Origin of the sequence: Pseudomonas sp. G2-4, from assembly GCF_030064125.1 — a bacterium.
In the GTDB taxonomy this organism is placed as follows: Bacteria; Pseudomonadota; Gammaproteobacteria; order Pseudomonadales; family Pseudomonadaceae; genus Aquipseudomonas.
On record NZ_CP125957.1, the window covers coordinates 685,954 to 801,296 of the forward strand.

Genomic DNA, 115,343 nt, shown 5'->3' on the forward strand with positions numbered 1-115,343 from the left:
TGACCACGTCGCCGGCCAGGGTCGCCACCTGCTGTTCCTGCTCGTAGCGGGAAGCCTTGGCACCCAGGAACGTCGGCGCGTCACTCTTGGCGGTCTTGTCGTTCATGCCAGGACGGGTCGGTTCGATGTAGGCACCCGAGCAGTAAGGACCGGTCTCAGCCAATTGTGCAGGCGTGAGGTTCTCACGCGGAACCCAGTCCAGGTGACTGTAGTCTGCACTGCGCGACTTCAGGCCGCGGCCCTTGGCTTCGGTGACCAGCATCGGCTTGTCGCCGACCTGTTCGCCCGAGCTGCTGTCGGCCGCAGCGTCGCCGCTGTCGGCAACTGCGCTGCCTTCATGCACCGGGCGCGGCGGCAATGCAGCGGCCGGTGACTTGGGTGAGCAGTCCCAGGCACCCGAAGCGGAGACGGAGCAGTCATACTGCTGCGCCGCGACGACGAATGAAGAGGCCAGGGGTTGCATGGCCAGCAGACTGCCGGTGACCAGCAACGGAAATTTTTTACGAAACGCGGGGGATTTCAATGCCATCTTATTAGTCCGGGCTTCCTGCGTGCCATCTGCCCGCGGTGTGGGCCGCACGCCTCTCGATGGTCTGAAAAAGATGCTGGATAATAAAGCATGACCCGCTTGACGGCTAGCGCCGTCGGAGACCCTTGCAATGCCCGACCAAGATGTACGCTTGCAACACCTGAAAGTTTGGCTGGATGAACAGCTGCCGATCCTCTTTGCGCAACAGGGCTGGGGCGCCGTACCCCCGGCCACGTTGACCGCGGCCAGCAGCGATGCGAGTTTCCGTCGCTATTTCCGCTGGGAAGGCGAGGGCCGCAGTTTCATCGTGATGGATGCACCTCCGCCCCAGGAAAACTGCAAACCTTTCGTGGATATTGCTTTTTTGCTGGCGAAATCCGGCATCAACGTGCCAAAAATTTACGCCGAGGACCTTGAGCGCGGGTTTCTTTTGCTCAATGACCTGGGCAATCAGACCTATCTGGATGTGATCAACGGCGACAATGCCGACGATTTATTCCACGATGCACTGCAAGCGTTGCTGGCTTTCCAGCAACTGCCGATGGTAGCGCCGTTGCCCAGCTACGACGTCGCCTTGCTACGCCGGGAGCTGGAGTTGTTCCCCGAGTGGTATGTCAAGCATGAGCTGGGTGTCGAGCTCGATTCGGCCCAGCAACAGCTCTGGCAACAGGCTACCGACCTGCTGATCGACAGCGCCCTGGCCCAGCCCAAGGTGCTGGTGCACCGCGACTACATGCCACGCAACCTGATGCTCAGCGAGCCGAACCCCGGCGTGCTGGATTTCCAGGATGCGGTCTATGGCCCCGTTACCTACGACGTGACCTGCCTGTTCAAGGACGCCTTTCTCAGCTGGCCTGAGGAGCGCGTACGCGGTTGGCTGGTGGATTACTGGCAGCAGGCTGGCGCCCTCGGCATCCCGGTCCAACCGGATCTCGAGGATTTCCTGCGGGCCAGCGACTTGATGGGCGTACAGCGTCATCTCAAAGTCATTGGGATCTTCGCGCGCATTTGCCACCGTGATGGCAAACCGCATTATCTGGGCGATGTGCCGCGTTTCTTTGCCTATATAGAAGCGGTCATCGCTCGTCGTCCTGAACTGGCGCCGCTGGATGAGTTGCTTGGCAGCCTGCGTCAAGCGGCCGGGGCGACGGCATGAAGGCAATGATCCTGGCAGCGGGCAAGGGCGAGCGCATGCGCCCCCTGACCCTCACCACGCCCAAACCGTTGGTTCGCGCTGGCGGCGTGCCCTTGATTGAATACCACCTGCAGGCCCTGGCCAAGGCAGGTTTTACCGATATTGTGATCAATCACGCCTGGCTCGGTCAGCAGATCGAGGAACATTTGGGGGACGGTTCGCGGTTCGGCGTGCGAATTCGTTATTCGCCGGAAGGCACGCCGCTGGAAACCGGCGGCGGAATTTTCCGGGCCTTGCCGTTGCTGGGTGATGAAGCGTTCGTGGTGGTCAATGGCGACATCTGGACCGATTACGACTTCAGTGCCTTGCGCCAACCACTCCAAGGGCTCGCACATCTGGTGCTGGTGGATAATCCCGAGCACCACCGGGGCGGTGATTTCACCCTGGCCGACGGAAAGGTTCACGATGATGCGCCGGCTGCCGACAAACTGACTTATAGCGGCATCGCCGTCCTGCACCCGCAACTGTTCGACGGCTGCTCGGACGGTGCATTCAGGCTCGCACCGCTGCTGCGCAAGGCCATGGCCGAGGGGCGCGTCAGTGGAGAGCACCTGAAAGGGCATTGGATTGATGTTGGCACTCATGAACGTTTGGCGCAGGTCGAAACCTTGATAAAAGCGAGTCGTTAATATGTGGTGGCCAGGGACTCTGATTGGAGCCGGGGCGGGCTTTGCCATAGCCAGCATTCCGGGGGCCTTGCTGGGTGCGCTGTTGGGACAGGCGTTGGATCGACGCCTGAACCTGCAGAGCTGGGCGCAGCTACGTGAGCGTCTGGGTGGGCGCCCGGCGTTGCGCAACGATGAATTGTTGTTTGCGTTGCTGGGGCGTTTGGCGAAAAGCGATGGGCGGGTGGTCGATGGTCATATCCAGCAGGCCCGCCAGGAGATGCGCGCCCTGGACTTGAGCGAATCGGCGCAACGCCGGGCCATCGCAGCGTTCAATCGAGGCAAGTCCGGAGATGTCCGCCTGCGCGGCTATCTGCGCCGCCTCAGCACTCAGCCGCATGCGGCTGAAGGCGTGTTGCGGGCCTGCTGGCGGATGGTTTGGGCGGACGGCAAGGCGGGCGTAGGCGAGCGTGAATTGATTGCCCGGTGGGGCAAGTGGCTGGGCTGGACCCAGCAACAGGTCCAGGCCTTGGCGAGTGATTACGAACCGCACAAACTGTCGCTGCCCAGCAGTGGCGTGACGTATCAGGAGGCGTTGCGTTTGCTGGGGGTTTCCGCCACCAGTGAACCGTCGCAGATCAAGCGCGCCTACCGACGCCTGATCAGCCGTCACCACCCGGACAAGATCGCCGGCAGCGGGGCGACTCCACTGCAGGTGCGTGAAGCCACTGACAAGACTCGGGAATTGCACAACGCCTATCGGTTGATTCGGGAGCGACGAGACTTTCGCTAAACGTCGAGAACTGCGATCCCCTGTGGCGAGGGAGCTTGCTCCCGCTCGACTGCACAGCAGTCGCAATCCGGGTTTCCATGAAGAACCGCAGAGCCTGTTTTGGGGAGCGCTTCGCGCTCCAGCGGGAGCAAGGGTGGGTGCGCCGACATACAGAACAGGTAAACCTCACTCCCCCGGCTTCTGCGGACTCAACCAGCCGCGAACCCGGCGAAACAGCTGTTCCTGCTCCGCCGACGGGTTCGGTAAGGCCTTGAGGGAAACCTGGCTGAAGGTCGAGCCTTTCAAGCGTTTGCTTGCCTGCAAACGCTCAAGCGCCGCGTTGCGATCCAGCGGTTTGTCCATGTAGAAGATGTCGGCGGTGGCCAGTTTCAGGGTGGGCGTCAGTTCGGCCAGGCCGGGTTTGGCGGTGACCGGCGTCTGGGCGGCGACCATCACAAAGCGCTCGATCTGCGAGGGCTGTTTTTCATTCAGGTAACGCGCGGCCCAATAGGCGCCGGTGCCGTGCCCCAGCAGGACAATGCTGCGCGCGCTCTGTTGTTCGGCGTAGGCCAGTGCTGCATCGATGCGGGCGAAGATACGCTCGGCATCGGCCCCAGCGTGTTCCTCACTCGTTTCGACGGCGGCTGGGTCTGCCGCATCGGCTTCGCCCCCTGCCACCTGTTCGATCGGTGCTGCGGTGGTGGCGTCCGGCGCCGCGGCCGCCGTGTCGGCCGCTTTGGTCTCGGGCGATGCTTGCGCCACGCGCGGTGCGATGACGTCGCTTTGCAGGTCTGGCAGGGTGATACTCAGGCTGCTCCATTCGACGTCAGGCAATTTTTTGCGCAAAGGGCCGATCACTTCAGGCCAGTCAGCGGTTTCGCCCGCGCCGGGGACTATGATGACCGCGCCTTTGGGTTCGCTGGTGTTGGCCGGTTTCCAGAGCGCCAGGAAGGTATCGCTGCCGGTCTGTAGCTGTTGTTGTTCCTGAGGTGGAAGTTGCCGTCCCAGCGCCGTCGCTTCTTCCTGGCTACGCTCAAGCAAAGGCTGGCGCTCGGCCGGTTTTTCCTCGGCAGCCTGCTCCGCTGCGGCGGGTGCCGGTTCGCTGGCCTGCACAGAAAAGGCACTCGGCAGGATCAGCGACAGGCACAATGCTGGCAATGCCAGGCGATAAACTGAGGACATCGGATATTCCATGACCAGAAGTATTTCCGGCAGCCTAATGGGTTGGTCAGTGTTTGTCAGTGCATGAGACTTCGATGATGCGTTTTTGCTGCCTGTGGGTTATCGGCTGTTTATGGCTTCCCTTGATGGCGTGGGCCGCGCCCGCGCCATCGGCGCATGGGGTGCAATTGAATGCAGGGCAGCGCGAGTGGCTGGCGCAGCATCCGCAATTGCGTGTCGGCCTGGTGTTGCAGGCACCCTACGCGCAGTACGATCGGCGCTTGCAGCGTTTATCGGGGACCAATGTCGAGTTGATGCAATGGCTGGGCAAGGCGTTGAATGTCGAACTGACCTGGCGCAATTTCCAGGACCTGGCGCAGCTTGAAGCTGCGCTGCGCAACGGCGAAGTGGACGTTGCTCCGGGCCTGAGCCAGACGCCGACCGGGCTCAGGCTCTGGCAGTTTTCCGATCCCTACATGCGTGTGCCGCAGCTGATCGTCGGCGAGCAGAAGGGGGCCGAGGGCGTGGAACTGGAAAAACTCGACGCCCAGAGCCGTGTTGCGGTGCGCATGCCCAGTGCCACGGCCGATTACCTGCGCGACAATTACCCGATGCTGAATCTGCAAGGCGTGCCGATGGAGCGCCAGGCCCTGCAATTGCTGTTGAGCCAGCAGGCTCGTTACGCGGTGGTCGATGAAGCTCAGTTGGGGCGGTTGATGGTCGAACCTGAGTTTTCCGGGTTGGTCGTGGTGGGCGACATTGGCTTGCCGCAGTTGCTCCGGGTTGCCACGCGCCGGGATTGGCCGCAATTGGCTGAAATCATCGACGCCGGTTTGCAGGCGATCCCGGCCAAGGATCTGGAACAGCTGCACAGTCGCTGGCTCAAGCCCAAGTATCCGCGCCTGACCGAGACCCCGGGCTTCTGGCAAAACCTGACTCTGCTGCTGTTGGCCTTGTTGTTGAGCTGCGTGGCCATCGTGTTCTGGCAGCGCCGCCAGCAACGGGCCCTAGAGCGTCGCCTGCGCTCCGCGCGGGAGGACATTGCCCAGCGTGCCGCCAGCGAAGAAGCCTTGCGCCTGACGCAGTTTTCCATCGACCAAAGCACCGTCGGCATCCTTTGGGTCAACTGGGACAGCCACGTGCGCTATGCCAACCACGCCGCTGAAACCATGCTCGGCTATGCCGCGGGCGCCATTATCGACCGGCCCCTGATCGACTTCGAGCCGGGCCTGCACATGGACCGCTGGCTGAACCTGTGGAAGCGCGCCCGGGCCAGTGATGAATCGCCACAGAGTTTCGAAACCGAGTGCGTACGGGCCGATGGCAGTATCTTGCCGGCGGATGTTTCCTTGAGTTTCTTGCGTTTTCGCGATGCCGAGTACCTGGTGGTTTACCTCAACGATGTGACCGAGCGTCGTCGTGCGCTGGCGGCGTTGCGCGAGAGCGAGGCGCGCTTGCAAGGCATCGCCGCCAACGTGCCGGGCCTGGTCTTCCGTCTGGAGCGGGCACCGGTGACCGGCCAGATCGATTTTGCCTACATCAGCGAAGGCAGCGAAAGCCTGGTGGGTTATTCCCCCGCGATTCTGGCCCGCAGCGACACCGGTTTGCGCAGCCTGGTGCACCCGGACGACAAGGCCGGTTACCACCGCACCCAGGACCAGGCGCTGGACAGCGACAGCGACTGGTCGTGGCAAGGCCGCATCCTGACCCGCGAAGGCCAGGAGCGCTGGGCCGAGATCAAGGCGATCACCCGTCGTCTCGAAGACGGCGCCTACGTCTGGGACGGCATCGTCTGGGACATCACCGAAAGCAAACGCATCGAACTGGAGCTGGCCAGCTCCCGGGAGCAATTGCGCGAGTTGTCGGCGCACCTGGAAAGCGTGCGGGAAGAGGAGAAGGCGCGCATTGCCCGGGAAGTCCATGACGAATTGGGTCAGATGCTGACGGTGTTGAAGCTTGAAACTTCCATGTGCGAACTGGCCTACGCACAACTCGATCCGGGCCTGCAGGAGCGGCTCAACAGCATGAAACGGCTGATTGCCCAGTTATTTCAACTGGTGCGGGACGTGGCGACGGCGCTGCGCCCGCCAATCCTCGATGCAGGCATCGCCTCGGCCATCGAATGGCAGGCCCGGCGCTTCGAGGCCCGAACGCAGATTCCCTGCCTGGTGCAGGTGCCGGACAATCTGCCGCCCTTGAGCGACGCCAAGGCCATCGGCCTGTTCCGGATTCTTCAAGAAGCGCTGACCAATGTGATGCGCCATGCCCAGGCGCATACTGTGGAGCTGACTCTGGTGCAGGAAGGCGACGAATTGTGTCTGACGGTCAGCGATGACGGTGTAGGCTTTATTGCCAATACGGGGCGGCCGACATCCTTTGGCCTGGTCGGCATGCGTGAGCGGGTGCTGATCATGGGCGGGCAGTTGTCCTTGGAAAGTGAGCCGGGGGAGGGTACGACCCTGTCGGTGCGAGTGCCGTTGAATGAGGCCTGATGGTTTGGGTTGCCCGGGCTGACGCTATCGCGAGCAAGCTCGCTCCCACATTGATTGAGGTGTACACAAACCCGGTGGGAGCGAGCTTGCTCGCGATGAGATCTTGAATCTGGAGAAGCATGTGATCCGTGTATTGGTAGCCGAAGACCACACCATCGTCCGGGAAGGCATCAAGCAATTGATCGGCCTGGCGAAGGATCTTTTGGTGGTGGGGGAGGCGAGCAATGGCGAACAGTTGCTTGAGACCCTGCGGCATGTGCCCTGCGAAGTGGTGCTGCTGGATATTTCCATGCCGGGTGTCAACGGCCTGGAGGCGATCCCGAGGATCCGGGCGCTGAACAATCCGCCGGCCATCCTGGTGTTGTCGATGCATGACGAGGCGCAAATGGCGGCCCGGGCGCTGAAGGTCGGTGCCGCCGGCTACGCGACCAAGGACAGCGACCCGGCCTTGCTGCTCATGGCGATTCGCAAAGTGGCGGCCGGCGGACGCTACATCGACCCGGACCTGGCCGACCGCATGGTCTTCGAAGTCGGCCTGACCGACACCCGCCCGCTGCATTCACTGCTGTCCGAACGCGAATTCTCGGTCTTCGAACGCCTGGCCCAGGGCGCCAACGTCAACGACATTGCCCAGCAATTGGCCCTGAGCAGCAAAACCATCAGCACCCACAAGGCGCGGTTGATGCAGAAACTCAACATCACCTCATTGGCGGAACTGGTGAAATATGCGATGGAGCACAAACTGCTCTAACCCTCACCGCGATTCCCTTGTGGGAGCGAGCTTGCTCGCGATGGCGGTGGCATATTCAATATTGATGTCGGCTGACACACCGCTATCGCGAGCAAGCTCGCTCCCACCGGGATGTGCGTTGACATACCTATTTACGACACACCCCAACAGCGCTTTTGCCCAACGCTTGCAGCTTGCAGCTCATAACTGACCGCTGCCCTTACCCAATCCCGCCATCCTTGTAGGGCAATCCCTACCCCGACTCTTCCATCCGGCTGAGGCGATTCTCTCCTGCGTCCCGATTTGCGCAGACCCCAGGCTCCACTAGGCTTGACTCACAAGCAGTCATCAATACAAAAGGTGCGGGTATGAGCCAGGTCGATTCAAGCGCGGGGACCAGTGATGTGCTGGTCAGCTTTCGTGGTGTGCAAAAGAGCTACGATGGCGAGAACCTGATCGTCAAGGACCTCAACCTGGACATTCGCAAAGGCGAATTCCTGACCCTGCTCGGGCCGTCCGGCTCCGGCAAGACCACCAGCCTGATGATGCTCGCCGGGTTTGAAACCCCTACTGCCGGTGAAATCCAACTGGCCGGGCGTTCCATCAACAATGTGCCGCCGCACAAACGCGACATCGGCATGGTGTTCCAGAACTACGCCTTGTTTCCGCACATGACCGTCGCCGAGAACCTCGCATTCCCGCTGACCGTTCGCGGCCTGAACAAAAGTGACGTGAGCGATCGGGTCAAGCGCGTCTTGAGCATGGTTCAGCTGGACTCGTTTGCCCAACGCTACCCGGCGCAATTGTCCGGTGGTCAGCAGCAACGGGTGGCCCTGGCCCGGGCCTTGGTGTTCGAGCCGCAGCTGGTGCTGATGGACGAACCCCTCGGCGCGCTGGACAAGCAACTGCGTGAGCACATGCAGATGGAAATCAAACACCTGCATCAGCGCCTCGGCGTGACCGTGGTCTACGTGACCCATGATCAGGGCGAAGCCTTGACCATGTCCGACCGCGTGGCGGTGTTCCATCAGGGGGAAATCCAGCAGATCGCCCCTCCGCGCACACTCTACGAAGAGCCGAAAAACACCTTTGTCGCCAACTTCATCGGCGAGAACAACCGCCTCAATGGCCGCCTGCACAGCCATACCGGCGACCGCTGCCTGGTGGAGCTGGGGCGTGGTGAAAAGGTCGAGGCGTTGGCAGTGAATGTCGGTCAGCCCGGCGAGCCGGTGACCCTGTCGATCCGCCCGGAACGGGTGAGCCTCAACGGCGCAAGCGAACAATGTGTCAACCGCTTCTCAGGGAGGGTGGCGGAATTCATCTATCTGGGCGACCACGTCCGGGTTCGCTTGGAAGTCTGCGGCAAGAACGACTTCTTCGTGAAACAACCGATTGCCGAGCTCGACCCCGGGCTGGCCGTTGGCGACGTGGTTCCGCTTGGCTGGCAAGTCGAGCATGTGCGTGCGCTCGATCCCCTTCTAGAGGCGAATTGATCGCCCCCTGCTGTACCAACACCAACCCTGCACGTGGAGAGAACAATAAATGTTGAGATCCCTGAAGTTCACAGCCCTGACACTGGGCATGATGGGTGCGGCTAGCGCGATGGCGGCGGGCCCGGACCTGACCGTGGTGTCTTTTGGCGGGGCGAACAAGGCGGCTCAGGTCAAAGCCTTTTACGCACCGTGGGAAGCCGCCGGTAATGGCAAGATCGTGGCTGGCGAGTACAACGGCGAAATGGCCAAGGTCAAGGCCATGGTCGACACCAAGAGCGTTTCGTGGGACCTGGTGGAAGTCGAGTCTCCGGAATTGTCCCGTGGTTGTGACGAAGACATGTTCGAGCAACTGGACCCGGCCTTGTTCGGTAAGGCTGAAGACTACGTCAAGGGCGCCATCCAGCCTTGCGGCGTAGGCTTCTTCGTATGGTCGACCGTGCTGGCCTACAACGCCGACAAACTGAAAACCGCGCCGACCAGTTGGGCAGACTTCTGGGACACCAAGCAATTCCCGGGCAAGCGCGGCCTGCGCAAAGGCGCCAAGTACACCCTGGAATTCGCCCTGATGGCCGACGGTGTCGCGCCGAAGGACGTCTACAAGGTGCTGGCCGGCAAGGACGGCCAGGATCGCGCCTTCAAGAAGCTCGACGAGCTCAAGCCGAGCATCCAATGGTGGGAAGCCGGCGCCCAGCCGCCGCAGTACCTGGCCTCCGGTGACGTGGTCATGAGTTCGGCCTACAACGGTCGGATCGCTGCGGTACAGAAAGAAAGCAACCTGAAAGTGGTGTGGAACGGCGGCATCTACGACTTCGACGCCTGGGCCATCCCGCGTGGCCTGGACAAGACCCGTGCCGAAGCGGCGAAGAAATTCATCGCCTTCTCGGTGGCGCCGCAGCAGCAGAAGACCTACTCGGAGAACATCGCCTACGGTCCGGCCAACACCCAGGCCGTTCCGTTGCTGGCCAAGGATGTCCTGAAGGACATGCCGACCACCCCGGAAAACATCGCCAACCAGGTTCAGATCGACGTCAGCTTCTGGGCTGACAACGGCGAGCAACTGGAGCAGCGTTTCAACTCCTGGGCTGCGAAGTAACCCGACTGTCTGAAGCTGGATGAGATCCATGTGGGAGCGAGCTTGCTCGCGATAGCGGTTTGTCAGACACATCAATATTGAATGTGCCGTAGCCATCGCGAGCAAGCTCGCTCCCACAGGTTCTTGCTCCAATCGGGTGTTCCAACACAACAGAGGCGGCCCGCCGCCCCTGTAACGATCAAAAAGATTTGCGGAGTTCGCCATGGCCATCGCCGTTCCACTGAACGCGGGCACCAGCCCCACCCTGAAGCAACGGCTCAAGCGTGCCGAGCGGGTCAACCGCTGGAAGGCCCAGGCCTTGATCGCGCCGCTGGTGCTGTTTCTGTTGCTGGTGTTTCTGGTGCCGATCGTTGCGCTGTTGTTCAAAAGCGTCAACAACCCGGAAGTAGTGGGTGCCATGCCGCGTACCGTGGCTGCCGTTTCTATGTGGGATGGCCGTGGTTTGCCGGGTGAACCGGTGTACAAGGCCGCCAGTGAAGACCTGGCCGAAGCCCGCAAGAATCAGACCCTGGGCGACTTGTCCAAGCGCCTGAACATGGAACTGGCCGGCTATCGCAGCCTGCTGACCAAGACCGCTCGTGCGCTGCCATTTGCCACTGAGCCGGCCTCTTATAAAGAAGCGCTGGAGAGCCTCGACGAGCGCTGGGGCGATCCCGCGTACTGGCAGGTCATCCGCCGCAACACCAGCAACGTCACCCCGTATTATCTGCTGGCGGCCGTCGATCACCGTATCGACGATCTGGGTGAACTGGCCCCGGCCACCCCTGACCAGGCGATTTACCTCGATATCTTCACCCGCACGTTCTGGATGGGCCTGGTGATCACCGCGATTTGCCTGGTACTGGCCTATCCGCTGGCCTACCTGTTGGCGAATCTGCCATCGCGTCAAAGCAACCTGTTGATGATCCTGGTGCTGCTGCCATTCTGGACCTCGATCCTGGTGCGCGTCGCCGCGTGGATCGTGCTGTTGCAGTCGGGTGGCCTGATCAACAGCGGCCTGATGGCCATCGGCATCATTGATAAACCCCTGGAGCTGGTGTTCAACCGCACCGGTGTCTACATCTCCATGGTCCATATCCTGCTGCCGTTCATGATCCTGCCGATCTACAGCGTCATGAAGGGCATCTCGCCCACCTACATGCGTGCGGCGATTTCCCTGGGCTGCCATCCGTTCGCGAGTTTCTGGCGGGTGTACTTCCCACAGACCTATGCCGGTGTCGGCGCCGGTTGCCTGTTGGTGTTCATCCTCGCCATCGGTTACTACATCACCCCGGCGCTGCTGGGTAGCCCGAACGATCAAATGGTCAGCTACTTCGTCGCGTTCTACACCAACACCAGTATCAACTGGGGTATGGCCACGGCGCTTGGTGGGCTGCTGTTGCTGGCGACCATCGTGCTTTATCTGATTTACAACTGGCTGGTGGGCGCCAGTCGCCTGCGCCTGAGCTAAGGGGAGATCGAAATGCTGAGTCCTTACATGTCTCCCGTCGAACGGGTGTGGTTCTACAGCTTGCGCATACTCTGTGGGCTGATTCTGTTGTTCCTGATTCTGCCGGTGCTGGTGATCATTCCGCTGTCGTTCAACTCCGGCAGCTTCCTGGTGTACCCGCTGCAGGGTTTTTCGCTGCAGTGGTACCACGATTTCTTTGCCTCGGCCGAATGGATGCGGGCGTTGAAGAACAGCATCATCGTGGCCCCCGCGGCGACATTGCTGGCGATGATCTTCGGCACCCTGGCGGCCATCGGCCTGACCCGTGGCGACTTCCCGGGCAAGGCGCTGGTGATGGCCCTGGTGATTTCGCCCATGGTGGTGCCAGTGGTGATCATCGGGGTGGCCAGCTACCTGTTTTTCGCGCCGTTGGGGATGGGCAACAGTTTCCTCTCGCTGATCGTGGTCCACGCCGTACTGGGTGTGCCATTCGTCATCATCACGGTGTCGGCGACCTTGCAGGGGTTCAACCACAATCTGGTCCGGGCTGCCGCCAGTCTTGGCGCATCGCCACTGACGGCGTTTCGTCGGGTGACCTTGCCGTTGATCGCCCCAGGCGTGATCTCCGGCGCACTGTTCGCCTTCGCGACGTCGTTCGATGAAGTGGTGGTGACCCTGTTCCTGGCCGGTCCCGAGCAGGCCACCCTGCCACGGCAGATGTTCAGCGGCATCCGCGAAAACCTCAGCCCTACCATCGCTGCCGCGGCGACGTTGCTGATCGCCTTTTCGGTGATCCTGCTGCTGACCCTGGAGTGGTTGCGTGGGCGTAGTGAGAAGCTGCGCACTGCCCAAGTCTGAAGGGTCAACGCTGTATAAATGTGGGAGCGAGCTTGCTCGCGATAGCGGTGGAACATTCAACATTGATGCTGAATGTCAGTGCCCTATCGCGAGCAAGCTCGCTCCCACAGGGTTTCTCATTGCATTCACAGCCTGAATAGCAGACAACCCGCAATACCGAGCTATTCTTGTGCCAGCCCATACTCGAACAAGAGGCCGCGCACATGAGTCTTTCCTCATTCAAGATCGCCCACAAACTGATCACCGGTGCTGCTGCCATCGAGCAACTGGCGGCCGAGTTGACACGGCTGGACGTCGACAACCCGCTGATCGTCACCGACGCGGCGCTGGTCATGTCCGGCACCGTCGAGCTGGCCCTGCAACATCTGGGCGGGCGCGACTACGAGATTTTCGACCGGGTCATGCCGGACCCGGAAATCGCCATCGTCAAGGACTGCATGCAGGCCTACCGCGACGGTGGTCATGATGGCTTGATCGGCCTGGGTGGCGGCAGTGCCATCGACATCGCCAAGTGCGTGGGGGCCTACGCCGGTTATCACGGCGAGTTGGAAGATCTGTTCGGTGTCGACCAGGTGCCGCGCAAAGGCCCGCCGTTGATTGCCATCCCCACCACGGCCGGTACGGGCTCGGAAGTCACCAACGTGGCGATCCTCTCCGACAAGGCCGCACAGCTGAAAAAAGGCATCGTCAGCGATTATCTGTTGCCGGACGTGGCGCTGGTCAGCCCGCAAATGACCCTCACATGCCCTCGCGGCGTAACGGCTTCCAGTGGTGTCGACGCGCTGGTGCATGCCATCGAGGCCTACCTGTCGCTCCATGCCTCGCCGATCACCGATGCACTGGCCATCGGTGCAATCAAGTTGATCACCCCCGCACTGCCCAAGGCCTACGCCAACCCCGCCCACCTGCAAGCCCGTGAAGACATGGCCACCGCCAGCCTGATGGCCGGCATGGCGTTTGGCAATGCCGGGGTGGGGGCGGTGCATGCGCTGGCCTATCCGTTGGGCGGGCGTTTTCACGTGTCCCATGGGGTCGCCAACGCCTTGTTGCTGCCGTATGTCATGGCGTGGAACAAGATGGCCTGTGTCGAGCGCATGCGTGATATCGCCGAAGCAATGGGCATCAAGACCGGTCGCCTGAGTGATCTTGAAGCTGCCGACGCGGCGGTACAGGCCATGGTGGCGTTGTGTGCCGCCGTGGAAATTCCTCAAGGCCTGAGCAGTCTGGGCGTAACCGAGGAGGTGATCCCTTCCATGGCCATGGAAGCGGCGGGGATCGAGCGGTTGATGCGCAACAACCCGCGCAAACTGAGCGCCGGCGATATCGAGAAGATCTACCGCGCAGCGTATTGATCGATTGTCACGGTGGGCGCGCCAAATCTTGCGGTATACAATGCGCGCCATCGTGATTTCGCTCAAAACAGGTGCGTCATGCAGCCCTTCGCTATTGCTCCGTCGATTCTCTCCGCTGACTTCGCCCGTCTGGGCGAGGAAGTGGACAACGTTCTGGCCGCCGGGGCCGACATCGTGCACTTCGATGTCATGGACAATCACTACGTACCCAACCTGACCATCGGCCCGATGGTCTGCGCGGCGTTGCGCAAGTACGGCATCACCGCACCAATCGACGCACACCTGATGGTCAGCCCGGTGGACCGCATCGTCGGCGACTTCATCGAGGCCGGTGCCACCTACATCACCTTCCACCCCGAAGCCACGCTGCACGTCGACCGCTCCCTGCAGTTGATCCGCGAGGGCGGTTGCAAGGCTGGCCTGGTGTTCAACCCGGCAACGCCCTTGGACGTGCTCAAGTACGTGATGGACAAGGTCGACATGATCTTGCTGATGAGCGTCAACCCAGGCTTCGGCGGGCAGAAGTTCATCCCCGGCACCCTCGACAAGCTGCGCGAAGCCCGTGCGCTGATCGATGCCTCGGGGCGTGACATCCGCCTGGAAATCGACGGCGGCGTGAACGTGGGCAACATTCGCGAAATCGCTGCCGCTGGCGCCGATACCTTTGTCGCAGGCTCGGCGATCTTCAATGCACCGGACTACAAAGAGGTGATTGAAAAGATGCGCGCTGAACTGGCCTTGGCGCGCCCATGAGCGGCTTCGAGCAGCTGTTCCCCGGCAGCCTGCCGCGTCTGGTGATGTTCGACCTCGATGGCACACTGGTCGACTCTGTCCCAGACCTCGCGGCGGCCGTGGATCACATGCTGCTCAAGCTCGGGCGTGCGCCTGCTGGCATCGACTCGGTGCGCCAGTGGGTTGGCAACGGCGCGCCCATGTTGGTGCGGCGGGCCTTGGCCAACCACATCGATGCCCAGGGTGTCGATGACGCCGAGGCCGAGCGGGCGCTGGAGCTGTTCAACGAAGCCTACGAGGGCAACCACGAGCTGACAGTGGTTTACCCCGGCGTGCGATCCACGCTCAAGTGGCTGCAAAAGCAAGGTGTGGAAATGGCGCTGATCACCAACAAGCCGGAACGCTTCGTCGCGCCCTTGCTGGATCAGATGAAAATTGGCCGTTATTTTCGCTGGATCATCGGCGGCGACACCTTGCCACAGAAAAAGCCTGACCCGGCGGCGCTGTTCTTCGTGATGAAAATGGCCAACATACCGGCCTCCCAATCGTTGTTCGTGGGCGACTCGCGCAGTGATGTGCTGGCGGCGAAAGCGGCCGGGGTCAAATGCGTGGCGCTGAGTTATGGCTATAACCATGGTCGCCCCATCGCCGAAGAATTCCCGACGCTGGTGATCGACGATTTGCGCCTGCTAATTCCCAGTTGCCTGGACCCGGCCGCTGAGATAACGTTGCCCGACGCTGTTCAATCCTCTTCTGGAAACGCCATCGTGGTGGTCACTCGCAAACTCTGGATGAAAGTCATGAAGGCCCTGGCCCGCTGGCGTTGGCGCACCTGACGTGATCCTGGCCGGTTATCCGGCGCGTTTGCATACCTGACTGTCAGCTCCTCTTGCCACGAGGCACCTCATGAACCGCGAAGAATTCCTGCGTCTAGCCGCTGCCGGCTACAACCGCATCCCGCTTGCCTGCGAAACCCTGGCCGACTTCGACACGCCGCTGTCGATCTACCTCAAGCTGGCCGACCAGCCCAACTCCTACTTGCTCGAATCGGTGCAGGGCGGGGAGAAGTGGGGCCGCTATTCCATCATCGGACTGCCGTGCCGCACGGTGCTGCGGGTGCATGACCATCGCATCAGCGTGACCCATGATGGCGTCGAGGTCGAAAGCCTTGAAGTCGAAGACCCTCTGGCTTTCGTCGAAACCTTCAAGGCCCGCTACAACGTGCCGACCATCCCTGGCCTGCCGCGTTTCAACGGTGGCCTGGTGGGTTATTTCGGCTACGACTGCGTGCGCTATGTGGAAAAGCGCCTGGGCGCCTGCCCGAACCCCGATCCGCTGGGCGTGCCGGACATTCTGCTGATGGTGTCCGATGCAGTCGTTGTCTTCGACAACCTGGCCGGCAAGATGCACGCCATTGTCCTGGCGGATCCGTCCCGGGACGACGCCTACGAGCAAGGGCAAGACAGCCTGCAGGCACTGTTGGAGAAACTCCGCCAGCCGATCACGCCGCGTCCCGGCCTGGATTTCAGCAAGCAGTCGGCGGCCGATCCGGTGTTCCGCTCCAGTTTTACCCAGGACGATTACGAACGGGCCGTCGATACCATCAAGGAATACATCCTGGCAGGCGACTGCATGCAGGTGGTGCCGTCGCAACGGATGTCCATCGACTTCAAGGCCGCACCCATCGACCTGTACCGGGCGCTGCGCTGCTTCAACCCGACGCCTTACATGTACTTCTTCAATTTCGGCGACTTCCATGTCGTGGGCAGTTCGCCGGAAGTGCTGGTACGGGTCGAAGACAACCTGATCACCGTGCGGCCGATCGCTGGCACTCGCCCCCGTGGCGCCACGGAGGAGGCTGACCGGGCGCTGGAAGAGGACCTGTTGTCGGATGACAAGGAAATCGCCGAGCACCTGATGCTGATCGACCTGGGCCGCAATGACACCGGGCGGGTCTCGGAAGTCGGCTCGGTGAAGCTCACCGAAAAAATGGTCATCGAGCGTTACTCCAACGTGATGCACATCGTGTCCAACGTCACCGGCCAGTTGAAGGCCGGGCTGACAGCGATGGACGCCTTGCGGGCGATCCTGCCGGCGGGGACCTTGTCCGGCGCGCCGAAGATCCGGGCGATGGAAATCATCGACGAACTGGAGCCGGTCAAGCGTGGCGTGTACGGCGGGGCCGTGGGTTACTTCGCCTGGAACGGCAACATGGACACCGCCATCGCCATCCGCACGGCCGTGATCAAGAACGGTGAGCTGCACGTGCAAGCCGGCGGCGGCATCGTCGCCGACTCGGTACCGGCATTGGAGTGGGAAGAAACCCTGAACAAGCGCCGGGCGATGTTCCGCGCCGTGGCGTTGGCCGAGCAGACCCCGAAGGACTGAAGCCCTTCAACACCTGTGGCGAGGGAGCTTGCTCCCTTGCCATAGGTCCTTCAGCAACTCGATCAAAATGTGGGAGCGAGCTTGCTCGCGATGAGGCCGTCATATTCAACCCATGGGTCGACTGACAGTCCGCTATCGCGAGCAAGCTCGCTCCCACAGGCTCTCCTCGATCAGAAGTCCAGGCTGACCCCCAGGCTCACCCCTTGCTGGGTAAAGTCATCATCCTTGCGCAAGGTATAACCGCCCCGCAGCGCCAAGTCGTCGGTCAACTTGTGGCTGACCCCCAGGCTCAGGCGATTCAGATGGCTCTGTGGCGCATAGCCTTCCAGGGTGAAGTCATTGGCCGGCAAGCTATTAAGGGCAATGTTGACCTTCTGGGTATCGTCTTCGTATTCGCGTTCATGGGCATATTCGCCAAACACCTGGGTTTGGCGGGTGAAGCTGTATTTGCCCTGCAAGCCAATGCCCAAGCGTTTCGAGTCGCGGGTCTGATTATCGAAGGCCAGGGCGGTGGAACGGTTGCTCTTCTCTGAATAGCCATCGACTTCCACTTTTGCATAGTCAGCGCTGATAAAGGGTGAAAGGTGCCATTCACTGCCCGGCTGGGCGATGTCGTAACCCACGCGCGTGCTGAATGCCCATAGATGGCCGTCAGTATCACCTTTCTCTTGCGCTTGGTTGACGCCCAAATCGAACTTGCGCTCCAGGTTGTCATAGTCGAGCTTGCCACCGGTCAGCGCTGCGTCGGCCCACCAGCGGTTTTGCTGGAACTGGGCGAAAGCGGTCGCCAGGTAGCTGTTGAGCTTGTAGTCCGAATCGTTATGACCGGCCTCCATGTCCTGACGATAGAAACCAGCGGCCACACCCACGCGCCAGGCCTCGTTCAGGCGATAACTGCCACCGATGTTCAGGCTGTAGCCGTTGCCGTCGGCACTGGCACTACTGCTCTGGTTGTCCATGTCCAAATGTTGGCCGCCGCCCGCGACGATCGCGCGCCACTGGCCGACTGCCTGCCAGTTCTCCCAATCCGATTGCCATTGACCGCGCAACTCATCCTGATGGGCGCGCAGGGTGGAGTGGGCCATTTCCGGCAGTAACGTCAGTTCCCACGGCGCCGCGAGCAGGGAGTAGGCGTAGTCGGCGATCAGCTTCTGGCCAGCCTCGGTGGGATGGACCGAGTCGTTATAAATCAGCTTGCTGGGGTCCGGTGTGGCGCTGTTGATGCCATACGTGGCGTTTTCCGTACAACCGTTGCCACTGAAGCAGGTCGCGGTGAGGTTCTCACTGGTGGCGAAGCCGAATCGCGCTGGATCGGCAAAGCTTTCCTTCAGCAGTAGGGGAATGTTCAGTGGAATGACTTCGGCGGCGATGCCTTGTAAACGCGTGACCAGTTGCTGGTTGAATTGATTGCTGAGCTGGGAGAAGGCGTCTTCAAAAGGACCGCCATTGAGGGCCGGGGTCAAGCCCAGGTCAGGCAACAACCAGACCATCACATAGCGAGCCCCGGCGGTTTGCAAGACCTGGACGCTGTCGGCCAGACGGTCTGCGGCGTCCGCCGCCTGGGCGCTGTTCAATACCAGTCCCTGGAGAAAGTCGTTACCGCCACCGGAAATGTAATACAGCGCATTCGGGTCGGCGCGAAGACCATTGGCCACCAGGTAACCGGTACGACTGCGCTCGCCGGTATCGGAAAGAGTGGTGATCGATTCGAGGATCTGGTCGGTACGATAGCCACCCACCGCCCAATTGTTACCGTCCGCCAGCCCTTCGCTGGCGCGTACCGCTGAGGTCGAGGCTGCCGTCTCATCGTCGGAAAACCCCAGCCGTCCGCCGAGCAGTTGGGTGGAGTTGGCGGAATAGACTTCGCCACTGCCGTCCAGATAAACCGGACCGGTGCGGTTGGTAAAGCGTCGGGTGGCCCCGGATGGGCCGCCTGAGTCGCTCAACTGGCCGGCGTCGTTGAGGCTGTCACCAAATACGATGAAGCTCGAATAGGGATTAGGAGCGGCATTCGCCTGGGCGCAGGCCATTGCCAGCAGGCAGCCGGTGATCGGCGCGAATAACGTCTGTTTGATCATGGGAAAGTCCATTTTTATTGAAAATGCAGCGAAAACGCCAAAGTCCCCCGGCGTCCCACCGCCCTCGGTCAGCCACCGTCGTGATTGTTTCAAAGCCCTTCGGGGTCGGTCATATTGCGTGCTCCGCCCAGCTAAGCTACTGTGCCGGAACGTATGAACGAGACTTCCCCTGTGTCGATTGTCAGCAAACTCCTGGATCAAATGATCAAGGCTCACGCCCGTTGGCGTTGGCGCGCCTGAACGTTCTCCGCCGGCCATGCCGGACCTTTACCGATTTGCCTTCTTTACCCGCTTGAAAACCGCTTCGCTGGTGCATCACACGCCTTGCCAAGCGCAGCACCGTGCGGGTCACTCTCCGAAGGCTGTATTTAAAGTCAGTGAATTCAATAGGTTGCTTACGCCATGTTGCTGATGATCGATAATTACGACTCTTTTACCTACAACGTTGTTCAGTACCTCGGCGAGCTCGGCTCCGAGGTCAAGGTCGTGCGCAACGACGAACTGACCATCGCTGAAATCGAAGCCCTCAAGCCAGAGCGCATCGTGGTCTCGCCCGGTCCTTGCACACCGACCGAAGCAGGCATCTCCATCGACGCCATCAAATATTTCGCCGGCAAACTGCCGATCCTGGGCGTTTGCCTGGGGCATCAGTCGATTGGCCAAGCGTTCGGCGGCGATGTGGTGCGTGCCCGTCAAGTCATGCACGGTAAGACTAGCCCGGTATTCCACGAGGACAAGGGCGTGTTCGAAGGGCTGAATCATCCGCTGACCGTCACCCGTTACCACTCCCTGATCGTCAAGCGCGAAACCCTGCCCGACTGCCTGGAGCTGACCGCCTGGACCCAGCTTGAAGACGGTTCGGTGGATGAAATCATGGGGCTGCGCCACAAGACGCTGAACATCGAGGGTGTGCAATTTCACCCCGAGTCTATTCTCACCGAGCAGGGCCACGAACTGTTCGCCAACTTCCTCAAACAAACCGGCGGCACGCGCTAAGGACTTTTCATGGATATCAAGACAGCCCTGAGCCGTATCGTCGGCCACCTCGACCTGAGCACCGACGAGATGCGCGATGTGATGCGCGAAATCATGACCGGGCAATGCACGGATGCGCAGATCGGCGCATTCATGATGGCCATGCGCATGAAGAGTGAGAGCATCGATGAAATCGTCGGCGCGGTTTCGGTGATGCGTGAACTGGCGGACAAGGTCGAACTCAAGACCCTGGACGGAGTGGTAGATGTCGTCGGTACCGGCGGTGACGGTGCCAATATTTTCAACGTTTCCACCGCCTCGGCGTTCGTGGTCGCGGCGGCCGGCTGCACCGTCGCCAAGCACGGCAATCGTGCCGTTTCCGGCAAGAGCGGCAGTGCCGATCTGCTGGAGGCGGCCGGCGTCTACCTGAACCTGACCCCGGTCCAGGTGGCGCGCTGCATCGACAATGTCGGCATCGGCTTCATGTTCGCCCAGACCCACCACAGAGCCATGAAGCACGCGGCCGCACCCCGTCGTGACCTGGGGCTGCGCACGCTGTTCAATATGCTCGGCCCGCTTACGAATCCGGCCGGCGTGAAACATCAGGTGGTCGGCGTGTTCAGCCAAGCGTTGTGCCGGCCATTGGCTGAAGTCCTGCAGCGCATGGGCAGCAAGCACATCCTGGTGGTCCATTCGAAGGACGGGCTGGACGAGTTCAGCCTGGCGGCGCCAACTTTTGTAGCTGAATTAAAAAATGATCAGATCAGCGAGTATTGGGTCGAACCTGAAGACCTGGGCATGAAGAGCCAAAGCCTGCACGGCCTGGCGGTTGAAAGCCCGGCCCAGTCACTGGAGCTGATTCGCGATGCCTTGGGCCGTCGCAAGACCGAGAATGGCCAGAAAGCCGCTGAGATGATCGTGCTCAATGCCGGTGCTGCGTTGTACGCCGCCGACCATGCCAGTAGCCTCAAGCAAGGCGTGGAGTTGGCCCACGATGCGTTGCACACCGGTCTGGCCCGGGAAAAACTCGAAGAATTGGGTGCATTTACCGCTGTATTCAAAGTGGAGAACGAAGGATGAGCGTGCCAACGGTTCTGGAAAAAATTCTGGCTCGCAAGGCTGAGGAAGTGGCCGAGCGCAGTTCGCGAGTCAGCCTGGCCGAGTTGGAAAGCCTCGCGCGTTCAGCGGATGCGCCCCGCGGCTTTGCCACGGCGCTGATCGACCAGGCCAAGAAAAAGCAGCCGGCGGTGATTGCTGAAATCAAAAAGGCCTCCCCCAGCAAGGGTGTGATTCGGGAAGACTTCGTTCCGGCCGACATCGCCCGCAGCTACGAGAAGGGCGGTGCGACCTGCCTCTCGGTGCTGACCGATATCGACTTTTTCCAAGGGGCCGACGACTACCTCAAGCAGGCGCGGGCGGCGTGCAAACTCCCGGTGATCCGCAAGGATTTCATGGTCGACCCGTATCAAATTGTCGAAGCGCGCGCGCTGGGTGCCGATTGCGTGTTGTTGATCGTTTCCGCCCTCGACGACGTGAGAATGGCCGAGCTGGCGGCAGTCGCCAAAGACATGGGCCTGGATGTATTGGTCGAAGTCCATGACGGTGATGAGCTGGAACGGGCGCTGAAGACCCTCGATACCAAGTTGGTCGGGGTGAACAACCGCAACCTGCACACCTTCGAAGTCAATCTGGAAACTACGCTGGATCTGTTGCCGCGCATCCCGCGTGATCGCCTGGTCATCACCGAAAGCGGCATCCTCAACCGGGCCGATGTCGAGCTGATGGAAGTCAGCGATGTGTATTCGTTCCTGGTGGGTGAGGCGTTCATGCGGGCTGAGAACCCGGGCACGGAGTTGCAACGGTTGTTCTTTCCTGAGCGTGGTCTCCCGATAAGCGGTTCGACATTGGACTGATTCAATGTCGCCAGTGGTTTCCCTGACCGTCGAAGCCGGCCTCCAAGCCGAACAGGATTTGCTGGCCAGCATCTGTGCCGGCGATGCCGAGTTCGGCCTGTTGTTCTGGCAGCCCCATGATCGTGCGTTGGTCATGCCTCGCCGCTTGAGTCGCCTGCCGGGGTTTGAACACGCCTGTGAAGTATCGGCCACCCATGGCTGGCCGGTGCTGTTGCGCGAAACCGGCGGTGAACCGGTGCCGCAGTCAGCCGCTACCGTCAATATTGCCCTGGTCTACGCGCCGCCGCGCAGCGAAGGCGATCATGGGCGGATCGAAACCGCGTATCGCCGGTTGTGCGACCCTATCTGTCAGTTGCTGGATGAGTTGGGTGGGCTGGCTTCGCTGGGGGAAGTGGAGGGCGCGTTTTGCGACGGGCGATTCAACGTCAATCTCGACGGTCGGAAAATGGTCGGCACCGCTCAGCGCTGGCGCCAGAGCAAGGGCGGCCAACGCCCGGTAGGCCTGGTGCATGGTGCGCTGTTGCTGGAGAACGAGCGCCAGTTCATGGTCGCTGCGGTCAATCGCTTCAATGAGGCTTGCGGTCTGGAGCAGCGAGTGCGCGCCGAGAGCCACATTGCCTTGCATGAAAAATTTCCGGCCCCTCACGCACTGGAGCGGCTCGAAGCGTTATATCGGCAATTGCCGGCCACGCTAGCCCGGGCCTAACGCGTTCCGAACACCACCATGGTCTTGCCTTTGACGCTGACCAGATTGCGCTCCTCCAAGTCCTTGAGCACCCGACCAACCATTTCCCGGGAGCAGCCGACAATCCGGCCGATTTCCTGTCGGGTTACCTTGATTTGCATGCCGTCCGGGTGGGTCATCGCATCCGGTTGTTTACACAACTCCAGCAGGCAGCGGGCGACGCGACCGGTGACGTCGAAGAACGCAAGGTCGCCCACCTTGCGGGTGGTGTTGCGCAGGCGTTGTGCGATTTGTCCGCTGAGGACGTAAAGAATGTCCGGGTCTTGCACAGACAGTTCCCGGAACTTGCTGTAACTGATTTCCGCGACCTCACATTCGATCTTCGCGCGTACCCAGGCGCTGCGCACCTGCTCCTTGCCTGCCTGTTCGAACAACCCCAGCTCGCCGAAAAAGTCCCCCGAGTTGAGATAGGCGATGATCATTTCCCGACCGTCGTCATCCTCGATCAGGATCGTGACCGATCCCTTGATAATGAAAAACAGTGTTTCGGAGCGATCCCCCGCGCAAATGATGTTGTGCTTGGCTGGGTAGCGGCGACGCTGACAATGCATCAGGAGTTTGTCGAGGTTCTTGATCTTGAGCGTGGGAGTAATGGCAACCATGGTTGTATCCCGAAAGGCCTGCGCGGTGTGCTGGTTTGGTTTTTTTATGGGCGCGATGGCAATCGCGATAGCTGGCCATACGCCAGCGCGTGGGAGCCAGCTTAACAGAGGCATCCCCAATTGATTTAAGAATTTACCTACAGGGTGCCGGTCATGCGCCCTACGGCAGAGACTGCCATGACAGGGGCTGTGCTAAGCTGGCGCCCCTTTTTTAACAGTGGAGTCTTGGCGATGAAGGCACGCATCCAATGGGCTGGCGAGGCCATGTTCCTCGGTGAATCAGGCAGTGGTCATGTGGTTGTCATGGACGGTCCACCGGAAGCTGGTGGTCGTAACCTGGGTGTTCGACCAATGGAAATGCTCCTGCTGGGCGTGGGCGGTTGCAGCAACTTCGACGTGGTCAGCATTCTCAAGAAATCCCGCCAGGCCGTCGAAAGTTGCGAAGCCTTCCTGGAAGCAGAGCGCGCCACCGAAGACCCGAAGGTGTTCACCAAGATTCACATGCACTTTGTAGTGAAGGGCCGAGCCTTGAAGGAGGCGCAGGTCAAGCGCGCTATCGAGCTGTCCGCCGAAAAATATTGCTCGGCTTCCATCATGCTCGGCGCTGCCGGTGTTGAAATCACCCACGATTATGAAATCATCGAGTTGGGTTGAATCGACATCCAACCATCATAAAAACAGTGCAAGCTCTGGCGATTGGCAGTCTACGTCTGCATAATGCGCCACTTTTTTCAAGGCAGTGATCGGTCGGTCGATCGGTCGCTTGTCTGGACAGACAACCAAAATCGCCATCGCGAAGAGGTGTTAACCGTCCTACGCAGGTGCGGCGTTCGCATCTGACGGGCATGCTTGATCACGCGGCCGGGCCGCAAATATATAGAGAGTTTTCAAACGGTGAAAAGCAAACTCAAGCTCCATGGGTTCAATAACCTGACAAAGACCTTGAGCTTCAACATCTATGACATCTGCTATGCGGAAACTCCGCAAGACCAGCAGGCCTACGTCGAGTACATCAATAAAGAGTACAACGCCAAGCGCCTCACGCAGATCCTCACGGAAGTTGTCGATATCATTGGTGCCAACATCCTGAACATCGCCAGTCAGGACTATGAACCCCAAGGTGCCAGCGTGACCATTCTGATCTCGGAAGAACCGGTGACACCGACCGACAGCCAGATAGAAGAGTCCCCGGGCCCGTTGCCCGAAATCATCCTGGCCCACCTCGACAAGAGTCACATCACGGTACATACCTACCCGGAAATACATCCGGTCGACGGTATTGCGACGTTCCGTGTGGACATTGATGTGTCGACCTGTGGCGTCATTTCACCGCTCAAGGCGCTCAACTTCCTGATTCATCAGTTCGAGTCGGACATCGTGACCGTGGATTACCGCGTGCGTGGATTTACCCGCGACGTTGAAGGTCACAAGCACTTCATTGATCACGAGATCAATTCGATTCAGAACTACCTGTCCGAAGACACTCGCGACGCGTATCAGATGACCGACGTCAATGTGTACCAGGAAAACCTGTTCCACACCAAAATGCTGCTCAAGGACTTCGAACTGGATAACTACCTGTTCGGTGATGCCACCAGCAACCTGTCTACTGAACAGCGTGACCAGGTGGAAGAACGTGTAAAACACGAAATGTTGGAAATCTTCTACGCACGCAATATGCCGCGCTGAAGTTTCGGGCACAAAAAAGGCGGCTACCGGTGGGTAGTCGCCTTTTTTTGTGCAAGCCCGGTTTGTCTGGGCCTGCCTCCAGTTCGCGGTCAGATCCGATAAGTGCTCTTGGTCATGACCTTGGCCAGCAGGCTCATGCCGAACTTCACCGGTGCCGGGAAACGAAAACCACCGGCCTCCAGGGCGCTTTCAGCATGCTGCTCCTCGTCCACGCGCATCTGCTCCAGAATCGCCCGGGACTTTTCATCCTCGGCCGGCAACTGCTCCAAATGCTCATTCAAGTGCTTGCACACCTGATGCTCGGTCGCCGCGACGAAGCCGAGGCTGACTTTGTCACTGATCAGGCCGGCCACTGCGCCGATTCCGAATGACATCCCATAGAACAACGGGTTCAGGACGCTGGTATGGCTACCCAGCTGGCGAATGCGTTGCTCGCACCAAACCAGATGGTCGACTTCTTCCTCGGCCGCATGCTCCATCGCCTCGCGCACTTGCGGCAGCTTGGCTGTCAGTGCCTGACCCTGATACAGCGCCTGGGCGCAGACTTCGCCGGTGTGGTTGATGCGCATCAGTCCCGCAACGTGGCGGGTCTGTTCGTCACTCAGTTGTGCGTCCGGCTGCACGATAGCCGGCGACGGGCGATACGGCTGGCCACTGAAGGGCAACAGCGTCCGCATCGCGGTATCGGCTTGCAGCAACAGGCGGTCAATCGGCGAGTAATGACGTTGAGTAGTCATGTTTATCTCCGGGGAAAAATCACAGCGGCCAGTTTAAACCAATCGGCCGCTGAAGATTTGCCTTGGGTCAGGGATATCAACCCGGTGGCCAGTGCATCTGGCGCTGCCCAAGCACATGCATGTGAATGTGATAGACGGTCTGCCCGCCGAGTTCATTGCAGTTCATCACCACGCGAAAACCGTCTTCGCAACCTAGCTCTTTGGCCAGGCGCTGGGCAGTGAACAAAATATGCCCGGCCAGCTCTTTATCGTCCTCGGTCAGGTCATTGAGCGTGCGGATCGGTTTCTTCGGAATGACCAGGAAGTGCACCGGTGCCTGTGGGGCGATGTCGTGGAAGGCCAGGACCTGGTCATCCTCGTAGATGATCTTGGCCGGAATTTCCCGGTTGATGATCTTGGTAAACAGGGTATCCACAGCTGTTCTCCGTTGGGTTAGTCGAGGTCGAGTGTACTGAAAGGGTGGCTGGCGAGCCTGGGTTTTAACTTCAAAGGGTTATTCAACGCGGGCAGTAGGTCTTGTTGACCATGCCGGCGATGGTCCGGACCAGCCCCCTCGATCCCAGTCGCGGTAATGCCGCGAGCCAGCGATTGCGACGCCCGGGAATGATGATGGCCCGGTTCCTGTCCAGCGCGCGCACGGCATACAGCGCAACTTCCTCCGGGCTCATCAGGTGTTTGCTATCGATGATCTTCTGCTCATCGAGTTGGGCCCTGGCGAAAAAACCGGTGCGGGTCGGGCCAGGGCAAAGCACCGATACCTTGATCGCGCATTTCTTGAGTTCGACCCGCAGGGCTTCGGAAAAGTGCAGCACATACGCCTTGCTGGCGTGGTACGTACTCATCCAGGGGCCGGGCTGGAAGGCGGCGAGCGATGCGACGTTGAGGATTTGACCGCCACCCTGCAACGCCATGCTATTGCCTATTGCGTGACAGAGGCGTGTCAGTGCGAGGATGTTGACTTCGATCAGGTCTTGCTCGGTCATCCAGTCCTGGCCCAGGAAAGGGCCGCTGGTGCCAATGCCGGCGCAGTTGACCAGCAGGTCGATCTGGCGCTCGCCTTCCTCCAGCTCCAGCAAGAAACCTGAAAGCCTGAGGGGCTCCCCCAGGTCACAAGCCCGGAACAACACCTCCACGCCAAACCGCTGAGTCAGTTCGATTGCAATACTTTCCAGCCGATCACGCTGTCGAGCCACCAGTATCAGGTTGCGGCCGCGCCGGGCCAGTGCCTCGGCCATGGCCAGGCCGAGGCCGCCGGAGGCGCCAGTGATCAGTGCGTAACGGGTCATGCAGTTCTCCATCACAACAGCCCGCCGCCAGTGGACTGGGCTGTCACTGGCACGAAGCGCGCTTATTGTTCCTCTTCTTCTTCATAGTCTACAGAAGGCGAGGCCGCCTCTGCTGCTTCTGCTGCTGCCTCGGCATTGGTGTCGTCGCTGTTTTGATATTCGCTCGACTCGCTGCTTTCAAAGTTGCTCACAGAGTTGCTGTATTCGTCTCCGATATCGCTGAACGCCCCGCCCACTGCCGCGGCGATGATCAGGACGATCATGACGACCCACAGCGATGACAGTACCTTGACCGCAGTGCTGTTGGGCGGTGGTGGCGCGCCATAGCGATTCGCACCGGCATTGCCAGGCATGCACATGAGCACGAACGGGAAGAGGCTACCTACGAATGGCACCAGATTGAGCAACCACAGCCACCCGGACCAGCCGACGTCATGCAGGCGCTGGACGTTGAACTGGAGACTCACAAAAGCAAAGGCGAGCGCGATGGCCACCCCTGCCAGCCCGCCGACAATCATCGCAGCCAGCGAGTTGGATGCGATGAGCCATGACAGGCTGAACCAAAAGGCCACGCCGATCACCGGCAGCATCACCAGCGTCAACACCATGGTCCAGGCCAGGAACCGCAGCCGTCCGATACGCCCCTCGAAGCTGAAGGGCTTGAGCGTGCTGTACCCGGCCAGTGCTTCACCGACTTCCGCCCGAGGCGGTGCATACGGAGATACGGGGTCGATGATTGAGTCTGGGTGGCGTCCGTCCGAGTGATGAAGGGATTCCTGTACCTCGCCCAGATTCAACTGGAGAGAGGGCTCGGCTTCGATTCGTGCATCGATCCCAGTCTTGTTGAGCGCTTCGAGGTACTTCTGCGCTTCGCTTTGGGACAGGTTGCTTTTAAGGGCCACCTTGCGACCGCTGAACAGTCGCTCAATGGCGCTGACATCGCTCTTGAACAGCTCGGCGAGGTTGAGTTTGGCGGTGGTGGTATCGACGCCCGGCATCAGGGCTCCGTCGAATACGATGTTGAAACGGGTTTCGCTCATGCCCGGCATCCTTGTCTCTAAAGGTTAAGTATTTGTTGTTGTCAGGTCAGCGGGGCCATTGCCCCCCAAGCTGTGCCGCCCGGGCCTGCGCCTGACGGTATTCTTCATCCAGGCGTGCCACCAATTGGCCGACGCTTGGCACATCATGGATTTCACCCACACCCTGGCCTGCGGACCACACGGTTTTCCAGGCCTTGGCTTCATCGTTCAACGGCTTGAGTTTCGAACCCGCATCCACCTCGCCTTTGCCCTGCAGGGCGGCGAGGTCGAAGCCGGCGTTCTCCAGGCTCTGGCGCATGAAACTGGCCGGTACCCCAGACACCGCAGGAGTATGCACGATGTCTGCGGCTCGGGATGTGAGCAACATCTCTTTATAAGCGTCAGGCGCATGGCTTTCGGTCGTGCCGATAAAGCGCGTTCCGAGGTAGGCTAAATCCGCTCCGAGCAACTGTGCGGCCAGAATCTGATGACCGTGGTTCAGGCATCCCGCAAGTAGAACGGTTTTGTCGAAGAACTGGCGGATCTCGGCGACCAGCGAGAACGGGCTCCAGGTCCCGGCATGCCCACCCGCGCCGGCGGCAACGGCGATCAATCCATCGACACCGGCCTCGGCGGCTTTTTCCGCATGGCGCCGTGTGGTGACGTCGTGGAACACCAGGCCGCCGTAGCTGTGAACGGCGTCCACCAATTCTTTCACCGCGCCCAGGCTGGTGATGACAATCGGCACCTTGTGTTCGACGCAGATGGCCAGGTCGGCCTGAAGTCGCGGGTTACTGTGGTGGACGATCAGGTTGACGGCGTAGGGCGCCGGTTTTTCCAGTGTCGCCAGCCCTGCTTCGATTTCCTCCAGCCAGGCCTTGAAGCCACTGCTCTCGCGCTGGTTCAACGCCGGGAAGCTGCCGACAATGCCATTGCGGCAGCAGGCCAGCACCAGCTGCGGGTTGGAAATCAGGAACATCGGCGCCGCCACGACGGGCAGGCGCAAACGTTGTTCGAGCAGAGCGGGCAGCGACATTGGAAGTACCCCGGATTAAGTAGTGCCGATTGGAAGTTAGAACGGCCGAACCACGACCAGAATTACGATAGCCAGCAATATCAGAACCGGCACTTCATTGAACCAGCGATAAAAGACGTGGCTGCGGGTGTTTTCGCCACGGGCGAAGCGCTTCACTTGGGCGCCGCACATGTGGTGGTAGCCGATCAGCAGCACGACCAGGGTCAGCTTGGCGTGCATCCAGCCGCCTTGGGTGAAGTAGGCGCCAGCGTTGAGACTGAGCAGCCAGATGCCGAACACCAGGGTGGCGATCATCGCCGGGCCCATGATGCCGCGGTATAACTTGCGCTCCATGACGCTGAAGCGTTCCTTGCTGACGTTGTCTTCGCTTTGGGCGTGGTAGACAAACAGGCGAGGCAGATAGAACAGGCCGGCGAACCAACAGACCATGCTGACGATATGAAGTGCTTTGAGCCAAAGATAGAGCATTTTTAGTTATTCCCAGATTCACGGTGACTCGATAGTAGAGGTTCGAGCGCCCACACGTCACCTTGACGGTTGTCGCCACGCCCTGCGGCCCCTATCATCGACGGCTTTCCAGTGGGTTCGTTGAGGGCAGGTTTATGGTCAAGGTCGGTATCGTCGGCGGCACGGGTTACACCGGTGTCGAACTGCTGCGTCTGTTGGCACAGCATCCGCAAGCTGAGGTGGTGGTCATTACCTCCCGATCCGAGGCCGGCCTGGCCGTTGCCGACATGTATCCGAACCTGCGAGGTCATTACGACGGCCTGGCGTTCAGCGTTCCCGATATCAAGACCCTGGGCGCCTGCGATGTAGTGTTCTTCGCGACGCCGCACGGTGTCGCCCACGCGCTGGCAGGAGAGTTGCTGGCCGCCGGGACCAAGGTCATCGACCTGTCGGCAGACTTCCGCCTGCAGGACGCCGACGAATGGGCCAAGTGGTATGGCCAGCCCCACGGGGCGCCGGACCTGCTCGACGAGGCTGTCTACGGATTGCCGGAAGTCAATCGGGAGAAAATCAAGCAGGCCCGTCTGATCGCGGTACCGGGTTGCTATCCGACTGCAACGCAGTTGGGCTTCTTGCCTCTGCTCGAGGCCGGTCTTGCCGATACTTCGCGTTTGATCGCTGATTGCAAATCCGGTGTCAGTGGCGCCGGGCGCGGTGCCAGTGTTGGTTCGTTGTACTCCGAGACGTCGGAAAGCATGAAGGCCTACGCGGTCAAAGGTCACCGTCACCTACCGGAAATTCGCCAGGGGTTGCGTCGGGCCGCGGGCAAGGACGTCGGCCTGACTTTCGTGCCGCACCTGACGCCGATGATTCGTGGCATCCACTCCACCCTCTACGCAACCGTCGTTGACCGCTCGGTGGACCTGCAGGCATTGTTCGAAAAGCGTTACGCCAACGAACCATTCGTCGATGTAATGCCGGCCGGCAGCCATCCGGAAACCCGTAGCGTACGCGGCGCGAACGTTTGCCGGATTGCCGTGCATCGCCCACAGGATGGTGACCTGGTGGTGGTGTTGTCGGTCATCGACAACCTGGTCAAAGGCGCGTCGGGCCAGGCGGTGCAGAACCTGAACATCCTGTTCGGGCTGGATGAGCGTCTGGGTCTGTCCCACGCGGGAATGTTGCCTTAACAGCGGTCAAAAGCTGCAAGCTTTAAGCTACAAGCTTGCGGCTTTTAATGTGTAGCTTGCCGCTGCCCCTCAAATAGTTGACCAATTTTCTAGGAGAAGCGGATAATGCCCGCCATCACGCATTATGGCGGCGTAAGCGCCGGGAGATATTCAGCATGAGCGTCGAAACCTTCACCCCCATGGCTTTGCAATTCACCCACGGTGCCGCGCACAAGGTGAAGAGCCTGGTCGATGAAGAGGGCAATGATCGTTTGAAGCTGCGCGTATTTGTGACGGGCGGCGGTTGTTCGGGTTTTCAGTACGGCTTCACTTTCGATGAAGAAGTGGCTGAAGACGACACCATCGTCGAGCGCGAAGGCGTCAGTCTGGTGGTCGATCCGATGAGCTTCCAGTACCTGGCGGGTGCCGAGGTGGATTACCAGGAAGGTTTGGAAGGGTCGCGTTTCGTGATCAAGAACCCGAACGCCACCACGACCTGCGGTTGCGGTTCTTCGTTCTCGATCTGACAGCTTCAGTCTTCAAGCAAAACGCCGCAGTGCCTGGGAAGGCCCTGCGGCGTTTTTTTTGTCCGGGATTCCTGGGTTCAGGCGGGATAGATGGCGCCAAGAATGCGTAAGCCGCGCGCGCCGGTGACACTAGGGCGGTTGGCTGGGATGCCTGCAAGGCAGCAATGGGCCAGCCACGCGAAGGCCATGGCTTCGACCCAGTCCGGGTCCACGCCGTAAGCAGCCGTGCTGCTGACTTTGGCGTCCGGCAGCAAATCGGCCAGACGCTTCATGAGCGTATGGTTGTGCGCGCCGCCACCGCAGACCAACAGCTCTTGAGTCTCTGCCTGGGCGTTTTGCAATGATTCGACGATGCTCAGGGCTGTCAGCTCGAGCAGTGTTGCCTGCACATCTTCAGCGGCGAAGGCTGGCAGGCGTGACAGGTGTTGACTCAGCCACGGCAAGTTGAACACTTCTCGCCCAGTGCTTTTCGGACCTTTGGTGATAAAGAAGGGGTCGCTCAGCAGTTCCTTGAGCAGGACCGGCTCGACGGTCCCGCTGGCGGCCCATTGCCCGTCGCGATCGAAATGCTCGCCCCGTTGCTGGTGTATCCAGGCATCGAGCAAGACGTTGCCGGGGCCACAATCGAAACCGGCTACCGGCTTTGCGGGTTCTATCAGGCTCAGATTGCTGAAGCCGCCGACATTCAGCACCGCGCGATTGCCGGCTCGTTCTTCGAACAGTGCTTCGTGAAAGGCCGGAACCAGAGGAGCGCCTTGTCCGCCAGCCGCGACGTCACGACTGCGGAAGTCGCTGACAACGGTGATGCCGGTCAATTCGGTCAACAGCGCTGGATTGCCGATCTGCACGGTAAAGCCACGGGCCGGTTCATGACGAATGGTCTGGCCATGGCTGCCAATCGCCGTTACGTCTTCAGGCTTGAGCTTCTGTTCGCTGAGTAGAGTATGAATGCCCTGAGCAGCCAGCTTCACCCAGTTTTGCTGGGCAATGGCGGAGCGGGCGATCTCATCGGGCCCACTGCTGCACAGTCCGAGCAATTCGGTGCGCAAGGCGGCGGGCATGGGGATGTAGTGCGTGGCGATCAATCTGATCGCCGGGGCCAGTTCGATCAGTGCGATGTCCAGGCCATCCAGGCTGGTCCCGGACATAACGCCGATATAGAGCGCCATGGCTTAGCGCTTGCTCGAAGCCAGCATGGTGGCTTTCTCTTGATCCATGCGAGCCATCAAGGGTTGGCTTTGGGCCAGGAAACGCGAGCGCTCGGATTTGGCGATCGGGTCGGCCATTGGCAGCTTCTGGCCCAGCGGGTCGACGTGGACACCGTTGACCTGGAACTCATAGTGCAAGTGCGGGCCGGTGGACAGGCCGGTGGTACCGATATAACCGATGACCTGGCCTTGCTTGACGCTGCCGCCGGTCTTCACGCCTTTGGCGAAGCCCTGCATGTGGCCGTACAGCGTGCGGTAGGTGTTGCCGTGCTGGATGATCACGGTGTTGCCATAACCGCCGCGGCGCCCAGCCAGCAATACTTTACCGTCGCCGGCGGCCTTGATTGGCGTGCCACGGGGCGCAGCGTAGTCGACGCCTTTATGGGCGCGGATCTTGTTCAGGATCGGGTGCTTGCGGCCTGCGGAGAACTTCGAGCTGATGCGGGCGAAATCAACCGGCGTGCGGATGAATGCCTTGCGCATGCTGTTGCCATCGGCGGTGTAATAGCTGCTGTTGCCTTGTTTGTTGGTGTAGCGCACTGCGGTGTAGGTCTTGCCGCGGTTGGTAAAGCGCGCGGAAAGGATCGGACCGTTGCCGACGCTCTTTCCATTGACCACTTTCTGCTCGTAGATAATGTCGAACTCGTCGCCCTGGCGAATATCCTGGGCGAAGTCGATGTCGTAGCCAAACACGCTGGCCATGTCCATGGTCAGGCTATGGGAAAGGCCGGCGCGTGCGGCCGATTGCGACAGTGAGCTATTGATGACGCCATGGACGTACGCTGAGCGCACAGTAGGCTTGGCGGTCACGCGGTTGAATACATAACCCTTGTCATTCTTGGTCAGGGTGATGCTTTCCAGGTCGCTCAGCTTGGTGTGCAGGTTAGTCAGTTGGCCGTCGGGACTGAGCTCGAATTCAAGCTTCTGGCCCCGCTGCAGTCGAGTGAATTGCTTGGCTTGCTTATCGCTGGCCAGGATTTCGTGGACCGAGGTCGAGGGCAGGCCAACCTTTTCGAAGAGGGTAGAGAGCGTATCGCCTTTGGCAACAATGACCTCGCGGTGATCCGGACCTTTCTTTTCTTCTACAGCTGGAGGCTCTGCCTGAGCGGCCTCGGCAGTGTCTTCAGGGCTGTTTTCAATCTGCGCGAAAGGGGGCGCGGCCGGTTCGTTTGTGGCTTGAGCGGCTTCGGCAGCGTCTTGATCTTGTGTCAGTTGTTCAGCAGGGCTTTCCAGTTCAAGACTCAGAGTCGTCTTTTTGGCTTCAACATCGCTGGAGGGGAACACCAGGAGCGCCAGGCTAAGGAGGGCTGCAATGCCACTTGCGGCAAGCAGGTGGGTCTTTGGGTAAAGCGGCGGCGCTTTAGACGGTTCTGTGGTCATAGGTAATTTTGACTTTTGAAAAGATGAATTGGAAAAGATGAATGACATGATGAAGATGAAATAACTGTATAAAATATAACCAAATCCCCTTCGAAGCAAGCCCGCAGACGCTCTGTCTGTGGATTGGCGTCCCTGCGCCGGGCAAACCTTGTATTTGGTGTGCGTTCTTGTATGGTTGGGTCCCTTTGAATCTGAGCCTTGCGGGTCTGTTATGAAGTCGGTTGAAGAGCAGCTAGCGCTGATCAAACGTGGTGCGGAAGAACTGTTGGTCGAGTCCGAGCTGATCGAAAAGCTCAAGCGCGGGCAGCCGCTGCGTATCAAGGCTGGTTTCGACCCGACGGCGCCCGATCTGCATTTGGGTCATACCGTGCTTATTAATAAGCTGCGCCAGTTCCAGGACCTGGGGCACCAGGTCATCTTCCTTATAGGTGACTTCACCGGGATGATCGGCGATCCGAGTGGCAAGAGTGCGACCCGTCCACCGCTGACCCGCGAGCAGGTTCTCGATAACGCCGAGACCTATAAGACTCAAGTCTTCAAGATTCTTGATCCGGCCAAGACCGAAGTGGCTTTCAACTCCACGTGGATGGACCAGATGGGGCCGGCGGATTTCATTCGCCTGACTTCCCAGTACACCGTGGCTCGTATGCTTGAGCGCGATGACTTCGACAAGCGCTATACAACCAATCAGCCAATCGCCATTCATGAGTTTCTCTATCCGCTCGTTCAGGGTTATGACTCGGTTGCGTTGCGAGCGGACGTTGAGCTCGGCGGCACCGACCAGAAGTTCAACCTGCTGATGGGGCGTGAGCTGCAGCGAGGCTATGGCCAGGAAGCCCAGTGCATCCTGACCATGCCGTTGCTGGAGGGGTTGGATGGCGTGAAGAAGATGTCCAAGTCGTTGGGCAACTACGTCGGCATTCAAGAAGCTCCGGGTGTTATGTACGGCAAGCTGGTTTCCATTCCGGATGTGTTGATGTGGCGTTACTTCGAGCTGTTGAGCTTCCGCTCCATGGATGAGATCAATGCATTCCGTGTCGATGTTGAGGCTGGGGCTAATCCGCGGGACATCAAGATCAAGCTGGCCGAAGAAATCGTCGCTCGTTTCCATGGTGAAGAGGCTGCGGCCAATGCTCACCGTGCGGCGGGTAATCGTATGAAAGAGGGTGAGCTGCCGGACGATCTGCCAGAGATCGAGCTGACGGCTGCCGAGGATATGCCGATCGCGGCTGTCCTTAATAAGGCGGGTCTGGTCAAGAACGCGGCGGTGGCGCGGGATCTCCTTGGTTCGGGCGGTGTGCGTATAGATGGTGAGGTTGTGGATCGCACCTATATATATGAGCTGGGTTCTACCCATGTATGCCAGGCCGGCAAAAAGGCTTTCGCGCGGATTACGCTGAAATCCGAATAAAGCTGAAGATAGCTATTGACGGCAGATTCTGGACGTCTATAATTCGCCCCACTTCCGGCGCAGTCGAAACGGAAAACTCCTTGAGTTTCAATGAGTTATCCTTGTTTTGAAAGTGCCGGGCTTCAGTTTATCGAAGCCTGGGAAGTAGTTGATAAGGTGGTTTGTTTGGCCTTATTGATGATTCGATCTTCTCGGTCGAAAGCGGGGAAAAAGAGGTGTTGACAGCAGCGAGTAACGCTGTAGAATTCGCCTCCCGCTAACGAGAGATCGGAAGCGCAAGTGGTTGAAGTTGTTGAAAATAACCGCTTGACAGATACACAAGGCGCTGTAGAATGCGCGCCTCGGTTGAGACGAAAGGCTCAACCCACCGCTCTTTAACAACTGAATCAAGCAATTCGTGTGGGTGCTTGTGGAGTCAGACTGCTAGTCAACAGATTATCAGCATCACAAGTTACTCCGCGAGAAATCAAAGATGTAACCAACGATTGCTGAGCCAAGTTTAGGGTTTTCTCAAAACCCAAAGATGTTTGAACTGAAGAGTTTGATCATGGCTCAGATTGAACGCTGGCGGCAGGCCTAACACATGCAAGTCGAGCGGTAGAGAGAAGCTTGCTTCTCTTGAGAGCGGCGGACGGGTGAGTAATGCCTAGGAATCTGCCTGGTAGTGGGGGATAACGCTCGGAAACGGACGCTAATACCGCATACGTCCTACGGGAGAAAGCAGGGGACCTTCGGGCCTTGCGCTATCAGATGAGCCTAGGTCGGATTAGCTAGTTGGTGGGGTAATGGCTCACCAAGGCGACGATCCGTAACTGGTCTGAGAGGATGATCAGTCACACTGGAACTGAGACACGGTCCAGACTCCTACGGGAGGCAGCAGTGGGGAATATTGGACAATGGGCGAAAGCCTGATCCAGCCATGCCGCGTGTGTGAAGAAGGTCTTCGGATTGTAAAGCACTTTAAGTTGGGAGGAAGGGCAGTTACTTAATACGTGATTGTCTTGACGTTACCGACAGAATAAGCACCGGCTAACTCTGTGCCAGCAGCCGCGGTAATACAGAGGGTGCAAGCGTTAATCGGAATTACTGGGCGTAAAGCGCGCGTAGGTGGTTTGTTAAGTTGGATGTGAAATCCCCGGGCTCAACCTGGGAACTGCATTCAAAACTGACAAGCTAGAGTATGGTAGAGGGTGGTGGAATTTCCTGTGTAGCGGTGAAATGCGTAGATATAGGAAGGAACACCAGTGGCGAAGGCGACCACCTGGACTGATACTGACACTGAGGTGCGAAAGCGTGGGGAGCAAACAGGATTAGATACCCTGGTAGTCCACGCCGTAAACGATGTCAACTAGCCGTTGGGAGCCTTGAGCTCTTAGTGGCGCAGCTAACGCATTAAGTTGACCGCCTGGGGAGTACGGCCGCAAGGTTAAAACTCAAATGAATTGACGGGGGCCCGCACAAGCGGTGGAGCATGTGGTTTAATTCGAAGCAACGCGAAGAACCTTACCAGGCCTTGACATCCAATGAACTTTCCAGAGATGGATTGGTGCCTTCGGGAACATTGAGACAGGTGCTGCATGGCTGTCGTCAGCTCGTGTCGTGAGATGTTGGGTTAAGTCCCGTAACGAGCGCAACCCTTGTCCTTAGTTACCAGCACGTTATGGTGGGCACTCTAAGGAGACTGCCGGTGACAAACCGGAGGAAGGTGGGGATGACGTCAAGTCATCATGGCCCTTACGGCCTGGGCTACACACGTGCTACAATGGTCGGTACAGAGGGTTGCCAAGCCGCGAGGTGGAGCTAATCCCACAAAACCGATCGTAGTCCGGATCGCAGTCTGCAACTCGACTGCGTGAAGTCGGAATCGCTAGTAATCGCGAATCAGAATGTCGCGGTGAATACGTTCCCGGGCCTTGTACACACCGCCCGTCACACCATGGGAGTGGGTTGCACCAGAAGTAGCTAGTCTAACCTTCGGGAGGACGGTTACCACGGTGTGATTCATGACTGGGGTGAAGTCGTAACAAGGTAGCCGTAGGGGAACCTGCGGCTGGATCACCTCCTTAATCGACGACCGCAGCTGCTCCATGAGCTCCCACACGAATTGCTTGATTCATTGAAGAAGACGAAAGAAGCAGCCCGAAATTGGGTCTGTAGCTCAGTTGGTTAGAGCGCACCCCTGATAAGGGTGAGGTCGGCAGTTCGAATCTGCCCAGACCCACCAATTTTGTGTGGGAAACGCCTGTAGAAATACGGGGCCATAGCTCAGCTGGGAGAGCGCCTGCCTTGCACGCAGGAGGTCAGCGGTTCGATCCCGCTTGGCTCCACCACTACTGCTTCGATTGTATAAAGCTTAGAAATGAGCATTCCATCGGTTCGATGGTGAATGTTGATTTCTAGTCTTTGACTAGTTCGTTCTTTAAAAATTTGGGTATGTGATAGAAAGATAGACTGAACGTTACTTTCACTGGTAACGGATCAGGCTAAGGTAAAATTTGTGAGTTGCTCTTAAGTGAGCAAGCGTACGAATTTTCGGCGAATGTCGTCTTCACAGTATAACCAGATTGCTTGGGGTTATATGGTCAAGTGAAGAAGCGCATACGGTGGATGCCTTGGCAGTCAGAGGCGATGAAAGACGTGGTAGCCTGCGAAAAGCTTCGGGGAGTCGGCAAACAGACTTTGATCCGGAGATGTCTGAATGGGGGAACCCAGCCATCATAAGATGGTTATCTTGTACTGAATACATAGGTGCAAGAGGCGAACCAGGGGAACTGAAACATCTAAGTACCCTGAGGAAAAGAAATCAACCGAGATTCCCTTAGTAGTGGCGAGCGAACGGGGACTAGCCCTTAAGCTTCTTTGATTTTAGCGGAACGCTCTGGAAAGTGCGGCCATAGTGGGTGATAGCCCTGTACGCGAAAGGATCTTAGAAGTGAAATCGAGTAGGACGGAGCACGAGAAACTTTGTCTGAATATGGGGGGACCATCCTCCAAGGCTAAATACTACTGACTGACCGATAGTGAACTAGTACCGTGAGGGAAAGGCGAAAAGAACCCCGGAGAGGGGAGTGAAATAGATCCTGAAACCGTATGCGTACAAGCAGTGGGAGCCCACTTTGTTGGGTGACTGCGTACCTTTTGTATAATGGGTCAGCGACTTATTTTCAGTGGCGAGCTTAACCGAATAGGGGAGGCGTAGCGAAAGCGAGTCTTAATAGGGCGTCTAGTCGCTGGGAATAGACCCGAAACCGGGCGATCTATCCATGGGCAGGTTGAAGGTTGGGTAACACTAACTGGAGGACCGAACCGACTACCGTTGAAAAGTTAGCGGATGACCTGTGGATCGGAGTGAAAGGCTAATCAAGCTCGGAGATAGCTGGTTCTCCTCGAAAGCTATTTAGGTAGCGCCTCATGTATCACTGTAGGGGGTAGAGCACTGTTTCGGCTAGGGGGTCATCCCGACTTACCAAACCGATGCAAACTCCGAATACCTACAAGTGCCGAGCATGGGAGACACACGGCGGGTGCTAACGTCCGTCGTGAAAAGGGAAACAACCCAGACCGTCAGCTAAGGTCCCAAAGTTATGGTTAAGTGGGAAACGATGTGGGAAGGCTTAGACAGCTAGGAGGTTGGCTTAGAAGCAGCCACCCTTTAAAGAAAGCGTAATAGCTCACTAGTCGAGTCGGCCTGCGCGGAAGATGTAACGGGGCTCAAACCATACACCGAAGCTACGGGTATCACTTAGGTGATGCGGTAGAGGAGCGTTCTGTAAGCCTGTGAAGGTGAGTTGAGAAGCTTGCTGGAGGTATCAGAAGTGCGAATGCTGACATGAGTAACGACAATGGGTGTGAAAAACACCCACGCCGAAAGACCAAGGTTTCCTGCGCAACGTTAATCGACGCAGGGTTAGTCGGTCCCTAAGGCGAGGCTGAAAAGCGTAGTCGATGGAAAACAGGTTAATATTCCTGTACTTCTGGTTATTGCGATGGAGGGACGGAGAAGGCTAGGCCAGCTTGGCGTTGGTTGTCCAAGTTTAAGGTGGTAGGCTGAAATCTTAGGTAAATCCGGGGTTTCAAGGCCGAGAGCTGATGACGAGTTACCCTTTGGGTGACGAAGTGGTTGATGCCATGCTTCCAAGAAAAGCTTCTAAGCTTCAGGTAACCAGGAACCGTACCCCAAACCGACACAGGTGGTTGGGTAGAGAATACCAAGGCGCTTGAGAGAACTCGGGTGAAGGAACTAGGCAAAATGGCACCGTAACTTCGGGAGAAGGTGCGCCGGTGAGGGTGAAGGACTTGCTCCGTAAGCTCATGCCGGTCGAAGATACCAGGCCGCTGCGACTGTTTATTAAAAACACAGCACTCTGCAAACACGAAAGTGGACGTATAGGGTGTGACGCCTGCCCGGTGCCGGAAGGTTAATTGATGGGGTTAGCTAACGCGAAGCTCTTGATCGAAGCCCCGGTAAACGGCGGCCGTAACTATAACGGTCCTAAGGTAGCGAAATTCCTTGTCGGGTAAGTTCCGACCTGCACGAATGGCGTAACGATGGCGGCGCTGTCTCCACCCGAGACTCAGTGAAATTGAAATCGCTGTGAAGATGCAGTGTATCCGCGGCTAGACGGAAAGACCCCGTGAACCTTTACTATAGCTTTGCACTGGACTTTGAATTTGCTTGTGTAGGATAGGTGGGAGGCTTTGAAGCGTGGACGCCAGTTCGCGTGGAGCCAACCTTGAAATACCACCCTGGCAACTTTGAGGTTCTAACTCAGGTCCGTTATCCGGATCGAGGACAGTGTATGGTGGGTAGTTTGACTGGGGCGGTCTCCTCCTAAAGAGTAACGGAGGAGTACGAAGGTGCGCTCAGACCGGTCGGAAATCGGTCGTAGAGTATAAAGGCAAAAGCGCGCTTGACTGCGAGACAGACACGTCGAGCAGGTACGAAAGTAGGTCTTAGTGATCCGGTGGTTCTGTATGGAAGGGCCATCGCTCAACGGATAAAAGGTACTCCGGGGATAACAGGCTGATACCGCCCAAGAGTTCATATCGACGGCGGTGTTTGGCACCTCGATGTCGGCTCATCACATCCTGGGGCTGAAGCCGGTCCCAAGGGTATGGCTGTTCGCCATTTAAAGTGGTACGCGAGCTGGGTTTAGAACGTCGTGAGACAGTTCGGTCCCTATCTGCCGTGGACGTTTGAGATTTGAGAGGGGCTGCTCCTAGTACGAGAGGACCGGAGTGGACGAACCTCTGGTGTTCCGGTTGTCACGCCAGTGGCATTGCCGGGTAGCTATGTTCGGGAAAGATAACCGCTGAAAGCATCTAAGCGGGAAACTTGCCTCAAGATGAGATCTCACTGGGACCTTGAGTCCCCTGAAGGGCCGTCGAAGACTACGACGTTGATAGGCAGGGTGTGTAAGCGCTGTGAGGCGTTGAGCTAACCTGTACTAATTGCCCGTGAGGCTTGACCATATAACACCCAAGCAATTTGTGAACTCGAAAGAGGCCAGATTGCGGTGTGTGAAGACGACACGAACCGAAAGTTCGAAGCTGCTCACAAAGCAACACACAAACTATCGCATACCCATTTGCTGGAACGTGACCGCAAGGCACGCGCCGGCTACCGAATTTCTTGACGACCATAGAGCATTGGAACCACCTGATCCCATCCCGAACTCAGCAGTGAAACGATGCATCGCCGATGGTAGTGTGGGGTTTCCCCATGTGAGAGTAGGTCATCGTCAAGATTAAATTCCGAAACCCCTATCTGCTGACGCAGGTAGGGGTTTTGTTTTGCCCGCAGGAAAGTTCTTACGATAAGCACGGACAGGTCCCAGCTGTCACAGCCCCCCGACAGTGCTAAGGTTCGGCCCTAGCTTTTGCATTTTCAAGGATGCCTTTCATGCCGGACGCAACGTCCCTTAACCCAGCTTTCATGGTGGTTCACGGGAATCGCCTTGATGAATTGCGCAGCCTGGTGATCAGCTTGATGCGGCGCTATCCGCTGGCCCCTCTTGAAAATGAAATCGCGTTGGTACAGAGCAACGGTATTGCTCAATGGCTCAAGCTGGCACTGGCTGAAGATCCACAAGACGATGATACTGGCGGCTGCGGTATTGCGGCTGCCATTGACGTGCAGTTGCCAGGCAGCTTCATGTGGCAACTTTATCGAACCGTCCTGGGCCGTGACGAGATTCCGGCCAAGTCCCTGCTGGATAAAGCTCCGCTGACCTGGCGGCTGATGCGCCTCCTGCCGCAGTTGATCGAGCAGCCTCATTTCGAGCCTCTACGACGATTCCTTACCCACGACACCGACTTACGCAAGCGCTACCAATTGTCCGAGCGCCTCGCCGATCTGTTCGACCAATACCAGGTATACCGGGCCGACTGGCTTGAAGATTGGGCGGAAGGTCGACACCAGACAAGAACCGTCCGCGGCGAAATGAAGGCGCTCGCGCCGGCAAATTGTTGGCAGGCCGAGCTTTGGCGAGCCTTGTTGCTGGACGTTGGAGAGAAAGGCATGGCTCAAAGCCGTGCAGGCGTTCACCAGCGCTACCTCGAGCGTATCAACAGCCTGGAAAGCGCTCCCCAAGGCCTGCCCGCGCGAGTGATAGTGTTCGGCATTTCTTCGCTACCGGCCCAAGCCCTTGAAGCGCTTGCCGGTCTGTCACGGTTTAGCCAGGTCCTGCTGTGTGTCCATAACCCATGCCGCCACCACTGGGCGGACATCGTGGCCGACAAGGATTTGTTGCGCCACCAATACAAGCGTCAGGCACGCAAGGCGGGCATGCCCGTCGTCCTTGATCCGCAAACCTTACATCAGCATGCCCATCCGTTATTGGCCGCCTGGGGCAAGCAGGGGCGCGACTATATCAACCTGCTCGACAGCTACGATGACCCCAACAGCTATCGCTCGGTATTTCGCGATGGACGAATCGACCTGTTCAGCGACGGGAATCCCACGACCCTCCTCAGTCAGTTGCAAGATGACATCCTTGAGTTGCGCCCTCTGAACGAAACCCGGGAACACTGGCCTGTCGTCGATACGGAGCAAGATAGGTCAATCCGTTTTCATGTTGCCCACAGCGCCCAGCGCGAAGTCGAAATTCTCCATGACCAGTTGCTGGCCCACTTCAGTGCGGATCTGACCTTGCGCCCGCGGGATATCATCGTCATGGTCCCGGACATCGACAGTTACGCGCCGCACATTCGCGCGGTGTTCGGCCAGCTCGATAGAACGGACCCGCGCTTCATTCCATTCACGTTGACCGACCAGGGCCAGCGCGGACGCGATCCGCTGCTGATCGCCGTCGAGCACCTGCTCAAGCTGCCTGACAGTCGCTTCCCCGTCAGCGAAATCCTCGATCTGCTGGATGTCCCGGCGTTACGTGAGCGTTTCGGAATCGATGAAGCCGACTTGCCTACGCTGCATCGTTGGATCGAGGGCGCTGGCATTCGCTGGGGCATGAGCGCCGAACATCGTGCCGGGTTGGGGTTGCCCGCAGAGCTTGAGCAGAACAGCTGGCATTTCGGACTGCGGCGCATGTTGCTGGGGTATGCCGTCGGCCGTTCGGATGCCTACGAGGGCATCGAACCCTATGACGAAATCGGCGGTTTGGATGCGGCATTGATCGGTCCTCTGGTCGCCTTGCTGGATGCGCTGGAAGTCGCCCATCAAGAACTGACCCAGCCGGCATCACCGCAGGAGTGGGGGTCGCGTCTGCACGATCTGACGCAGTTGTTTTTCCAGGCGAGCAACGAGCATGACGACTATCTGCTGGCCCAACTCGAAGACCTGCGTGAAACCTGGCTGGAAACCTGTGAGTCGGTTGGCCTGCAGGATGAACTGCCACTGACGGTGGTGCGTGAAGCCTGGCTGGCCGGGTTGGATCAAGGTCGGCTGTCCCAACGCTTCCTGGCCGGAGCGGTCAACTTCTGTACCTTGATGCCGATGCGCGCGATTCCCTTCAAGCTGGTGTGCTTGCTGGGGATGAATGACGGTGATTACCCGCGCGCGCAACCACCCCTGGATTTCGACCTCATGGGCAGCGATTATCGCCCGGGCGATCGCTCACGACGTGAGGATGACCGTTATCTGCTTTTGGAAGCGCTGCTGTCGGCCCGGGAGAAACTCTACATCAGTTGGGTCGGGCGCAGCATTCGCGACAACAGTGAACGGCCCGCATCGGTGTTGATTGGTCAACTGCGCGATCATCTTGCCAATGGATGGCAATTGGCAGATGGCAGCCAGGACCTTCTCGAGGCACTCACCCAGGAGCATCCTCTGCAACCGTTCAGCGCTCGCTATTTTCATCAGGGCGATGAGTTGTTCAGTTATGCCAGCGAATGGCGGATGCTTCACGATGCCCAGGACCAGGCCTCCCAATCCCAGGTGCTGGAACCCTACGTCCAGGAAGAACCCTTGGGCCTCGGTCAGTTGCAGGACTTCCTGCGCAATCCCGTCCGCCATTTCTTCAGCCAGCGACTCAAAGTATTTTTTGAAGCCATCGAAGCCCCCCTCGCTGATGACGAGCCATTCGTTCTTGATGCGCTTGAGCGTTACAGCCTGAGCGACAGCCTGCTCGAGGCCGCCCTGGTTCGCCTGGACCAATCGGATCTTGCCCTGGCCGCCCACGCCAAAAGACTCCAGAACAGCGGTCTGTTACCCATGGCCGGTTTCGGTGAGTGCATGCAGCGTGAATTGATCGAGCCCTTGCCTGATCTGCTCCAGCGTTACCAACAGCTTCTGGCGTTATGGCCCACGCCGCTTGTCAGCGCTGTGCCAGTCAGCCTGCAGTTGCAGGGTGTGAGCGTCGAAGGCTGGCTCAGTGGCCTGCACCAGCGCGCTGATGGTGCAGTCCTCGCCATCACGGCCATACCCAACAGCATCGGCTCCACCAAGACCCGTAAATGGCATCGGCTGATACGGCCCTGGGTCAACCATCTGGTGGCCTGCGCTAACGGCCTTTCAATGACGACGGCGCTGGTGGCCAGTGATGACAGCTTGCTGCTGGCTCCCTTTGAGGAAGATGTAGCGCAAAGGTTGCTCGGCGATCTATTGCAAGCCTGGCAAACCGGTATGCGCCAGCCGCTACCGGTCGCGGTGAAGACAGCCTTTGCCTGGCTTGGCCAGAGTGATCCGGCCAAAGCCGATGCCGCTGCTCGAAAAGCCTACGAAGGCGATGGGCAGACCACTGAAGGCGAGCGCCGGGAAAGTCCGGCCTTGGCTCGACAGTTTGCTGATTTCGATGCCTTGACGGCTGACGAAACATTCCCCGATTGGTGCGATGCGCTTTACCGCCCGCTGCTCGAAGCCCCATGGCGTTCATCGGCCGACGGGGAGGCACGTTCATGAGTCGGCAGACACCACTGGCCCTGGCCTTCCCGCTACGTGGCAGCCAATTGATCGAGGCCAGCGCCGGGACCGGCAAGACTTTCACCATTTCGGCCCTGTACCTGCGCCTGGTGTTGGGGCATGGCAGTTCGGCGACCGGGTTTGGCCGCGAGCTGCTTCCTCCGCAAATCCTCGTGGTGACGTTTACGGACGCGGCCACCAAAGAGTTGCGTGAACGGATCCGCACGCGCCTGGCCGAAGCCGCGCGTTTCTTTCGTGACGAGATTCCCGCCCCGGATTCGCTGATCGCAGCGTTGCGTGATGAATTCGACGCTGAGCAATGGCCTGGCTGCGCGAACCGGCTCGACATCGCCGCGCAATGGATGGACGAAGCGGCCGTCTCGACCATCCATAGCTGGTGTCAGCGCATGCTGCGTGAGCATGCTTTCGACAGCGGCAGCCTCTTTACCCAAACCCTGGAAACCGACCACAGCGAATTGCTCGGCGAGGTGCTGCGCGACTATTGGCGGCTGTTCTGCTACTCGATGCAAGGCGAAGCGCTGAATTGGGTCCGTGCTCATTGGGGCGGCCCGGCTGCGCTGTTGCCGCGAGTGAGAGGGTTGTTCTCCAGCGAGCGTGCCAACGGTGAGGGGCTTGAGCCAGCTGAACTCATCGCTGCCTCCCTGCAGGAGCGCAGTGCCGCCTTGCTCGACCTTAAGGCGCCGTGGCGGCAATGGGCCGTGGAGCTGCTGGAGATCTGCCAGCAAGGCGTCGCCAACAAGTGTGTCGACGGGCGCAAGATGCAGGCGCGCTACTTCGAGCCGTGGTTTCAGAAAATCACGGCCTGGGTGGAGGACGAAAGCCTCGAGTTGTTGGACATCGGCACCGGGTTCACTCGGCTGACTCCCGAAGGCATGGCCGAAGCCTGGAAAGGCGAAGTGCCCAACCATCCCGGGCTGGATGCCATGGCCGGTCTCAAGGCCAGCCTGGATGCCTTGCCTACTCCGGATGCCGCCGTACTGCAACATGCCGCGCAATGGGTCGGGGCACGCTTCGAGGCCGAGAAGCGGCGCCGCGCAGAGATGGGTTTCGACGACATGCTGCTGCGTCTCGACACGGCTTTGCAGGCCGACGGGGGAGAGCGTCTGGCCAGCCTGATCCGCGAGCAGTTTCCGGTGGCGCTGATCGATGAGTTCCAGGATACCGACCCGGTTCAATACCGGATCTTTGAAAGCATCTATCGCATCGAAGAGAACAACCCTGACACCGGGCTGTTCTTGATTGGTGATCCGAAGCAGGCGATTTACGCTTTTCGCGGTGCCGACATCTATACCTACCTGCGGGCTCGCGAAGCCACCACGGGCCGGCTGCATACGCTGGGGACCAATTTCCGCTCCAGCCACGCCATGGTTGGCGCCGTGAATCATATTTTCCATTACGCCGAATCGCGTCCGAAAGGGCGAGGGGCCTTTCTGTTCCGTGAATCATCGGGCGAGAACCCGGTGCCGTTCTTGCCTGTTGAGTCCCAAGGTCGTAAGGAGTCCCTGCGGATTGCAGGGCAAGCCGTTGCTGCATTGAATATCTGGCACCTGCCATCGGATCAACCCCTCTCCGGGGCGGTGTATCGCAAGTACATGGCAGCTACCTGCGCCAGTGAGATCACCGCGTTGCTCAATGGTGGCCAGTCGGGGCGCGATGGTTTTACGGTCGATGAAAAAGCGCTCCAAGGATTGCGCCCGGCGGACATCGCCATCCTGGTGCGCGACGGTAAAGAAGCGCAGGCCGTGCGGGATGAGTTGTCCGCACGGGGCGTGCGCAGTGTCTATCTGTCCGATAAGGATTCGGTCTTTGCCGCCCAGGAGGCGCGCGACTTGCTGACCTGGCTCAGGGCCTGCGCCGAGCCGGATGTCGAGCGACCGCTGCGGGCAGCATTGGCGAGCATTACTTTGAATCTGCCGCTGACCGAGCTGGAGCGTCTCAATCAGGATGAGCTGGCCTGGGAAGCGCGCGTCATGCAGTTCCGGGGTTATCGCACGGTTTGGCGCACCCAGGGGGTGCTGCCCATGTTGCGGCGCCTGTTGCATGATTTTGAGTTGCCCCAGGCCTTGATCGCGCGCAGCGATGGCGAGCGGGTGCTGACCAACTTGCTGCACCTTTGCGAACTGTTGCAACAAGCCGCCGGTGAGCTGGATGGCGAGCAAGCCTTGATTCGACATCTGTCCGAGCACCTGGCCCTGTCCGGGCAGGCGGGAGAAGAGCAAATCCTGCGACTGGAAAGCGATGAGCAGTTGGTCAAGGTGGTCACGATCCACAAGTCCAAGGGGCTTGAGTATCCGTTGGTGTTCCTGCCTTTCATCTGTTCGACGAAACCGGTGGACGGCAGCCGACTGCCGTTGCATTACCACGATGAGGGCAACAAGGCGCAGATCAGTCTCAAGCCCACCGCCGAGTTGATTGCCAAGGCCGATGACGAGCGTCTGGCCGAGGATCTACGACTTCTCTATGTGGCGCTGACCCGTGCACAGCATGCCTGCTGGCTGGGTGTCGCCGATCTCAAACGGGGCAACAACAACGGCTCGATCCTGCATTTGTCGGCACTGGGGTATCTGTTGGGCGGCGGTGCGCCGTTGGCCGAGTCGGTAGAGCTGCGGCGCTGGTTGGAAGATCTGCAGCAAGGCAGCGTCGCGGTGAGTTGCCAGGAGATGCCCCAGGCTACCGACGAGCGCTACCAGCCCCCACGCAACGAAGCGGTATTGCTCGAGCCCTTGATGCCCGTACGAAAAGCCAGCGAAAACTGGTGGATTGCGTCCTACAGCGCGCTGCGCATTGGGGAAAGCCTGAGTGAAGGCAGCGATGCCGCGCCAGAGAATCCCCAGGCCCAGAAATTGTTCGACGATGAACGGCTTGACCCGGACGCCCCGAGGGAAGTCATTGCCGTTGGCGGTGACATCCATCGCTTTCCCCGAGGTCCCAATCCCGGGACGTTCCTTCATGGCCTCCTGGAGTGGGCCGCCGGTGAAGGCTTTGCGGCTACGCCGTCGGCCATCGAGGATGCCATTGCCCGACGCTGCAACCGTAGAGGCTGGAAAGGCTGGATTCCCACCCTCAGCGACTGGCTGCAACACCTGATCAAAGTACCTTTGCACATCGGTAACGGCCAGGCGCCGGTGGTGTTCGAGCACTTGACCCAGTTTCAGGTCGAAATGGAATTCTGGTTCGCCAGCCATAAGGTCGATGTACTCAAGCTCGATCAACTGGTTTGCCGGTTCACCCAGGGTGGTGTCGCTCGTGTTGCTGCCGAGCCGGTGTTGCTCAACGGCATGTTCAAGGGATTCATCGATTTGACGTTCGAGCACGAGGGGCGCTACTACGTGGCCGATTACAAATCCAACTGGCTGGGTGTTGATGACATGGCCTATACCGTCCAGGCCATGGAACAGTCGATTCTGGAAAATCGCTACGACCTGCAATACGTGTTGTACCTGTTGGCGTTGCATCGTCAGCTCAAGGCGCGCCTGCCCGATTATGACTACGACCGGCATGTCGGTGGCGCTTTGTATCTGTTCCTTCGTGGTACCCGTGCAGCCAGTCAGGGTGTGTTCTTCACCAAGCCGCCACGAGCGTTGATCGAGCAATTGGATCGTCTGTTCCAAGGGGCGCCCGAGCCCAAGGCTGAGCCGGCGTGGGTACAGGGAGAGTTGCTATGAGTCGTTCTTTTGCCGACCTGCTCCCCCTCTCGTCCGATGATGAGGGCCTGGGTGACCTGGCGCCTTTGAGCCATGCCGATGATCTGCTGTTGCTGCTGACGCGTTGGGTCGAGCGCGGCTGGTTGCGTGCCCTGGACAAGGCATTTGTCGCGTTCCTTCATGAGCTGGCGCCCGACGATGATCCGCTGGTACTGCTCGCCGCGGCGCTCACCAGCCATCAACTGGGCCATGGGCATGTCTGCCTGGACCTGTTCGAAACCCTCAAGGAGCCGGACTTCGCCCTGTCGCTGCCCCCCGAGGGGGACTTGCAAACCGGCGTACTGCCGTCGCAAATACTGCGGAACCTGGACGGCGCTCATTGGTGCAAGGCCCTGGCTTCCAGCCGCCTGGTGGCCTTGGCGGTCGATGGCAGCGAGCAGGCACGGCAGCGCCCGTTGGTGCTGTCTGGCAAACGTCTTTATCTGCGCCGTTACTGGGCCTATGAACGACGGATCGATGAGGCGTTGCGTCAACGGCTTACCGAGCATGAGGTCGCGCCCGGTGACCTGCGTGAACGGCTGGACGGGTTGTTCGGACCGGCCAGCGGCGCCGGCCCCATCGATTGGCAGAAACTCGCCTGTGCCCTGGCGACTCGGGCGGGCTTCAGCATCGTTACTGGTGGCCCGGGCACAGGCAAGACCACTACCGTTGTACGCTTGCTAGCCTTGCTTCAGGCACCCGCCGTCGAGGCCGGCAAGCCACTGCGAATTCGCCTGGCCGCGCCCACGGGCAAGGCGGCGGCGCGCCTGACCGAGTCCATCAGCCAACAGGTCCGGACCCTGGATGTGGTCGAGGCCGTGCGCGAGCGGATTCCCTGCGAGGTGACCACGGTCCATCGTTTGCTGGGCAGTCGCCCCGGTACGCGTCATTTTCGTCACCATGCGGGCAATCGGCTGCCGTTGGATGTACTGGTGGTCGATGAAGCATCGATGATCGATCTGGAGATGATGGCCAACCTGCTGGATGCGCTGCCGGCTCATGCCCGACTGGTGTTGCTGGGGGATAAGGACCAGTTGGCCTCTGTGGAGGCGGGCGCGGTGCTGGGGGATTTGTGTCGAGACGCCGAGGAGGGCTGGTACAACCCACAGACTCGAGCCTGGCTTGAGTCGGTCAGCGGCGAAAACCTGACAGCCAGTGATCTGCAACAAGACCTCGACGGCACTCATCCCTTGGCCCAGCAAGTGGTCATGCTCAGGCATTCCCGCCGTTTCGGCGAGGGCAGTGGGATCGGCCAACTGGCCCGCTGGGTCAACCAGCAACAGCCGGAAAAAGCTCGTTGCTTACTGGCGGGCGGCCAACATGCCGACCTGTTTTCCCTGGCGTTGAAGGGCGAGCATGATGGGGCGCTGGAGCGTTTGGTGCTTGAAGGTCAGCCACAGGGGCCGCAGGGGTATGGGCATTACTTGAGCCTGCTTCGGCAGCGCCGTCCGACTAGCTCGCGTCCACTGGAGGACAGCTGCTGGGCCGATTGGGCGCGGGACGTCCTGTCGGCGTTCGACGAATTCCAATTGCTCTGCGCCGTTCGCAAAGGCCCCTGGGGCGTCGAAGGGCTGAACCAGCGAATCACCGCAGCACTGCTCAAGGCCCGCCTGATCGATAGCGATCATCAGTGGTACGAAGGGCGCCCGGTCTTGATGACCCGCAACGACTATGGGTTGGGGTTGATGAACGGCGATATCGGTATTGCCCTCAAGTTGCCCGAACGGGAAGGGCCGGATGCGAGCAAACAGGTGCTGCGCGTGGCTTTCCCGCGCAACGACGGCCAGGGTGGTGTGCGTTTCGTCCTGCCCAGCCGCCTGACGGATGTGGAAACCGTGTATGCCATGACGGTGCACAAATCCCAGGGCTCGGAATTCACTCACACGGCTTTGATTCTCCCGGATGCGCTGAATCCGGTGTTGACCAAGGAACTGGTGTACACCGCTATTACCCGGGGCAAGCAATGGTTCAGCCTGATAGAACCGCGAGCGGGGGTATTCGAGGAGGCGGTCCAGCGCAAGGTCAAGCGCTTGAGTGGGTTGATGCTGGAACTGGAACAGGCTGACTGAATCATCAGTGTTGGTGATTCATTGCCCTGATCGCGGTTTTTCCTGTATCGCCCGCAAGTCTATGGAACACGCTGTCTCGCTGGCTTTTTGGCACTGTGCTATCGTTCCGGCACTTAACGCTTGGATCAAGAGATTTCCATGGAAGTGCCTGTACGGGAGGCAGTGCGCAGCAAGGGCTGGAGGCATTTTCTGCTTGCCGGCCTTCTGTGTTTACTGTCGCCCATCGTCGTTGCCCAGGATCAGGCATCCACAACCCAGGCCGAGCAGCGCGCTGAAGCGGTGACTCAGGTTGTATTGGGAATTCTTAGCTACGCGCGCTGGCCTGTGGAACCGACACAATTGCAACTGTGTATCGTCGGGCCGACCCAATACACCGACGACCTGGTCAAGGGCACAACACAGGCCACTGGACGGCCGGTGAGCGTGCAACGGCTACTGGCCGATCATCCCGATATCGCCACTGACTGCAACGCCGTCTACATTGGCAGGCTGACCAGCGACGAGCGCTCCCGGCTGTTCGCCTCCCTGATCGGCCAGCCTGTGCTGAGCATCAGCGAAGGCGGCGACCAGTGCACGGTGGGTAGTCTGTTTTGTCTGCGGGTCGGCGATGAACAGGTTTCGTTCGAGGTCAATCTCGACTCGGTAGCGCGCAGCGGCGTACGTATCCATCCGAGCGTCCTGCAGCTCTCCCGTCGCAGGCCGCCAGCACCATGAGCCTGTCCAAATCCCGGATCCGTCCCACCTTGGGTTCGGTCATCGGTCGCGGCCACCTGATCGTCGCATTGGTGGCAATCACCATGGCCAGTGTTTCCCTGACCCTGCTCGGCGTGCTTGCATTGCGGGTCTATGCCGACCACAACCTGCACCTGATCGCCCGCTCGATCAACTACACCGTGGAAGCGGCCGTGGTGTTCGATGACGCAGCGGCGGCCACCGAAGCGCTGGCCTTGATTGCCTCCACCGAGGAAGTCGCCGATGCCCAGGTATTCAATGAGCACGGCCGCTTGTTGGCGCGCTGGCAGCGTCCGGAAACCGGATTATTGTCAGAGTTGGAAATGCACATCGCCAAGGCGTTTTTGGAAAAACCCATCAGCCTGCCGATCGTGCATCAAGGAGAGAGCATCGGCAGCATTGTGCTGGCGGGGCATGGCGGTAGCCTGTTTCGCTTTTTGCTCAGCGGTCTGGCAGGGATCATTTTGTGCACGGCGGTGAGCGCCTGGGTGGCGTTGTATCTGGCGCGGCGTCAGTTGCGGGCGATCACCGGGCCGTTGCGCAGCCTGGCCGAGGTGGCCCACGCGGCCCGCAGCGAGCGTGCCCTCGACCGGCGCGTGCCGCCGGCTGCCATCGCCGAACTGGATAATCTGGGCAATGACTTCAACGCCCTGCTCGACGAATTGGAATCCTGGCAGACCCACCTGCAAAGCGAGAACGAAACCCTGGCTCACCAAGCCAGTCACGACAGCCTGACCGGGTTGCCAAACCGGGCGTTCTTCGAAGGCCGGTTGATCCGTGCCTTGCGCAATGCCAGCAAACACGATGAGCAAGTGGCGGTGCTGTACCTGGACAGTGATCGGTTCAAGGGCATCAATGATAATTTCGGCCACGCGGCCGGTGATGCGGTGCTGACGGCGGTGGCGACGCGGGTCAGGGCGCAGTTGCGTGAGGATGACCTGGTGGCGCGTCTGGGAGGCGACGAATTCGCCGTGCTGCTGACACCGCTGCACAGCACCGACGATGCCGAGCGTATCGCCGAGAAAATCATCGCCAGCATGGAGATGCCGATTCAATTGCCGGGCAATGCCTCAGTCCTGACGTCCCTCAGTATCGGCATTGCCGTTTACCCCGATCATGGCGCCACTCCGGGCGCCTTGCTCAATGCCGCCGACGCGGCGATGTACCAAGCCAAACGCCTCGCTCGAGGCGGCCAACACACGGCGGAGTTGGAACATTCCGCCGTTGATCTTCAAACCAGGAGCTGACGCGTGCGTGTATATCCCCAACGTTTCCTGCAGCGGTTCGCTGCAGTTCTGTTTATCGCCGTCCTGGCCCTGACCGGTTGCCAGACGGCACCGCAGAAAGGGCTTACCCCGGCGCAAATTGCCGTACTCAAGCAGCAAGGGTTCGAATTGACTGACGAAGGCTGGGCCTTCGGTCTGTCGGGCAAGGTGCTGTTTGGCAGCGATGTGGAAAACCTGAACCCGGCCAGCACCGAAATCGTCGAGCGCATCGGCAAGGCGCTGTTGCTGGCCGGCATCGAGCGGGTGCGGATCGATGGACATACCGACGCGTCGGGCTCTCAAGCCTATAACGAACAACTGTCGATACGTCGGGCCAACAGCGTGAGCAAGGTATTGATCGGTGTAGGCATGCGCGAAGAAAACGTTCAGTCGCGCGGCCTCGGCAGCAGCAGGCCGGTCGCCTCCAACGACACGGTCGACGGGCGTACCGAAAACCGTCGCGTCGCCATCGTGGTCATCGCCGACTAATCGGCGAACACCATTTCCCGGCTATCCCCCATCAGCAGCGGTTGGTTCTGTTCAGTCACCTGGCGGATGTAATCCCACAACAACGTAATCCGCTTGAGCTTTCTCAAGTCCTCCCGGCAGTACATCCAGAACTGCCGGGTGACGGTGATCTCCTCCGGCAACACCGGCAGCAGGCGGGGATCCTGGGCGGCGAGGAAGCACGGCAGGATGGCCAGTGACCGCCCTTGCTGCGCCGCCACGAATTGAGCGATCACGCTGGTGCTGCGCAGATGCGCGTTGGCGCCGGGCAGTACGTTAGCCAGGTAGAGCAGCTCGGAGCTGAACGCCAGGTCGTCCACATAGCTGATGAACGAATGCTTGCTCAGGTCTGCCGGTCGCTGGATGGGCGGGTGACTGTCCAGGTAGTGCTGGGTGGCGTAGAGCTGTAGCCGGTAGTCACACAATTTGCAGCACACGTACGGGCCATGTTCGGGGCGTTCGAGGGCGATGACGATGTCGGCTTCGCGCTTGGACAGGCTGATGAAGTGCGGCAGCGGCAGGATGTCCACCGAAATGGCTGGGTAGGCATCGACGAAGTGGCTCAATTGCGGGGTGATGAAGAAGCTGCCGAAACCTTCGGTACAGCCCATGCGCACGTGGCCGGACAGTGCGACCCCCGAGCCTGAAACCTGTTCGCAGGCCATGTGCAGGGTACTTTCGATCGACTCGGCGTAACCCAGCAAGCGCTGGCCTTCAGCGGTCAGGATAAAACCGTTGGTCCGGGATTTTTCGAACAGCAGCGTGCCCAACGAAGCTTCCAGCGAGCTGATGCGTCGCGACACCGTGGTGTAGTCGACGGCCAGGCGCTTGGCCGCCGTGCTGGCCTTGCGGGTGCGGGCCACTTCAAGGAAGAACTTGAGGTCGTCCCAATTCAGCGACCCCAGGGAGGTGATGTTTTTTTGCATGATGGACCGGTTTTTATGTGCGTTCTTATTAGAAGTTTGCACATCTATACTCCAAAAACCGTCTCATCACCAAGGCGTCTGTGCGCCTTGGTCTCTGCTGAACCAGCGCGCTCTATAAGAACAATTCCCGGAGGCCAGCATGAACGTTTCCCTTACGCCCAGTGACACCGCCCTGCAAACCGTCAAACTGTTGATCGACGGCGAGTGGGTCGAATCCCAGTCCAGCGAATGGCACGACATCGTCAACCCGGCCACCCAGCAGGTGTTGGCGAAGGTTCCGTTCGCCACGGCATCGGAAGTCGATGCCGCCATCGCCGCCGCCCAGCGTGCTTTCCAGACCTGGAAACTGACGCCCATCGGCGCGCGGATGCGCATCATGCTCAAGCTCCAGGCGTTGATTCGCGAGCATTCCAAACGTATCGCCGTCGTCCTCAGCGCCGAACAGGGCAAAACCATCGCGGATGCCGAGGGTGATATTTTCCGTGGGCTGGAAGTGGTCGAGCACGCGTGTTCCATCGGCACCCTGCAAATGGGCGAGTTTGCCGAGAACGTTGCCGGTGGCGTGGATACCTACACGTTGCGTCAGCCGATTGGTGTGTGCGCGGGCATTACCCCGTTCAACTTCCCGGCGATGATTCCGCTGTGGATGTTCCCGATGGCCATCGCCTGCGGCAACACCTTCGTGCTCAAACCGTCGGAACAGGACCCACTGTCGACCATGCTGCTGGTGGAGCTGGCCATCGAGGCTGGCGTGCCTGCGGGCGTGCTCAATGTGGTGCATGGTGGCAAGGACGTGGTAGATGCGCTGTGCACTCACAAGGACATCAAGGCGGTTTCCTTCGTCGGCTCGACCGCCGTCGGCACCCACGTGTATGACCTGGCGGGTCGCCATGGCAAGCGCGTGCAGTCGATGATGGGCGCCAAGAACCATGCGGTGGTGTTGCCGGACGCCAATCGCGAACAAACCCTCAACGCCCTGGTCGGGGCCGGTTTCGGCGCGGCGGGCCAGCGTTGCATGGCCACCTCCGTGGTGGTGCTGGTGGGCGCTGCCAAGCAATGGCTACCGGAGATCAAGGCCCTGGCGCAGAAGCTCAAGGTCAACGCGGGCAGCGAGCCGGGCACAGACGTCGGCCCGGTGATTTCGAAGCGGGCCAAGGCGCGGATCCTTGAGTTGATCGAGAGTGGCGTGAAAGAAGGTGCCAAGCTGGAACTCGACGGCCGTGACATCCGTGTGCCGGGTTTTGAGCAGGGCAACTTCGTTGGTCCGACCCTGTTTTCCGGCGTGACCACCGACATGCGTATCTACACCGAAGAAATCTTCGGCCCGGTGCTGGTGGTGCTGGAAGTCGACACCCTGGCCGAGGCGATTGCCCTGGTCAACGCCAACCCGTTTGGCAATGGCACGGGCCTGTTCACCCAGAGCGGTGCGGCGGCGCGCAAATTCCAGAGCGAAATCGATGTCGGCCAAGTGGGGATCAACATCCCGATTCCAGTGCCGGTGCCGTTTTTCAGCTTCACTGGCTCCCGGGGTTCGAAACTCGGCGATCTCGGCCCGTACGGCAAACAAGTGGTGCAGTTCTACACTCAAACCAAGACCGTTACCGCGCGCTGGTTCGACGATGACAGCGTCAACGACGGTGTGAACACCACCATCAATCTGCGTTAAGGAGCCGGACATGAACATCGCATTTATCGGCCTTGGCAACATGGGCGCCCCCATGGCGCGCAACCTGCTCAAGGCCGGCCATTCGCTGAACCTGTTCGACCTGAATCAGACGGTGTTGGCCGAGTTGGCAGCTTTGGGCGGCACCATCAGCGCCTCGCCTCGTGACGCGGCCCAGGGTGCTGCGCTGGTGATCACTATGCTGCCAGCCGCCGCGCATGTGCGCAGCGTCTGGCTGGGTGAAGATGGTGTGCTGGCGGGCATTGCCGCCGGCACGCCAGCGGTGGATTGCAGCACCATCGACCCACAGACCGCTCGCGATGTCGCCGCCGCTGCCGCCAGGCAAGGCGTGGCGATGGCCGACGCCCCCGTCTCGGGCGGCACCGGCGGTGCGGCGGCCGGCACGTTGACCTTCATGGTCGGTGCCACGGCCGAGCTGTTCGCCACCTTGCAACCGGTACTGGCGCAAATGGGCCGTAACATCGTGTATTGCGGCGAAGTCGGCACCGGGCAGATCGCCAAGATCTGCAACAACCTGCTGCTGGGGATTTCCATGGTGGGCGTCAGCGAAGCCATGGCCCTGGGCGATGCGCTGGGGATCGACACCCAGGTGTTGGCGGGCATCATCAACAGTTCAACGGGCCGTTGCTGGAGCTCGGACACCTACAACCCATGGCCCGGCGTGATCGAAACGGCGCCAGCTTCTCGCGGCTATACCGGTGGTTTCGGTGCGGACCTGATGCTCAAGGATTTGGGCCTTGCCACCGAAGCCGCGCGGCAGGTCCATCAGCCGGTGGTGCTGGGGGCGGTGGCCCAGCAGTTGTACCAGGCGATGAGCCAGCGGGGTGAGGGAGGCAAGGATTTTTCGGCGATCGTTAACAGCTATCGCAAGCCTCAATAACACGTGGGCATTGAGCGAAGCGCTCCTCTGCGGCGATGTGCGGATTGAACCGGTCAGACGCGGCGTAAGCCGCGTTTGTGGTTAAAGATTGCGTTGCCGCCGCAGGAAATAAAAGAGTTGGGCAAGATTAGCGAAGCTGTAATAAACCCTATTTAATATATGGACTCGTCCTGAACATTTCTGATTTTTCATATATATGAAACGTCGTGAGTAATAACGAGTTGTTATAGTTGTGGTGCCTTGACAGAAGAAACTTGTTGCACAATACTCGCGGCTCAGGACGAGCACTACTTATCAAGGAGCGATACCCATGCCCTCGCAGGAAACATGCGTACTTACGACTGCCGGCCTTAAAAAGTTGGCCCTGAATCAGGAATGTCGGGACGCCTTCAGCAAAGACTCGTTGTTCTTCAGGTTATTTGAGCAGGCCGCTCACCGCTATATCATTTCCTCGGATCGAGCAGGGCTTACTGACAAGCTGCAGTTGCTCCGCGCCAAAGGCTATCAACTCGGCGTGGAATATGTCGGCGAGGAGAACCATGACCCGCGCGTTGTACAGTCCTTCGTTGATGAATACCTCGCCGCTATCCAGTCTTTCTCAAAGGCTGGATTAACTCCGCAATTGGGCTTCGATTTAAGTGCAGTGGGAATGCTCATTTCCCAGGAAACTGCCTATCACAATGCCACTACCCTTTTGTCGGCTGCCGCAGAACATAATATTTCCGTAATGATCAGCATGGAGCACTCTTCGGCGGTCGATAAGATCCTGGAAGTGTATTCCAAGTTGGCACCTGATCACGCCAATGTCGGCCTCACCGTACAAGCACACTTGCATCGAACGATTGATGATTTACCTGCAATCATTGGTTATGGTCGTAAGATTAGATTGGTCAAGGGCGTCTATAACGAAGCCCGTGAAATAGCCCTCCCCCGGGGTGCCGAGCTGGATGAGCGTTACTTGAATTTACTCGCCGCCATCCTCGAGGCCAGGGTTCCGGTCAGTTGCGCCACGCAGGATCCCAACCTGATCAAGCGCATTTTCGACCAGGGTTACCATTCGCAGATCCAAGAACTGGAAATGCTCCACGGTGTGCAACCCGAGACATTGCGCAAAGCCAAAGAGGCGGGGCTGGCTTGTCGTATCGCGGCGGTTTATGGCGACAGCTGGTACCTGCATTTTCTGCATCGACTCGCGGAGTCGCCCGAGAACGTTCTTGAAGCCCTGGCGGACTTCTACGACCCCTCTCGCATTGTCTTTGGCGCAGGTTACTAACGGAGCAACTCATGTTTATCGATCTCAGAAGCGATACGGTGACCAAGCCAACGGAAGGCATGCGCAAGGCGATTTACCAGGCAGAAGTGGGTGATGATTGCTTCGGTGAAGACCCGACCGTGCGTGCGCTGGAGGAGTACTGTGCCACCTACTTCCAGAAGGAAGCGGCGCTGTTCACCGCGGGCGGCACCTTGAGCAACCAGTTGGCAATCAAGGCCCTGACTAACCCGGGCGACGAGATATTCCTGGACGCCTCGTACCACATCAATTTCTATGAGTCCGCCTCGACGTCGGCCTTTTCAGGGGTCAACTTTTCACTTTCCAACCACGACAACGGCCTGTTCGACGTCAGCGACCTGGAAAAGCTCCATGCCTCCAAATGCCGCTGGAGCCAGAACTATGCGCTGCCACGGGTGGTGGTGATTGAAAACACACTCGGGTGTAAAGGCGGTGCAGTCTTTCCTTTGCAGCAAATGAACGATGTCTTTATGTATGCCAAGGATATCGGTGCCTATCGTTATCTCGACGGTGCCCGGATTCTCCATGCGTCGATTGCTTCCGGCATTGACGTGACGTCCTACACCGACAACGCTGACCTCTTGTCCATGTGCCTGTCAAAAGGCCTGGGAGCACCGATCGGTTCGATCATGGTGGGCTCGCAGGAACTGATACTGCGCGCCAAGAAATACCGCAAATGGTTCGGCGGCGACCTGCACCAGGCCGGCATGATGGCGGCGGCCGGGCTTTATGCGATGCAAAACCACATCGAGCGGCTGGTCGAAGACCATGAGCACGCGGCATTGCTGTACCGGTTGCTCAACGACATCGACGAGGCGCCGGCACGCTACAAGGGCACCAACATGGTCACTCTGGACATTGCCTCGCTGGGCATTGCCCCGGTGCAGTTCGCAGCTCATTTGCGCGAGAAAGGCGTGGGCGGCTTGCCATATAACGCCAGGGAAATGCGCTTCATGCCGCATATCAACATTACCCGCGACGATATCTATAAAGCCGTTGGTATTATCAAGGATACCGTCCGGGAACTCAGTCAGGCCCGGGAGGCGGTCAAGTGATCTATAAGAAAAACATCGTGTTGGTCGTGGACGCCTACTCGACCGGCAGCCTTATCGCGCCCGCGTTCATTTCCCGTGGGTTTGAATGCGTCCACCTGCGTTCCACCGCCAGTGTCAACGAGTTCTACAAATCCTGGTTCCGTCCGGCCGACTTTATCAAGGATATTCTGTACAGCTCGGACGCCGAGCTGCGTCAGGCGTTGTCCGAGTATTCCGTGCAGTTCGTCCTGGCCGGTTGCGAGTTTGGCGTCGAACTGACTGCTCATCTGGCCGGCGTATTCAATGTTCCACGCCGTAATGACCCGGCCCACGCCATTCGTTGGCGCGACAAATTTGAAATGCATGAAGCCCTGCAGCGCTCTGGCGTGCGCTCGATCAAACATTTCAAATCGGATTCGCTGGTAGCGATTCAGGACTGGATAAAAGAGCAGAAAATCCTGCCCGTGGTATTGAAGCCGATCAAAAGTGCCGGCTCCGATAATATTCATATCTGCACGCAGGAAAGCCAGGTTGCACAGGCTTTCGAGGTGATCAAGTCGAGCCGCAATCTTTTTCTCGAAAGCAACGAGGAAATTCTGGTCCAGCAGTATCTGAATAATTCGGACTTCAAGTCCGAATTGTCGGCGAGCAAATCCAGTGATGTGGACATTGAATACTGCGTTAACACCGTGAGTGTCGACGGCCAGCATTATGTCAGCGAAATCATCCGGGTGTACCGCACCCGAATCGGTGATTCGCCCGTGCATGACTACAACCAACTGATGTGTCCGGTGGACAATGCCGATGTCTACAGTCGTCTGTCGCACTACATTTTTTCCGTGCTTGATGCACTTGGCATCCGGCAGGGCGTTGGCCACAGTGAACTGATGATTGTCGATGATGAACCGGTGTTGCTTGAAACAGCGGCACGCATGCCCGGTGGTATTGACCTGTCGGCCTATACGCGGGCCCTGGGGCATAACCAGTTGAGCCTGTGGATCGATTCGCTGGTCAACCCCCAGTCCTTTTTCGATTACCGTCAACGACCGAGAAACAGGCTCTACTTCCATTCCAGTTGTGTGTTTCTGATCGCTCGACAGGCTGGGCCGATCAAGCAAGCGCCGAACCTCGCTCGGTGGAAAACGATCCCTGGGGTACACAGCATCAAGATCCAGGATGAGGGTACGCTCAAGGAAACCGTTTCCCTGGAAAACTGCCCGGGGCATGTGTTCATTCTCGACAGCGACCGTGCGGCTATTCAGAAAAGCATCGAGTTGCTGCGCGAGGACGAGCCCGGCATCTACCGGGAAATGCTGGCATGAACGACGTGCCAGGAGAGTTGGCGGTGCAGGGCGGGGTCAAGGTGTATACGAGGCCCGTGGTCCTGCTGCTGTCGGCGACGTTTATCCTGACCGTTGCCCGGGCGCTGGCGTTGCCTTATCTGGTGGTTTATTTCTCCCAGGCTTTTGGTCTGGGAGTCACTGATATCGGTCTGGTGGTGGGCGGCGCGTTGATCGTCAGTTCCCTCCTGGGTGTCTATGGCGGTTTCCTGGTGGACAGGTTTTCCAACTACCGGATCCTGCTCGGCGCCGCCACGCTGTTTGCCTTGGCCTTTGCCGTGGCGTATCAGGTCGCCAGTCTGGTGCCGTTCATCATCGCCATCGTGGTGGTCAATCTTGCCTATGCGGTGATCGATATCGCGGTGAAGTCGGGGATCGGTTTCCTGGTGACGGCGGACAAGCGGGGACGCGTGTTTTCCATGAAGTACACGCTGACCAATGTCGGTTATGCCATCGGGCCCTTCCTGGGAGTGCTGTGCGCGAAAATCAGTCCCGGCCTCCCGTTTGCGGTCTCGGCGCTGATTGGGGTGGCTTTTGTGGTGCTGTACAGCGTGGTGGGCGAGCGACTTCCCCGGGGCGAAAGCGTAGGGCGGCCTAATAACGATTTCGTCCGTGTGCTGGTCCACTTGGTGCGTAACTACAAGCTGGTCTGTTTCACCATCGGGGGCATTCTCAGTGCCGTCGTGTTTGGTCAGTTTACGGCCTACCTGTCGCAATACCTGATCGTGACCAGTACCCCGGAGAACACTTACACCATCATCAACTATCTGGTCACCACCAACGCTTGCGTGGTCATTGGTTTGCAATACATGGTCGGCTCCAGGATCAATCAGAGCAATCTGTTCCGGATGTTAATGCTGGGCATGCTGTTCTTCGTGATCGGTCTGATGGGCTTTTGTTACGCACAGACCCCGGTTGTCTGGGCCTTGGCGATGATCGTTTTCACCGTGGGCGAAATCATTATTATCCCGGTGGAATACCTGTTCATCGACTACATCGCCCCGGAGGATATGCGCGGCGTGTACTACGGTGCGCAAAACCTGTCCAACCTGGGAGCGGCGCTGGGGCCGGTGTTATGCGGTGTCGCGCTATCACTCTATGCACCTCAAGCCATGTTCTACCTGTTGTCCCTGTGTGTTGTCGTGGCCAGCGGGTTTTATTTCCTGGGTTCAAGAGGCGAGAGGTGATTGATGATTCACTTCAATACGGCGGGTTCGGGGCTTATGTCCAGCGAGACGCTGAGCCTGATGCAAGGTTATCTGCAGGAAGAGTTTGAGTCGGGAGCCTATGAAACCGAATTGAATCACGCCTCGGTCCTGGACGTTGAGGTCTATGACAACATTGCCCGGCTGCTGGGCGCCGATGCACGTAATGTGGCGCTTTTTGATGGCGCGACCAAGGCCTGGGTAACCGCGTTGGAGGCGTTGAGCTGGTCCGAAGGCGCCCGTGTCCTGGTCACGCCCTACGAGTACGCGGGCAACCTGATCGCACTGGCAACCTTGCAGCGACTGTACGGCGTGGTGGTTGAAGTGATGCCGCTGCTGGCCGATGGAAACCTCGATCTGCAATGGCTGGCCCGGCACATGAGCGCCGAGGTCAAGCTGGTCTCGATCGTCCATGTCCCTTCTTGCTGTGGCATCGTGAATGATATCGAGGCGGTGGGGCATATCTTGCGCGACTACCCCAGCCTGTATTTTGTCGATGCCTGCCAATCGGCCGGCATGCTGGCGCTGGACGTGCGCGCCGTTGGCTGCGATGTGTTGACGGCTGCGGGCAGAAAGTTCCTGTGCGGGCCGAGAGGAACGGGGTTTGCCTATCTATCCGATCGTTTCCTGGCCACCGTGCAGCCGCGTTTCACTGACTTGAGCCGGGCCACGGTTGATGCATCCGGGGCTGTCACGCGGGGGATTGAAGATGCCCGGGGTTTTGAATACGCCGAGCGTAACAATGCGGCCGTGGTGGGTTTGAACCAGGCGATCAAAGAGCGCTTGTCGAGCGCCTATGGGACGGAGTCCGAGCTCTATCAAACGCTGTTGCGCCGTCTGGCACAGACCCCCGGCGTCAACTTGATTGCGCCGGGTACTCACCGTCAGGGCATCATCGCGTTTACCCATGAGCGCTATTCGGCGACAGACATTGTCAGTCGTTTGCGCGCCCGGGGTGTCAATTGTTGGCCGGGATATGCTGCGCATACGCCGTACTTCATGTTGAAGCACGGGCCTGAGCGCTTTGTGCGCGTTTCAATTAATGCCAGGAATAGCCCCCGGGAGGTGGATGAGTTTATCTCGTTACTTTCCGAGTTATGAATGAACAAGCGTCGAACTGCAGTTAAATAAAAGTAAAAAGTCTATGTCGTGCGGTTTGTCGCAATGGAATGTGCATAGGGTGCTGGCAGGTGACCGTCTGCGGCAGTGGTCTGCACTAATTGTTTGGAAAAATAATTAAGGCTGTACAGGCGTTTGCCGTCTGTATTTATCACTTCGAGTTACGAAAGGGAATTTCGATGAACGATGTCAACAGGTTTAACCCTTCTGCTGAACTAAGGCAGCGCTTGCGTCCTCTTTATAAAAAAGACAATTGGCACTGGCTGCTTGCTCTTTGCGCAGACTTGCTCGTCATGGCTTCGGCGGTATTTCTGGCCAGTCGCTATAACGTTCTGTATCCGCTGGCATTGCTGTTCATTGGTTCCCGGCAGCGGGCGTTGGCCTCGCTTCTGCACGAGGCGGCGCATATGACCCTGGCTCAAAACAAGACACTTAACAAATGGGTCGGTGAGTACCTGCTGGCCTATCCCATCTTCCAGGACTATGAAGCCTATCGTCGATCCCATGTGCAGATGCATCATCACCATTTGGGTGACCAGCAGAAGGACCCCGACCACCGTTTCTATATCGAGTCTGGCCTGTACCAGGCTCAGGACCGTCTGGATTTCCTGGTTCGCCATCTGTTCAGGAGCGTCACGCTGGTCAATACCTACAAGTATTTCCTCTACCTGGTAAAGAACCGTGCAGGGAGTATCTTGGCCAGTCCCTTACAGGGCGTGAAACTGCTGGCGGTGCATGGCGCAATCCTGCTGCTCTTCAGCTACTTCGTCGGCCCGTGGGGCTATGTTTTGTTCTGGTTGATCCCTTACTTCACGGTATTCCAGGTGATTGGCTGGCTCTCCGAGATTTCCGAGCACTTCGGCATGTTCGGTGTGTACGAGGATGAGGTAAAGCTGACGCGCAATCGTTTCCCGACGCTGATCGAACGATTGTTTATCGGCATGCATGGCGATAACTACCATCTGACGCACCACCTGTTTGCCGGCGTACCGTTCTGGAATCTGAAACAGACGCACCAGATATTGATGGAGGACGAGAGCTACGCGGCAGCCAATCGCGGCTGCGGCGGCATTTTCACCGCGAAAGGGGACGCCCGATCCAGTATCCATCAGATATTCGAGGCGTATCGAAGCGGTAAGATCAGCACCGTTAACGTGACGGCGTAGCGGGCGGGCCTATTGCGCTGTGCTCGGGGTTGCCTGTGAGCACAGCGCATCGGCCAAAGTCGTATCAGGGAGCGTCAGGCGAAGACGAAGTACTTACGCACAGTCTCGACCACTTCCCAGGTACCTTTCATGCCTGGCTCGATGACGAAGATGTCGCCGGCGCGCAGATGGATCGGTTCCATGCCTTCCGGGGTGATGATGCAGTAGCCTTCCTGGAAATGGCAGTATTCCCACTTCACATACTCCACATACCATTTGCCGGGTGTGCAGATCCAGGTGCCCATGATCTTACTGCCGTCTTCGCTGGTGTAGGCGTTGAGGTTGACGGTGTGCGGGTCGCCTTCGAGTTTTTCCCATTTGCAGGCGTCGAGTACGGGCAGCGGGTGGGTATCGCGCAGGACGGTGATGGGTGCGGTCATGTGAGCTCCGAAAGGGGCAGAAGAGAACAGGCACCCTAACGCGGCGCATGAGCGGATAGATGTCTGTACTCGACACTCGGCTATCCAGAAGCGCGCATCACCCGGCCAGATGCCGAGCCAGGGCCTTGGCGTAGGCCGGCAAACCTTCGAAGTTGCGGGCGCATAGCAGCAACGCCCGGTGTGCCCAGGCCTCCCGCAGCGGGACGCATTGATACGCAGGTTCGGGCGGGCGCCGGGCGATGGCCGCTTTCGGCACGATGGCGATGCCTGCGCCGTGGGCCACCATGCGAATCACCCCGTCGAAACCGTCGGCGCGAATGCGGATTTGCATGCGCAGGCCGGTGTGCAGCGCCTGTTCTTCGAGGTAGATGGCCAAGGCACTGGAAGCGTTCAGGCCGACATAATCGTGGCTGAGGGTTTCGCTGAAACTCAGCGCTCGGCCGTCAGCCAAAGGGTGTCCGGACGGTAGGATCAAGACCAGCGGATCGTCGCGAAACGGCCAGGTCTGAAGACCATCGGTATCGACCGCGTCGGAAACGATCCCCAGGTCCGCCGTGCCCTGACGCAACGCATGGGTGATTCGTGAGCTGGGCAATTCCTGCAGGTCGATATCCAGGTTGGAGTGGTCCTTGAGGAAACCGGCCAGCAGTTCGGGCAGGTATTCGGTCATGGCGCTGGTGTTGCACAACAGCCGTACCTGGCCTTTGACGCCCTGGGCGTACTCGGCCAGATCCTGTTGCAGGTGCTCGGCGTGTTGCAATAACACCCGGGCATGTTGCGCCAGGGCCTTGCCGGCCGGCGTGGGGGTGACGCCGCGCCGGCCGCGCTCAAGCAAGCCGATGCCCAGGGATGCCTCCATGGCGCGGATTCGCGCACTGGCCGCTGCCAGGGACAAATGACTGCGCGCCGCACCGGCAGTGATGTTGCCGGTGTCGAGGATGCTCAGGTAGAGGCGCAGGTCGGTGAAGTCGAAGTGCATGAGCGGGTGATCCTGTGCCGGTTTCTGTAGTGACTGATGCATCGCTATCGCGAGCAAGCTCGCTCCCACAGGGGATCGCATTTCAAATGTGGGAGCGAGCTTGCTCGCGATAGCATCGACAAGTTCTAAGCCTCTTGCTGAGAGAGAGGCACCCTCAGTATATGGCAGATATCCAACTCGCCTCGAAACGCTCACGATAGCGCCATGAATACACTCATCGCATTCTATCAAGACCTCGGGCTGGCCCTTTCCCTGCTGGTCATCGGCACCTTCCTGCTGGCCGGCACCATCAAGGGCGTGATTGGCCTCGGCCTGCCGACCATTTCCATGGGTTTGCTCGGGCTGGCTATGGCACCGACGCAGGCTGCGGCGCTGCTGATCATTCCGGCGACCCTGACCAACGTCTGGCAACTGGCTTTTGGCGGCCATCTGCAAACATTGGTCCGGCGTCTGTGGCCGCTGCTGCTGGCGATTTTCATCGGTACCGGCCTAGGTACGCTGTGGATCGGCATGACGGGAGGGGCCTGGGTGGTGCGGGCCTTGGGCGGGGCGTTGTTGCTGTATGCGCTGAGTGGGTTGTTCCTGCCAACGTTGCGGGTCGCTGCCCATGCTGAGTCCTGGCTGGCCCCGCTCTGCGGACTGCTCACCGGCATCATCACCTCAGCCACTGGTGTGTTCGTGATTCCGGCGGTGCCCTATCTGCAAGCCCTGGGCTTGAGCAAGGATGAACTGGTGCAAGCCCTGGGCCTGTCATTCACCGTTTCGACACTGGCGCTGGCGGCCGGCCTGCTGTGGCGCGGCGCACTGGGTGGTGGCGAATTGAGCGCTTCGATGCTGGCGCTGATACCGGCGCTGCTGGGGATGTGGCTGGGGCAATGGTTGCGTCAACGGATCAGCGCCGTGTTGTTCAAACGGGCATTTTTCATTGGCCTCGGCGTGCTCGGCGGCCATCTGCTGATCAGCGGCTAGCCGACGATGGGCTGAGCATGTCGACGCGGCGGATTTCGAAATCACGCTCCAGGTAATCCATGCGCTGCTCAAAGAACCGCTTCATGTGCGGCAGGTTCGAATGCACATCCAGGTGCGCCTGGGATGCCCAGATCTCATAGAAGATAAACAGCGTCGGGTCTTGCTGGTCCCGCAGCATGTGATATTCGATGCAGCCGGGCTCGGCTCGGCTTGGCTCGACATAGGCACGAAACAGCGCTTCGAAGGCTTCGGCTTTTTCCGGACGGGTCTTGGCGTGAAGGATGAAACCGTGCAATTGGCTCATGGGGCCTCCTGAAATAAAATTCAGGTGAATCCTACGGCAACAATAAGCTGTTGATTCGTGCGTATAGGTCAAATCAGTTTTGCCATTCTGATGCTTATTCCGCGCGAAACTCATCGGTACTCTGCCTCCATCGTTTTCAACCTTTCCATTCGGCAGCCGTTCAACGGCAAACGCCATGGAACCCGATGAGGCTCCCCATGAAAAAAGTCCTGCTGCTCAACGGCGGTAAGCAATTCGCTCATTCCGACGGTCGCTATAACGCAACCCTGCACGACGCTGCCCTCAGCGTTCTGGACCGAGGCGGTTACGATGTGAAAACCACGTTCATCGACGGCGGCTACGACGTCGAGGAAGAAGTTGCCAAGTTTCTCTGGGCCGACGTGATCATTTATCAGATGCCCGGGTGGTGGATGGGCGCGCCGTGGACCGTCAAGAAGTACATCGACGAAGTCTTTACTGAAGGCCACGGCAGCCTCTACGCCAGCGACGGCCGCACCCGCTCCGACGCGTCGCAGAAGTACGGCAGCGGTGGTCTGTTGCAGGGCAAGCAATACATGTTGTCCCTGACTTGGAACGCCCCGCAGCAAGCCTTCGACGACCCGACCGACTTCTTCGAAGCCAAGGGCGTGGACGCGGTGTACTTCCCGTTTCACAAGGCGAACCAGTTCCTGGGCATGACCGGCCTGCCGACTTTCCTGTGCGTGGACGTGATGAAGCGCCCGAACATCGAGGCCGATGTGGTGCGGTATGAGCAGCATTTGCGCGAGGTGTTCGGCCTTTCGCGGTAATCCGGCTAGTATCGGGATCTACCTGAAGGCATCTGTGGCAAGACATCTATGTGGCGAGGGAGCTTGCTCCCGCTGAGCTGCGAAGCAGCCCCAAAAAAGGCGGCCGCTGCGCGCCCGAGCGGGAGCAAGCTCCCTCGCCACAAAAGCTCCCTTACCACATTGAATTGCATTCCATGAGAGGACACCCGTGAAAGCCAGATCCGACGAATTGCAGATTTTCGTCTGCGTGATCGAATGCGGATCCATCTCCGCCGCCGCCGAGCAGGTCGGGCAGACGCCGTCGGCGGTCAGTCGCACATTGTCGCGCCTGGAGGCCAAGCTCGATACCACGCTGATCAACCGCACCACCCGACGCATGGACCTGACCGAAGAGGGCAAGTATTTCTTCGAGCAGGCCAAGGGCATCCTCGACCAAATGGAGGCGCTGGAGGAGCGCTTGTCGTCCCGTCAGAAAAATCCCGCAGGACGCTTGCGGATCAACGCCGCGTCACCGTTCATGCTGCACGCCATCGTCCCGCATATCGAGGAGTTCCGCCGGCTCTACCCGGACATCCAGCTCGAACTCAACAGCAACGACCTGATCATCGATCTGCTGGAGCAAAGCACTGATATCGCCATTCGCATCGGGACCCTCACTGACTCGACGCTGCATGCCCGGTCCCTGGGGTGCAGCCCCTTGCACATCCTGGCCAGCCCGACTTATCTGCAGCAGCACGGCACGCCTTCAAGCGTCGCCGAGCTCGCAGGTCATGCGCTGCTGGGGTTTGCCCAGAACGAGGGGCTCAATCAGTGGCCGCTGCGGCACATGCACGGGGATCGCTGGCCGATCCAAGCGGCCATCAGCGCGTCCAGCGGCGAGACCGTTCGCCACCTGGCGCTGCAAGGGCAGGGCATCGCCTGCCTGTCGGATTTCATGACCCGCGACGACATCCAGACCGGTCGGTTGAAGGTGCTGCTGGCCGACGCCAACAGCGGATACCGCCAGCCAATCAATGCGGTGTACTACCGCAACTCGCAATTGGCGTTGCGGATCCAGTGCTTCCTGGACTTTATCCAGGGCAAGCTCGCCGAATACGCCTCGCGGGACAAGGGCTGATTCGTGACTTCAAGGCAAAGTGGAGTGCCAGGCAACCTTTGCGCTGACCGATACACCGCTATCGCGAGCAAGCTCGCTCCACAAAGGTTTGTGGGCAGGCATAAAGCTCAGTCGTGATGTTCGCCCGCCCGCTTGAGCATCTGCTTGCAGCGTTCGGACAGGTGAAACACCCGCAGGTGCTTGCCGGCCTTGCTGTAGCGTTCACGCAAGGTCTTCAGCGCGGCGATGGCCGAGTAGTCGACGAAGCTCAGGTGGCGGCAGTCCAGGGTCACCAGGGCGGGGTCGTTGGTCGGGTCGAACTGGTTGAGGAACGGCGTCGTCGAGGCGAAGAACAGTGTGCCGTGCAGGCGATAGAGTTTGCTGCCGTCGGCCTCCAGGTGCGTGTCGGCGTACAGCGCCCGGGCCTGTTGCCAGGCGAAGTTGAGTGCCGCAATGACAATGCCGCAGAGCACGGCGACGGCCAGGTCGGTGAACACCGTGATGACTGTCACTGCGATAATCACCAGCACATCGTTCACCGGCACCTTGTTGATCACCCGCAGCGAGGCCCAGGCAAACGTCTGCTGCGACACCACGAACATCACCCCCACCAGTGCGGCCAGCGGGATGCGCTCGATCAGCGGTGACAGGAACAACACGAACAGCAACACCATCACCCCGGCCACGACACCGGATAAGCGCCCGCGCCCGCCTGAGCTGAGGTTGATCACCGTCTGGCCGATCATGGCGCAACCGCCCATGCCGCCGAACAGCCCGGAGGCAATATTGGCCGCGCCCAGTGCCACGCACTCACGGTCCGGATAACCGCGGCTTTGGGTGATTTCATCGGTCAGGTTCAGGGTCAGCAGGGTTTCCAGCAGGCCGACCATCGCCATGATCACCGCATAGGGCGCCACGATCTGCAGGGTTTCCAGGTTCCAGGGAATGTCCGGCCAGGCAAAGGCCGGCAAGCCGCCGGCGATGTGGGCCATGTCGCCCAGCGTCCGGGTCGGCAGGCCGAGCAGGTAGACCGCCAGGCCGACGCCGAGGATCGCCACCAGGGCCGGCGGCACGCTGCGGGTCAGGCGCGGCAGCAGGTAGACAATGGCCATGGTCAGCGCCACCAGGCCGGCCATCAGGTACAGCGGGACGCCGCTCAGCCATGCCTCACCAATCTTGAAATGCTCCAGCTGGGCCAGCGCAATGACAATCGCCAGGCCGTTGACGAAGCCGAGCATCACCGGGTGCGGCACCATCCGCACCAGCTTACCCAGCCGCAACAACCCGAACGCCAGCATGATCAGCCCGCCCAACAGCACGGTGGCCAGCAGGTACTGCACACCGTGCTGCACCACCAGCGCGATGATCACCACCGCCATCGAACCTGCCGCGCCCGACACCATGCCCGGGCGTCCGCCGAACAGTGCGGTCAGGGTGCAGATAATGAATGCGCCGTACAGCCCCATCAGCGGATTGAGGTGGGCCACCAGGGCGAAGGCGATGCATTCGGGTAGCAAGGCGAAAGACGTGGTAAGGCCGGCGAGGGCGTCGGCGCGAAGGCGTGCTGGTTTCATGGTTTACCTGACTGGGCAGCGGTTGAGTGTCGGCTGCCGGGTGCGTGGTGCAAAAACAGAGGCGGATGGTACGGAATTGAGGGCGGGGCGGCCAGCCGTTGGTCATTGTGTTGATGAAGTTGGGGCTGCTGCGCAGCCCAGCGGGAGCAAGCTCTCTCGCCACAAAGGCAATGAAAGTCTTGCGCTGAATTTTCATCAACGCCGTGTCGCGATGTCCGTCAGCGACATTTCTTGTCTGTGTACGAAAATTACTTTCAGTGCGTTTGAAGATTCTCCGTCGAAATGATTTATGAGTTTCACAACACATCGACGTGACCCCATTTGAGGAGTAACGCATGGCACCTGCTTTCGGTTATTGGCTGTTGGTCTACGCGGCCATCGCCATCATTGCATTGATCGTTCTGATCGCCCGTTATCGGCTCAATCCGTTCATCGTGATTACGCTGGTGTCCATCGGCCTGGCGTTGCTGGCCGGGATGCCGCCGTCAAGCGTGGTGGGGGCGTACGAGGCGGGTGTCGGCAAGACGCTGGGGCACATCGCGCTGGTGGTCGCCCTGGGGACGATGCTCGGCAAGATGATGGCCGAGTCCGGCGGGGCAGAGCGGATGGCGCAGACGCTGATCGAGCGCTTCGGCGAGCGCAACGCCCACTGGGCGATGGTGTGCATCGCCTTTCTGGTCGGGCTGCCATTGTTCTTCGAAGTCGGGTTTGTATTGCTGGTGCCCATCGCGTTCACCATCGCCCGGCGGGTAGGCGTGTCGATCCTGATGGTGGGGTTGCCGATGGTCGCCGGGCTTTCGGTGGTCCATGCCCTGGTGCCGCCACATCCGGCGGCGATGCTGGCGGTGCAAGCGTTCCAGGCCTCGGTGGGGCAGACCTTGCTGTACGCGATCCTGATCGGCATCCCCACCGCGATCATCGCCGGTCCGCTGTATGCCAAATTCATCGTGCCGCGCATCCAACTACCGGCCGATAACCCACTGGAGCGGCAGTTTCTCGATCGCGAGCCGCGCGCCAGGCTGCCGGGTTTCGGCATCACCCTGGGGACGATTCTCCTGCCGGTGGTACTGATGTTGATCGGCGGCTGGGCCAACCTGATTTCCACGCCCGGCAGCGGTTTCAACCAGTTCCTGCAGTTCATCGGCAACTCGGTGATCGCCTTGCTGCTGGCCACTATTCTCAGCTTCTGGACCCTAGGCCTGGCCCAAGGCTTCAACCGTGAGTCGATCCTCAAGTTCACCAACGAATGCCTGGCACCGACCGCCAGTATCACCTTGTTGGTGGGCGCTGGCGGTGGTTTGAACCGGATTCTGGTGGACGCCGGGGTCACGCAACAGATTGTCGGCCTGGCCCAGGAATTCCAGTTGTCACCGCTGGTCATGGGCTGGTTGTTCGCTGCACTGATGCGCGTCGCTACGGGCTCGGCCACGGTGGCGATGACCACGGCCTCGGGCATCGTCGCGCCCGTGGCGATCGGCCTGGGTTATCCCCATCCCGAACTGCTGGTGCTGGCCACCGGCGCCGGGTCGGTTATCTTTTCCCACGTCAACGACGGCGGCTTCTGGCTGATCAAGGAATACTTCAATATGACCGTTGCCCAAACCTTCAAGACCTGGACTGTGCTCGAAACGCTGATCTCCGTGGTCGCGTTTGGCCTGACCCTCGGCCTTGCGCGCTTGCTCTGAGCGCACCGCAACTTCACAGGAGCCGTCATGGACATCCTCTACCAGATCCGCTCCCGCCAGGATTCCTTCAGCGCCGGCGAAGGCAGAATCGCCCGGCTGATGCTCGACGACGTCGGATTTGCCGCCTCCGCCAGCCTGGATGAACTGGCCCAGCGCGCCGAAGTCAGCAGCGCCACGTTGTCGCGCTTCGCCCGCACTGTCGGTTGCCGCGATCTTCGCGACCTGCGCTTGCAACTGGCCCAGGCCAGCGGTGTCGGCAGCCGCTTTCTCGACCCGGCCGGGGCGCCCGAGCAATCGGCATTTTATGGACAGATCGTCGGTGATATTGAGGCGACCTTGCGGCAGCACCTGTCGGGTTTCGAAGAGTCACGGTTCAGCGATGCCGTGCGCATGATCGGCAAGGCACGGATGATTCATGCATTCGGGCTCGGCGGCTGGTCGGCGTTGTGCGGCGAGGAGTTGCAGGTACGACTGGTGCGTTTTGGCTACCCGATTGCCGCCTGCCGCGACCCGGTGATGATGCGCATCACCGCCACGTCGTTGAGTGAAGAACATCTGGTCATCGCCTGCTCACTCACCGGCATCACCCCGGAGTTGTTGAGCGCGGTGGAGCTGGCCCGCAGTTACGGCACGCCGATCCTGGCCATCACCCGGGCCGACTCGCCTCTCGCCCGCCTGGCCGATGTGGTGCTGCCCCTGCAAGGCGCCGAAACCTCGTTCATCTATAAACCCACGGCGGCGCGCTACGGCATGCTGCTGGCCATCGACGTGCTCGCCACCGAGCTCGCGTTGGCCCACCCCGAAGACAATCAAGAACGCCTGCGGCGGGTCAAGCTCGCCCTGGACGATTACCGCGGCGGCGACGACCACCTGCCGTTGGGAGACTGACATGCTGTACGACACCCTTATTCGCAACGCGCTGGTCATTGATGGCTGCGATACCCCCGGCTACAGCGCCGACGTAGGGATTCGCGACGGGCGCATCGAGCGCATCGGCGACCTGGGCGACGCCCGGGGAGTGGAAGAAATCGACGCTGCTGGCCGCGTGCTGGCGCCGGGCTTCATCGATGTGCACACCCACGACGACACCGTGGTCGTCCGCCAACCGCAGATGCTGCCCAAGCTCAGCCAGGGTGTGACCACGGTCATTGTCGGCAATTGCGGCATCAGTGCCTCACCGGTCAGCCTGCGCGGCGATCCGCCGGACCCGATGAACCTGCTCGGCACCGCGCAAGCGTTCGCCTACCCACGCTTCGCTGATTATCGGACGGCGGTAGAGGCGGCCATGCCCGCCGTCAACGTTGCCGCATTGGTGGGCCACACGGCCTTGCGCAGCAACCACATGGGGGATTTGTTGCGCACCGCCAGCGTGGGAGAAATCGCGGCCATGCGTCGGCAACTGCGCGAAAGCCTGGAGGCGGGCGCTCTCGGTTTGTCCACCGGCCTGGCCTACGCCAACGCGTTTTCGGCATCCACCGACGAAGTCATGCAACTGACCGAAGAGCTGAGTGCATTCGGTGCGGTCTACACCACGCACCTGCGCAGCGAATTCGAGCCGGTGCTCGAGGCCATGGACGAGGCGTTCCAGATTGGCCGCCACGCCCAGAGCCCGGTGATCATTTCCCACCTCAAATGCGCAGGCGCCGGTAACTGGGGACGCAGTCCGCAGGTGCTCGCGGCGTTGGAAAACGCCGCAAAAACCCATCCTGTCGGCTGTGACTGCTACCCCTACGCGGCAAGCTCCTCGACGCTGGACCTCAAGCAAGTGACCGATGCCCATCGCATCACCATCACCTGGTCGACACCCCATCCGGGCATGGGCGGTCGCGACCTCATCGACATCGCCGCCGAATGGGACGTTTCGTTGCTGGAGGCGGCACGTCGCCTGCAACCGGCCGGCGCGGTGTACTACGGCATGGACGAAAGCGACGTAAGACGAATCCTCGCCCACCCGCTGTCCATGGTTGGCTCCGACGGTTTGCCCGAAGACCCGTTCCCCCATCCGCGCTTGTGGGGCGCTTTCCCACGGGTGCTGGGACATTTCAGTCGTGACGTCGGGCTTTTTCCCTTGCACACCGCCGTGCACAAAATGACCGGTCTGTCGGCGGCACGCTTCGGCCTGAAGGAACGTGGTGAAATCCGTGAAGGACACTGGGCGGACCTGGTGTTGTTCAACCCGAAAACCATTCGTGACGTTGCCGATTTCAACGCGCCGCAACGGGCCGCCGAAGGCATCGATGGGGTATGGGTCAATGGCATGCTGAGTTATCGCGATGGTCAGGCGAATGGGCGCAGGCCAGGGCGTTTTCTGGCGCGGGAAGGGAATCTTCGCCTAGGCTTCAGTTCGCCCGGGTGACGCTTGAGAGATGCGCAAAGCCAGTTATTCCTTGGATTTTCGCCTCGGTAGTGGCACTGCGACACTAAAGAAGCCGAGGCCAAGGCCGAAGCAATGGGTTCAACCCGTCTAAACTGGGTCTTTTCAACTAGGGAGTCACCCATGAGCTTCGGTAAAACCACCCCGATCCTGCGGATCTTCGATGAAGCCAAGGCGTTGGCGTTTTATGTCGACTTCCTGGGCTTCACGATCGACTGGCAACATCGCTTCGGTGACGACTTCCCGCTGTACCTGCAAGTTTCTCGTGGCGATTGCGTGCTGCACCTGTCCGAACACCATGGCGATTGCACGCCAGGCTCGGCGCTGCGGATCGAGACCGATGAGCTGGAAGCCTTCCAGGCGCAATTGCTGGCCAAGCAATACCCCTTTGCCCGGCCGCAGATCCAGGCCATGCCCTGGGGCAGCCAGGACATGGCGGTGGTCGATCCGTTCGGCAATCGCCTGGTGTTCACCAATGCGATCAGTCTTTGACTGACATTATCGTCTAGTCCGACTGCCGCCCGGACGAGGACGTGATGCCTCGTTTATTTGCTGGACGCGAGCGTTGTATCCCGCGTAGTCGACGGGGCTGCGTCCAGTGGGTACGCTGATCTGCGCAGGAAGAATCCCGCTGCAATTGATGCAAGCGGGGAATGGCTCTGGGGCGTCGCCCCTGAATAGCGTGTCGGTGAGTATGGTGGTGTCGGAAAGCATTCTTTCCGCCCTGTCCGGGTAGAGCGCTACCACGGAATTCGCCAGCCGGACTTCTGCGTGGGTCCCGGGGCCTCCGGCACGTATCGGCATGATCCCAGCCATGTTTTCAATATGGGTTTCGATCCAGTCCCGGGTCGGTTGTTGCAGTGCATGGACTTGATCGGTCAGCCGGCTCAGCGTCGGTGCGTCCTTCAGGACGTCTTCGTCTACCGATACGTTGTGGAATATGTTGTCTTTAGCGGCGGCGTATCGGTTGGATAAATCGGTCAGGTAGTCCGCGGTGTTGCCGATCCGGTAGGTGCCGAAGTTCAAGTAGTATTCCTGGGGCGTGTCGGTACTGGCATTGCCGTCGTAGGTGAGGTCGACGCCTTTGTATCCCCTCATGCTGCCTTGGGGTTTTGGAAGGTTGAAAAAGTCACTGAGTCCAACTTCTTCAGTCTTGATGTAGCCATAGGCGTGGGCGAGAAACTCCCGACCCAGTAGTTTTCCGCTGAGAAACTGGTCGGTCGTTTTGTCGGAGAAGTCCGGCGTCGGACGGTTGGAAGAATCACTCTTTGCCGAATCCATGATTTCCTGCGAACGGGCCCGCCCCCAGGTCTCGAATTCCTTGAGGTCCTCATCCCTCATCAGGCCCGACGGGTCGGTAAATCTCAACGGGTTGTTCCCGACCATGCAATACAGGTTCAACCCGTCAACCGCCCCCGCCGGATCGGGACTGATCCAGCGTTGCAACCACGGTGCGTAGTACCGGTGCCCGTAGTAATACAGGCCGCTGGCATCACGCTCCTTGCCGGAATAACGAATGGTCCGGTAGTCGGCTTCCACGGCTGAGCGGGACGCCGCCCAAGCGGTTCCGCCGTAGGGGAGATAACTTTCCTGACTGATCAGCCAGCCCTCATCGTCGAGTTCCAGCGAGCTGGAACCCAGATGGTCGTCAAGGCTGTAGCGCAGTTGGTTTGCGGCGATGCCGGCCGGGCGCCCTTCAGTCCAGTGCAAGTAACGGATGCTGCAACGGCCAGCCTGCAGGGTGATGACTTCCAGGCGTTCGTTTTGACGAGTGTGGATCTCCAGGCCCGGCAGGTAACGGACTTCCCGGGTATGGGTCACGGCCGAAGCATAGGTGACCTGGACTTTGCGCACCCGTTTCCCCGCGCTGTCATAGCCATAGCGCTCAAGATCATGGCGGCCGTCTGCACGCTGAACGAGTGTCACGCAGGTGAGTTGATTGCGGGCATTCCATTCCAGCGCCCGGCCCGGATGGAGAATCTGCGGGTTGCCGTTGGCATCAAAGTTTTCATCCTTGTTCCAGGACAGCAGGCGATTGCTGGCGGCGGCGATGTTCAGCGTCCGGGTGTAGTTGTTACGGTCGCGCACATGGCGCAGTTCGATCAGGTTGCCGCCGGTGTCGTACTCGTAGTGCTCGGTAAACGGGAACAGCTGCCGGGCGTCGAACGGCACCCTGCTGAAGGTGGGCAGGTCGGGATGGCTGGTCAGCCCCGCCGTTTCACGGCCCGTTGCGCTGCTCAACTGGTAGAGGCAGTCGTAGGTAAATGTGCGGGTGGCGTCGATCCGCTGGTTGCTGCCGAACTGCACCGGTTGGGCCCGGTCCTCGATTTGCGTCACGTTACCCACCGCGTCATAGGTGTAGTGCAGATCCTGCAGGGTGCTGCCAGACACCGACGCGCCGAGTGAGGTCAGCCGACCGCTGGCCGGATCGAGCACCGCGCGACTCACGACGCCATTGCCGGCAACCTGGGATTCGACCTGGCCTGATGCGTTGTAGACGAGATCCTTCACGATGTTTTTTTCGGTCGCAGCGTCTTTTACTTTCAGGCTCACGGACTTGAGTTGGCCGGCGATATCAAACGCGTAGCGCTGTTGATGCCGGGCTGCATCCGACAGCAGGATGAGGTGCGCAAGGGCGTCGTAGCGCCAGCTCGTTTCGTAGCCGTTGCCCTGTTCCAGCAGCGTGTCGCGGTCTTTTTCATCGGCTGGCCAGTCGGGTTGCGTGGCATCGACAAGAAAGTGCCGGGTCTGGCTGAGCGGTTTGGCGCAGAGCGCATACGCATGGATGAGCAGGCTGCCCGCACTGTCATCGTGGCGGATCAATGCACCACAGAGGTTGCGCGCCGCAGATTCTGTCGAGCTGTCACCGTAGCGCAGGCATTCGACTCGGCGCATCGCTTGATCGGGTGCTTGCTCGTGGATGGCGATCGGCCTTAGCTGGTGATCGTAGGTCCTGCGCCAATGGTTTCCTCGCTGGTCCCAGCTGCGCAGAATCTGTCCGGCAGTGCCAGGGAGATCCAGGCGCCAGCCGGCGTCGACACTGTTCACCAGCAGCGGCTTGCCGGAAAGGCTGTAGACGGTCGTCAGGTTGGCTTCGGCTGCAGTGTCGAACAGTCGAGGGTCCCACTGCGCTACCTGGCGTCCAGCCGTGTCGTGGTAGTGGCGGGTGATGCGCGCCTGAGGTTGTTCTTCTGCGTGGCGCCGGCAGTAAGCGACCTGTCGCACGGGCAGCCCTCGGCTGTCGACAGCCTTGAGCGTCGGTGTCCTGCGGTGAAGGCCTGGGTTCATGCTTCACCTCCGGTCGCCGAGGCTTGTTCGGCCATGACCTCTGCGAGCGTGTCGTTCTCGTCCTCGTCCAGGGCGTACCAGGCATGGCGGGTATGCCGCCGCATATAGGAAAGTCCAGCCTGTTTGGCCAGGCGTGTGCGAATGGGACGGCCCAAGGCATCGTAGAACTGCTGGTCGCAATGACCGAACTGCCGCAAGGACTCATCGTTGATGTAGCGGTGCTGATCGGCGAAGTAAGGGCGGTAGAGGCGGATCGGCAATCCTTTGTTGTTGTATTCCACCCGCTCGCTGACACGCCAGCGCGTTGTCGTTGTTTGCTCCATGGGTTTTCCGTCCTTGAGTGCCAGTGCTCCCTGAGGGTTGACGACGTAGGCCATGCCCGGCTCGACCTGCTGCTTGCTTTGCAGGGTTCGACCGAAGCCGTCGAAGCAGGTGATGGCGATGCGGGTTTGCTGCTGGTCGTCATCGGGGTAGCGGTCAGCCACCAGCACGGCGATGTGCACCGGCTCACGTGCCGAGGCATCCATTTCGTTCTTCAGTTTCAGGTCGTCGACGGAGAGTGTTTGAAGATCCGCCAGTCGCGTTCGAGCCGACGCGCAGATATGCCCGCTGGGCAACAGGTCACGGTTGAGCACGCACCGCGCCAGCCAGTCGCTGTCCGCCAGCGCGGCGTTCGACACGCAACCCATCCAGCTGAAGGGCGCGTAATAGAGTGCTGTGGCGGCATCCTGCAAGGCGTCCTGGCGCTGTTCGATCGCTTCTGTCGGACTGTTGAAACGCGGCCGCTTGAACTGGGCGATGGGTTTGAAACCCACGGGTATGTTGTGCTCGTTACCGTAGAACGTCGTGGCCAATACTTGGCCGAAGGCATCAGCGAGGCCTTCCTGGACGTTGCCGTTGGGATCGGTAATGCGCCGTGGCAGCAGCGAGCGGTAATCGTAGAGCGCCTGGGTGACACAGCCATCGGGCAGTTTGAACGCGGTGATAAAGCAGTGGTAGTTGTCGTAGCTGAACGCGGTCACGCCATGGCTTTCACTCGCCTGCTGGGTCTGGATTTTGTAGAAGCCTTCCAGTGGCGCGTAGGTCGCAAAAGCACTTTTGACTGACCAGAGCTTGTCGAGCAGTGGCGTCGCCGGCAGAAAAGCGTCCATGGGGTGATAGCCGATTCGTTCCAGCAACTTTCCCTTCGGACGGGAGGTTTGCGGCAACAGATGGAACGCTTTCAAGGCGGCTTCGTCCAGCTCGGCGGTTTCCACGTGGTCGCCCAGGGCCTCGAAGTGTGCGACGCCGTCCGGCAAGGTTTCGGCGGTGGAGGCGTCCTTGTAGCGCTGCACCGACAGGCCCGTCAGAACGCTTTGGGTTATCCAGGCCGTTTCCCCGGTGAGTTCGATGAGCCTTTCATAAGTCATCTCCTCAGTGCTCAGCCCGCCGGCCTTGGGTGCCTTGGGCTTTTTCAGCGCGTGGGTCCGCTGGCGATACGGCAGGCCCAGTCGCCAGCCTTGAGGGGCTGGCAGATGGATGTACTCGGCGCAGGTTTCTGTCAGGTAATGGAACTGTTGCGCCGGATCATGAGCGTCGCGCCACCAGCGTTGCTGATCGGCATCACTGAACGGCGGAGCATCGTCGACGGTTTTTCGTCGGGCGTAGTGGACCCTTACGCTGTGAGTCAGCGAGCCATAGGCGTCGTATTGCAGATTGAACGTGTGCTGGCATTGCGGATCGTCGCTCAGGCCTTCGTACTGATACTGGATGGACTCCAGCAGCAGCGGCAACATCCGGGCATGGCGTCGGTTGCCCTCGGGGGGGTGGAGCAGGCGTATGCGATAGCGATTCTCCTGGACCGAATACAAGGTTCTGCTGCCCAGGCGTGCATCGACGCCGAATACCTCGCTTCGCAGTAGAGAACCGCTGAGGGCGCGAGCCATTTCCAGCGTGGTCGCCGTGGTTGGCGAGGCAATAAGGGTGTCGCTCCCGATCTCGGGTTGGTATTGGCTCAGCAAGGTCTTGCCCGGTGCCACGGCGATCGGATCCGCGCAGCTGTAACCGATACGGGGCAGATCCACCGCTTGCCCGGTGTGAAACCAGTGCTTTGTCAGGCACGGTGTTGTGAAGCCCGGCGAGTCGGCGTCGCTGGGGTTGGTTTCTTCGTCGGTTTGCAGCAGCAGGCCAAAGCCGCGAAATTCCCGTTCGAGGCTGTCGTAATAACCCTGGCGATAGGTGAAGGCTTGGGACAGTCGATTGCCCGTTATTTCATCCACCTGGGTTTGGCTGGACACCACATGCACAACCAATGGCACATGACAGGCAAGGGGCCTGTCGGTTTTCACTCTCTCGGCTTTTTCGTCCAGCCATTCCTGCGCGGAACTGCGATAGCTGATGCGGTTGGTGGCACCCATATTGTTGTCAGTGCCGGTGAGTAAATACGGTTTCGCGCTGACGAAGTCGTAGCGCCAATGTCGGCCTCCTCCGTGGGGCTGGCTTAGAATCAGGCTGGAACAGCCGAGTCCTTGCAGGTCGGCGATGCGCACCTGGCATAAACGGTCGTAGCGCAGGTCTTGGGGCCAGGGCAGCGCAACGGGAGGGCTGAAGCCATTGCCGCCGCGGTTCATGAAGATCAGCGCCTGGTCCGCTTGCAGATAGATCAGATCGGTGGCGCCGGAGCCATCGAGGTCCGCCAGGCGAATATGCGAGGCGTCGAAGGTTTCGTATACCAGGCCAGGCGAGCCCAGCACGATGCCGTTGCCAAAGCGACCGTGACCCAGGTTTGGCCAGCACTTCACTTCGTTGTGACGAATGCGCACCAGATGCTGCTGCCCACTGCCGAGCATGTCGCTGAATGCCACTAACTCGGAGGGCGACGCGCTGATGAGCGGGAGCGCATCGTGCTCCTCGTCGCGGGTCACTTCTTGGGCAGCCGCAAAACCATTCTGCTGTTGATTGGCGTACACGCGAACACTGCGTGGGCCGATCAACGCCAGGTCGCTGAGGCCTGCGCCCATCAGGTCGGCCAACTGCCCCTGTGGATTGAAAAACTCCGCGGGGATCGCGTTGAACGTGGCGAAATCCGACCAGTTCCGCTCAGGGCCGAGGGAGAAAAAGCCGCTCCAACCCGGCTGGGCAACGACCCAATCCAGTCGACCATCGCCCGTGAGATCGCTCAGTGACTGCTGCAGCGGCTGTGCAAGGTCAGCAACCGGAATGTGGGGCAATGCCCGCCATTGGCCGTAAGCCACGTCGTTGCTGTTGGCCTTGGCTCGCATGGGTTCGCGGTAGTACCAACCGCCATCGCCTCGATAGAGCATGCCCGGTAAGCCTTCGCCGTACAGATCCACCAGTTGAAAACCCTGGTCTTCGTTGAGCCCCGGCATGTTTTGCCAAGGCTGCCAGCCGGGGTTTTCAAGCGCAAGCTTGAACTCGCTGTAGCTGAATTCGACAGGAGGGCGGTTATCGGCCGTCGTCGAGTCGCCGAACGCCTGCTCGTGGGCGGCGGTCAGTTGGTGATAGCCCAGGGTCGTCTGGCGGTAATCTAGGAGCAGGCGTCGCACCAGGACGGGGCGCGGGCCCCATTCACCGGGAAAACGGTGGAACATCAGCACTTGGCGGCACAGCCGTTCGGTACGTAATTCAAAACCAAAGGCGAAGCTGGAAAACGCATCGTTACGGGCCAGCCACTGCTGACCTTCATAGTGCGGTTTCTGGTGGTATTCCGTGCTCCGTTCGCCGTAGTCGAACACCAATTCGAAGTGCCATTGTGCAGCCTTCAGTCGATCCGGTTGCCACAAGTAGAGGTCTGCATCGGCCTGGAAGTTGCCATAGCTCACCCGGCTCAGGTAGCGCTGGGCTGTTACGTCGACCTTGTACTGGTAAAGGATATGCTCGCCGTGGGCGTTCAGACTTTCCTCCAACAGCCATTCGCCCACGCGCCTCGCATCCAGGGGATCTGCTCGACGCGCCGAAGGGTTTTTTCCGAATACATGGAGGCTGCCATCGGCACTGTGTACGAGCCAGAAACCCGATTTGTCATTGGCCGCTGACCAATACTCGATCCGCTCGAAACGGTTTTCGATTTTCGGAAAGAAGCGGATCACCGTGTAGGTCTTGTTCAGCGCCAGGCGGTTGTAGCGATTAATGCGTGTCGAGCGGATGACGCCTTGCGAATCTCGTTCGGGCAACCACACCACTGCGTCGGGGCCGATGATTTCGTCTTCCTCGGTGTAGGCCGGTACACCCCGGCTGGTGCATCGCGCCACGCAGGGCAACGATAGTCCCCAGCCGATACCGAACACGCCGTTGCCGACCGAGCTGGCATAACCCAGGGACAGGGAGGGTGCGAAGCCGCGCCCCGGTGAAATCGGCAGGGCGATCTCATAGGACGCCGTACCGTGGGCGCCGATGGCGCTCCATCCTTTGCCTATGCTCTGGATAGCGCCGCCGCCCTTGGGCAGTGACGGCGCGTTGACAGGCATTGCGCTGTGTTCACTCATCGCAAACCTCCGCCAGCCCGGGCCGTGTAGCTCACTTGCACGATGATGTCGGTCAGTGATTCCAGCATGTCCTTTTGAGCTTCGGGGTTGGGGAAGGTCAGGCACCACGTGGAGACTGCACCGGTGTATTCGAAGGGCAGGTAGCGCTCATCGTTGAAGTTGAGGGTGAACAGACCGTTATCGTCGACTCCCGTGGAAAGGGCGATCTGCTGGTTGGCGTAGCGGCTTTCAATGGACCGGCCACCGGGAGACATGAACACCTTGCTGGCGGTCTGGGTCAGCGTGGCCCGAATGTTTTCATAAGGGCCAACGACGGCTGGCAAGGAGACGCTGATGGTCTTGATGCGCCGCAAGTAATGCTGCTGGTCTTTGTAATCGTCTTCGAACAATTCGTGGGTCAGCTCGAACTCACACTGGCCTTGCAACAGGTCTGCGTGGATGTGCGCCCAGTCCTTGTTGAGGGTGCTGGTTGCGGTTTTGCTCTTGAGTTGGCGCAGCGATACCGTTTTACGAATTTCCAGGTCCCGCTCATTGCGTTGCAGGTAGGCGGCCTGCATGTTCAACAGCCCCAACTTCAGCTGCTCGCCGACTCCGAGTCCTCGATAGGTCGCATTCCAAGTGCCGGGTTGGATAAAGCGCGTGTTCACATCCACCAGTTCATACTGCCAGCAGGCTTCAGCAGCCAGGCAAAGGCCCGCCGTCGCGTCGTAGGCCTGGCGATAGAGCGAGGCGAACTGGCTGTTCAGCCATTGGTAAAGTTGCGCCTTGGTAAAGCGCTTGCGGAAAAAATCGTAGTTGGTCTTGGCTTGGCCCAGGCTCGATTCTGCCAGGCGAAGTTGCAGGCGCGTGGCCGTTTCCTGCTCGGCAAAGTGCGACAGTTGTGCGTCGACCTGGGCCAGTTCGAGCTGTGCCTGGTCACGGGCCTGGGTCCATTCCTCTCGACGACGATGGAACTGTGCCGTCCGCTCGAGGTGAGTCGCTGCCGTGCGATCACTGAGAGCGGCCCTTTGGGCGATGGCGGTGGCAGCGTGCATTACACCCTCCCAACGGGTGCCGCCGTTGCTTAGGCCAAAAATGTTAGGGGTCATCATGAGACTGCCTGCCACGGCTTGGGAGTCAGACGCATCCAGTTCGGCTGCACCACTTCTCAAGTACAGCCGACAGGCCTGCCGCTCGGCTTCAATGAGGCCTTTGTCCAGCAGATGCTGGTAGTGTTGGGCTCGTCCCTCGACGATAGATCGGCTGGCCAGCAGCGCCTGGCGGTTATGACGGTCGATCTTCAGTGCCTGGTGTTGCAGGTCGACCGACATTTTCGCCAGGTCCCAGGCTTGCTGTTGTTGCAGCTCCTGCAATTGAGCCTGCTCTTTGCGCTCGATCAGCGATAACAGGGTGGCGCCGAACTGGCTGAGGCTTTCAACGGCGCCTTGGGCCTGGCTGTGCATGATCGAGAAGCGATAGTAGGGCAAGTATGAGAGCGATAGGCCGGATGCTGTGCTGTCGGAGATGTTCAGGGTGTTGGCGTCCGGCAAGGCGCGAGGATCCAGGGGGGCGGCAAATATTGGCAAATGCAGTGGCTTGCCGATGATGTCGAGGTTGTGTCGCAGGTTGTACAGGCGGCTTTCGGTGATGTCCCAGCGCTTGAGCAGCTCCGGGTTGAATGGCACGCGCAGATATGGGGTATCGATTGTGGGCAGGGACGACGGCGAAGAGTTATCACGAATGCGCAACGGGTGGCGGGTGTCGGACTGGCTCAGGACGCGTTCGAACCCGCGCAGGTTTTCATTGGTGCTTTCGCTCAGCCCTTGCAAGCTGATACTCGTCCATTGATCGAGCGTCTGAACGAACGCCCGTGGTCCTGATAGCTCCAGCGCCCGCACATACCATAGCTTGGCCTCACTGAGGCTATCGGGTGTCAGCGCGCGATACGCGGCGTCGCCTCGGTTGATCAGAATGTCGAGGTACAGGAAGTACAGCGCTTTGCGAAAGTGGACCGGATGACTGAGGGCAATCTGGTGTGGATCGTGGGGGGCCTGGTCGTGGTAGGCAGTCGTGTTGCTGTCGATCAACGGGACGCTCTTCCAACAACCCTCATGCCCGCGACGGGGGTCGAAGACATGTCTGAGCCAGCGTTCGGCCTCCTCGTATCGCTGCTCGGTGTTCAACCGATGGGCGATCAGCCACGGCACGTAGAGGAACAGTTCGGTGAAGTAACGGCCGTAAGGGCCGTGGAAATCCATTTTGGTGTTGGCGTTGCTTGATAAGACCGGTTCTGGCAGGTGTTGTGTCTGCCAATCGAACAGTTCATCCAGGCTGTTTTCGGTACGACGGATCAGTTCGGCGGCGAAGACGGTGTTCAGCCTGATGGGCGCACGCGGTTTGTCCTGGGCATCGTTGTCTTTGATCGCGGAGCCGGCAAAGTCGATAGATTGGCCGGCACCCAGGCCAGGCACCGATGCATGCGTAATGGTTGGCGGCTGGAGACGTGCCGGGGTGAGCTTGAGCTTGATCGCTTTAAGGGCGGAGTAGATTTTTTTTCCTGGCTCATCGGGATGGACGAATGCAACCCCGCAAAGAAAGGTATCACCGTGTTGACCGAGATCTTTGCTGTGCCACGTAAATTCATGGAATTGCGCCAGATTCGGTGCGGGGATGGACTCTGCTACGACCTGCAGATTTTCATAGGTTAGCGGTTGGGTTTGTCCGGCGCGTGGTTGGCGGAAAATTACATATTGAATATCTAGCGGTTCGTCCAGCTCGACGAATGTCTCACCCAGGTTCAGCGGAGGGGAGTCGCTTGTTTGCAGCGTCAGGTTTTGGACCCTTCCAGAAGCGGTACCGTCATTCTCACGTCGACTTTGCGTGATCAGGTGTCGTACTGCTTGGGTGGATACCAACTTCCCCTGAAGGTCATCAGATAACGTGATACCGAGCGAATAGTCGTTGTCCCTGATGACATTGTTCAGGTGGTCGAATGACATCCTGTAGTTTTGATCCAAAGGCTTGGAGGATGCGCTGGTTATCAAGGAGAACGACCCCGTGTTTAGCGCCACATAAGCGCTTCCAGGCAGGCTCCGGGCAGGCAATACCCAACCAAACTGAAACCGAGGCGTTATGAAACGGGAGGAGCTCAGCCTCAAACGCATTTCTTTACGGTTTGAAGGCAGGCCAATGCCTCCATCGACGTTGATGACTGCGCTTATGCGCAGCGTGAGGGTAGAAGCGGTGGGCCCCTCGACGGATTCGATTCCAATACGATGCCGATGCCCGTCGAAATCCGACATCGATACTTCCATGTTCGCGGGAAGGGCTACTTCAATGGGGACGATTTCGGCGAATGTCTTTGTTTGAATACGTTGCACCGTAGCGCTGATGAGTGTTTTTTCATCGGCGCTGTACTGGCGATAATGTTCTTTCGCAGTTTGTTCCGTGGTGGCTGAACCACCAGGCTCCGGGGTGAGGTTTGTATCGATGCACGTTGTTTTAATGAACGTGAAGTGGTTGCCGGTTGAATCGATCAAGTCGGTCTTGGCTTCACGTGCACACAAGGCGAGAAACAACACATCGCGCGCGCCCTTGCGGTATTGCACAGCAACAGTGCCTACCAACGCCTTGATCGCCTCCAGGTCCTTGCTGCGAAGCACGTTGTCCTCGCAATAACCTTGCAGGCAAACGCGTGGAGTGCTCCAGCTTCCATCCGGCTTTTTGAAGCAAAGGCTCAAGCGCAATAGCGGATGGTTGCCCGCCCCTTGTGACGTTGAAGAGCCGTTGCGGGTGGCTGACGGATCCTGATGGATGCATTCGGCCCATACAACGAACAAACGATTGTTGAACCAGACCGGCCTTATCGAATGCTCGACCGCGCTCTCGGAAATCGGCACGTTGGCTTTTTCCCAGTCCGACCAGGCGTAAGGATCCGGCTGGTCAAGTTTCGGCGGGGTAGCTGGCGGGGACGGTGGAGTGCCGTCCAGCGGGCGTTGGGCCATGTTCAGCGAGCGCCAGAAATAGCTGTTCTCGGAGCGAGATTTGGCGATGAAATAGTAGGTGCTGTTGGCAAAGTCCCCGCCATCGATGTAGCCAGTGAGAATGTTCAGGTTGGCGATTTCTTCGAGCCGGGTCAGGTACGACATGACCGCCGACTGCACCGCTTCGGGTTGAATCTGGTTCTGATTGAGGTCGTTTTCCAGTTGCCGGAAGTTGTCGCTCTTGTTGGTCCTCAGCAGTGGGTCCAGATAAATCGCGGGGAAATAGAGCAGCTTTTGATGGGCGGCCCAGGTGGGGTACTGATGCAGCTCGTTGCGCCAGGTTTTCAGGTGCTCGTCGCTAAGGCTGGCCGAGTCATAACCGGGTTCCAGGTTCATCAGGATGCGATGGATGTATTGCTGCAGGCTGGCGATGGCACACGCCACGGGTGTGGTGGGCACGTCCTGGCTGACCAGCACATCGAGCAACCAGTATTCGTAAAGGGCCTCGGCCGTCTTGAGCTTCAGGTTTTCTGTCGTGGGGTTGTTGGGCGCGACCTTGTGCAAATAGAGCGCTAACTGTGCATCGCGCAGGCTTTCATCAAGCTGCTTTTTTATGGCAACGGTCATATTCAATCCTTGAATGTTGAGGAAGGTGGACGTGTCAGTGGCAGGCCGCGATCAGCGCTTCACCGACGGTCCTCCAGTCCGATGTCTCGCTGTCGCTGTTCAGTGCGGTTGCCTTGAGCAGCAGGCTGGCCGACAGTCCGGTGCACTGGCAGCACGTCTGGCAGCGCATGACCCAATCCACCGCTTCCATTGACTGGGCGCGTTTGTGTTCCAGTTGTGCGGTCAGGCAACTGACTTCGTCAGTGCTCCAGTCCAGCAGGCTGGCCAGCAGCTTATTGGCTTCTTCGCCTGAGCCTTGCGGCGTGTCCTGGTTGGCAAGCTGCAAGTAATGCAGCAGGTGTTCTTCTGAACGGGCCTGATGGTGGGCGCAGTGACTGAAGCGTTCGAGCAGATATAGGGTTTGAGGCGTCAGTGTTCCCGTGCTGTCGGCGGCCAGCCAGGTCGGGTTGTTCATCAACTGCCGCAGTGTGCTGCCGCTCAGGTGCAATCCCTTGCACGCTTGGGCCGTGCGCAAGACTGTCGCCAGCAACGCCGGCATGTTCCCAGGGGCGCTCTCGATGGCCGCTACAATCGTCGTTGCATGGGTGTCGGCCATTTGCATCACGCAGGGGAAATAGTCTGAGGACAAGTCGGCAAGGTCATGCAGCAGGGTTTCCACCACGTGGCGGGCACCGCTCGGTTGGGGATCTTCTGCCAGCAGTATCGACAAGCGTCTTTTCAGGTTCTTGTTCATTGGCACGCTATCTTCGATAACGTCGAACAGACGACACCATGTCGCGACATCCCGGTTGTCCTGTCTGAGCCAGTCGACGGCCCAATCCAGCGCCATCAGTACATCGAGAATGTCGGGCTGTGAGGCCTGCGAGGTACTCAACGTTCCTGTCACCAACGCTTTGCAGAAATCTTCCCCGCCCAGCAAGTGGGCGAGCGCGGTGCATTCGAAGGGCGAGAGCCCGAACATCCGGGCGATACGGGCCTGGCGATAGAGTGACGAGACTGTGGGGAGGTCATGTTTAAACGAAGGCAGGTATAGCTCGGTCTGCTTGATCAGCAGCAACAGCGAATCCTGCGTAATGGCAAGCCCGAGGCCCGCACTGAGGTAGCTGAGGGTGTTCAGGTCCGTCGTGACAAGGTCTTGCACCTGCGGGTGTTCGAGCAATTGGGTTCGATTGAATACCTGGTCAAACAAGGGCACCTGCTGGCCACAAGCCGCAATCGGCAGGTCGTGCAGCAACGACGCAAACTCCTGCGGCGCGATGCCGTGGCGTTGATTCAAGTAGCGATAGACCCCCAACGTGCGCAGGGTATTGGTGTTGAGCGTCATCGTCGTGTTGCCTTCCGAGCGCAAGGCATTGACGATCAGCGTGTCCAGTTCGGCAACGGGAATGCCGGTCCAGCGGTGTAGCCGGATCATTCGCTGCATGCGGGCGAACCGTTCGCGGGATGCGTAGGCAAAGGCATTCAACTCTTTGGTGATTGCCAGGGCAGCTGTCGATTCCGGTCCGTTGATGTAAGCGGCGCCATAATTGGCATGAGTCGAAGGGGGGCTGTCGGTCGAGGTTCGTGGGCTGTAGGCACCTTGCGCCAGTAACTGCTCGACCTGTTCAGTGCTCAGCCCGGTGCGCTCTTTGAAGAACGAAAGGTCGTGCAGGCGATTGGTGTTTTCAGTGCCGTAAGTTTTTTTCAGGACGCCAAGGTCCAGGTCTGAGCTGGCCGGCGCGAGCAGGAGTTTCTGTTGCTCAGGACTTAGCCCGGACAACAGTTTTTGCGCCTCGACATGGGATTGCGAAACGCGTCCGTAAGGTGAATCGCCAGGGGACAACGGGAGTTTCAGGCTCGTCCGATAATTCAGTTCGCCCAGCCCCGGTTTGTTTGCGCCCAGCCCCAACAGGCACTGGTGATGATGCAGGTCATAGGGCAGTGAGAAGGGGTAATGTTCGCTGGCCAGGACCTGGTGGACGGTCCTGTCGCTCGTTGCCAGATGGGCTTCGATTGCGCTGCGCAAGGTGTCATTGACGATGTCCAGCATTGGCCGCGCAACGAAGGCACTCTGGTGATCGAGCATCAACCCCTTGAGGTCCGGTCGCCGTTGCTCCAGGGTGATTTTGTCGGTTGATGGAGACGCGTTTTCCAGCTGGCCAGCAAACAGATACAGCGCCCGCAGATAGGCCACGGGCGAGTCGATGGCAGCGATATCACCCTCCTTGCAGAATTGATCCCACCGCTCGTTGAATAGCGCTTGATAGCTGACGGACGCCGAGGTTGACGCCGAACCCAGGCTGCGCCGGGCACGTTGCCGGGTATCGCTGGGTGATATCAGGTGCTCCTGATACAGGCGACTGATCTGTCGGGCATAGCTCGCTGCATTGTCGTAGGCCTGCCCGGCATCCACGTCGGCGTGCTTGCCCAGCTCAAGGGTGAATCGCGCCTTGCCCATGCGCATGACGTCGAAGACCGACGTCAATCCCATGCGCTGCAGGGCTGTCCTGAAATCGGCCTGGGCGTTGTCTTCGCCGATTGGGACGTCGATGAGCCGGTGCAGCAGTGAGTCGTTGCTTGCGTCCATGTGTTGTCCATCTCCTGTTCGAACGGAATGTGCGGTCCAGGGGAAACCGTACAGGAGCGTGCGACAAAAGGCGGTAGGACGAGAGGGGGTGGGTTTTGTACGAAAGGGCGATGCGCTGCTTATTTCTGCTCGGCAGGATTCTAATGTAGGTCCTATGCCAGGAGCGTGGGACCTGCAAGAGCCCCACGACGTGTGCAATTGCAGAGTTCATTGTGGCGAGGGAGCTTGCTCCCGCTTGAGTGCGAAGCACTCACAAGAAAGGGCTGCTTCGCAGCCCAGCGGGAGCAAGCTCCCTCGCCACGGGGTTCTTCATACCTTAAGTGAACCACGTTGTTGCAATGTGTCGGGCCTCAGGTAAGGGGGAGCGACTCAAACCCTGAAGTGACTCACCATCATCTGCAACTGATTCCCCAACCGCGCCAGTTCAACACTGGAAGCAGCAGTTTCTTCGCTGGCGGCGGCGGTCTGTTCGGAGACGTCGCGCACGTTGATGATGCTGCGGCTGATTTCCTCGGCGACGGCGCTTTGCTGTTCGGCGGCAGCGGCGATCTGCTGGTTCATCGACTGGATGTTCGACACCGTGCGGGTGATGTTTCCCAGTGATTCCCCGGCCTTGCGAGTCAGGGCCACGCTGCTGTCGGTGAGGCTGCGGCTGTTGTTCATCACGGCCGCCACTTGCTGAGTGCCGTTCTGCAGGCCGGCCACCAGGCCTTCGATTTCCTCGGTGGACTTCTGCGTGCGCTGGGCCAGGCCACGGACTTCGTCGGCCACCACGGCGAAACCGCGCCCGGCTTCACCGGCGCGGGCCGCTTCGATGGCTGCGTTGAGCGCCAGCAGGTTGGTCTGCTCGGCCACGGCCTTGATCACGTCCATGACGCTGCCGATCTTGTCGCTTTCCTGTTGCAGCACGGTCATGGCGTCAGTTGAGCGCACCACTTCACTGGCCAGGCGTTCGATTTGGGCGATGGCTTCACTGACCACCTTGTCACCGGCACGGGCTTCGCCATCAGCGGCGGCGGCTGCCTGGGAGGCTTCTTCGGCATTGCGTGCCACTTCCTGGACCGTAGCAGTCATTTCGTGCATGGCCGTCGCGACCTGGTCGGTCTCGACTTTCTGACTGTTGACCCCTGCGCTGGTCTGCTCGGTGACGGCGGACAGCTCTTCGGCGGCGCTGGCGATCTGGGTCACGCCATCGCGGATGCCGCTGATCAGGTCGCGCAGGGTCACGCCCATGCGCGCGATGCCCTGTTGCAGCACGCCCAGTTCATCACGGCGGGTCACGATGACGTTGTGCGACAGGTCGCCACTGGCAATTCGCTCGACCACGGTCAGGGTCTCGCGCAGCGGGCCAGTGATCTGGCGGGTGATGATCACGGCGGCAATGATGCCCATCAGCAACGCCAGCAAGGTGCTGACCAGTTGCAGGGTACGTGCCTGCGCGCTTTCGGCGTCGCGGCGGTCGAGCTGGATCTGGTACAGCTGTTCGCTCAAGGTCACGATGGTCGCGCCCTGTTCGGTCATTTCCTTACGCGCCTGCACCACATCGGCGGTGGCCAATTTGAAGGACTGCACGGCGCTGCGGTATTGGGTCAGGGCGTTTTCCAGCTGCCGCAGTTCATCCTGGCGAGTGCTGGAGAAATGTTCATTGAGCGGTTTGAGCGCAGCGATGGCCTCGTCCAGCTGGGTGAGCGCCTTGCGTTCGGTATCGGCGTTGCTGTTGGCGGTGTAGCCACGCACTTCATAACGGGCCAGCATGAACGCCTGCTTGGCCTGGGTGATGGCCTGGAACTCTGCGAAACGCTCCTCGCTGGAGGCCATTTGCCGTACGTCGGCATCGATGGTCTCGATCAGCTTGTAGGCAATCTCGGCGTTCGCGCCCATGACATCGCGGGCGGTGTTGCCGGTGCGGTAGGCGCTGCGCATTTTGTTCAGGGAAACCTGATAGGCGCTGATGGTCGCACTCTGCTCCTTGAGCAGCTTGACGTTTTCCGGGCTCTTGAAGCTGTTGAGCAGCGCGTTCTGTTGCGCCACGAAACCATCGAGGGTGGTCTGCACATTTTGTGCGGCGGTCTCGTCGCCATTGGTCAGCATGTATTGCAGGCGAACGACCCGAAGTTTGGTCAGGCCGGCATTAAGCTGGGTGATGTCGCTCATCCAGTTGCTGCGCTGGATCAGACCGCCCAGGCTGGTCCAACTGGTCAGGGCCAGCAGGCAGGTCAGGACCAGCACCAGGCCGAAGCCCAGGCCCAATTTCATGTTGACGCTAATGTTGCCAAACCAGCTATTCATCAAATTCCTCCAGGAACGTTGTGCTGCTTGATCATCGGTTGGCTGGAAGATTGTTGTTGTTAAGAGCCAGCAAAAACGTGTGCAGGGCTTTATCGGCTGCGGGTGCTGGATCTGAAAGATTTTTTCCGGGTATCGCGGTTTCGCTGAATTCCAGGCAAAAAAAAGCCCGCTGGGAGAGCGGGCTAAAACCTTAGTTTCTTGAATGAGCGAGGGGACTTTACCCAATCACGCGGGGGCGTGGGGTGAAGAAAAGTTCATGAGGCCGCCTCCTGGCAAGGCCACATGCCCTCGGACTCTGCTCACTTGAGATCGAACCGGTCCAGATTCATCACCTTGACCCAAGCCGCGACGAAGTCTTTGACGAACTGTGCCTGGGCATCCGAACTGGCATAGACCTCGGCCAAGGCCCGTAGCTGCGCGTTGGAGCCGAAGACCAGATCGACACGCGTGCCGGTCCATTTGACCTGGCCGGTCTTGCGGTCGCGGGCTTCGAATGTTTCCTGGGTCTCGGAAAGTGGTTTCCATTCCACGCCCATGTCCAGCAAGTTGACGAAGAAGTCATTGGTCAGCGCTTCTGGCCGTTGGGTGAAGACCCCGTGGGCAGTCTGGCCGACATTGGTATTCAATACCCGCAGGCCACCGATGAGTGCAGTCATTTCCGGTGCGCTGAGGGTCAACAGTTGTGCCTTGTCGATCAACAGCGCCTCGGCGGGTACGCGGTATCGACCCTTGAGGTAGTTACGAAAGCCGTCAGCGATGGGTTCGAGAAAGCCGAACGACTCAACGTCCGTCTGCGCCTGGCTCGCATCCATACGTCCCGGTGAGAAAGGCACTGTTACGCTGACCCCGGCATTTTTTGCCGCCTGTTCGACGCCAGCGCTGCCGGCCAGCACGATCAGGTCCGCCAGCGAGATCTTCTTGCCGTCGGCCTGGGCGCTGTTGAACTCGCTCCGGACCGTTTCCAGGGTCGTCAGCACCTTGGCCAATTGTTCTGGCTGGTTGGCCGCCCAATCCTTCTGCGGGGCCAGGTGCAGACGCCCACCGTTGGCGCCGCCGCGTTTGTCGGAACCACGGAAGGTGGAAGCAGCCGCCCACGCGGTAGACACAAGCTGTGAAACCGACAGGCCCGAGGCCAGCAATTTGCCCTTGAGGGCGGCGATGTCACTGTCGTTGACCAGCGGATGGTCGACCGCCGGGATAGGGTCCTGCCACAGCAGCTCCTCATTGGGCAGTTCCGGACCCAGGTAGCGCGAGAGCGGGCCCATGTCGCGGTGGATCAGCTTGAACCAGGCGCGGGCGAAGGCGTCGGACAATTGGTCCGGGTTCTCCAGGAAGCGCCGCGAGATTTTTTCGTAGATCGGGTCGAAGCGCAGCGCCAGGTCGGTGGTCAGCATCGTTGGGTTACGCCGCTTGGACGGGTCATGGGCATCCGGAATGATGCCGGCGCCCGCGCCGTTTTTTGGCGTCCACTGGTGCGCGCCGGCCGGACTCTTGGTCAATTCCCACTCGAAACCGAACAGGTTTTCCAGGTAGTTATTGCTCCAGCGGGTGGGCGTGGTGGTCCAGGTCACTTCCAGGCCACTGGTGATGGTGTCGGCGCCTTTGCCCGTGCCGAAGGTGTTCTTCCAACCCAGGCCCTGTTGCTCCAGGCCCGCAGCTTCTGGCTCGGCGCCGACGTTGTCCGCAGGCCCCGCGCCGTGGGTCTTGCCGAAGGCGTGGCCACCCGCGATCAGGGCCACGGTTTCTTCATCGTTCATCGCCATGCGGGCGAAGGTTTCGCGGATGTCCAGCCCGGCGGCGACCGGGTCCGGCTGACCCTCGGGGCCTTCCGGGTTGACGTAGATCAGGCCCATCTGCACGGCGGCCAGCGGGTTCTCCAGGTTGCGTCCTTCGTCAGTGCGGCTTTCCTCGTTGCCCGGCTCGGCCACCAATTGTCCATCACCGGGATCTTGCATGGCGGCTTTATCCGGTTTGCCGTAACGCGTGTCACCGCCCAGCCATTTGTTCTCGGAACCCCAATAGACATCTTCATCCGGCTCCCAGACGTCAGCACGGCCACCGGAAAAACCGAAGGTCTTGAAGCCCATGGACTCCAGGGCGACGTTGCCGGTGAGGACGATCAGGTCGGCCCAGGAAATGTTACGGCCATACTTCTGCTTGATCGGCCAAAGCAGCCGGCGGGCCTTGTCCAGGCTGACGTTGTCCGGCCAACTGTTGAGCGGCGCAAAGCGCTGCTGGCCGGAACCTGCGCCACCGCGTCCGTCACCGGTACGGTAGGTGCCAGCACTGTGCCAGGCCATGCGGACAAAGAGCGGCCCGTAGTGGCCGAAGTCCGCCGGCCACCAGTCCTGGGAGTCGGTCATCAGCGCCCGCAGGTCTGCTTTCAGGGCTTGAAAATCCAGGCTCTTGAAGGCTTGGGCGTAGTCGAAGCCCTCGTCCATGGGGTCGGATAGCGAGGAGTGCTGATGCAGGATCTTCAGATTCAGTTGGTTCGGCCACCAGTCGCGGTTGGTCGTGCCACCGCCAGCGGCGTGATTGAACGGGCATTTCGATTCGTTTGCCATGAGGAGCTACCTTTGGTCGTATTCATCCAGCTATCCAGCCCGGTCGGGCTTCATAGCGGTAGGCGAAATCAATGACGTAGGTGCAGGGCTCACAGTTGCTCAACTGATCGTCATGACCACACGGCAACGCTAGAGAGCGGTCTAGTTGCCAGTACGGTGGCCCACGGCAAGCCCAATACGTTTCTGAACGCTTCGTATCTCTTATCAGGTTTCAACGGGCCGGATTGCACCAGCCTGAATTCAGGCTAGCCCTCCTTTGCCAGATAGCTAATAGGCCCACTATTAACAGTTGATAGGCATAATCTTTTATCGGGTCCCGGAAGTCAGGCAGATGATATGAATGACGCCTGCCGTGACGGACCCGATCATGAACAAATGCCCGCGCAGCACGGCCTTCCATGAAGCGGGTCACGCCCTGGCCTTTTGGTGGAACGGCCAACACATAAAACGCATCACGGTGCGGACCAAGGCCGAAGCCTGCACGGGGCCCCTGTTCGACTTGTGCGGCAACCCGCTATACGCAGAAGGGCTGGTGGAAGCGGACTACCTTGTCCCGCGTCCTGCCTTCGACGCCCGGGGGATCGCTGAGTATTTGCCTTCGATGGTCGATTTCATTGAGCGCGACCTGATCCATTGCTTCTCCGGGCCTGTGGCCGAAGCGGTCTACCGACACCGCAGGTCCGACCGGTTGATCAGAGGCAGCGGTCGCGGTGACCTGGACCGGGGTCACGAACTGATCAGCCTGCTACCCCCACGCAAATTGCTTGTCGCCCAATCCCAGGCCATCGCCCGCTGCAGCTGCCTGGTGCATCGCTACTGGACGGCTGTCAGCGCTGTGGCGAATCTTCTACAACAGCAAGGCGTGGTCGAAGGGAAAACCGTAACGACACTGCTGTGCGAGGTCACGGGGGAGACGCCCGTCCTGCTTGGCAATGGCGTGAAAAGCCTCGATTCGTGACCGGAAGGTGGCAAAAATTCTGACCTGTCTGGGGCCTCAAAAAGGCGTTTACGCTGGGATTGTCGACGCGCTCTGTGAGATACGTCTCTTTTTTGAGTAGAAAATTTCCTCTCCCTTGAACCGAAAAGGATATGCGGGGTCTGGTGTGCGCGCAGTTTTGCGCATCAGCAGCGTGAGTGTTTTTCCGGGCCGCCTGGGTCTTCAGGTGCTTCCCGGGTCGGGTTGAAGGCCGGTATTCGGCTCTTGGTCTGCTCGCGAGCTTGCTGTCATTTCCGTATCGAGGGATCGAACATGTTCTCAGCCGCCCATTGGGCGAGGTTATGCCTGGCTTTTTTGTGCCTTTCTCCGCTAACGCTCGCTTACGCTGCACCCACTCCGGGTGACACGGACCTGATCCGTGAGCGTCAGGATCGCTTGCTTGAAGAGCAGCGTCGGCGCCTCGAACAACTCAAGGACCTGCCCGGCAAATCCGCCGCGCCCCAAGCCCCGGCTGCGCCAGTCGATACCCGTTGTTTCCCGATCAAGACCATCGAGCTCAAGGGCGCCGACGCGTTGTCCGAAGGCGAGCGTCAACGCCTGCTCAAACCTTACCTCAACCAGTGCCTGGGCGTGCCGCAGCTTAACCAGTTGCTCAAGGTCATCACCGATCACTACCTGGAAAAGGGCCTGGTCACCAGTCGCGCCTACTTGCCACAACAGGACCTGTCCAGCGGCCACCTGCAAGTGTTGGTTGTCGAAGGCCGCCTGGAAGGCCTGAAGGGCGCCGAGGGCAGCGGCCTGTCCGAACGGGAGCTGGCCATGAGCTTTCCCGGCAAGTCGGGTGATTTGCTCAACCTGCGGGATATCGAGCAGATGGTCGATCAGCTCAATCGCCTGCCATCGAATCAGGCGACGATGGAGCTGACTCCCGGCCAGAACATCGGCGGCAGCGAAGTGCTGGTCAAGAACACCCCGCAGAAACCTTGGCGCGTCGGCCTTTCGCGGCACAACGACGGCCAGAAGAGTACCGGCGAACAGCAATGGGGGACGTCCCTGGATTGGGACAGCCCCTTGGGCCTGGCCGATCAATTGGCGGTGCGCGGCGGTCACGATGCCGTCAGCGATCACCAGAAAACCTCGCGCAATGCCATGCTCTATTACAACCTGCCGTTTGGCTGGTGGAATGCCAGTTACACCTATAGCCAGAGCGAGTACCGCTCGGTGGTAGCGGCCAACGGCTTCAATTTCAAGCAGACCGGCGACAGCCAGAACCACCAATTGCGCCTGGAGCGAGTGATCCATCGCGACGCCGTGAGCAAGACCTCGCTCAACACCGGTCTGGCCTATCTGCGCACCAACAACTTCGTCGCGGGCAGCAAGCTCAGCGAGAGCAGCAATCGCATCACTGAGGCGCAATTCGGCATCAACCATGGCCGGCGAATTGGTAATGCGTTCGTCAACTTCGACCTGGGCATGCAAGACGGTATCGGTGCCCTCGATGCCCAAGGCGATCATGACCCGGACCGGGGGCAGCCGGATGCGCGCTATCGCAAATACACCGCAACCCTCAGCTACCTGCAGCCTTTCATGCTGGGTGGCGAGTCGTTCAGTTTCAGCAGCCTGATGACCGGCCAGCGCAGCGAAGATCCACTCTTCAGCCCCCAGCGCATGAGCCTGGGTGGACTGTCGTCGATTCGCGGCTACAAGGACCAGACACTGTCCGGCGACAGCGGCGGTTACTGGCGCAACGACCTGCGCTGGAGCCGCCCGGTGACCCTGGAATGGTTGCGCCCGGTGTTCGCCGAATACGGCACCAGCCTCGGCTATGACCTGGGCGTGATTCGCGGCAACCACTACAACGACGATGAGCACGGGCGTGTGTCGAGCAACTCGGTGGAGTTGTTCGCCCGCGGTGAGCACCTGAGCGCCAGCGTCACCTTTGCCCATTCCCTGGAACGCCCGGATGCCCTGACCGAGCGCGAAGCGCCGATCTACTTCCGTGTGGACGCCTTTTTTTAAGCACTGCCTCTTTAACCGCTGCTGCACCGAGACTTGATCATGGACGACCGTCAATACACCCTTCCGGCCCGCCAACCTTCCGCTGCTCCGCAAACCCGCGAGCAATTCTGGGGCATGCCCAAGCGGGGCCTGGCGTTCCTGTTGGCCAACGTCATGTTCTGGCAGCCGCTTTGGGCCCAGGCGGGCGGGATCGTGGTCAGTGCGCCGGGCACCAGCCTCGGTCAAGCGGGCAACGGCGTGCCTATCGTCAACATCGCCAAGCCCAACGGCAGCGGTCTGTCCCACAACAAATTCAAGGACTACAACGTCGGCAGCAACGGCGTGATCCTCAACAATGCCACCAACCCCGCCCAAGCCACGCAACTGGGCGGGATCATCCTGGGTAACCCGAACCTGAAGGGTACGGCCGCCAAGATCATCCTCAACGAAGTCAACGGCGGCAACGCCAGCCAACTGCGCGGCTACACGGAAGTGGCCGGGCAATCGGCCCATGTCATCGTCGCCAACCCACATGGCATTACGTGCAATGGCTGCGGGTTTATCAACACCCCCAGGGCGACCCTGACGACCGGTAAGCCGATCATCGAAAACGGCCAATTGAACCGCTATCAAGTGGATCAGGGCAGCGTCGCCATCGAAGGCGCGGGGCTTAACGCCACCAACGTCGACCGGTTCGAGATCATCACCCGCAGCGCGAAGATCAACGCCGAGATCCAGGCGAAGAACCTGACGATTGTTGCCGGGCGCAACGACGTCAATGCGGGCACCCTTAACGCCACCGCCCGTGCCGACGACGGCAGCGACAAACCGGAACTGGCCATCGACTCCTCGGCCCTGGGTGGCATGTACGCCGGCGCCATCAAACTGGTGGGCACCGAGGCCGGTGTCGGGGTGAAGCTGGACGGCAAGATGGTCGCCAGTGGCGGCGATATCCAGCTTGATGCCAACGGCCACCTGAGCATGGCCGAGACGGCCGCCGCCGGTGCCATCAACCTCCAGGCCCAAAGCCTGGAAACCCGCGGGCAGGTGTACGCCGGTAGCCGCTTGGACGTGAAGACTCAGGGCGACCTGACCAGCCAGAAAAACCTGGTGGCGCGCGACAGCATTCACCTGGACAGCGGCGGCACGCTCAGCAACAACGGCATCATCGAAGCCGGGGTCAATGTCGATAACAGCCGCAATACCACGGGCGATGTCACCCTCACGGCCAAGCAGCTGAACAACGGCGGCAAAACCGTCATTGCCAGTCGCGACCTGACTGTCACGGCCACTGCAGCACTGAACAACCAGGGCGGTACCCTCAGTGGTCAACGCAAGACCACGGTCACCGGCAACGTGGTGGATAACCGCAATAAAGGCCGCATCCTCGGCAACACCGAACTGCACCTGACCGCCGATCAGGTCCTGAACAGCCAGGGCGGCCTGATCAATAGCCAGGGCCTTCTGACGGCCAACCTGGGCCATCTGGAAAACAATGCCGGTGAGTTATCGAGCCTGAACAGCGCGACGCTGATCCTTGGCAGCCTGGACAACCTGACCGGCCTGGTCATGGCCGGCAAGAACCTGGACATCACCAACACCGGCGCGATCGACAATCAGGGCGGTGAACTGTCCAGCCAGGGCGTTGTGACCGTGCGCACCGGCAGCCTGGATAACCGCAACAAAGGCACTGTTGCCGCCAATGGCAAGTTGCTGGTCAGTGCGACCGGCGCGGTCAACAACGCCGACAAGGGCCTGATCGCCAGCCGTGAAGGCGTGCTCGAACTCGATGCCGCTAGCCTGGACAACGCCAAGGGCACTCTGCAAGGCAAGGGCCTGGTGACCGTGGATGTCGCGGGCGATATCGACAACCAGGGCGGTAGCATTATCGCCCAGGACGCCAAGCTGAGTGTCTTCGCGACCAACCTGGACAACCGCGGCGGTGTGCTGTCCAGCGTCAAGGCCGCGCTGGAGGCACGCATCAGCGGCGTGCTGAAAAACGGCTATGACGCCAATCGCCAGGGCGGCACCATCCAGGCGAAAGGCCTGACCCTCGATGCCCTTGCCGGGCTGTTCAACGACGGCGGGCGCATCGCGGCGCAAGCGGGGGACGCCAATCTCAACACCGGCAGCGCCAGTTTCAACAACAGCAATGGCGGCCTCTATGCCAGCGGCAAGGTTAAGGTCGACGGGCAGGACCTGGACAACAGCAATGGCCAGATCAGCGCGAAGCAGATCAGCCTCAACCTCAAGGGCGCGCTGAACAACACCCAGGGCATCATCGAGGCTGACGACAGCCTGGAAATCCTCGCCGCCAGCCTGCGCAACCAGAACGGCCAGCTGCGCACCCTGGGTCAGAACAGCACCACCGTCTTCACCCTCGGCGGCCTGTTCGACAACAGCAACGGCACCCTGGAAACCGTCAGCAACGATGTCGGCTTCAACATCGGCGGCCTGCAAAACCAGGGCGGCAACCTGTTGCACACGGGGACTGGCGCGTTCGGCCTGAGCCTGACGCAACTGGGCAACGCCGGTGGCCGCCTGGTCACCAATGGTTCCCTCACCCTTGAGGCTGACAGCTGGACCAACAGCACGTCGATCCAGGCCGGGCACCTGACCGTCAAGGTCAACCACTTCACACAGACCGCCACGGGCCAATTGCTCAGCGCCAACCGCTTCACCGGGCGCGGCGTCGACTGGCGCAATGACGGCCTGATCGGCAGCGATGGGCTGATCGATGTCCAGCTCAGCGGCCAGTACGCGGGCAATGGGCGCCTGAGCAGCCTCGGCACACTGGGCCTCAAGGCGGCCCTGATCGACCTGGAAAAAAATGCCAGCGTCGCCGGTGGCGGCACCACCACACTGCTCGTCGACGGCGTACTCAACAGCTATGGCCGCCTGACGTCGGCAGCGGGGATGAGCGTTACCGCAGCGGGCATCAATAACGGTGGCACGTTGGGCAGTGCCGGGAACCTGGCCATTCGCACCGGCGCGCTGCGCAACGAGAACGGCCTGATCTTCAGCGGCACCGACATGGGCCTGCAAGTCGACAGCCTGACCAACCTCAATGCCGACATCTACAGCCTGGGCAACCTGCGGATCGACCGCGATGGCCTGGGTGGTTTCGCCTCCAGCATCGTCAACAGCTCGGGTTCGCTGCAAAGCGACGGCAACATGAGCCTGGCGGCCAGCACGATCCAGAACGTGCGCACCGTGTTGACCACTCACGACGCCGGCATCTACACCGCCTCGATCAGGGAAGTCGCCTGTATCGAAGGCGTCAACGCCGGCGACTGCAGCGGCGGCAAGGAAAACCACGTCTGGCAGATCATCCAGCGCGACAAGTTCGAAGTCACCGCTGCCAGTGCCGCGTCCAGCATCACCACCGGCGGTAACCTGAATATCCAGGCCGGTGACCTGACCAACCGCAGTAGCAGCATCGGCGCCGGCGGCACCCTCGTCGCCAACCTCGACAGCCTGAGCAACATCGGCATCGAGACCGGCGAAACCGAAACCTCGCGCACCTTCATGTCCGAGCGTACTCGCAGCCCCGGCGGCTGGCGCGCCGCGGCAAATGACTTCACCAACAAATACTGGTTGCAGAGCCCAGGCTACAACGCCAACGACCTGGGTGGCCTTGAAGCCGCGATGAGCCGCTTCATCGGCATGACCGAGCGCGAAATCCCCTCGCTTGGCTCTCAGACAGCCACCACCGATAGCCAGACCTATGCCGCGATCATCCAGTCCGGCGGCCCGGTCGACATCCGCACCCGAGGCAACGCCGACAATAGCGTCGCCCGTGGCGGCTACCACTACGTCGGCGCAGGTCCGCGGACCGACACGAATGCCGATGGGAAATTCTCCACGCTGATCACCGTGAACAAACAGCTGTCACCCGACCTCGCCCAGCAACAGGTCAACCCGGTGGCCTTGCCCGGCTTCCTCCTGCCCACAGGGCAGAACGGCCTGTTTCGCCTCAACGAAGGCAACGACGCGCCGACCCAAGGCTCAGGGCTGACCCAAGTCCGCGGCCTGCCGGACAGCTCGTTCCGGACCAACCCGCAAAAGTACCTGATCGAAACCAACCCGGCGCTGACCGACATGCGCCGCTTCATGAGCTCGGACTACCTGCTGGCGAACCTGGGCTACGACCCCGACGTCGCCGCCAAGCGCCTGGGCGATGGTTTCTACGAACAGCGGCTGATCCAGCAAGCCGTCATCGCCCGCACCGGCCAACGCTTTCTCGACGGCCAGACCTCCGACGACGGCATGTTCAAGTACCTGATGAACAACGCCATCGCCAGCAAGGACGCGCTGAACCTGTCCCTGGGCGTCAGCCTCACCGCCGAACAAGTCGCGGCCCTGACCCACGACATCGTCTGGATGGAAACCCAGACCGTGAACAACCAACAGGTGCTGGTGCCGGTGCTCTACCTGGCCCAGGCCAACAATCGACTGGCGGCCAATGGCGCGCTGATCCAGGGCTCGGATGTCAGCCTGATCGCCGGTAAGCATCTGAACAATGCGGGCACCTTGCGTGCATCCAGCAACCTGACGGCGACGGCTGGCGACAGCTTGGTCAACAGTGGGTTGATGGAGGCGGGTGGTCGACTGGATGCGTTGGCGAGTAATAACCTGACTAACAGGGCGGGTGGGGTTATTGCTGGGCGGGATGTCAGTGTTGTGGCCGTGGCCGGTGATCTGACCAACGAACGATCCATCACCACCCATACCAGCAGCACTGGCTACAAGACCGAACAGCGTGGTTTTGCCGACAGTGCGGCGCGGATTGAGGCGAGTCATGACCTGAGCGCGGGCGCTGGGCGGGATATCGCCAATGTTGGTGGTGTGCTCAAGAGTGGTAACGACACGAACTTGCAGGCGATGCGTGATGTGAACATCACCTCCGCCGAGCAGGTGAACAGCCATACGCAGGGCAGCAAACACCGGGACCAGACCATTACCCAGAATGGTTCTAGCGTAACGGCTGACCGCGAGCTGAAGGTAACGGCCGGGCAGGACCTGAGGGTCGTTGCGAGCAACGTCATCGCCCAGAGCCGCCTGGCGCTGTCAGCCGGGCGCGATATCGCCATCGAGTCTGCGGCCAACGAAAGCCATCGCGCGTCCCAAAGCAAAAAAGTCAAAAGCAGCAGCGATCTGGTTCGCCAGCAGTCGTCGCTTGTCCAGTCGGGAGGCGACCTCAGCGCCAAGGCGGGACAAGACCTGAGCCTGGTGGCCAGCCAGATGAAAGGCGCCAAGAATGTTGCCCTCGACGCCACGCGCGATATCAATCTGTTGTCCGCAACGGACGAAGCCGCTGAGTTCTATTCGAAGAAAAGCAAAGGCTCCTTTGGGCGCAGCAAAAGCGAACAACGGGAGAGTTACCACAGCACCAACGTCGCATCCGTGGTGGAGGCGGGGCAGGACCTGACGGTCAATACCAGCCAAGCCGCCGGTGGGGGTGTCACGCTGAATGGCGGTCGTAACGTCACCGTGATCGGCAGTCAGTTGAAGGCCGGCAATGACCTGGTCGTCGGTGCCACCGGTGATGTGGCAGTGCTCTCGGGTGTTGAAGAGCACGGTTCCTACAGCAAGAAAACCAAATCGGGTTTCCTCGGCTTGTCCAAGAGCGGCAAGAGCGAGTTGAAGACCACGGCCTCCCAGGTAGCCAGTGAGCTAGAGGCCGGCAACGACGTGGTGATCGCGGCAGGCAACGACTTGCGCGTGCGGGCCAGTGAGACCACTGCTGGCAATGATGTGGAACTGCGTGCGGGTCTGGTCAATGACAGTGGCGACATTAACCTCGTCTCGGCCAACGATACGGCTTATAGCCGGAGTGAGGAGTACAAGAAGAAAAACGGGTTATCGGTGTCGGGTGGTTTCCTGTCCTTCGCTTCTGCCAAGGAGGCCGGTCGCGAAGCCAAAAGCAGCACTAGCGTGGGCAGCCAAGTGACGGCCGAACGCGACGCCGCGTTGCAGGCCGAGCGCGACATCAACGTCATTGGTAGCAGCATCAAGGCCGGCGGCAACGTCAGCCTTGACGCCGGACGCGACGTCAATGTCCTGGCCGCGCAGAACAGCCGTTCCGAGCAGGACTGGGAAAAGAACAAACAAGCCGGGATCGGTGTGTCTTCGGATGCCAACGGCATCAATTTCTTCGCCGGTGCGGACCGTACCAAAGAGAAAAACCGGCTGGAGCAGCAAACCGCTGCCGCCAGTCAGATCAGTGCCGGTCAAAACCTGGCCGTCAACGCCAAGCGAGATATCACCCAGACCGGCTCAGACCTTGAGGCGTTCAACGATATCGACTTGACGGCCGGTCGCAATATCAAGATCGACGCTGCCCGCGAAATGCAACTGATCGAGCATCAACGCGAGAGCGAACGAAACGGCGCCAGCCTGAGCATGAACCACAACTACGGCCGAACCCGCGATGCCGTCAAAGGTGCCGGCGAGGGCGAAGACGGTGTCAGCAAGGCTTCCAGTACGTTGAAGGCCGTGGACGGCGTTTCCCAATTCGTTTCAGGCCCTACGTTCGACGCCAAGATCGGTAACAGCAAGCAGAGCACCAGTCAGCAGGTCATTGAACAAACCCGTCGCTCGTCGACGCTGAACGCAGGCAACGATCTGAACATTGCTGCCAACAACGATGTTCAGATCAGCGGCAGCCAATTGATCTCCGGTCGCGATATCAACATCAAGGGCCGCGATGTCACCCTCGATGCCGCCAAAGGCAGCTATGCCGAAGAGACTCGTGAGCGACAAAGTTGGGGCGGTATCCATGGTGGAACCAGCGGCGGCTTCAAGCTTGGCGTCGGTGGCAGCAATGGTATTGCCAGCGGCGACAGCGAACAGCAAACGTCGACGGTCACTTCCCTGGATGCGGCGCGGGACGTCAACCTGCAGGCAAGCAATGATCTGAACCTGATTGGCTCCCAGGTCAAGGCTCAGCGTGATATCGATCTGCGCGCTGCCAACAATCTGAACATTCGCGCCGCCCAGAACGACAGCGGCAGCGACAACACCCGCAAGAGCGGCGGCGGTGAGGTAGGCCTCAGCGTCGGCTCTGAAGGCGTCGGCATCTACGCCAGCGTCAATCTGGGCAGAGGCAACCTGGAGCGTGAAGCCCAGCGGCAACAACAGGCCTATCTGTACGCAGGTAATCGCCTGGGCTTCACCAGCGGCAAAGACACGAATATCGCCGGTGCGGACCTACGCGGCAATGAAGTCATCGGCCGGGTTGGCCGCGACCTCAATGTCTCGTCGGTGCCTGATACGGGCAAGGTTGAAGGCAAGGAATTCGACCTCAGCGTGACGGTGACCGTGGGGCCGGGAGCGGGTGTCAGTGGTTCGGTCGGCTATGGCCAGACCACTGGCTCGACCGAATGGGTCGAGCAACAGACTCGCATCACCGGGCAGGACAAGGTCGACATCCGTACCGAAAACCACACCCAGCTCGACGGGGCGCTTATCGCTTCGGATACCGGCAAGCTCAAACTCGACACCGGCACGCTGGGCTTCAGCGACATCGCTGGCAAGGACAAGGAGCATGGCTATTACCTGAACGTCGGTGGCAGCTACTCCAAGGGGGGCGGCGGAGCCCAGGACGGTAGCCAGGTCGGCAAGGGCGAAAAGGACAAGAACGGCTGGAGTGTCGAAGGCTGGAACTATGAGAAGGACCGCCAGCAGCTCGTACGGGCCACCGTGGGGGCGGGCGACGTCGTGGTGCGCAATGACGCCGGGACCGGAGCCGATTCGGCCAAAGGCCTGAACCGCGACGTCGACAAAGCCTACGAAATCACCCGGGATGATGAACACCGTACAGACCTGTACGTGACCAAGTCTTCCGTGACGGCAGCTCTTACGCCGATTGAAACCGCTAAGGAGTGGACCAAGCAACTCCGCAGTTACGACGAAACGGCCAAGAAAAACTTCCAGCAAGCCGGCTACGACTTCAATGCGGCGGTCAACAAGATCGAGGCAGGATTGGGTCGGGAAATGGATACGGGGGCCTCGGCGATGGTGGGCGTCGATTTCGCCGAAGCGACTATGGAGGCGTTGATCATCGGTGGTCTTACGCGTGCTCAGGCCATGAAGACCATGGGGGATCCAAATTTTCAGAAGCGGGTATTGACTCAGGTAGGCGAGCTGGCTGGCGTGGACGTGAAGCGGGTCGAGGACATCAGCAATGAAATCCAGGCGTCTTCGTCCGCTGTAGAAGCCAAGGATAACTCAGGCATGGTTCTCCCCCCCACTGACGTAGTAGGCAATGAACAGAACCACAGCCTAGCCCAAGTCATTCTACGTAAATCCTCTGCGATCAATGAGTACATCGCAGAGCACGAGGATGAGAAGCAAGCCATCTCGATGGTCATCGCGATGGCACAAGGCCCTAAAGGCTTGGTGCAACTGGTTGTCATCAACGCGGCCTCTGAAACTGAGGCGGGTAAGGCACTGCTTGAAAAAACCGAACAAGCTAACAAAGCCATAGGGAAAAAAATCGCAGATGAGATAGAAAATGATCCAATTTTCGAGACGGATGAATATCTGATCGGCGGCGGTCAGTTCATGGCCTCGGTGTTGACAGGAGTGCTTTCGAAACGTAAAGGTGTGGAGGAGCGTACTTCTGTTTCGGTGATGGATGGGAAGGGTGCAAAAGCGACTGGTGCAGCTGAAGTACCGGCTACTTCAGCAATTGCGCGTGTTGGGCTGAAAGACGATCTGGCCGCTCAAGCAGGGATTCCTCGAAATATTGCTGAATCGCCGTCTAGCATGTGGGGTAAGTCGATTGATGACATCAAGCAGTCGCTAATGCTTGATGGTGCGAGCCTTACGCCGAAACCACCATTGGCTGGTACTTCAGGTAAAGCACAGGTCTTTAACGTTGAAGGACACTCGCAAATAAAAGAGGTAGAGTTCCATCCGGGCGGTGGGACCCACGGCGATAGTCCCTACTATAAGCTTGTTACTACTGAGAAGATTGGTGCGAAAAATGTAGAAATACGGATAATTCATCCGTCGCCTGATTTTAGGCCGGGCACTATTACGCGTTATCAACAATACTATGATACCCAAGGAAATCGTCTGAAGTATGAGGGCGGTGAGTGGAAGGGCTGGAAGTGATCTATGAGAAATTTATTCCCTGATTTGAACTCTGAACTTGTACCAGGTATATCAGCAGCAGGATTCTTTTTAGGTGAATCTTTTTCCGACGTTAGCGAAAAAGTTGGGGAGGTTGACTGGTTCGGTCCGGAAGTGCCAGTTCGTGACATTCTCATTAAAAACAACGCTTGGATCGGAGTTAGGAGAAAGATCGGCTTTGGTAATGAGCTTATATTATCATATCGGTTTATGAATGAGGCGGTCTCACTGTATTTCGAAAATAGCGGGAAACTTTATAGAGTTGCCGTGGGTGAAAACTATTGTGGTAAATTTAATAGCGTCGGTGTGGGGGATGATCTTCGAAGCTTAGAAAAAAACTTTGAGATTGTATTTAATGATGCTGATGATGATTTCCTTCTAAAGGAGGGGGAAAGTATATTGACTGGGATTAGCTTTGTTACGGACTACAGAGCTTCCTTGGAAGATGCGCCAGAACAAGTTATCAGGTTTATATCAATACATGACTGGTCTCTGCGGTAAAAATATTGTGCGGGCGGAGATTTCCATAGGGCTCATAAAATAAATAGGTGCAAAAGCAACAACTAAGGCAATTACCGAGTTTGGGCCTATGAATCAGGGCCCGTTACCGAAAGGAATCGCGGACACATTTCGTAGCGGTACGTACTCAGAGGTCGTTACTCAACAACCGACCACGTTGTATAGTGTTTATGGTGGGACTGCGCAGGAGCTAGGTTTTCGTTGCTAATTCTGTATCTGTACACCACCTAAGGAGTAGTCGTTCATGGAGATCAGCAACAATACTCAGAATGAGTATCGTAAGCCCAATAATCTGGCAGGCCTGGGGCGTCGTTGGGGAGGACAGATCATTGACTCTCTCATTACTATTTTTCTATTCGGCCTCGTAGGACGCTCAGCCGAGTTTGTCGGTCTTCCGTCAAGCGTGGTTGGTTTCCTGGCTTTAGGTGTAGCGGCGGCGTATTACCTGTTTTCTGATTCAATGCCGAACGGCCAAAGTGTGGGGAAAAAGCTGCTAGGAATGTCTGTGATTGATGAACGCAGTTTTCTGAGCTGCAACGTTTATCAGTCTTTTATGCGCAACATCACTACTCCGTTCCTGAATGTATTTGATTGGATATTTATTTTCTTTGGCTCACGAAAGCGGCTTGGTGACATGCTCGCATCTACAATTGTGATCCGATCCAAGTAAAGAGAGGTGCCACGGGACATCGAGCGTTCAAAAGCGAACGGAAAGGGGACAACATTTGTGTGGCCCCCCAACCAGATCGTTTCCCGATGCATTAGGAAAAGGGAATTTATTTGTGCTCTTTGTTGGAGCACACGCGGATCATCGCAACGAGCAACCGCGTTTCACGTATGGACACAGATACCGCATGACTAAAAATATCGTATTGATCGGTCTGATGATTGCCCTTTGCGGTTGCCAGAGCATGAAAGACCTTGGGAAGAGCACCGTCGAGTACCTTGAGGAGTCCCGCACCACATCGACGAATTTCTTTGTGCCGCTGGGTACCTTTGACGACACCTTGGATGGCAGCCAAGGCAAGGCATGTCGTGCAACCATCCACTATCGACCGGTTCGACCGGCCGGCTTGCAGCTCGTCATGGCCGCCAGCGAAGGTGGAATTCCGACTTGCCAGCATGTGCTCGGCACCTTCTACGAGAGCGGTACAGGCGTGAGCCAGAACAGTGCCCGGGCCAGGGCACTCTACCTGCAAGCGGCGCCAGCCGATCCATATGCCTATTTGGAGCTCGCGCGCATGGCGCGGGACGGGATTGACGAGCCGGTTGACCCGGTGAAGGCCCGCGATTATTACACCCGCGCCGGCATAGGTGGTGTGGTGGGGTTGGGTGGGCTGATGGAGCAGGGCAAGGGCGGTGCGCAGGATGTGTCGGGTGCTTTGAAGCTGTACGTCGATGCTACCCAAAAATACGGCGACCCCGCCTGGGAGGCAATGCGGCCACTGTTGGCTCGAGGGCTGGAGCTCGATGCTGAGCAGGTGCAGAAATATAATCGAGTATGGCGTGAGGGGTTTTTACGCCAGATGCGTTCCAGGTTGCGGTACTCGCGTGAGTTCAGGCAGCTCAATTTCGGCGATCAGACATGGACGGTCAATGTGCTTTTTCGGTTCTCGGCCGGGAGCCCCAAGCCAAAGGTTTATTTGGGCAAGAGTTCCGGCAATCCAGAGGTGGACATCGCCGTGGTGTCTGCGATGTACCGCCTGACCATGGAGGATCCCTACATGGTTCCAGCGGGTCAGGAAACGTTCGACATTACGGCGCCGTTCGTCCTGTCTCCGAGTGCCAAACGTGGCTGACGGTTCGTATGATTTGAGTGGTGCGGATAAAAAGAAGCCCTTTGTGAAGTGAAACGGGCGACCCCAAAGGTCGCCCATTTTCATTTACTCAGCCGCCTGCGCCCGCAACCGTCTCCCAATCACATCCATCACATCACACCCATCGCGCAGCGATATCGTCAGCATTTTGCAAAGGTCGGAGAGCACCAGCGTGTCGGAGCTGATTTCCGAACGGAACGCGATGTTTTCCAGCAGTTGGGTCACGGTACGGATGCGGTAGTCGGCGGTTTCGAAGAGGACGTCGAGCGGGGCTTCGGTGTCAATGAGCAGGGTGGCGGGGATGCAGTCGATGCCGGTGATGGGCATGTATCGTTTCATAGGTAGTACCTCATTCAATTGAAAGGAGCTACCTCGTTAATCGAGTCGCCAAACCCGAGTCGCCATTAGGGCGACGACGGAATATAGGCCCCTTTATCTCGGAGCTACAAGACGCCGTTTTCCGAGCTTGATGTAGGACGTTTAGCCTGTCAGCGACGGTATTTTGCTACGTTGGTGTGGGGCTGCTGCGCAGCCCAGCGGGAGCAAGCTCCCTCGCCACGAGAGGGGGCGTCGCGGATGACCTCAGCTGCGGCGCCTGTGTTGCTGCAACTGCCGCTGCACACATTGGCATTGCTGAACTGTTCAGGGATCAGTGCCGAGGGTTGGGATCGGCTGGCCAGGTTGCCAGCTCGCGTGATGGGGCCAGGCATATAGGCTGACTCTAATCACTCATCGTCCTGGCGCAAAACGCTTGCGGCAAACGCGTGGTGTCTTTTATGCCCAACAAAAAGCCCTGCTATTTTGCTGGGCTCAAATTTCTGTTTTGTGCTGGTTACGCGCAGTGAGGGACTTTCTCCACTTCCCTGTGAATCTGTTCCCCTTTTGCAATTTCAGCTGTACGTAAATCATATGCAGTCTGCAGATTCAGCCAAAACTGCGCTGACGTTTCCAATGCGGCGGCCAGGCGCAAAGCAACATCCGCGCTGATGCTACGGCGCATCAAGACAATGTCATTTACGGTGGGGGCAGAAACGTGCAAAGCCCTCGCAAGCGCAGCCGCGGTAAGGCCAAGCGGTTCCAGATACTCTTCTTTGAGAGTTTCTCCAGGGTGTACGGGCCTCATGCCATTCTTAAACATGACTCACCTCAGTGATAATCTACGATTTCTACATTTTCGGGGCCGTTGGCGCCCCAGACAAAACAGATCCGGTACTGACCGTTAACCCGGATGCTGTGTTGGCCTTCCCTGTCGCCATATAGCTGCTCCAACCTGTTTCCGGGTGGGGAGCGCAGGTCGTTGAGGTCGACCGCAGCATCGAGCATGCCCAGCTTTCGTTCTGCCACTGAAAGGATGGCTGCCCAGCGCCGGGTTTTGCCGGTTTCAAAAAGAGCTTGGGTGTCGGCGCATCTGAAGCTTCTGATCATCTCTTAATGCTTAACGTTATGCGTTAAGGCGAGTCTACATCGTTTGCTGGGATACTCAACTGGTTGTTGGGACCTTCTGTCAGCAGGCTCAGCCCCTTGCGCTTCAGAACCAACTATTCGATACAAAGTGGCAGTTGAATATTCTCTAAGTGCATGATTTTCTATGATTAATTTTTTTGAAGTCGGAGGGTTTGAGCCCCTCCGACGGTTTACGCCGTTCGATGACTGAGCCGCATCACGCCGAGCCCCGTCGTGAACGACCAGCTCTTTACCAGTTGTAACTCAGCTTCGCGGTAATCTCGCGGCCCGGGTTGTAGTAGTTCGCAGTCCCCGAACCAACCACATGTTGCTCATCCAGCAGATTACTGACGTTAACCGCCAGGTCAGTGCCTTTGAAGAGTTTGTAGTTGAAGGCCGCATCGAAGAGCGTCGTGCCATCGCTGGTGCCGGTGTTGGCCGCATCGAAGTAATAGGAACCCACATAACGCGCGCCCAGGCCAACGCTGACATCGGTGTCGGGTATGTTGTAGTAGCTCCACAGCGACGCGGAGTGTTTGGGGGCCGTGGCGAACTCATTCCCTTTGAGTGAGCTGCCGTCGTACAAAGTACCGCGCAACACTTCGGACTCCATATAAGAGTAGCCACCCACCAGGCTCAGGTTCGGGGTCAGCTCAGCCTTGGCTTCCAGGTCCAGGCCGCGCACACGTGACTCGCCGACGGTTTGCTGCTCGATGACACCGCTGGGCAGGACGACGGCGATGCTGACGTTTTCCTGGGTCAGGTCGTAGACGGCCGCCGAGAACAGCGCGTCCATACCGATGGGCGCATATTTCACCCCCACTTCGTATTGCGTACCCGTCTTTGGCACTACACCCACCGTTGGCGGTGAGACCGACTCGACCATGCTGACGTAGGTGGACACTTCGTCGTTGACGATATAGGTCAGCGCGCCGCGATAGGAGGTTTCCGAGAAATCATCCGACTCTTTTACGTTGTTGATGTCGGTACTGGACAGATCCAACGAGTCGTTGCGCACACCGGCGGTGACGATAAAGCGCTCATAGAAGGACAAGTTCTGCTGCAGGAACACGGCCTTGGTTTTCGTGTCGAGCTTATTGTTGCTGTAGGGCGCTACTCCGCTGGGCACACCCGTGAATACGGGGTTGGCCAGGTCGATGGAGCCTGTCGTGGCGTATACGGAGCGTTCCTCAGTCGAAGAATCACCATACTCCACGCCCACCAACGTACTGCTGTCGATGTTTTCGAAGCGGGCGTCGTATTGCAGCATCAAGTTGCCGTTCAGTTGCTCGGCTTCGCTGTCAGTGCCAAAGATGTAACGCGGGATCGTGGTGCCGGTGCGGGTAGGGGAGTCGCTGAGGAACACATAGCCGAAATCATCGGTCAGTTCGCTGTAGCGCAGGTTGCTGCGCAATACGAAGCCATTGTCGAAATCATGGCTGAAGGTGCCGCTGATGTTGGTGCGCTCGACATCGTGGAAGTTGTAGCTGGGCTCGCCGTAGAACTTGTCACGGTCGTATTCCCTGTCCAGCGGGTAACCGCCGCTGTTGGGCGAGCTTTGGGTTTTCAGGTAGTCCACGATCACCGAGGCCGAGGTGAAGTCCGTGGGTGACCAGGTTAGACCGCCCATCAGGAACTTGTTGTCGTCCCGTGAATGGTCGTACTCGCGATCACTGTCTTGCATCTTTGCCGTGAAGCGACCGGCCACGGTTTTGTCTTCGTTCAGCGAGTCCCCGACGTCGATCCCAGTTTCGACATGGTCGAAAGAACCGTAGGTGACGTAGCCCTGGCCGAACTTGTCGAAGCGTGGCTTCTTGCTGACAAAGTTCACCGAGCCGCCTGGGTCAGCCGGGCCGAACAGCGTCGAGTTGGCGCCGCGTATCACCTCCACGCGCTCATAGGCGAAAGGCTCCTCGCGCACGCCGCGCATCGAACCCAGGGTCAGGCCGTCCCGATAGGTCGTGGCCTGGAAGCCGCGGATCTGGAAGTAATCGTTGCGGTCGTCCGTGCCGTAATAGTCGGTAATGACCCCCGGCGTGTATTGCAGCAGCTCTTCGGTCGTGCTCACGCTGCGTTGCTTCATTTCCTTGTCGGTTACCACGGATACCGAGGCGGGCGTGTTGAGGATGCTGGTGGCCACCTTGCCGCCGACCCAGAGTTCCTGGGCCACCACCGAGTTGGGGTCTTCGGTGCCGTCGACCCTGGCCTTGGCGTTGACGAGGATGGGCGCGAGGCGATAGTCCTCGAGTTCGCCGTCCGCCCTGGTTTGCGGTGTCAGCAAGTAAGCGTTCGGGCCCTGTTGCTGTATCGCGATGTCGCTCCCCTGCAACAACGCTGACAGCGCTTCGGACGTATCGAGTGTGCCGCTCACGCCCCGGGTATTGCGGTTCGCTACGCTTGAAGCGTCGAAGGAAAGACTGATACCCGCCTCGCGCGCCAAGCGGTCAAGGGCCGGTGCCAGCGGGCCGGCAGGAATGTTCCACGGGTGAACCTGGTGGGTCTGATCAACGCTCGAGGATTGCGCCAGGGACGGTAGCGCGTAGCTGCTGACGATGACGCCAAAGATCGCACCGTGTAGGGCACGATTCAGTAGATGACGCTGTGGAACCGGGGACGCACTCATTGACTCGCTCCGTGAAAGGGGATCGGCAGATCGGCCTGTATTTCAGCCTTTCTTACATGCCGAACGAGAATGAGAAATCACCTCATTTATATTTCATATTGGCGCGCGACGGAAAAAGGGCTTAGCTGGCGGCGCTCAACGTCACCCAATATTGGGTTCGATAATCAATCTGTAGGTGCAGCGACTGCGCAACCAATGCCAGGGCCTGATCGGTGTCGGCGAGCTGAAAGGTGCCGGAAACCCGTAGGTTCGAGACCTCTTCGGTGCATCGCAACAGGCCGGGGCGATAGCGCGACAAGGCCCCAATAAAATCACCGAGGCGCATATGGCGTGCGCTGATCACCCCGTCACTCCAGCTCCATACATCCAGGCCGTTATCCTTGAATTCACGAACGCCCTTTGAGGTGAACAGCCGCTGATTGCCGGCCTGGACGGTGTTGTTATCCGCAAGGGTTTGACTGGATCCAGGAAATACGCTGACGGCGCCGCGCTGCACCGCGATGAGGGTCCCGTCGTCACGCTCGTACGCCAGGAACCGGGCATTCTGGGTGCGTATGATTCCGTCGCGGGTTTTTACCCAGAAAGGACGCGGTTGAGTCGAGCCCGCATCGGCGCCGGTATTCACGATGATTTCGCCGCGCCGCAGAATGATCAAGCGCCGCTGTTCGTTGAAATAGCTGTCGACCGCACTGTCGCTGTTGAGCTGGATAAGGCTGCCATCATCGAGTTGGAAGCGTCTCTGCTCGCCGGTCCTGCTGTGCTGCTGGGCAAGCATGGCCGGCAGCGGTGTGTAGTCGCGGCCCAGCCAGGTCGCGCCACCCAACGTGGCCAACGCACCCAGTAGCTTCAGGCTTTGGCGCCGATGCATGCCTGAGCGGGCGCCCTTGAGGGTTTGCCGGGCCAAATCAGCTGGAACGCCCGCGAAGTCATCGCCAAGCGTTTCTACCCGCTGCCACGCTAAAAAATGCTCCGGACGCTGCTGCAGCCAGTGCTCGAAAGTCTTCTGTGTTTGCTCATCGGCGGGATTGAAGCGCAGGCGCACCAGCCAGTGGATCGCCTGGTCGACCACGGCCGGGTCCAGCACCTGCGCTTCACTGTTCGGCATAACGCAAGCGATAGCAGTGTTGCAGGGCCTTGGCCAGGTCGCGTTCAACCGTGGAGCGGGAAACGCACAGTTTTTCGGCTATTTGCTGGCAGGTCAGGCCGTCGAGCTGGGCGAGTAGAAAAGCCTGGCGAACTCTCGGTTTAAGCAGGTCGAGCAGGCGGTCTATGCGCTCAAGGCTATCAAGGATCAGCAACCGTTCTTCTTCCGAGGGTGCCGCTTGCGGAGGGAGCAGCGCGAGGCTCTCGAAGTAGGCGCGTTCGAGTTCGCGACGGCGATACCGATCAATCATCAATCCACGGGCGATGCTGCTCAGATAAGCCCGGGGTTCGCGCAAAGGGCTTAATTGCCGGGACTTGAGCAGGCGGACAAAGGTGTCCTGCGCCAAATCCGCTGCGCTCTCGTGACATCCGATGCGCCGGCTCAGCCAGCTGTGCAACCAGGAATGGTGACTGCGATAGAGCAGCGCGAGATCGGCATTGCCCAGAGTGTCGTTGCTGCGCATCAGCATCTCGGAAAATACATAATTGATAATGAATCGCATTATATTCAGGCCGAGTACGTTAGAGCAAATGCCCTCTTGCGACGACGCCATCGTGTGTTCGGTACGGTGCGCGGTCCGCTCGACGTGCCGGTCTCCTCGCTATCACCTCCATGGGGCACCCTCACCCATCGGGCTAAATTGAGCCTCAAAGGGGAATGTGGGTGGTCGACAAGACCTGGCGCAAGCCCATGAACGAGCGAATCTGGCGAACCCCGGGCAGGTAAAGCAGTTGCTCCGCGTGGAGCCGGTTGAAGCTGTTGCTGTCCTTGGTGCGTATCAACATGAAGTAGTCGAATTCCCCCGTCACCACATGGCATTCCATGCAGCCGGAGACTTTTTGTGCGGCCGCCTCGAATGCGGCGAAGGATTCCGGTGTGGAGCGGTCCAGCACCACGCCGATCAACACCACCATCCCCGCATCCAGGGCTTCATTGTCCAGCAGTGCGACGATGTCCTTGATCAGACCGGCCTGCTTGAGCCGTTCAACGCGTCTCAGGCACGCCGGTGCGCTCAATTTCACCTTCTCTGCAAGCGCCACGTTGGAGATGGAGGCATCTCGTTGCAGGGTCTTGAGAATGGCACGGTCGGTTCGATCCAGCGGCTGCGGCATTGAGGCTGAGGTACTGGGTTTCTTGTGGTTGTTTGTTGCGTTCATCTTGGCTTCTGCACAATAAAAATATGTTTTAAACAATAGTCGATAATTTATATTTCTTTAGATGAATAAAACTTGCAACACATATTTTTTGATTTCTTCTTAGTATTGAACTCATCGAAGCCCCCCTGGAAGAGCCTGGAATGCAGCCTTTGTTTTTCGGCCTGGCGCTTGGATATTCAATCATCGAGGAGCAGAGTCATGAACCTGAATCGTTTTAAACGTTATCCGTTGACCTTCGGTCCTTCTCCCATCACGCCCTTGAAGCGTCTTAGTGAACATCTGGGGGGCAAGGTCGAGCTGTATGCCAAACGTGAAGACTGCAACAGTGGCCTGGCCTTCGGCGGCAACAAGACACGTAAGCTCGAATACCTGATTCCCGAAGCGCTCGAGCAAGGCTGCGACACCCTGGTTTCCATCGGTGGCATCCAGTCGAACCAGACCCGCCAGGTGGCCGCCGTGGCCGCTCACCTGGGCATGAAGTGTGTGCTGGTGCAGGAAAACTGGGTGAATTACTCCGATGCCGTGTATGACCGGGTCGGCAACATCGAGATGTCTCGCATCATGGGGGCGGACGTACGACTGGACGCTGCCGGGTTCGACATCGGTATTCGGCCCAGCTGGGAGAAGGCCATGAACGACGTGGTTGAGAGCGGTGGCAAGCCGTTCCCGATCCCGGCGGGTTGTTCCGAGCATCCCTATGGCGGCCTCGGGTTCGTCGGCTTTGCCGAGGAAGTGCGCGAGCAGGAAAAACAACTGGGGTTCAAGTTCGACTACATCGTGGTCTGTTCCGTGACTGGCAGTACCCAGGCTGGCATGGTCGTCGGTTTCGCCGCGGACGGCCGTTCGAAGAATGTGATCGGCATTGATGCCTCGGCCAAGCCCGAGAAAACCAAGGCTCAGATCCTGCGTATCGCCCGGCATACCGCAGAGCTGGTGGAATTGGGTCGTGAAATTACCGAAGAGGACGTGGTGCTCGACACCCGGTTTGCCTATCCGGAATACGGTTTGCCTAACGACGGTACGCTGGAAGCCATTCGCCTGTGCGGGAGCCTGGAAGGTGTGCTGACCGATCCGGTGTACGAGGGAAAATCCATGCACGGGATGATTGAAATGGTCCGCCGTGGCGAGTTTCCCGAAGGCTCGAAAGTGCTTTACGCGCACTTGGGCGGGGTGCCTGCGCTGAATGCCTACAGCTTCCTGTTCCGCAACGGCTGATCCACGCCAATGACCTGTAGGCGAGCGCTTGCTCACGACGCGGTGGGTTAGTCGGCTTTGATGTTGGATGTCAC

The 115,343-nt window shown here is 59.4% G+C and carries 81 protein-coding genes, 2 tRNA genes, 3 rRNA genes and 1 pseudogene (1 of these 87 running past the window's edge); 56 read left to right on the forward strand and 31 right to left on the reverse strand.

Features of this window, described 5'->3' with window-relative positions; translation table 11 throughout:
- A protein-coding gene (locus QNH97_RS02980) for an LPS-assembly protein LptD (protein WP_283555538.1) crosses the window boundary here: on the reverse strand, nt 1-529 show its 5' end (the start). 2,270 nt of this gene lie to the left of the window's left edge; 529 of the gene's 2,799 nt are visible here — the first part of the coding sequence; the start codon lies at nt 527-529; its stop codon lies beyond the left edge, outside the window.
- A gap of 130 nt (nt 530-659) precedes the next feature.
- Between QNH97_RS02980 and QNH97_RS02985 the strand changes: the two genes are divergently transcribed.
- Genes QNH97_RS02985 through QNH97_RS02995 form a run of 3 tightly spaced genes read left to right on the forward strand, consistent with a single transcriptional unit; the run spans nt 660 to nt 3,122 of the window.
- Nucleotides 660-1,685 carry an aminoglycoside phosphotransferase family protein gene (locus QNH97_RS02985; RefSeq protein WP_283555539.1) on the forward strand — a complete coding sequence of 342 codons (1,026 nt, stop codon included), beginning with the start codon at nt 660-662 and terminating at the stop codon, nt 1,683-1,685.
- Nucleotides 1,682-2,353, forward strand: coding sequence for an N-acetylmuramate alpha-1-phosphate uridylyltransferase MurU (gene murU / locus QNH97_RS02990; protein ID WP_283555540.1), 672 nt, complete (start codon nt 1,682-1,684; stop codon nt 2,351-2,353). Before QNH97_RS02985 ends, murU begins: the two co-directional genes overlap by 4 nt.
- Before the next feature lies 1 nt (nt 2,354).
- Nucleotides 2,355-3,122 carry a TerB family tellurite resistance protein gene (locus tag QNH97_RS02995; RefSeq protein ID WP_283555541.1) on the forward strand — a complete coding sequence of 256 codons (768 nt, stop codon included), beginning with the start codon at nt 2,355-2,357 and terminating at the stop codon, nt 3,120-3,122.
- A gap of 165 nt (nt 3,123-3,287) precedes the next feature.
- Here QNH97_RS02995 and QNH97_RS03000 read toward each other — a convergent pair whose 3' ends face one another.
- Nucleotides 3,288-4,283 carry an alpha/beta hydrolase family protein gene (locus tag QNH97_RS03000; RefSeq protein WP_283555542.1) on the reverse strand — a complete coding sequence of 332 codons (996 nt, stop codon included), beginning with the start codon at nt 4,281-4,283 and terminating at the stop codon, nt 3,288-3,290.
- A gap of 74 nt (nt 4,284-4,357) precedes the next feature.
- Between QNH97_RS03000 and QNH97_RS03005 the strand changes: the two genes are divergently transcribed.
- The 10 genes from QNH97_RS03005 (at nt 4,358) to trpE (ending at nt 16,829) form a co-directional block, all read left to right on the forward strand.
- A complete protein-coding gene (locus tag QNH97_RS03005) occupies nt 4,358-6,754 on the forward strand; it encodes a PAS domain-containing sensor histidine kinase (RefSeq protein WP_283555543.1) in 2,397 nt (798 codons plus the stop codon).
- 121 nt (nt 6,755-6,875) lie between these two features.
- Nucleotides 6,876-7,505 carry a response regulator gene (locus QNH97_RS03010; RefSeq protein WP_003177702.1) on the forward strand — a complete coding sequence of 210 codons (630 nt, stop codon included), beginning with the start codon at nt 6,876-6,878 and terminating at the stop codon, nt 7,503-7,505.
- Nucleotides 7,506-7,852: 347 nt separating this feature from the next.
- Nucleotides 7,853-8,977: an ABC transporter ATP-binding protein gene (locus QNH97_RS03015; RefSeq protein ID WP_283555544.1), complete on the forward strand. Its 1,125-nt coding sequence runs from the start codon at nt 7,853-7,855 to the stop codon at nt 8,975-8,977.
- 49 nt (nt 8,978-9,026) lie between these two features.
- Nucleotides 9,027-10,070: an ABC transporter substrate-binding protein gene (locus QNH97_RS03020; RefSeq protein WP_123343838.1), complete on the forward strand. Its 1,044-nt coding sequence runs from the start codon at nt 9,027-9,029 to the stop codon at nt 10,068-10,070.
- Between the two features lie 202 nt (nt 10,071-10,272).
- Nucleotides 10,273-11,520 (forward strand): ABC transporter permease, encoded by a 1,248-nt coding sequence (locus tag QNH97_RS03025; RefSeq protein ID WP_283555545.1) that lies wholly within the window; start codon nt 10,273-10,275, stop codon nt 11,518-11,520.
- Nucleotides 11,521-11,532: 12 nt separating this feature from the next.
- Nucleotides 11,533-12,357 carry an ABC transporter permease gene (locus tag QNH97_RS03030; protein ID WP_283555546.1) on the forward strand — a complete coding sequence of 275 codons (825 nt, stop codon included), beginning with the start codon at nt 11,533-11,535 and terminating at the stop codon, nt 12,355-12,357.
- A gap of 203 nt (nt 12,358-12,560) precedes the next feature.
- Nucleotides 12,561-13,709, forward strand: a complete 1,149-nt coding sequence (locus QNH97_RS03035; protein WP_283555547.1) for an iron-containing alcohol dehydrogenase — start codon at nt 12,561-12,563, stop codon at nt 13,707-13,709.
- Between the two features lie 78 nt (nt 13,710-13,787).
- Nucleotides 13,788-14,462: a ribulose-phosphate 3-epimerase gene (gene rpe / locus QNH97_RS03040; RefSeq protein ID WP_283555548.1), complete on the forward strand. Its 675-nt coding sequence runs from the start codon at nt 13,788-13,790 to the stop codon at nt 14,460-14,462.
- Nucleotides 14,459-15,277: a phosphoglycolate phosphatase gene (locus tag QNH97_RS03045; RefSeq protein ID WP_283555549.1), complete on the forward strand. Its 819-nt coding sequence runs from the start codon at nt 14,459-14,461 to the stop codon at nt 15,275-15,277. Before rpe ends, QNH97_RS03045 begins: the two co-directional genes overlap by 4 nt.
- Before the next feature lie 70 nt (nt 15,278-15,347).
- A complete protein-coding gene (gene trpE / locus QNH97_RS03050) occupies nt 15,348-16,829 on the forward strand; it encodes an anthranilate synthase component I (protein WP_283555550.1) in 1,482 nt (493 codons plus the stop codon).
- A 170-nt stretch (nt 16,830-16,999) separates the two neighbouring features.
- On the opposite strand, the gene estP is transcribed toward trpE, so the two are convergent.
- A complete protein-coding gene (gene estP, locus QNH97_RS03055) occupies nt 17,000-18,907 on the reverse strand; it encodes an esterase EstP (RefSeq protein ID WP_283555551.1) in 1,908 nt (635 codons plus the stop codon).
- A 402-nt stretch (nt 18,908-19,309) separates the two neighbouring features.
- On the opposite strand from estP, the gene QNH97_RS03060 reads away from it, so the two are divergent.
- Genes QNH97_RS03060 through QNH97_RS03075 form a run of 4 tightly spaced genes read left to right on the forward strand, consistent with a single transcriptional unit; the run spans nt 19,310 to nt 22,501 of the window.
- Entirely contained in the window at nt 19,310-19,903 is a 594-nt protein-coding gene (locus QNH97_RS03060; RefSeq protein ID WP_018607190.1) for an aminodeoxychorismate/anthranilate synthase component II, read from the forward strand.
- 9 nt (nt 19,904-19,912) lie between these two features.
- Nucleotides 19,913-20,962, forward strand: coding sequence for an anthranilate phosphoribosyltransferase (gene trpD / locus QNH97_RS03065; RefSeq protein WP_283555552.1), 1,050 nt, complete (start codon nt 19,913-19,915; stop codon nt 20,960-20,962).
- A complete protein-coding gene (trpC, locus tag QNH97_RS03070; protein WP_283555553.1) occupies nt 20,959-21,795 on the forward strand; it encodes an indole-3-glycerol phosphate synthase TrpC in 837 nt (278 codons plus the stop codon). The genes trpD and trpC overlap by 4 nt, the downstream gene beginning before the upstream one ends.
- 4 nt (nt 21,796-21,799) lie before the next feature.
- The gene (locus tag QNH97_RS03075) at nt 21,800-22,501 is read left to right on the forward strand and encodes a lipoate--protein ligase family protein (RefSeq protein ID WP_283555554.1); all 702 of its coding nucleotides are present in this window, start codon (nt 21,800-21,802) and stop codon (nt 22,499-22,501) included.
- Here the strand turns inward: QNH97_RS03075 and crp are convergent.
- Nucleotides 22,498-23,142, reverse strand: coding sequence for a cAMP-activated global transcriptional regulator CRP (gene crp, locus QNH97_RS03080; RefSeq protein WP_283555555.1), 645 nt, complete (start codon nt 23,140-23,142; stop codon nt 22,498-22,500). The genes QNH97_RS03075 and crp overlap by 4 nt on opposite strands.
- Before the next feature lie 231 nt (nt 23,143-23,373).
- Here crp and QNH97_RS03085 point away from each other — a divergent pair, with 231 nt between their 5' ends.
- Nucleotides 23,374-23,796 carry an OsmC family protein gene (locus QNH97_RS03085; RefSeq protein ID WP_003206127.1) on the forward strand — a complete coding sequence of 141 codons (423 nt, stop codon included), beginning with the start codon at nt 23,374-23,376 and terminating at the stop codon, nt 23,794-23,796.
- A 240-nt stretch (nt 23,797-24,036) separates the two neighbouring features.
- Complete coding sequence (gene speD / locus QNH97_RS03090; RefSeq protein WP_135847443.1) at nt 24,037-24,831, forward strand: adenosylmethionine decarboxylase; 795 nt, start codon at nt 24,037-24,039, stop codon at nt 24,829-24,831.
- 89 nt (nt 24,832-24,920) lie between these two features.
- Here the strand turns inward: speD and coq7 are convergent, their stop codons facing one another.
- The 6 genes from coq7 to hemJ form a co-directional block, all read right to left on the reverse strand.
- Entirely contained in the window at nt 24,921-25,568 is a 648-nt protein-coding gene (coq7, locus tag QNH97_RS03095) for a 2-polyprenyl-3-methyl-6-methoxy-1,4-benzoquinone monooxygenase (RefSeq protein WP_283555556.1), read from the reverse strand.
- Nucleotides 25,569-25,644: 76 nt separating this feature from the next.
- On the reverse strand, nt 25,645-25,983 hold the full coding sequence (locus QNH97_RS03100) for a histidine triad nucleotide-binding protein (RefSeq protein ID WP_283555557.1): 339 nt from the start codon (nt 25,981-25,983) through the stop codon (nt 25,645-25,647).
- Between the two features lie 82 nt (nt 25,984-26,065).
- Nucleotides 26,066-26,854, reverse strand: a complete 789-nt coding sequence (locus QNH97_RS03105; RefSeq protein WP_283555558.1) for an SDR family NAD(P)-dependent oxidoreductase — start codon at nt 26,852-26,854, stop codon at nt 26,066-26,068.
- A 62-nt stretch (nt 26,855-26,916) separates the two neighbouring features.
- Nucleotides 26,917-27,894 carry a DUF805 domain-containing protein gene (locus QNH97_RS03110; protein WP_283555559.1) on the reverse strand — a complete coding sequence of 326 codons (978 nt, stop codon included), beginning with the start codon at nt 27,892-27,894 and terminating at the stop codon, nt 26,917-26,919.
- 46 nt (nt 27,895-27,940) lie between these two features.
- Nucleotides 27,941-28,909, reverse strand: a complete 969-nt coding sequence (locus QNH97_RS03115; protein WP_283555560.1) for an NAD(P)H-dependent flavin oxidoreductase — start codon at nt 28,907-28,909, stop codon at nt 27,941-27,943.
- Nucleotides 28,910-28,945: 36 nt separating this feature from the next.
- The gene (gene hemJ, locus QNH97_RS03120) at nt 28,946-29,377 is read right to left on the reverse strand and encodes a protoporphyrinogen oxidase HemJ (protein ID WP_122566709.1); all 432 of its coding nucleotides are present in this window, start codon (nt 29,375-29,377) and stop codon (nt 28,946-28,948) included.
- Between the two features lie 134 nt (nt 29,378-29,511).
- On the opposite strand from hemJ, the gene argC reads away from it, so the two are divergent.
- Nucleotides 29,512-30,546, forward strand: a complete 1,035-nt coding sequence (argC, locus tag QNH97_RS03125) for an N-acetyl-gamma-glutamyl-phosphate reductase (protein WP_283555561.1) — start codon at nt 29,512-29,514, stop codon at nt 30,544-30,546.
- 155 nt (nt 30,547-30,701) lie between these two features.
- Entirely contained in the window at nt 30,702-31,052 is a 351-nt protein-coding gene (gene erpA, locus QNH97_RS03130; protein ID WP_025215766.1) for an iron-sulfur cluster insertion protein ErpA, read from the forward strand.
- A gap of 77 nt (nt 31,053-31,129) precedes the next feature.
- On the opposite strand, the gene QNH97_RS03135 is transcribed toward erpA, so the two are convergent.
- A complete protein-coding gene (locus tag QNH97_RS03135; RefSeq protein WP_283555562.1) occupies nt 31,130-32,221 on the reverse strand; it encodes an anhydro-N-acetylmuramic acid kinase in 1,092 nt (363 codons plus the stop codon).
- A 3-nt stretch (nt 32,222-32,224) separates the two neighbouring features.
- A complete protein-coding gene (locus tag QNH97_RS03140; protein ID WP_283555563.1) occupies nt 32,225-33,640 on the reverse strand; it encodes a peptidoglycan DD-metalloendopeptidase family protein in 1,416 nt (471 codons plus the stop codon).
- Nucleotides 33,641-33,851: 211 nt separating this feature from the next.
- On the opposite strand from QNH97_RS03140, the gene tyrS reads away from it, so the two are divergent.
- From tyrS to yfiB, 12 genes are all read left to right on the forward strand, one after another.
- The gene (gene tyrS, locus QNH97_RS03145; protein WP_283555564.1) at nt 33,852-35,051 is read left to right on the forward strand and encodes a tyrosine--tRNA ligase; all 1,200 of its coding nucleotides are present in this window, start codon (nt 33,852-33,854) and stop codon (nt 35,049-35,051) included.
- Nucleotides 35,052-35,580: 529 nt separating this feature from the next.
- Nucleotides 35,581-37,117, forward strand: a 16S ribosomal RNA gene (locus QNH97_RS03150).
- Nucleotides 37,118-37,198: 81 nt separating this feature from the next.
- Nucleotides 37,199-37,275 (forward strand) — tRNA-Ile (locus QNH97_RS03155).
- Between the two features lie 30 nt (nt 37,276-37,305).
- Nucleotides 37,306-37,381: transfer RNA gene (locus tag QNH97_RS03160), tRNA-Ala, on the forward strand.
- Between the two features lie 250 nt (nt 37,382-37,631).
- Nucleotides 37,632-40,523 (forward strand): 23S ribosomal RNA (locus QNH97_RS03165).
- 159 nt (nt 40,524-40,682) lie between these two features.
- A 5S ribosomal RNA gene (gene rrf, locus QNH97_RS03170) occupies nt 40,683-40,798 on the forward strand.
- Together the 16S, 23S and 5S rRNA genes with 2 tRNA genes alongside form the textbook arrangement of a ribosomal RNA operon.
- 155 nt (nt 40,799-40,953) lie before the next feature.
- Nucleotides 40,954-44,406 (forward strand): exodeoxyribonuclease V subunit gamma, encoded by a 3,453-nt coding sequence (gene recC / locus QNH97_RS03175; RefSeq protein WP_283555565.1) that lies wholly within the window; start codon nt 40,954-40,956, stop codon nt 44,404-44,406.
- Entirely contained in the window at nt 44,403-48,092 is a 3,690-nt protein-coding gene (recB, locus tag QNH97_RS03180; RefSeq protein ID WP_283555566.1) for an exodeoxyribonuclease V subunit beta, read from the forward strand. The genes recC and recB overlap by 4 nt, the downstream gene beginning before the upstream one ends.
- Complete coding sequence (gene recD / locus QNH97_RS03185; RefSeq protein ID WP_283555567.1) at nt 48,089-50,179, forward strand: exodeoxyribonuclease V subunit alpha; 2,091 nt, start codon at nt 48,089-48,091, stop codon at nt 50,177-50,179. The genes recB and recD overlap by 4 nt, the downstream gene beginning before the upstream one ends.
- A gap of 138 nt (nt 50,180-50,317) precedes the next feature.
- Entirely contained in the window at nt 50,318-50,893 is a 576-nt protein-coding gene (gene yfiR, locus QNH97_RS03190; RefSeq protein ID WP_283555568.1) for a regulatory sequestration protein YfiR, read from the forward strand.
- Entirely contained in the window at nt 50,890-52,158 is a 1,269-nt protein-coding gene (gene dgcN / locus QNH97_RS03195; protein WP_283555569.1) for a diguanylate cyclase DgcN/YfiN, read from the forward strand. Before yfiR ends, dgcN begins: the two co-directional genes overlap by 4 nt.
- 3 nt (nt 52,159-52,161) lie before the next feature.
- Nucleotides 52,162-52,665, forward strand: a complete 504-nt coding sequence (yfiB, locus tag QNH97_RS03200; protein WP_283555570.1) for an outer membrane lipoprotein YfiB — start codon at nt 52,162-52,164, stop codon at nt 52,663-52,665.
- Here yfiB and QNH97_RS03205 read toward each other — a convergent pair.
- A complete protein-coding gene (locus tag QNH97_RS03205) occupies nt 52,662-53,609 on the reverse strand; it encodes a LysR family transcriptional regulator (RefSeq protein ID WP_123417360.1) in 948 nt (315 codons plus the stop codon). The two genes, yfiB and QNH97_RS03205, sit on opposite strands and share 4 nt — an antisense overlap.
- 139 nt (nt 53,610-53,748) lie before the next feature.
- Here QNH97_RS03205 and QNH97_RS03210 point away from each other — a divergent pair, with 139 nt between their 5' ends.
- The 8 genes from QNH97_RS03210 to gntB all read left to right on the forward strand — a co-directional run bounded on the left by QNH97_RS03210 (nt 53,749) and on the right by gntB (nt 63,328).
- Nucleotides 53,749-55,275, forward strand: a complete 1,527-nt coding sequence (locus QNH97_RS03210; RefSeq protein ID WP_283555571.1) for a CoA-acylating methylmalonate-semialdehyde dehydrogenase — start codon at nt 53,749-53,751, stop codon at nt 55,273-55,275.
- Between the two features lie 10 nt (nt 55,276-55,285).
- Nucleotides 55,286-56,173: a 3-hydroxyisobutyrate dehydrogenase gene (gene mmsB, locus QNH97_RS03215; RefSeq protein WP_283555572.1), complete on the forward strand. Its 888-nt coding sequence runs from the start codon at nt 55,286-55,288 to the stop codon at nt 56,171-56,173.
- A gap of 310 nt (nt 56,174-56,483) precedes the next feature.
- Nucleotides 56,484-57,446 carry a proline dehydrogenase family protein gene (locus QNH97_RS03220; protein WP_283555573.1) on the forward strand — a complete coding sequence of 321 codons (963 nt, stop codon included), beginning with the start codon at nt 56,484-56,486 and terminating at the stop codon, nt 57,444-57,446.
- 11 nt (nt 57,447-57,457) lie between these two features.
- The gene (locus tag QNH97_RS03225; RefSeq protein WP_283555574.1) at nt 57,458-58,519 is read left to right on the forward strand and encodes a threonine aldolase family protein; all 1,062 of its coding nucleotides are present in this window, start codon (nt 57,458-57,460) and stop codon (nt 58,517-58,519) included.
- Nucleotides 58,516-59,820, forward strand: a complete 1,305-nt coding sequence (locus QNH97_RS03230) for a hypothetical protein (RefSeq protein ID WP_283555575.1) — start codon at nt 58,516-58,518, stop codon at nt 59,818-59,820. Before QNH97_RS03225 ends, QNH97_RS03230 begins: the two co-directional genes overlap by 4 nt.
- Entirely contained in the window at nt 59,817-61,025 is a 1,209-nt protein-coding gene (locus tag QNH97_RS03235; RefSeq protein WP_283555576.1) for an MFS transporter, read from the forward strand. Before QNH97_RS03230 ends, QNH97_RS03235 begins: the two co-directional genes overlap by 4 nt.
- Nucleotides 61,026-61,028: 3 nt before the next feature.
- Entirely contained in the window at nt 61,029-62,144 is a 1,116-nt protein-coding gene (locus tag QNH97_RS03240; RefSeq protein ID WP_283555577.1) for an aminotransferase class V-fold PLP-dependent enzyme, read from the forward strand.
- Nucleotides 62,145-62,341: 197 nt separating this feature from the next.
- Nucleotides 62,342-63,328 carry a guanitoxin biosynthesis L-arginine gamma (S) hydroxylase gene (gene gntB / locus QNH97_RS03245; protein ID WP_283555578.1) on the forward strand — a complete coding sequence of 329 codons (987 nt, stop codon included), beginning with the start codon at nt 62,342-62,344 and terminating at the stop codon, nt 63,326-63,328.
- Nucleotides 63,329-63,402: 74 nt separating this feature from the next.
- Here the strand turns inward: gntB and QNH97_RS03250 are convergent, their stop codons facing one another.
- Together QNH97_RS03250 and QNH97_RS03255 are read right to left on the reverse strand one after the other, a co-directional pair.
- A complete protein-coding gene (locus QNH97_RS03250; protein WP_024781087.1) occupies nt 63,403-63,747 on the reverse strand; it encodes a cupin domain-containing protein in 345 nt (114 codons plus the stop codon).
- 97 nt (nt 63,748-63,844) lie between these two features.
- Nucleotides 63,845-64,726: a LysR substrate-binding domain-containing protein gene (locus QNH97_RS03255; protein ID WP_283555579.1), complete on the reverse strand. Its 882-nt coding sequence runs from the start codon at nt 64,724-64,726 to the stop codon at nt 63,845-63,847.
- A gap of 204 nt (nt 64,727-64,930) precedes the next feature.
- On the opposite strand from QNH97_RS03255, the gene QNH97_RS03260 reads away from it, so the two are divergent.
- Nucleotides 64,931-65,695: a sulfite exporter TauE/SafE family protein gene (locus QNH97_RS03260; RefSeq protein ID WP_283555580.1), complete on the forward strand. Its 765-nt coding sequence runs from the start codon at nt 64,931-64,933 to the stop codon at nt 65,693-65,695.
- Here the strand turns inward: QNH97_RS03260 and QNH97_RS03265 are convergent.
- Nucleotides 65,685-65,999, reverse strand: a complete 315-nt coding sequence (locus QNH97_RS03265; protein WP_283555581.1) for a putative quinol monooxygenase — start codon at nt 65,997-65,999, stop codon at nt 65,685-65,687. The two genes, QNH97_RS03260 and QNH97_RS03265, sit on opposite strands and share 11 nt — an antisense overlap.
- 197 nt (nt 66,000-66,196) lie before the next feature.
- On the opposite strand from QNH97_RS03265, the gene mdaB reads away from it, so the two are divergent.
- Both mdaB and QNH97_RS03275 read left to right on the forward strand, forming a co-directional pair.
- Nucleotides 66,197-66,787: an NADPH:quinone oxidoreductase MdaB gene (gene mdaB, locus QNH97_RS03270; protein ID WP_283555582.1), complete on the forward strand. Its 591-nt coding sequence runs from the start codon at nt 66,197-66,199 to the stop codon at nt 66,785-66,787.
- 187 nt (nt 66,788-66,974) lie between these two features.
- On the forward strand, nt 66,975-67,883 hold the full coding sequence (locus tag QNH97_RS03275; RefSeq protein WP_283555583.1) for a LysR family transcriptional regulator: 909 nt from the start codon (nt 66,975-66,977) through the stop codon (nt 67,881-67,883).
- A gap of 107 nt (nt 67,884-67,990) precedes the next feature.
- Here QNH97_RS03275 and QNH97_RS03280 read toward each other — a convergent pair whose 3' ends face one another.
- Nucleotides 67,991-69,436 (reverse strand): SulP family inorganic anion transporter, encoded by a 1,446-nt coding sequence (locus QNH97_RS03280; protein WP_283555584.1) that lies wholly within the window; start codon nt 69,434-69,436, stop codon nt 67,991-67,993.
- Between QNH97_RS03280 and QNH97_RS03285 the strand changes: the two genes are divergently transcribed.
- The 5 genes from QNH97_RS03285 to QNH97_RS03305 all read left to right on the forward strand — a co-directional run bounded on the left by QNH97_RS03285 (nt 69,435) and on the right by QNH97_RS03305 (nt 73,987).
- Nucleotides 69,435-69,722 carry a hypothetical protein gene (locus QNH97_RS03285; RefSeq protein ID WP_283555585.1) on the forward strand — a complete coding sequence of 96 codons (288 nt, stop codon included), beginning with the start codon at nt 69,435-69,437 and terminating at the stop codon, nt 69,720-69,722. The two genes, QNH97_RS03280 and QNH97_RS03285, sit on opposite strands and share 2 nt — an antisense overlap.
- A gap of 49 nt (nt 69,723-69,771) precedes the next feature.
- Nucleotides 69,772-71,121 carry a GntT/GntP/DsdX family permease gene (locus QNH97_RS03290; protein ID WP_283555586.1) on the forward strand — a complete coding sequence of 450 codons (1,350 nt, stop codon included), beginning with the start codon at nt 69,772-69,774 and terminating at the stop codon, nt 71,119-71,121.
- Nucleotides 71,122-71,148: 27 nt separating this feature from the next.
- The gene (locus QNH97_RS03295; RefSeq protein WP_283555587.1) at nt 71,149-72,009 is read left to right on the forward strand and encodes a MurR/RpiR family transcriptional regulator; all 861 of its coding nucleotides are present in this window, start codon (nt 71,149-71,151) and stop codon (nt 72,007-72,009) included.
- Between the two features lies 1 nt (nt 72,010).
- Nucleotides 72,011-73,477, forward strand: coding sequence for an N-acyl-D-amino-acid deacylase family protein (locus QNH97_RS03300; RefSeq protein ID WP_283555588.1), 1,467 nt, complete (start codon nt 72,011-72,013; stop codon nt 73,475-73,477).
- 141 nt (nt 73,478-73,618) lie between these two features.
- Nucleotides 73,619-73,987 (forward strand): glyoxalase superfamily protein, encoded by a 369-nt coding sequence (locus tag QNH97_RS03305; protein WP_283555589.1) that lies wholly within the window; start codon nt 73,619-73,621, stop codon nt 73,985-73,987.
- A 6-nt stretch (nt 73,988-73,993) separates the two neighbouring features.
- Here QNH97_RS03305 and QNH97_RS03310 read toward each other — a convergent pair whose 3' ends face one another.
- From QNH97_RS03310 to katG, 7 genes and pseudogenes are all read right to left on the reverse strand, one after another.
- Nucleotides 73,994-76,783: an RHS repeat-associated core domain-containing protein gene (locus QNH97_RS03310; RefSeq protein WP_283555590.1), complete on the reverse strand. Its 2,790-nt coding sequence runs from the start codon at nt 76,781-76,783 to the stop codon at nt 73,994-73,996.
- Nucleotides 76,780-81,267: a SpvB/TcaC N-terminal domain-containing protein gene (locus QNH97_RS03315; RefSeq protein WP_283555591.1), complete on the reverse strand. Its 4,488-nt coding sequence runs from the start codon at nt 81,265-81,267 to the stop codon at nt 76,780-76,782. Before QNH97_RS03315 ends, QNH97_RS03310 begins: the two co-directional genes overlap by 4 nt.
- Nucleotides 81,264-85,856, reverse strand: coding sequence for a Tc toxin subunit A-related protein (locus QNH97_RS03320; protein ID WP_283555592.1), 4,593 nt, complete (start codon nt 85,854-85,856; stop codon nt 81,264-81,266). The genes QNH97_RS03315 and QNH97_RS03320 overlap by 4 nt, the downstream gene beginning before the upstream one ends.
- 34 nt (nt 85,857-85,890) lie before the next feature.
- Complete coding sequence (locus tag QNH97_RS03325; protein ID WP_283555593.1) at nt 85,891-88,422, reverse strand: Tc toxin subunit A; 2,532 nt, start codon at nt 88,420-88,422, stop codon at nt 85,891-85,893.
- Nucleotides 88,423-88,791: 369 nt separating this feature from the next.
- Entirely contained in the window at nt 88,792-89,655 is an 864-nt protein-coding gene (locus tag QNH97_RS29420; protein WP_371857826.1) for a methyl-accepting chemotaxis protein, read from the reverse strand.
- 42 nt (nt 89,656-89,697) lie between these two features.
- A pseudogene (locus QNH97_RS29425) lies at nt 89,698-90,711 on the reverse strand (methyl-accepting chemotaxis protein); the annotation flags it as partial.
- Between the two features lie 299 nt (nt 90,712-91,010).
- Nucleotides 91,011-93,275 carry a catalase/peroxidase HPI gene (katG, locus tag QNH97_RS03335; protein ID WP_283555595.1) on the reverse strand — a complete coding sequence of 755 codons (2,265 nt, stop codon included), beginning with the start codon at nt 93,273-93,275 and terminating at the stop codon, nt 91,011-91,013.
- A 367-nt stretch (nt 93,276-93,642) separates the two neighbouring features.
- Between katG and QNH97_RS03340 the strand changes: the two genes are divergently transcribed.
- From QNH97_RS03340 to QNH97_RS03365, 6 genes are all read left to right on the forward strand, one after another.
- Nucleotides 93,643-94,233: a hypothetical protein gene (locus QNH97_RS03340; protein WP_283555596.1), complete on the forward strand. Its 591-nt coding sequence runs from the start codon at nt 93,643-93,645 to the stop codon at nt 94,231-94,233.
- Nucleotides 94,234-94,524: 291 nt separating this feature from the next.
- Nucleotides 94,525-96,231 (forward strand): ShlB/FhaC/HecB family hemolysin secretion/activation protein, encoded by a 1,707-nt coding sequence (locus tag QNH97_RS03345; protein WP_283555597.1) that lies wholly within the window; start codon nt 94,525-94,527, stop codon nt 96,229-96,231.
- A 39-nt stretch (nt 96,232-96,270) separates the two neighbouring features.
- A complete protein-coding gene (locus tag QNH97_RS03350; protein WP_283555598.1) occupies nt 96,271-105,333 on the forward strand; it encodes a hemagglutinin repeat-containing protein in 9,063 nt (3,020 codons plus the stop codon).
- A gap of 3 nt (nt 105,334-105,336) precedes the next feature.
- The gene (locus tag QNH97_RS03355; protein ID WP_283555599.1) at nt 105,337-105,852 is read left to right on the forward strand and encodes a hypothetical protein; all 516 of its coding nucleotides are present in this window, start codon (nt 105,337-105,339) and stop codon (nt 105,850-105,852) included.
- A gap of 262 nt (nt 105,853-106,114) precedes the next feature.
- Entirely contained in the window at nt 106,115-106,540 is a 426-nt protein-coding gene (locus QNH97_RS03360) for an RDD family protein (protein ID WP_283555600.1), read from the forward strand.
- Between the two features lie 184 nt (nt 106,541-106,724).
- Nucleotides 106,725-107,669 carry a tetratricopeptide repeat protein gene (locus tag QNH97_RS03365; protein WP_283555601.1) on the forward strand — a complete coding sequence of 315 codons (945 nt, stop codon included), beginning with the start codon at nt 106,725-106,727 and terminating at the stop codon, nt 107,667-107,669.
- A gap of 84 nt (nt 107,670-107,753) precedes the next feature.
- On the opposite strand, the gene QNH97_RS03370 is transcribed toward QNH97_RS03365, so the two are convergent.
- The 7 genes from QNH97_RS03370 to QNH97_RS03400 all read right to left on the reverse strand — a co-directional run bounded on the left by QNH97_RS03370 (nt 107,754) and on the right by QNH97_RS03400 (nt 114,054).
- Entirely contained in the window at nt 107,754-108,026 is a 273-nt protein-coding gene (locus QNH97_RS03370) for a hypothetical protein (RefSeq protein WP_092146193.1), read from the reverse strand.
- Nucleotides 108,027-108,519: 493 nt separating this feature from the next.
- Nucleotides 108,520-108,825, reverse strand: coding sequence for a HigA family addiction module antitoxin (locus QNH97_RS03375; RefSeq protein ID WP_283555602.1), 306 nt, complete (start codon nt 108,823-108,825; stop codon nt 108,520-108,522).
- An 8-nt stretch (nt 108,826-108,833) separates the two neighbouring features.
- Nucleotides 108,834-109,112, reverse strand: a complete 279-nt coding sequence (locus tag QNH97_RS03380; RefSeq protein WP_072340959.1) for a type II toxin-antitoxin system RelE/ParE family toxin — start codon at nt 109,110-109,112, stop codon at nt 108,834-108,836.
- A 268-nt stretch (nt 109,113-109,380) separates the two neighbouring features.
- On the reverse strand, nt 109,381-111,753 hold the full coding sequence (locus tag QNH97_RS03385) for a TonB-dependent siderophore receptor (protein WP_283555603.1): 2,373 nt from the start codon (nt 111,751-111,753) through the stop codon (nt 109,381-109,383).
- 121 nt (nt 111,754-111,874) lie between these two features.
- Nucleotides 111,875-112,858 carry a DUF4880 domain-containing protein gene (locus QNH97_RS03390; RefSeq protein ID WP_283555604.1) on the reverse strand — a complete coding sequence of 328 codons (984 nt, stop codon included), beginning with the start codon at nt 112,856-112,858 and terminating at the stop codon, nt 111,875-111,877.
- Nucleotides 112,845-113,360 (reverse strand): sigma-70 family RNA polymerase sigma factor, encoded by a 516-nt coding sequence (locus QNH97_RS03395; protein ID WP_283557419.1) that lies wholly within the window; start codon nt 113,358-113,360, stop codon nt 112,845-112,847. Before QNH97_RS03395 ends, QNH97_RS03390 begins: the two co-directional genes overlap by 14 nt.
- Nucleotides 113,361-113,544: 184 nt before the next feature.
- On the reverse strand, nt 113,545-114,054 hold the full coding sequence (locus QNH97_RS03400; RefSeq protein WP_283555605.1) for an Lrp/AsnC family transcriptional regulator: 510 nt from the start codon (nt 114,052-114,054) through the stop codon (nt 113,545-113,547).
- Nucleotides 114,055-114,252: 198 nt separating this feature from the next.
- On the opposite strand from QNH97_RS03400, the gene QNH97_RS03405 reads away from it, so the two are divergent.
- On the forward strand, nt 114,253-115,269 hold the full coding sequence (locus tag QNH97_RS03405) for a 1-aminocyclopropane-1-carboxylate deaminase (RefSeq protein WP_283555606.1): 1,017 nt from the start codon (nt 114,253-114,255) through the stop codon (nt 115,267-115,269).
- The last annotated feature ends 74 nt before the right edge of the window (nt 115,270-115,343 follow it).

Coding starts and splice junctions, on each gene's coding strand:
- QNH97_RS03285 (WP_283555585.1), top strand. CDS start 69,435: ATGGTTTACCTGACTGGGCAGCGGTTGAGTGTCGGCTGCCGGGTGCGT.
- QNH97_RS03105 (WP_283555558.1), bottom strand. CDS start 26,854: ATGACCCGTTACGCACTGATCACTGGCGCCTCCGGCGGCCTCGGCCTG.
- rpe (WP_283555548.1), top strand. CDS start 13,788: ATGCAGCCCTTCGCTATTGCTCCGTCGATTCTCTCCGCTGACTTCGCC.
- QNH97_RS03015 (WP_283555544.1), top strand. CDS start 7,853: ATGAGCCAGGTCGATTCAAGCGCGGGGACCAGTGATGTGCTGGTCAGC.
- QNH97_RS03340 (WP_283555596.1), top strand. CDS start 93,643: ATGAACAAATGCCCGCGCAGCACGGCCTTCCATGAAGCGGGTCACGCC.
- QNH97_RS29420 (WP_371857826.1), bottom strand. CDS start 89,655: ATGGGCGTGACCCTGCGCGACCTGATCAGCGGCATCCGCGATGGCGTG.
- QNH97_RS03260 (WP_283555580.1), top strand. CDS start 64,931: ATGAATACACTCATCGCATTCTATCAAGACCTCGGGCTGGCCCTTTCC.
- QNH97_RS03295 (WP_283555587.1), top strand. CDS start 71,149: ATGGACATCCTCTACCAGATCCGCTCCCGCCAGGATTCCTTCAGCGCC.
- QNH97_RS03360 (WP_283555600.1), top strand. CDS start 106,115: ATGGAGATCAGCAACAATACTCAGAATGAGTATCGTAAGCCCAATAAT.
- QNH97_RS03240 (WP_283555577.1), top strand. CDS start 61,029: ATGATTCACTTCAATACGGCGGGTTCGGGGCTTATGTCCAGCGAGACG.
- crp (WP_283555555.1), bottom strand. CDS start 23,142: ATGGTTGCCATTACTCCCACGCTCAAGATCAAGAACCTCGACAAACTC.
- QNH97_RS03390 (WP_283555604.1), bottom strand. CDS start 112,858: ATGCCGAACAGTGAAGCGCAGGTGCTGGACCCGGCCGTGGTCGACCAG.
- recC (WP_283555565.1), top strand. CDS start 40,954: ATGCCGGACGCAACGTCCCTTAACCCAGCTTTCATGGTGGTTCACGGG.
- QNH97_RS03205 (WP_123417360.1), bottom strand. CDS start 53,609: ATGCAAAAAAACATCACCTCCCTGGGGTCGCTGAATTGGGACGACCTC.
- QNH97_RS03235 (WP_283555576.1), top strand. CDS start 59,817: ATGAACGACGTGCCAGGAGAGTTGGCGGTGCAGGGCGGGGTCAAGGTG.
- argC (WP_283555561.1), top strand. CDS start 29,512: ATGGTCAAGGTCGGTATCGTCGGCGGCACGGGTTACACCGGTGTCGAA.
- hemJ (WP_122566709.1), bottom strand. CDS start 29,377: ATGCTCTATCTTTGGCTCAAAGCACTTCATATCGTCAGCATGGTCTGT.
- QNH97_RS03345 (WP_283555597.1), top strand. CDS start 94,525: ATGTTCTCAGCCGCCCATTGGGCGAGGTTATGCCTGGCTTTTTTGTGC.
- QNH97_RS03025 (WP_283555545.1), top strand. CDS start 10,273: ATGGCCATCGCCGTTCCACTGAACGCGGGCACCAGCCCCACCCTGAAG.
- QNH97_RS03305 (WP_283555589.1), top strand. CDS start 73,619: ATGAGCTTCGGTAAAACCACCCCGATCCTGCGGATCTTCGATGAAGCC.
- QNH97_RS03290 (WP_283555586.1), top strand. CDS start 69,772: ATGGCACCTGCTTTCGGTTATTGGCTGTTGGTCTACGCGGCCATCGCC.
- QNH97_RS03135 (WP_283555562.1), bottom strand. CDS start 32,221: ATGGCGCTCTATATCGGCGTTATGTCCGGGACCAGCCTGGATGGCCTG.
- trpC (WP_283555553.1), top strand. CDS start 20,959: ATGAGCGTGCCAACGGTTCTGGAAAAAATTCTGGCTCGCAAGGCTGAG.
- QNH97_RS03030 (WP_283555546.1), top strand. CDS start 11,533: ATGCTGAGTCCTTACATGTCTCCCGTCGAACGGGTGTGGTTCTACAGC.
- mdaB (WP_283555582.1), top strand. CDS start 66,197: ATGAAAAAAGTCCTGCTGCTCAACGGCGGTAAGCAATTCGCTCATTCC.
- QNH97_RS03325 (WP_283555593.1), bottom strand. CDS start 88,422: ATGGACGCAAGCAACGACTCACTGCTGCACCGGCTCATCGACGTCCCA.
- QNH97_RS03310 (WP_283555590.1), bottom strand. CDS start 76,783: ATGAACCCAGGCCTTCACCGCAGGACACCGACGCTCAAGGCTGTCGAC.
- QNH97_RS03385 (WP_283555603.1), bottom strand. CDS start 111,753: ATGAGTGCGTCCCCGGTTCCACAGCGTCATCTACTGAATCGTGCCCTA.
- QNH97_RS03265 (WP_283555581.1), bottom strand. CDS start 65,999: ATGAGCCAATTGCACGGTTTCATCCTTCACGCCAAGACCCGTCCGGAA.
- QNH97_RS03405 (WP_283555606.1), top strand. CDS start 114,253: ATGAACCTGAATCGTTTTAAACGTTATCCGTTGACCTTCGGTCCTTCT.
- QNH97_RS03115 (WP_283555560.1), bottom strand. CDS start 28,909: ATGTCGCTGCCCGCTCTGCTCGAACAACGTTTGCGCCTGCCCGTCGTG.
- QNH97_RS03400 (WP_283555605.1), bottom strand. CDS start 114,054: ATGAACGCAACAAACAACCACAAGAAACCCAGTACCTCAGCCTCAATG.
- QNH97_RS03375 (WP_283555602.1), bottom strand. CDS start 108,825: ATGTTTAAGAATGGCATGAGGCCCGTACACCCTGGAGAAACTCTCAAA.
- QNH97_RS03365 (WP_283555601.1), top strand. CDS start 106,725: ATGACTAAAAATATCGTATTGATCGGTCTGATGATTGCCCTTTGCGGT.
- tyrS (WP_283555564.1), top strand. CDS start 33,852: ATGAAGTCGGTTGAAGAGCAGCTAGCGCTGATCAAACGTGGTGCGGAA.
- erpA (WP_025215766.1), top strand. CDS start 30,702: ATGAGCGTCGAAACCTTCACCCCCATGGCTTTGCAATTCACCCACGGT.
- QNH97_RS03315 (WP_283555591.1), bottom strand. CDS start 81,267: ATGAGTGAACACAGCGCAATGCCTGTCAACGCGCCGTCACTGCCCAAG.
- gntB (WP_283555578.1), top strand. CDS start 62,342: ATGAACGATGTCAACAGGTTTAACCCTTCTGCTGAACTAAGGCAGCGC.
- QNH97_RS03220 (WP_283555573.1), top strand. CDS start 56,484: ATGCCCTCGCAGGAAACATGCGTACTTACGACTGCCGGCCTTAAAAAG.
- QNH97_RS03140 (WP_283555563.1), bottom strand. CDS start 33,640: ATGACCACAGAACCGTCTAAAGCGCCGCCGCTTTACCCAAAGACCCAC.
- murU (WP_283555540.1), top strand. CDS start 1,682: ATGAAGGCAATGATCCTGGCAGCGGGCAAGGGCGAGCGCATGCGCCCC.
- yfiR (WP_283555568.1), top strand. CDS start 50,318: ATGGAAGTGCCTGTACGGGAGGCAGTGCGCAGCAAGGGCTGGAGGCAT.
- QNH97_RS03085 (WP_003206127.1), top strand. CDS start 23,374: ATGAAGGCACGCATCCAATGGGCTGGCGAGGCCATGTTCCTCGGTGAA.
- QNH97_RS03020 (WP_123343838.1), top strand. CDS start 9,027: ATGTTGAGATCCCTGAAGTTCACAGCCCTGACACTGGGCATGATGGGT.
- QNH97_RS03350 (WP_283555598.1), top strand. CDS start 96,271: ATGGACGACCGTCAATACACCCTTCCGGCCCGCCAACCTTCCGCTGCT.
- dgcN (WP_283555569.1), top strand. CDS start 50,890: ATGAGCCTGTCCAAATCCCGGATCCGTCCCACCTTGGGTTCGGTCATC.
- coq7 (WP_283555556.1), bottom strand. CDS start 25,568: ATGACTACTCAACGTCATTACTCGCCGATTGACCGCCTGTTGCTGCAA.
- QNH97_RS03380 (WP_072340959.1), bottom strand. CDS start 109,112: ATGATCAGAAGCTTCAGATGCGCCGACACCCAAGCTCTTTTTGAAACC.
- recB (WP_283555566.1), top strand. CDS start 44,403: ATGAGTCGGCAGACACCACTGGCCCTGGCCTTCCCGCTACGTGGCAGC.
- QNH97_RS03045 (WP_283555549.1), top strand. CDS start 14,459: ATGAGCGGCTTCGAGCAGCTGTTCCCCGGCAGCCTGCCGCGTCTGGTG.
- QNH97_RS03320 (WP_283555592.1), bottom strand. CDS start 85,856: ATGACCGTTGCCATAAAAAAGCAGCTTGATGAAAGCCTGCGCGATGCA.
- QNH97_RS02995 (WP_283555541.1), top strand. CDS start 2,355: ATGTGGTGGCCAGGGACTCTGATTGGAGCCGGGGCGGGCTTTGCCATA.
- QNH97_RS03000 (WP_283555542.1), bottom strand. CDS start 4,283: ATGTCCTCAGTTTATCGCCTGGCATTGCCAGCATTGTGCCTGTCGCTG.
- QNH97_RS03110 (WP_283555559.1), bottom strand. CDS start 27,894: ATGAGCGAAACCCGTTTCAACATCGTATTCGACGGAGCCCTGATGCCG.
- QNH97_RS03250 (WP_024781087.1), bottom strand. CDS start 63,747: ATGACCGCACCCATCACCGTCCTGCGCGATACCCACCCGCTGCCCGTA.
- QNH97_RS03060 (WP_018607190.1), top strand. CDS start 19,310: ATGTTGCTGATGATCGATAATTACGACTCTTTTACCTACAACGTTGTT.
- QNH97_RS03035 (WP_283555547.1), top strand. CDS start 12,561: ATGAGTCTTTCCTCATTCAAGATCGCCCACAAACTGATCACCGGTGCT.
- QNH97_RS03210 (WP_283555571.1), top strand. CDS start 53,749: ATGAACGTTTCCCTTACGCCCAGTGACACCGCCCTGCAAACCGTCAAA.
- mmsB (WP_283555572.1), top strand. CDS start 55,286: ATGAACATCGCATTTATCGGCCTTGGCAACATGGGCGCCCCCATGGCG.
- katG (WP_283555595.1), bottom strand. CDS start 93,275: ATGGCAAACGAATCGAAATGCCCGTTCAATCACGCCGCTGGCGGTGGC.
- estP (WP_283555551.1), bottom strand. CDS start 18,907: ATGATCAAACAGACGTTATTCGCGCCGATCACCGGCTGCCTGCTGGCA.
- recD (WP_283555567.1), top strand. CDS start 48,089: ATGAGTCGTTCTTTTGCCGACCTGCTCCCCCTCTCGTCCGATGATGAG.
- QNH97_RS03355 (WP_283555599.1), top strand. CDS start 105,337: ATGAGAAATTTATTCCCTGATTTGAACTCTGAACTTGTACCAGGTATA.
- QNH97_RS03280 (WP_283555584.1), bottom strand. CDS start 69,436: ATGAAACCAGCACGCCTTCGCGCCGACGCCCTCGCCGGCCTTACCACG.
- QNH97_RS03225 (WP_283555574.1), top strand. CDS start 57,458: ATGTTTATCGATCTCAGAAGCGATACGGTGACCAAGCCAACGGAAGGC.
- trpE (WP_283555550.1), top strand. CDS start 15,348: ATGAACCGCGAAGAATTCCTGCGTCTAGCCGCTGCCGGCTACAACCGC.
- QNH97_RS02985 (WP_283555539.1), top strand. CDS start 660: ATGCCCGACCAAGATGTACGCTTGCAACACCTGAAAGTTTGGCTGGAT.
- QNH97_RS03005 (WP_283555543.1), top strand. CDS start 4,358: ATGATGCGTTTTTGCTGCCTGTGGGTTATCGGCTGTTTATGGCTTCCC.
- QNH97_RS03075 (WP_283555554.1), top strand. CDS start 21,800: ATGTCGCCAGTGGTTTCCCTGACCGTCGAAGCCGGCCTCCAAGCCGAA.
- QNH97_RS03395 (WP_283557419.1), bottom strand. CDS start 113,360: ATGCGCAGCAACGACACTCTGGGCAATGCCGATCTCGCGCTGCTCTAT.
- QNH97_RS03300 (WP_283555588.1), top strand. CDS start 72,011: ATGCTGTACGACACCCTTATTCGCAACGCGCTGGTCATTGATGGCTGC.
- QNH97_RS03370 (WP_092146193.1), bottom strand. CDS start 108,026: ATGAAACGATACATGCCCATCACCGGCATCGACTGCATCCCCGCCACC.
- QNH97_RS03255 (WP_283555579.1), bottom strand. CDS start 64,726: ATGCACTTCGACTTCACCGACCTGCGCCTCTACCTGAGCATCCTCGAC.
- trpD (WP_283555552.1), top strand. CDS start 19,913: ATGGATATCAAGACAGCCCTGAGCCGTATCGTCGGCCACCTCGACCTG.